This window comes from Pseudomonas sp. 13B_2.1_Bac1 (genome assembly GCF_025466155.1).
GTDB lineage: Bacteria > Pseudomonadota > Gammaproteobacteria > Pseudomonadales > Pseudomonadaceae > Aquipseudomonas > Aquipseudomonas aylmerensis.
Genome location: NZ_JANLOH010000055.1, coordinates 1 through 114,419, shown reverse-complemented (window position 1 = coordinate 114,419; position 114,419 = coordinate 1). Strand labels below are relative to the sequence as shown.

At 61.6% G+C, this 114,419-nt stretch carries 106 protein-coding genes, 1 tRNA gene and 1 pseudogene; 59 read left to right on the top strand and 49 right to left on the bottom strand.

Translation table 11 applies throughout. From position 1 onward, the window contains the following. Positions 1–127: 127 nt before the first annotated feature. Complete coding sequence (tyrS, locus tag NTD80_RS14460) at positions 128–1,327, bottom strand: tyrosine--tRNA ligase (RefSeq protein WP_065904579.1); 1,200 nt, start codon at positions 1,325–1,327, stop codon at positions 128–130. Between the two features lie 209 nt (positions 1,328–1,536). Here tyrS and NTD80_RS14455 point away from each other — a divergent pair, with 209 nt between their 5' ends. Next, a complete protein-coding gene (locus NTD80_RS14455; protein ID WP_262134096.1) occupies positions 1,537–2,955 on the top strand; it encodes a peptidoglycan DD-metalloendopeptidase family protein in 1,419 nt (472 codons plus the stop codon). A gap of 3 nt (positions 2,956–2,958) precedes the next feature. After that, on the top strand, positions 2,959–4,050 hold the full coding sequence (locus NTD80_RS14450; protein WP_262134095.1) for an anhydro-N-acetylmuramic acid kinase: 1,092 nt from the start codon (positions 2,959–2,961) through the stop codon (positions 4,048–4,050). 80 nt (positions 4,051–4,130) lie between these two features. On the opposite strand, the gene erpA is transcribed toward NTD80_RS14450, so the two are convergent. Together erpA and argC are read right to left on the bottom strand one after the other, a co-directional pair. Next, positions 4,131–4,481 carry an iron-sulfur cluster insertion protein ErpA gene (gene erpA / locus NTD80_RS14445; RefSeq protein WP_003176443.1) on the bottom strand — a complete coding sequence of 117 codons (351 nt, stop codon included), beginning with the start codon at positions 4,479–4,481 and terminating at the stop codon, positions 4,131–4,133. A gap of 146 nt (positions 4,482–4,627) precedes the next feature. Then, positions 4,628–5,662: an N-acetyl-gamma-glutamyl-phosphate reductase gene (gene argC, locus NTD80_RS14440; RefSeq protein WP_106802487.1), complete on the bottom strand. Its 1,035-nt coding sequence runs from the start codon at positions 5,660–5,662 to the stop codon at positions 4,628–4,630. 136 nt (positions 5,663–5,798) lie between these two features. Here argC and hemJ point away from each other — a divergent pair, with 136 nt between their 5' ends. The 6 genes from hemJ (at position 5,799) to coq7 (ending at position 10,267) form a co-directional block, all read left to right on the top strand. Next, positions 5,799–6,227, top strand: a complete 429-nt coding sequence (hemJ, locus tag NTD80_RS14435; protein WP_106802486.1) for a protoporphyrinogen oxidase HemJ — start codon at positions 5,799–5,801, stop codon at positions 6,225–6,227. Positions 6,228–6,251: 24 nt separating this feature from the next. Continuing rightward, positions 6,252–7,214: an NAD(P)H-dependent flavin oxidoreductase gene (locus tag NTD80_RS14430; RefSeq protein WP_065904588.1), complete on the top strand. Its 963-nt coding sequence runs from the start codon at positions 6,252–6,254 to the stop codon at positions 7,212–7,214. A gap of 69 nt (positions 7,215–7,283) precedes the next feature. Then, positions 7,284–8,246, top strand: a complete 963-nt coding sequence (locus NTD80_RS14425) for a DUF805 domain-containing protein (RefSeq protein ID WP_106802485.1) — start codon at positions 7,284–7,286, stop codon at positions 8,244–8,246. A 62-nt stretch (positions 8,247–8,308) separates the two neighbouring features. Then, on the top strand, positions 8,309–9,097 hold the full coding sequence (locus tag NTD80_RS14420) for an SDR family NAD(P)-dependent oxidoreductase (RefSeq protein WP_065904592.1): 789 nt from the start codon (positions 8,309–8,311) through the stop codon (positions 9,095–9,097). 46 nt (positions 9,098–9,143) lie between these two features. Then, positions 9,144–9,482: a histidine triad nucleotide-binding protein gene (locus NTD80_RS14415; RefSeq protein WP_010206940.1), complete on the top strand. Its 339-nt coding sequence runs from the start codon at positions 9,144–9,146 to the stop codon at positions 9,480–9,482. A 137-nt stretch (positions 9,483–9,619) separates the two neighbouring features. Beyond that, positions 9,620–10,267 (top strand): 2-polyprenyl-3-methyl-6-methoxy-1,4-benzoquinone monooxygenase, encoded by a 648-nt coding sequence (gene coq7 / locus NTD80_RS14410; protein ID WP_262134094.1) that lies wholly within the window; start codon positions 9,620–9,622, stop codon positions 10,265–10,267. A gap of 72 nt (positions 10,268–10,339) precedes the next feature. Here the strand turns inward: coq7 and NTD80_RS14405 are convergent, their stop codons facing one another. Further along, complete coding sequence (locus NTD80_RS14405; protein ID WP_005792019.1) at positions 10,340–10,762, bottom strand: OsmC family protein; 423 nt, start codon at positions 10,760–10,762, stop codon at positions 10,340–10,342. Between the two features lie 248 nt (positions 10,763–11,010). On the opposite strand from NTD80_RS14405, the gene crp reads away from it, so the two are divergent. Further along, a complete protein-coding gene (gene crp / locus NTD80_RS14400; protein WP_065904593.1) occupies positions 11,011–11,655 on the top strand; it encodes a cAMP-activated global transcriptional regulator CRP in 645 nt (214 codons plus the stop codon). Here crp and NTD80_RS14395 read toward each other — a convergent pair. The 14 genes from NTD80_RS14395 to NTD80_RS14330 all read right to left on the bottom strand — a co-directional run bounded on the left by NTD80_RS14395 (position 11,652) and on the right by NTD80_RS14330 (position 26,894). Next, the gene (locus tag NTD80_RS14395) at positions 11,652–12,347 is read right to left on the bottom strand and encodes a biotin/lipoate A/B protein ligase family protein (RefSeq protein ID WP_262134093.1); all 696 of its coding nucleotides are present in this window, start codon (positions 12,345–12,347) and stop codon (positions 11,652–11,654) included. The genes crp and NTD80_RS14395 overlap by 4 nt on opposite strands. 156 nt (positions 12,348–12,503) lie before the next feature. Next, positions 12,504–13,340: an indole-3-glycerol phosphate synthase TrpC gene (gene trpC, locus NTD80_RS14390; protein WP_213552735.1), complete on the bottom strand. Its 837-nt coding sequence runs from the start codon at positions 13,338–13,340 to the stop codon at positions 12,504–12,506. Continuing rightward, on the bottom strand, positions 13,337–14,386 hold the full coding sequence (gene trpD / locus NTD80_RS14385) for an anthranilate phosphoribosyltransferase (protein ID WP_065904599.1): 1,050 nt from the start codon (positions 14,384–14,386) through the stop codon (positions 13,337–13,339). Before trpD ends, trpC begins: the two co-directional genes overlap by 4 nt. A 9-nt stretch (positions 14,387–14,395) precedes the next feature. Further along, a complete protein-coding gene (locus NTD80_RS14380; protein ID WP_065904600.1) occupies positions 14,396–14,989 on the bottom strand; it encodes an aminodeoxychorismate/anthranilate synthase component II in 594 nt (197 codons plus the stop codon). 10 nt (positions 14,990–14,999) lie between these two features. Further along, entirely contained in the window at positions 15,000–16,481 is a 1,482-nt protein-coding gene (trpE, locus tag NTD80_RS14375; RefSeq protein ID WP_213552734.1) for an anthranilate synthase component I, read from the bottom strand. Positions 16,482–16,549: 68 nt separating this feature from the next. After that, complete coding sequence (locus NTD80_RS14370; protein WP_262134092.1) at positions 16,550–17,368, bottom strand: phosphoglycolate phosphatase; 819 nt, start codon at positions 17,366–17,368, stop codon at positions 16,550–16,552. After that, positions 17,365–18,039, bottom strand: a complete 675-nt coding sequence (gene rpe, locus NTD80_RS14365) for a ribulose-phosphate 3-epimerase (RefSeq protein WP_065904606.1) — start codon at positions 18,037–18,039, stop codon at positions 17,365–17,367. The genes NTD80_RS14370 and rpe overlap by 4 nt, the downstream gene beginning before the upstream one ends. Before the next feature lie 84 nt (positions 18,040–18,123). Further along, complete coding sequence (locus tag NTD80_RS14360; RefSeq protein WP_262134091.1) at positions 18,124–19,272, bottom strand: iron-containing alcohol dehydrogenase; 1,149 nt, start codon at positions 19,270–19,272, stop codon at positions 18,124–18,126. 209 nt (positions 19,273–19,481) lie between these two features. After that, entirely contained in the window at positions 19,482–20,306 is an 825-nt protein-coding gene (locus NTD80_RS14355; protein ID WP_017739612.1) for an ABC transporter permease, read from the bottom strand. 12 nt (positions 20,307–20,318) lie between these two features. After that, positions 20,319–21,551, bottom strand: a complete 1,233-nt coding sequence (locus NTD80_RS14350) for an ABC transporter permease (RefSeq protein WP_262134090.1) — start codon at positions 21,549–21,551, stop codon at positions 20,319–20,321. Between the two features lie 197 nt (positions 21,552–21,748). Then, positions 21,749–22,789, bottom strand: a complete 1,041-nt coding sequence (locus tag NTD80_RS14345; protein WP_106802479.1) for an ABC transporter substrate-binding protein — start codon at positions 22,787–22,789, stop codon at positions 21,749–21,751. A gap of 43 nt (positions 22,790–22,832) precedes the next feature. After that, positions 22,833–23,945, bottom strand: a complete 1,113-nt coding sequence (locus NTD80_RS14340) for an ABC transporter ATP-binding protein (protein ID WP_065904611.1) — start codon at positions 23,943–23,945, stop codon at positions 22,833–22,835. A 306-nt stretch (positions 23,946–24,251) separates the two neighbouring features. Beyond that, positions 24,252–24,881 (bottom strand): response regulator transcription factor, encoded by a 630-nt coding sequence (locus tag NTD80_RS14335; protein WP_065904613.1) that lies wholly within the window; start codon positions 24,879–24,881, stop codon positions 24,252–24,254. A gap of 18 nt (positions 24,882–24,899) precedes the next feature. Beyond that, positions 24,900–26,894 carry a histidine kinase gene (locus NTD80_RS14330; RefSeq protein WP_262134089.1) on the bottom strand — a complete coding sequence of 665 codons (1,995 nt, stop codon included), beginning with the start codon at positions 26,892–26,894 and terminating at the stop codon, positions 24,900–24,902. Positions 26,895–26,971: 77 nt separating this feature from the next. Here NTD80_RS14330 and NTD80_RS14325 point away from each other — a divergent pair, with 77 nt between their 5' ends. Next, positions 26,972–27,946 (top strand): alpha/beta hydrolase family protein, encoded by a 975-nt coding sequence (locus tag NTD80_RS14325; protein WP_262134088.1) that lies wholly within the window; start codon positions 26,972–26,974, stop codon positions 27,944–27,946. Between the two features lie 87 nt (positions 27,947–28,033). Here the strand turns inward: NTD80_RS14325 and NTD80_RS14320 are convergent, their stop codons facing one another. The 3 genes from NTD80_RS14320 to NTD80_RS14310 are packed head-to-tail and all read right to left on the bottom strand — an operon-like array spanning position 28,034 to position 30,499. Beyond that, positions 28,034–28,801: a TerB family tellurite resistance protein gene (locus NTD80_RS14320; RefSeq protein ID WP_106802477.1), complete on the bottom strand. Its 768-nt coding sequence runs from the start codon at positions 28,799–28,801 to the stop codon at positions 28,034–28,036. 1 nt (position 28,802) lies between these two features. Then, on the bottom strand, positions 28,803–29,477 hold the full coding sequence (gene murU, locus NTD80_RS14315; RefSeq protein WP_262134087.1) for an N-acetylmuramate alpha-1-phosphate uridylyltransferase MurU: 675 nt from the start codon (positions 29,475–29,477) through the stop codon (positions 28,803–28,805). Beyond that, entirely contained in the window at positions 29,474–30,499 is a 1,026-nt protein-coding gene (locus NTD80_RS14310) for an aminoglycoside phosphotransferase family protein (protein ID WP_262134086.1), read from the bottom strand. Before NTD80_RS14310 ends, murU begins: the two co-directional genes overlap by 4 nt. Before the next feature lie 130 nt (positions 30,500–30,629). Between NTD80_RS14310 and NTD80_RS14305 the strand changes: the two genes are divergently transcribed. The 11 genes from NTD80_RS14305 (at position 30,630) to NTD80_RS14255 (ending at position 44,763) form a co-directional block, all read left to right on the top strand. Beyond that, entirely contained in the window at positions 30,630–33,440 is a 2,811-nt protein-coding gene (locus tag NTD80_RS14305) for an LPS-assembly protein LptD (protein ID WP_065904625.1), read from the top strand. Beyond that, positions 33,415–34,755, top strand: a complete 1,341-nt coding sequence (locus NTD80_RS14300) for a peptidylprolyl isomerase (protein WP_065904630.1) — start codon at positions 33,415–33,417, stop codon at positions 34,753–34,755. Before NTD80_RS14305 ends, NTD80_RS14300 begins: the two co-directional genes overlap by 26 nt. Continuing rightward, positions 34,752–35,741 (top strand): 4-hydroxythreonine-4-phosphate dehydrogenase PdxA, encoded by a 990-nt coding sequence (pdxA, locus tag NTD80_RS14295; RefSeq protein WP_065904632.1) that lies wholly within the window; start codon positions 34,752–34,754, stop codon positions 35,739–35,741. Before NTD80_RS14300 ends, pdxA begins: the two co-directional genes overlap by 4 nt. After that, positions 35,738–36,550, top strand: a complete 813-nt coding sequence (gene rsmA, locus NTD80_RS14290; RefSeq protein ID WP_262134085.1) for a 16S rRNA (adenine(1518)-N(6)/adenine(1519)-N(6))-dimethyltransferase RsmA — start codon at positions 35,738–35,740, stop codon at positions 36,548–36,550. The genes pdxA and rsmA overlap by 4 nt, the downstream gene beginning before the upstream one ends. 174 nt (positions 36,551–36,724) lie before the next feature. Then, on the top strand, positions 36,725–37,105 hold the full coding sequence (apaG, locus tag NTD80_RS14285; RefSeq protein ID WP_065904636.1) for a Co2+/Mg2+ efflux protein ApaG: 381 nt from the start codon (positions 36,725–36,727) through the stop codon (positions 37,103–37,105). Beyond that, a complete protein-coding gene (locus tag NTD80_RS14280; RefSeq protein ID WP_201145997.1) occupies positions 37,105–37,956 on the top strand; it encodes a symmetrical bis(5'-nucleosyl)-tetraphosphatase in 852 nt (283 codons plus the stop codon). The genes apaG and NTD80_RS14280 overlap by 1 nt, the downstream gene beginning before the upstream one ends. Before the next feature lie 29 nt (positions 37,957–37,985). Next, complete coding sequence (gene glpE / locus NTD80_RS14275) at positions 37,986–38,315, top strand: thiosulfate sulfurtransferase GlpE (RefSeq protein ID WP_065904641.1); 330 nt, start codon at positions 37,986–37,988, stop codon at positions 38,313–38,315. A 285-nt stretch (positions 38,316–38,600) separates the two neighbouring features. Next, entirely contained in the window at positions 38,601–40,523 is a 1,923-nt protein-coding gene (locus NTD80_RS14270) for a PrkA family serine protein kinase (RefSeq protein WP_003194732.1), read from the top strand. A gap of 113 nt (positions 40,524–40,636) precedes the next feature. Next, positions 40,637–41,908 carry a YeaH/YhbH family protein gene (locus NTD80_RS14265; protein WP_065904643.1) on the top strand — a complete coding sequence of 424 codons (1,272 nt, stop codon included), beginning with the start codon at positions 40,637–40,639 and terminating at the stop codon, positions 41,906–41,908. Next, positions 41,905–43,470 (top strand): SpoVR family protein, encoded by a 1,566-nt coding sequence (locus NTD80_RS14260; RefSeq protein WP_065904645.1) that lies wholly within the window; start codon positions 41,905–41,907, stop codon positions 43,468–43,470. The genes NTD80_RS14265 and NTD80_RS14260 overlap by 4 nt, the downstream gene beginning before the upstream one ends. A 63-nt stretch (positions 43,471–43,533) precedes the next feature. Further along, positions 43,534–44,763 (top strand): multifunctional CCA addition/repair protein, encoded by a 1,230-nt coding sequence (locus tag NTD80_RS14255; RefSeq protein WP_262134084.1) that lies wholly within the window; start codon positions 43,534–43,536, stop codon positions 44,761–44,763. A gap of 58 nt (positions 44,764–44,821) precedes the next feature. On the opposite strand, the gene folK is transcribed toward NTD80_RS14255, so the two are convergent. Further along, positions 44,822–45,340 carry a 2-amino-4-hydroxy-6-hydroxymethyldihydropteridine diphosphokinase gene (gene folK, locus NTD80_RS14250; protein WP_262134083.1) on the bottom strand — a complete coding sequence of 173 codons (519 nt, stop codon included), beginning with the start codon at positions 45,338–45,340 and terminating at the stop codon, positions 44,822–44,824. Further along, a complete protein-coding gene (gene folB / locus NTD80_RS14245) occupies positions 45,331–45,684 on the bottom strand; it encodes a dihydroneopterin aldolase (RefSeq protein ID WP_015886183.1) in 354 nt (117 codons plus the stop codon). Before folB ends, folK begins: the two co-directional genes overlap by 10 nt. Positions 45,685–45,758: 74 nt before the next feature. Between folB and plsY the strand changes: the two genes are divergently transcribed. Beyond that, positions 45,759–46,328: a glycerol-3-phosphate 1-O-acyltransferase PlsY gene (gene plsY / locus NTD80_RS14240; protein ID WP_065904651.1), complete on the top strand. Its 570-nt coding sequence runs from the start codon at positions 45,759–45,761 to the stop codon at positions 46,326–46,328. A gap of 33 nt (positions 46,329–46,361) precedes the next feature. Here the strand turns inward: plsY and tsaD are convergent, their stop codons facing one another. After that, complete coding sequence (tsaD, locus tag NTD80_RS14235) at positions 46,362–47,387, bottom strand: tRNA (adenosine(37)-N6)-threonylcarbamoyltransferase complex transferase subunit TsaD (protein WP_262134082.1); 1,026 nt, start codon at positions 47,385–47,387, stop codon at positions 46,362–46,364. Between the two features lie 202 nt (positions 47,388–47,589). Between tsaD and rpsU the strand changes: the two genes are divergently transcribed. From rpsU to pqqE, 15 genes are all read left to right on the top strand, one after another. Beyond that, a complete protein-coding gene (gene rpsU / locus NTD80_RS14230; RefSeq protein WP_002551877.1) occupies positions 47,590–47,805 on the top strand; it encodes a 30S ribosomal protein S21 in 216 nt (71 codons plus the stop codon). 444 nt (positions 47,806–48,249) lie between these two features. Further along, on the top strand, positions 48,250–50,220 hold the full coding sequence (gene dnaG / locus NTD80_RS14225) for a DNA primase (RefSeq protein WP_065904655.1): 1,971 nt from the start codon (positions 48,250–48,252) through the stop codon (positions 50,218–50,220). A gap of 67 nt (positions 50,221–50,287) precedes the next feature. Further along, the gene (gene rpoD / locus NTD80_RS14220) at positions 50,288–52,138 is read left to right on the top strand and encodes an RNA polymerase sigma factor RpoD (protein WP_065904657.1); all 1,851 of its coding nucleotides are present in this window, start codon (positions 50,288–50,290) and stop codon (positions 52,136–52,138) included. Between the two features lie 136 nt (positions 52,139–52,274). After that, on the top strand, positions 52,275–56,018 hold the full coding sequence (locus NTD80_RS14215; RefSeq protein ID WP_262134081.1) for an EAL domain-containing protein: 3,744 nt from the start codon (positions 52,275–52,277) through the stop codon (positions 56,016–56,018). 15 nt (positions 56,019–56,033) lie between these two features. Then, a tRNA-Ile gene (locus tag NTD80_RS14210) sits at positions 56,034–56,110 on the top strand. A 169-nt stretch (positions 56,111–56,279) separates the two neighbouring features. Then, a complete protein-coding gene (locus NTD80_RS14205) occupies positions 56,280–56,798 on the top strand; it encodes a hypothetical protein (protein ID WP_262134098.1) in 519 nt (172 codons plus the stop codon). A gap of 84 nt (positions 56,799–56,882) precedes the next feature. Next, positions 56,883–57,329, top strand: coding sequence for an Lrp/AsnC family transcriptional regulator (locus NTD80_RS14200; protein ID WP_065904662.1), 447 nt, complete (start codon positions 56,883–56,885; stop codon positions 57,327–57,329). Positions 57,330–57,497: 168 nt separating this feature from the next. After that, on the top strand, positions 57,498–59,180 hold the full coding sequence (locus NTD80_RS14195; protein ID WP_065904799.1) for a flavin monoamine oxidase family protein: 1,683 nt from the start codon (positions 57,498–57,500) through the stop codon (positions 59,178–59,180). Between the two features lie 10 nt (positions 59,181–59,190). Continuing rightward, positions 59,191–59,985: a carbon-nitrogen hydrolase family protein gene (locus tag NTD80_RS14190; RefSeq protein ID WP_262134080.1), complete on the top strand. Its 795-nt coding sequence runs from the start codon at positions 59,191–59,193 to the stop codon at positions 59,983–59,985. A 48-nt stretch (positions 59,986–60,033) separates the two neighbouring features. Beyond that, the gene (pqqF, locus tag NTD80_RS14185; protein WP_262134079.1) at positions 60,034–62,400 is read left to right on the top strand and encodes a pyrroloquinoline quinone biosynthesis protein PqqF; all 2,367 of its coding nucleotides are present in this window, start codon (positions 60,034–60,036) and stop codon (positions 62,398–62,400) included. A 159-nt stretch (positions 62,401–62,559) separates the two neighbouring features. After that, a complete protein-coding gene (pqqA, locus tag NTD80_RS14180; RefSeq protein WP_003194766.1) occupies positions 62,560–62,634 on the top strand; it encodes a pyrroloquinoline quinone precursor peptide PqqA in 75 nt (24 codons plus the stop codon). Between the two features lie 71 nt (positions 62,635–62,705). Then, the gene (gene pqqB / locus NTD80_RS14175) at positions 62,706–63,617 is read left to right on the top strand and encodes a pyrroloquinoline quinone biosynthesis protein PqqB (protein WP_065904667.1); all 912 of its coding nucleotides are present in this window, start codon (positions 62,706–62,708) and stop codon (positions 63,615–63,617) included. 11 nt (positions 63,618–63,628) lie between these two features. Continuing rightward, a complete protein-coding gene (gene pqqC / locus NTD80_RS14170) occupies positions 63,629–64,381 on the top strand; it encodes a pyrroloquinoline-quinone synthase PqqC (protein ID WP_017138042.1) in 753 nt (250 codons plus the stop codon). Beyond that, positions 64,378–64,653, top strand: coding sequence for a pyrroloquinoline quinone biosynthesis peptide chaperone PqqD (gene pqqD / locus NTD80_RS14165; protein WP_106802467.1), 276 nt, complete (start codon positions 64,378–64,380; stop codon positions 64,651–64,653). Before pqqC ends, pqqD begins: the two co-directional genes overlap by 4 nt. After that, a complete protein-coding gene (gene pqqE, locus NTD80_RS14160) occupies positions 64,646–65,776 on the top strand; it encodes a pyrroloquinoline quinone biosynthesis protein PqqE (protein WP_010207007.1) in 1,131 nt (376 codons plus the stop codon). Before pqqD ends, pqqE begins: the two co-directional genes overlap by 8 nt. Before the next feature lie 5 nt (positions 65,777–65,781). Here pqqE and NTD80_RS14155 read toward each other — a convergent pair whose 3' ends face one another. The 3 genes and pseudogenes from NTD80_RS14155 to NTD80_RS14145 form a co-directional block, all read right to left on the bottom strand. After that, positions 65,782–65,940, bottom strand: a complete 159-nt coding sequence (locus NTD80_RS14155) for a YqaE/Pmp3 family membrane protein (RefSeq protein ID WP_007904205.1) — start codon at positions 65,938–65,940, stop codon at positions 65,782–65,784. 96 nt (positions 65,941–66,036) lie between these two features. Further along, positions 66,037–66,207: pseudogene (locus tag NTD80_RS14150) on the bottom strand (helix-turn-helix domain-containing protein); the annotation flags it as partial. Between the two features lie 169 nt (positions 66,208–66,376). Beyond that, positions 66,377–67,645 carry an aspartate aminotransferase family protein gene (locus tag NTD80_RS14145; RefSeq protein WP_262134078.1) on the bottom strand — a complete coding sequence of 423 codons (1,269 nt, stop codon included), beginning with the start codon at positions 67,643–67,645 and terminating at the stop codon, positions 66,377–66,379. 209 nt (positions 67,646–67,854) lie between these two features. Here NTD80_RS14145 and NTD80_RS14140 point away from each other — a divergent pair, with 209 nt between their 5' ends. After that, positions 67,855–68,754 (top strand): LysR family transcriptional regulator, encoded by a 900-nt coding sequence (locus NTD80_RS14140; RefSeq protein WP_065904676.1) that lies wholly within the window; start codon positions 67,855–67,857, stop codon positions 68,752–68,754. A gap of 241 nt (positions 68,755–68,995) precedes the next feature. Here the strand turns inward: NTD80_RS14140 and NTD80_RS14135 are convergent, their stop codons facing one another. The 10 genes from NTD80_RS14135 to bioB form a co-directional block, all read right to left on the bottom strand. Continuing rightward, positions 68,996–70,774 (bottom strand): acyl-CoA dehydrogenase C-terminal domain-containing protein, encoded by a 1,779-nt coding sequence (locus NTD80_RS14135; RefSeq protein ID WP_262134077.1) that lies wholly within the window; start codon positions 70,772–70,774, stop codon positions 68,996–68,998. Positions 70,775–71,021: 247 nt separating this feature from the next. Further along, positions 71,022–72,791 carry an acyl-CoA dehydrogenase C-terminal domain-containing protein gene (locus tag NTD80_RS14130; RefSeq protein WP_262134076.1) on the bottom strand — a complete coding sequence of 590 codons (1,770 nt, stop codon included), beginning with the start codon at positions 72,789–72,791 and terminating at the stop codon, positions 71,022–71,024. A gap of 90 nt (positions 72,792–72,881) precedes the next feature. Continuing rightward, positions 72,882–74,171, bottom strand: coding sequence for a sensor domain-containing diguanylate cyclase (locus tag NTD80_RS14125; protein ID WP_262134075.1), 1,290 nt, complete (start codon positions 74,169–74,171; stop codon positions 72,882–72,884). A gap of 208 nt (positions 74,172–74,379) precedes the next feature. Continuing rightward, entirely contained in the window at positions 74,380–76,185 is a 1,806-nt protein-coding gene (locus NTD80_RS14120) for a phenylacyl-CoA dehydrogenase (protein ID WP_065904685.1), read from the bottom strand. Between the two features lie 317 nt (positions 76,186–76,502). Continuing rightward, complete coding sequence (locus NTD80_RS14115) at positions 76,503–76,784, bottom strand: pyrroloquinoline quinone biosynthesis protein PqqE (RefSeq protein ID WP_065904687.1); 282 nt, start codon at positions 76,782–76,784, stop codon at positions 76,503–76,505. 106 nt (positions 76,785–76,890) lie between these two features. Next, positions 76,891–77,571 (bottom strand): dethiobiotin synthase, encoded by a 681-nt coding sequence (gene bioD, locus NTD80_RS14110; RefSeq protein WP_065904689.1) that lies wholly within the window; start codon positions 77,569–77,571, stop codon positions 76,891–76,893. Next, a complete protein-coding gene (gene bioC, locus NTD80_RS14105; protein ID WP_120450204.1) occupies positions 77,568–78,380 on the bottom strand; it encodes a malonyl-ACP O-methyltransferase BioC in 813 nt (270 codons plus the stop codon). The genes bioD and bioC overlap by 4 nt, the downstream gene beginning before the upstream one ends. Beyond that, a complete protein-coding gene (locus tag NTD80_RS14100) occupies positions 78,373–79,104 on the bottom strand; it encodes an alpha/beta fold hydrolase (protein ID WP_262134074.1) in 732 nt (243 codons plus the stop codon). The genes bioC and NTD80_RS14100 overlap by 8 nt, the downstream gene beginning before the upstream one ends. Beyond that, positions 79,097–80,266 (bottom strand): 8-amino-7-oxononanoate synthase, encoded by a 1,170-nt coding sequence (gene bioF, locus NTD80_RS14095; RefSeq protein ID WP_262134073.1) that lies wholly within the window; start codon positions 80,264–80,266, stop codon positions 79,097–79,099. The genes NTD80_RS14100 and bioF overlap by 8 nt, the downstream gene beginning before the upstream one ends. A gap of 164 nt (positions 80,267–80,430) precedes the next feature. After that, positions 80,431–81,486 carry a biotin synthase BioB gene (gene bioB, locus NTD80_RS14090; RefSeq protein WP_016977842.1) on the bottom strand — a complete coding sequence of 352 codons (1,056 nt, stop codon included), beginning with the start codon at positions 81,484–81,486 and terminating at the stop codon, positions 80,431–80,433. 92 nt (positions 81,487–81,578) lie between these two features. Between bioB and NTD80_RS14085 the strand changes: the two genes are divergently transcribed. The 5 genes from NTD80_RS14085 (at position 81,579) to rarD (ending at position 87,559) form a co-directional block, all read left to right on the top strand. Then, positions 81,579–82,316, top strand: a complete 738-nt coding sequence (locus NTD80_RS14085; protein WP_262134072.1) for a ComF family protein — start codon at positions 81,579–81,581, stop codon at positions 82,314–82,316. A gap of 57 nt (positions 82,317–82,373) precedes the next feature. Continuing rightward, entirely contained in the window at positions 82,374–83,138 is a 765-nt protein-coding gene (locus tag NTD80_RS14080) for a TOBE domain-containing protein (RefSeq protein ID WP_262134071.1), read from the top strand. Between the two features lie 79 nt (positions 83,139–83,217). Continuing rightward, entirely contained in the window at positions 83,218–85,116 is a 1,899-nt protein-coding gene (locus tag NTD80_RS14075; protein WP_262134070.1) for a PhoX family protein, read from the top strand. Between the two features lie 412 nt (positions 85,117–85,528). After that, positions 85,529–86,503 (top strand): serine/threonine protein kinase, encoded by a 975-nt coding sequence (locus tag NTD80_RS14070; protein ID WP_262134069.1) that lies wholly within the window; start codon positions 85,529–85,531, stop codon positions 86,501–86,503. 171 nt (positions 86,504–86,674) lie between these two features. Next, complete coding sequence (gene rarD / locus NTD80_RS14065) at positions 86,675–87,559, top strand: EamA family transporter RarD (RefSeq protein WP_262134068.1); 885 nt, start codon at positions 86,675–86,677, stop codon at positions 87,557–87,559. A gap of 222 nt (positions 87,560–87,781) precedes the next feature. On the opposite strand, the gene NTD80_RS14060 is transcribed toward rarD, so the two are convergent. Together NTD80_RS14060 and NTD80_RS14055 are read right to left on the bottom strand one after the other, a co-directional pair. Then, positions 87,782–88,294 (bottom strand): glycine cleavage system protein R, encoded by a 513-nt coding sequence (locus tag NTD80_RS14060; protein ID WP_262134067.1) that lies wholly within the window; start codon positions 88,292–88,294, stop codon positions 87,782–87,784. 10 nt (positions 88,295–88,304) lie between these two features. Further along, entirely contained in the window at positions 88,305–88,502 is a 198-nt protein-coding gene (locus tag NTD80_RS14055) for a hypothetical protein (RefSeq protein ID WP_262134066.1), read from the bottom strand. A gap of 156 nt (positions 88,503–88,658) precedes the next feature. Between NTD80_RS14055 and NTD80_RS14050 the strand changes: the two genes are divergently transcribed. Further along, positions 88,659–90,836 carry a malate synthase G gene (locus NTD80_RS14050; RefSeq protein ID WP_262134065.1) on the top strand — a complete coding sequence of 726 codons (2,178 nt, stop codon included), beginning with the start codon at positions 88,659–88,661 and terminating at the stop codon, positions 90,834–90,836. 59 nt (positions 90,837–90,895) lie between these two features. Here the strand turns inward: NTD80_RS14050 and NTD80_RS14045 are convergent, their stop codons facing one another. Further along, positions 90,896–91,333, bottom strand: a complete 438-nt coding sequence (locus tag NTD80_RS14045) for a hypothetical protein (RefSeq protein ID WP_262134064.1) — start codon at positions 91,331–91,333, stop codon at positions 90,896–90,898. A gap of 128 nt (positions 91,334–91,461) precedes the next feature. Then, complete coding sequence (locus tag NTD80_RS14040; RefSeq protein ID WP_116626721.1) at positions 91,462–91,908, bottom strand: response regulator; 447 nt, start codon at positions 91,906–91,908, stop codon at positions 91,462–91,464. A gap of 245 nt (positions 91,909–92,153) precedes the next feature. Between NTD80_RS14040 and NTD80_RS14035 the strand changes: the two genes are divergently transcribed. The 8 genes from NTD80_RS14035 to NTD80_RS14000 all read left to right on the top strand — a co-directional run bounded on the left by NTD80_RS14035 (position 92,154) and on the right by NTD80_RS14000 (position 100,981). Then, positions 92,154–94,076 carry a putative nucleotidyltransferase substrate binding domain-containing protein gene (locus NTD80_RS14035; RefSeq protein WP_262134063.1) on the top strand — a complete coding sequence of 641 codons (1,923 nt, stop codon included), beginning with the start codon at positions 92,154–92,156 and terminating at the stop codon, positions 94,074–94,076. Beyond that, complete coding sequence (locus tag NTD80_RS14030) at positions 94,073–94,780, top strand: PolC-type DNA polymerase III (RefSeq protein ID WP_201146018.1); 708 nt, start codon at positions 94,073–94,075, stop codon at positions 94,778–94,780. The genes NTD80_RS14035 and NTD80_RS14030 overlap by 4 nt, the downstream gene beginning before the upstream one ends. A gap of 100 nt (positions 94,781–94,880) precedes the next feature. Next, complete coding sequence (locus NTD80_RS14025; protein WP_065904725.1) at positions 94,881–95,399, top strand: RNA polymerase sigma factor; 519 nt, start codon at positions 94,881–94,883, stop codon at positions 95,397–95,399. After that, positions 95,396–96,364, top strand: coding sequence for a FecR domain-containing protein (locus tag NTD80_RS14020; RefSeq protein ID WP_262134062.1), 969 nt, complete (start codon positions 95,396–95,398; stop codon positions 96,362–96,364). Before NTD80_RS14025 ends, NTD80_RS14020 begins: the two co-directional genes overlap by 4 nt. A 115-nt stretch (positions 96,365–96,479) precedes the next feature. Beyond that, entirely contained in the window at positions 96,480–98,912 is a 2,433-nt protein-coding gene (locus tag NTD80_RS14015; RefSeq protein WP_106802452.1) for a TonB-dependent siderophore receptor, read from the top strand. 62 nt (positions 98,913–98,974) lie between these two features. Next, positions 98,975–100,078 (top strand): PepSY-associated TM helix domain-containing protein, encoded by a 1,104-nt coding sequence (locus NTD80_RS14010; RefSeq protein WP_262134061.1) that lies wholly within the window; start codon positions 98,975–98,977, stop codon positions 100,076–100,078. Next, the gene (locus tag NTD80_RS14005; protein WP_262134060.1) at positions 100,075–100,272 is read left to right on the top strand and encodes a DUF4175 domain-containing protein; all 198 of its coding nucleotides are present in this window, start codon (positions 100,075–100,077) and stop codon (positions 100,270–100,272) included. Before NTD80_RS14010 ends, NTD80_RS14005 begins: the two co-directional genes overlap by 4 nt. 79 nt (positions 100,273–100,351) lie before the next feature. Beyond that, on the top strand, positions 100,352–100,981 hold the full coding sequence (locus NTD80_RS14000; protein ID WP_262134059.1) for a glutathione S-transferase family protein: 630 nt from the start codon (positions 100,352–100,354) through the stop codon (positions 100,979–100,981). Positions 100,982–101,239: 258 nt separating this feature from the next. On the opposite strand, the gene creD is transcribed toward NTD80_RS14000, so the two are convergent. From creD to NTD80_RS13980, 4 genes are read right to left on the bottom strand one after another with little or no spacing between them, the layout of a single operon-like run. Continuing rightward, on the bottom strand, positions 101,240–102,613 hold the full coding sequence (creD, locus tag NTD80_RS13995) for a cell envelope integrity protein CreD (RefSeq protein WP_262134058.1): 1,374 nt from the start codon (positions 102,611–102,613) through the stop codon (positions 101,240–101,242). A gap of 51 nt (positions 102,614–102,664) precedes the next feature. Further along, the gene (gene creC / locus NTD80_RS13990) at positions 102,665–104,104 is read right to left on the bottom strand and encodes a two-component system sensor histidine kinase CreC (RefSeq protein ID WP_262134057.1); all 1,440 of its coding nucleotides are present in this window, start codon (positions 104,102–104,104) and stop codon (positions 102,665–102,667) included. Beyond that, a complete protein-coding gene (gene creB, locus NTD80_RS13985; RefSeq protein WP_065904742.1) occupies positions 104,104–104,772 on the bottom strand; it encodes a two-component system response regulator CreB in 669 nt (222 codons plus the stop codon). The genes creC and creB overlap by 1 nt, the downstream gene beginning before the upstream one ends. 8 nt (positions 104,773–104,780) lie before the next feature. Then, the gene (locus NTD80_RS13980; protein ID WP_065904748.1) at positions 104,781–105,281 is read right to left on the bottom strand and encodes an ATP-dependent zinc protease; all 501 of its coding nucleotides are present in this window, start codon (positions 105,279–105,281) and stop codon (positions 104,781–104,783) included. A 173-nt stretch (positions 105,282–105,454) separates the two neighbouring features. Here NTD80_RS13980 and NTD80_RS13975 point away from each other — a divergent pair, with 173 nt between their 5' ends. After that, positions 105,455–106,342 carry an acyltransferase gene (locus NTD80_RS13975; RefSeq protein WP_065904750.1) on the top strand — a complete coding sequence of 296 codons (888 nt, stop codon included), beginning with the start codon at positions 105,455–105,457 and terminating at the stop codon, positions 106,340–106,342. Here NTD80_RS13975 and NTD80_RS13970 read toward each other — a convergent pair. After that, positions 106,339–106,911 carry a DUF2780 domain-containing protein gene (locus NTD80_RS13970; protein ID WP_065904752.1) on the bottom strand — a complete coding sequence of 191 codons (573 nt, stop codon included), beginning with the start codon at positions 106,909–106,911 and terminating at the stop codon, positions 106,339–106,341. The genes NTD80_RS13975 and NTD80_RS13970 overlap by 4 nt on opposite strands. A 127-nt stretch (positions 106,912–107,038) precedes the next feature. Here NTD80_RS13970 and NTD80_RS13965 point away from each other — a divergent pair, with 127 nt between their 5' ends. From NTD80_RS13965 to NTD80_RS13940, 6 genes are all read left to right on the top strand, one after another. Next, positions 107,039–107,683, top strand: coding sequence for a sigma-70 family RNA polymerase sigma factor (locus NTD80_RS13965; protein ID WP_410017414.1), 645 nt, complete (start codon positions 107,039–107,041; stop codon positions 107,681–107,683). Then, positions 107,680–108,357 carry an anti-sigma factor domain-containing protein gene (locus NTD80_RS13960; RefSeq protein WP_262134056.1) on the top strand — a complete coding sequence of 226 codons (678 nt, stop codon included), beginning with the start codon at positions 107,680–107,682 and terminating at the stop codon, positions 108,355–108,357. Before NTD80_RS13965 ends, NTD80_RS13960 begins: the two co-directional genes overlap by 4 nt. 76 nt (positions 108,358–108,433) lie before the next feature. Continuing rightward, entirely contained in the window at positions 108,434–108,892 is a 459-nt protein-coding gene (locus NTD80_RS13955; protein WP_262134055.1) for an anti-sigma factor domain-containing protein, read from the top strand. A 139-nt stretch (positions 108,893–109,031) separates the two neighbouring features. Continuing rightward, positions 109,032–109,436 (top strand): DUF3757 domain-containing protein, encoded by a 405-nt coding sequence (locus NTD80_RS13950; protein WP_262134054.1) that lies wholly within the window; start codon positions 109,032–109,034, stop codon positions 109,434–109,436. Between the two features lie 213 nt (positions 109,437–109,649). After that, on the top strand, positions 109,650–110,624 hold the full coding sequence (locus NTD80_RS13945) for a hypothetical protein (protein WP_262134053.1): 975 nt from the start codon (positions 109,650–109,652) through the stop codon (positions 110,622–110,624). Next, on the top strand, positions 110,625–110,993 hold the full coding sequence (locus NTD80_RS13940) for a hypothetical protein (RefSeq protein ID WP_120450237.1): 369 nt from the start codon (positions 110,625–110,627) through the stop codon (positions 110,991–110,993). It abuts the gene before it with no gap. Between the two features lie 35 nt (positions 110,994–111,028). Here the strand turns inward: NTD80_RS13940 and fdhA are convergent, their stop codons facing one another. The 3 genes from fdhA to NTD80_RS13925 all read right to left on the bottom strand — a co-directional run bounded on the left by fdhA (position 111,029) and on the right by NTD80_RS13925 (position 114,038). After that, positions 111,029–112,228 carry a formaldehyde dehydrogenase, glutathione-independent gene (gene fdhA, locus NTD80_RS13935; protein WP_034116135.1) on the bottom strand — a complete coding sequence of 400 codons (1,200 nt, stop codon included), beginning with the start codon at positions 112,226–112,228 and terminating at the stop codon, positions 111,029–111,031. A 194-nt stretch (positions 112,229–112,422) separates the two neighbouring features. Next, entirely contained in the window at positions 112,423–113,280 is an 858-nt protein-coding gene (purU, locus tag NTD80_RS13930; RefSeq protein WP_005792124.1) for a formyltetrahydrofolate deformylase, read from the bottom strand. Positions 113,281–113,405: 125 nt separating this feature from the next. Beyond that, the gene (locus NTD80_RS13925; RefSeq protein ID WP_065904762.1) at positions 113,406–114,038 is read right to left on the bottom strand and encodes a sarcosine oxidase subunit gamma; all 633 of its coding nucleotides are present in this window, start codon (positions 114,036–114,038) and stop codon (positions 113,406–113,408) included. Positions 114,039–114,419 lie beyond the last annotated feature (381 nt).

Sequence of the window (114,419 nt, the reverse complement as noted above, 5' to 3'; positions counted from 1 at the left end):
ACTGAAGCAAGTCGCTGTCGAATCTCGCGTAACTCTTTGTTTACCAATGAGTTTTCCGTTTCGACTGCGCCGGAAGTGGGGCGAATTATAGACAGATATAATTCGCCGTCAACACTTAATTTCAGGTTTATTCGGATTTGAGCGTAATACGCGCAAATGCCTTCTTCCCGGCCTGGCAGACGTGGGTAGCGCCCAGCGCGTATATAAAGGTGCGATCGACAACCTCACCATCTATACGCACACCACCGGAGCCCAGGAGGTCACGCGCAACCGCCGAGTTCTTGACCAGGCCTGCCTTATTAAGCACGGCAGCAATCGGCATCGCCTCAGCGGCAGACAGCTCAATCTCCGGCAGATCATCCGGCAGCTCGCCATCCTTCATGCGATTGCCCGCCGCGCGATGCGCACTGGCCGCAGCCTCTTCACCATGGAAGCGCGCAACGATCTCTTCAGCCAGCTTGATCTTGACGTCACGCGGATTGGCGCCCGCCTCGACATCGGCGCGCAGGGCATTGATCTCATCCATGGAGCGGAAGCTCAACAGCTCAAAGTAGCGCCACATCAGCGCGTCGGGAATGGAAACCAGCTTGCCGTACATCACGCCCGGCGCTTCCTGAATGCCGACATAGTTGCCCAGGGATTTGGACATCTTCTTGACGCCATCCAGCCCTTCCAGCAACGGCATGGTCAGAATGCACTGAGCCTCCTGCCCATAAGCACGCTGCAGCTCACGCCCCATCAACAGGTTGAACTTCTGGTCAGTGCCGCCCAACTCAACGTCGGCACGCAACGCTACCGAGTCATAGCCCTGAACCAGCGGATAAAGGAACTCATGAATGGCGATCGGCTGATTTGTCGAGTAACGCTTGTCGAAGTCATCGCGCTCAAGCATGCGCGCCACAGTGTACTGGGAGGTTAGGCGAATGAAATCCGCCGGCCCCATCTGATCCATCCAGGTGGAGTTGAACGCCACCTCGGTTTTCGCCGGATCGAGAATCTTGAACACCTGAGTCTTGTAGGTCTCGGCATTATCGAGAACCTGCTCGCGCGTCAGCGGCGGACGCGTTGCACTCTTGCCGCTCGGATCACCGATCATCCCGGTGAAGTCACCTATAAGGAAGATGACCTGGTGCCCCAGCTCCTGGAACTGGCGCAGCTTATTAATAAGCACGGTATGACCCAGGTGCAGATCCGGCGCCGTCGGATCAAAGCCAGCCTTGATACGCAGGGGTTGGCCACGCTTGAGCTTTTCGATCAGCTCGGCCTCGACCAACAGTTCTTCCGCACCACGTTTTATCAGCGCTAGCTGCTCTTCAACCGACTTCATAACAGACCCGCAAGGCTCAGATTCAAAAGGGAACCAACCATACAAGATCAGGGACTAATTACAAGTTTTGCCCTGCGCACGGACACCGTTCAGCAAGCCCAGCGTTCGCGAGCTTGCGCCACAGATGATTTGGTTATATTTTATACAGTTATTTCATCTTCATCATGTCATTCATCTTTTCCATTTCATCTTCAAAGTCAAAATTACTTATGACCACAGAACCGTCTAAAGCGCCGCCGCTTTACCCGAAGACCCACCTGCTCGCAGCAAGTGGTATCGCCGCCCTTCTCAGCCTGGCACTCCTGGTATTCCCTTCCAGTGACGTAGAAGCCAAACGAACATCCCTGAGCCTTGACCTGGAAAGCCCGGTTGAACAACTCACACAAGATCAAGACGCTTCCGACGCACAACAAGCCACAAATGCGCCAACCGAATCGCCGTTCGCACAGATAGAAAGCAGCCCCGAAGACACCCAGCAGGCAACCCAGGACCAGCCTGTACCGACTGCCGACGCGGCCAAGAACCCTCTGCACCGCGAAGTGATCGTGGCCAAGGGCGACACCCTGTCGACCCTGTTCGGTAAAGTCGGCCTCCCTGCCACTACCGTTAACGAGGTACTGGCCAGCGACAAACAAGCCAAGCAATTCACCCAGCTCAAACATGGCCAAAAGCTTGAATTTGAATTCACTCCCGATGGCCAGCTGAACAACCTGCACAGCAATGTCAGCGACCTTGAAAGCATCACCCTGACCAAGGGCGCCAAAGGCTTCGCCTTCAACCGCATTACCACCAAGCCGGTGATGCGCTCCGCCTACGTCCACGGCGTGATCAACAGTTCGCTGTCACAATCCGCCGCGCGCGCCGGCTTGTCCCATAGCATGACCATGGACATGGCCAGCGTGTTTGGCTACGACATCGACTTCGCTCAGGACATCCGCCAGGGCGACGAATTCGACGTGATCTACGAGCAGAAAGTCGCCAACGGCAAAGTGGTCGGTACCGGCAATATTCTCTCCGCGCGCTTCACCAACCGCGGCAAGACCTACACCGCAGTGCGCTACACCAACAAGCAAGGCAACAGCAGCTACTACACCGCCGATGGCAATAGCATGCGCAAGGCCTTCATCCGCACCCCGGTAGACTTCGCTCGTATTAGCTCGCGTTTCTCCATGGGTCGCAAGCATCCAATTCTGAACAAAATTCGCGCTCACAAGGGCGTGGACTATGCAGCCCCGCGCGGCACGCCTATCAAGGCAGCCGGTGACGGCAAGGTGCTGCTGGCCGGACGTCGCGGCGGTTACGGCAATACCGTGATCATCCAGCACGGCAATACCTACCGCACGCTGTATGGCCACATGCAGGGCTTCGCCAAGGGCGTGTCGACCGGCAGCAATGTCAAGCAAGGCCAGGTGATCGGCTACATCGGCACCACCGGCCTGTCGACCGGCCCGCACTTGCACTACGAGTTCCAGGTAAATGGCGTGCACGTCGATCCACTGGGCCAGAAACTGCCAATGGCCGACCCGATCGCCAAGGCCGAGCGCGCACGCTTCCTGCAACAAAGCCAGCCGCTGATGGCGCGCATGGACCAGGAGCGCTCCACCCTGCTCGCCTCGGCGAAGCGCTAAGCCATGCCACGCTATATAGGTGTGATGTCCGGGACCAGCCTTGATGGCCTGGACATAGCCCTGATCGAACAAGACCCGGCGATCAAACTGATCGCCACGCACTACATCCCCATGCCCAGCGCCCTGCGCACCGAGCTGCTGGGTCTTTGCGCCAGCGGCCCGGATGAGATAGCGCGCTCAGCCATCGCCCAGCAGCACTGGGTGGAACTCGCCGCGCAAGGCATCCACGCCTTGCTCGAGCAGCAAAACCTCAAGCCCCAGGACATCCGCGCGATTGGCAGCCATGGCCAGACCATCCGCCACGAACCCGCTCGGGGTTTTACGGTGCAGATTGGCAACCCTGCTCTACTCACAGAGCTGACAGGCATCACGGTTGTCAGTGACTTTCGCAGCCGCGATGTGGCTGCCGGCGGCCAGGGCGCGCCATTGGTGCCCGCGTTTCATGAGGCATTGTTTGGTGAACGCACCGGCAACCGTGCCGTATTGAATGTGGGAGGCTTCAGCAATCTCAGCCTGATCGAGACCGGCAAGCCTGTCGCCGGTTTCGACTGCGGCCCGGGCAACGTCTTGTTGGACGCCTGGATTCACCTGCAGCGCGGCGAACACTTTGATCGCGGCGGCCAGTGGTCTGCCAGCGGCAAGGTAGAACCCCAGTTGCTCAACGTGCTGCTGGCCGATCCCTTCTTCCAGACCCAAGGCCCGAAAAGCACCGGGCGCGAAGTGTTCAACCTCGAGTGGCTGCAACGACACCTCGCACGCTTGCCCGTGTTCGAGCCCCAAAATGTCCAGGCTACCCTGCTGGAACTGACGGCCCAGACCATCGTGGAGTCCTTGCAGGCTGCACAGGCCCAGACAGAGACCCTGCTGGTCTGTGGCGGCGGCGCCCACAATGGCACACTGATAAAGCGGCTGGCCGCCCTGCTCCCTGCGACCCAGGTCAGCAGTACTGCCACTTACGGTGTAGACCCCGACTGGGTCGAAGCGATGGCCTTCGCCTGGCTGGCCCATTGCTGCCTGGCAGGCATTGCCGCCAACCGCCCGAGCGTCACCGGTGCACGCGGACTGCGGGTACTGGGTGCCATTTACCCCGCGTAACAATACCCAGACAGCAAAACGCCGCTTGGCCGATCAAAGCCAAGCGGCGTTTTTGTATCCGTTGCAGACCAGGACGTCGATCAGATCGAGAACGAAGACCCGCAACCACAGGTAGTGGTAGCGTTAGGGTTCTTGATCACGAAACGCGACCCCTCCAGACCTTCCTGGTAATCCACCTCGGCACCTGCCAGGTATTGGAAGCTCATCGGATCCACGACCAGGCTCACGCCCTCGCGCTCGACGATGGTGTCGTCATCGGCCACATCTTCATCGAAGGTAAAACCGTACTGAAACCCTGAACAACCGCCGCCCGTAACGAATACGCGCAGCTTCAAGCGATCATTACCCTCTTCATCGACCAGGCTCTTCACCTTGTGCGCAGCACCGTGGGTGAATTGCAAAGCCGTGGGGGTGAAGGATTCAACGCTCATGCTGATAATCTCCCGGCGTAGCGCCGCCATATGCGTAATGGCCGGCATTATCCGCTTCTCCTAGAAAAGCGGTCAACTATTATGGGAGCAGTGGCAAGCTTCAAGCCATGAGCTTCAAGCTTGCCACCTACACCTTGAAGCTGTTTTTAAGGCAGCATGCCCGCGTGGGACAAGCCCAGCTTCTCATCCAGGCCAAACAGGATGTTCATGTTCTGCACCGCCTGGCCCGACGCACCCTTGACCAAGTTGTCGATCACCGACAGCACCACGACCAGGTCGCCATCCTGAGGACGATGCACGGCAATCCGGCACACGTTGGCGCCGCGCACGCTGCGGGTTTCCGGGTGGCTGCCGGCTGGCATTACGTCGACGAACGGTTCATTGGCGTAGCGCTTTTCAAACAATGCCTGCAGATCCACCGACCGATCGACCACGGTTGCGTACAGTGTGGAGTGGATGCCACGGATCATCGGCGTCAGATGCGGCACGAAAGTCAGGCCCACCTCCTTACCTGCGGCGCGGCGCAGCCCTTGGCGGATTTCCGGCAGATGGCGATGCCCTTTTACCGCGTACGCCTTCATGCTTTCGGACGTCTCGGAGTACAGCGAACCCACAGCCGCACCACGACCGGCGCCACTCACACCCGACTTGCAGTCCGCGATCAGGCGCGAAGCATCCGCCAGGCCCGCTTCCAGCAATGGCAGAAAACCCAACTGCGTGGCGGTCGGATAGCAACCCGGCACCGCGATCAGGCGCGCTTGCTTGATCTGCTCACGATTGACTTCCGGCAGGCCGTAGACCGCTTCTTCCAGCAATTGCGGCGCACCGTGGGGCTGGCCGTACCACTTGGCCCACTCATCGGCGTCCTGCAGGCGAAAGTCCGCCGACAAGTCGATCACCTTGGTGCCCGCAGCCAGCAGTTCGCCAGCCAACGCGTGAGCAACACCGTGAGGAGTGGCGAAGAACACCACATCGCAGGCGCCCAGTGTCTTGATGTCCGGGACGCTGAACGCCAGGCCGTCATAGTGGCCACGCAGGTTCGGGTACATATCGGCCACGGCCAGTCCGGCCTCGGATCGGGAAGTGATGACCACCACCTCAGCTTGCGGATGCTGAGCCAACAGACGCAGCAATTCGACACCGGTGTAACCCGTGCCGCCGACGATACCGACCTTGACCATAAACCTGCCCTCAACGAACCCACTGGAAAGCCGTCGATAATAGGGGCCGTATCGTCCTGCGACAACCGTCAACGTGACGTACGGGCGCATGAGCCACTACTATCTTCAGTTACCGTGAACCTGGGAATAACTAGAAATGCTCTATCTATGGATCAAAGCCTTCCACATCGTCAGCATCGTCTGCTGGTTTGCCGGGTTGTTCTACCTGCCACGCCTGTTTGTCTACCACGCCCAAAGCGAAGACACCGTCAGCAAGGAACGCTTCAGCATCATGGAGCGCAAGCTCTACCGCGGCATCATGGGCCCGGCGATGGTCGCCAGCCTGGTATTCGGCATCTGGCTGATTGCGCTCAACCCTGCGATCTTTAAATCCGGCGCCTGGATCCACGCCAAGCTCACCCTGGTGGTGTTGCTGATCGGCTACCACCACATGTGCGGCGCGCAGGTAAAACGCTTCGCCCGTGGCGAAAACACCCGCAGCCATGTCTTTTATCGCTGGTTCAATGAAGTGCCCGTTCTGATATTGCTGGCTATCGTAATTTTGGTCGTGGTCAAACCGTTCTAATTTCAATTACTCGGGGTACCTCCAATGTCGCTGCCCGCTTTGCTTGAACAACGTCTGCGCCTGCCGGTCGTCGCTGCGCCGATGTTTCTGATTTCCAACCCGCAACTGGTCCTGGCGTGCTGTCGCAACGGCGTGGTCGGCAGCTTTCCGGCGCTCAATCAGCGCGAGAGCAGCGGCTTCAAGGCTTGGCTGGAGGAAATCGAAGCGGGCCTGGCGCAGTTGGACAATCCCGCGCCGTATGCCGTCAACCTGATCGTGCATAACAGCAATCCACGGCTTGAGGCTGACCTGGCGATCTGCGTCGAGCACAAGGTGCCCATCGTCATCACCAGCCTCGGTGCAGTGAAGGAGCTGGTGGATGCCGTCCACAGCTACGGCGGATTGGTGTTCCACGATGTCACGACCCGGCGCCATGCCGAAAAGGCCGCTGAAGCCGGCGTGGATGGCTTGATTGCCGTAGCCGCCGGAGCCGGTGGTCATGCAGGCACCTGGAGCCCATTCGCACTGATCGCCGAGATTCGCCAGTTCTTCGACAAGACCCTGCTGCTGGCCGGCTGCCTCAACCATGGACATGAAATCCTCGCGGCCCAGTTGCTGGGCGCAGACCTGGCGTATTTCGGCACGCGCTTTATCGGCACCACCGAAAGCCACGCCCCGGATGCCTATAAAGAGATGCTGCTCACATCGCGCGCCGCCGACATCGTGCACACTCCCGCTGTCTCCGGCGTGCCTGCCAGCTTCATGCGCCAGAGCCTGGAAAACGCCGGTTTCGACCTGGCTGCGCTGCAAGGCAAGGGCGAAGTCAACTTCGGCTCCAAGCTCAAGCCGTTGAGCGACGAAGCGAAAGCCTGGAAGACGGTATGGTCTGCCGGCCAGGGTGTCGGCGAGATTGACGATTTGCCCAGCGTCGATGAACTCGTTGCCCGCCTGGATGCCGAATACCGCAAGGCGCGCGAGCAGGCGGCACAACTGCGCTGGCCACGCTGAACCCATCGCAAGGCCTGCCGATCCGGCAAGCCTGCACCACCTCCCTGAACAAGTGACAAGGAAGCCCGCATGAGCGACAACCGTTTCAAGATTGTGTTTGATGGAGCCTTGCTCCCGGGTGTCGAAAGCACCACGGCCAAACTGAACCTGGCCGAGCTGTTCAAGAGTGAAGTCGAAGCCATCGAGAAACTCTTCACTGGCCGCCCGGTTGCACTCAAACGCGATCTATCCCGTCCGGATGCCGAAACCTACCTCACTGCGCTGAAAAACGCCGGGGTGGATGCGCGCATCGAACCCGAACAACCAGTGGCCTTCAGCCTCGCCGAAACCCACGAGACGGAGTCGTCCAACACCGATTACTCGCGCCCGGCGGCCTCACCTTACGCCCCGCCACGCGCCACCGTGGGCGATGACCTGCCGGAATACGCCACCCTCAAGGTCTTTACCATCCACGGGCGCATTGGCCGTCTGCGGTATCTGGCCTGGACGCTGGTACTGACTCTCGCACTGCTGGTGGCTGGCGGCATTATCAGCACCGTCAGTTTCGCGGTAGCCACGGCCTCGCCAGTATTGGGCACCCTCATTGGCGTGGTGCTCGGCCTGGCATTGTTCGTTGCGCTGGTGTGGGTCAGCGTGCAAATCGGTGTGCAGCGCCTGCACGACCTGGGATGGTCCGGCTGGCTGTACTTTCTCAACCTTGTACCTCTGGTGAACAGCGTCTTCCCGATCCTGCTGCTGGTATTGCCAGGTAATGCGGGCGCCAACCAATACGGCGCGCCGCCCCCGCGCAACTCCACGGCGGTAAAAGTCCTCGCCACGTTGTGGCTGGCGTTTATCCCGGTGGTGCTGGCCATCGTCGTCACGCTGGGCATGAACGGTTACCTGGACCAGCTCGAAGCCAACATGGACAGCAGCTACGAAAGCAGCTCCATCACCTCCGATGACGACGCCGATCAAGCCGCCACTGTCGAGGAAGACGACGCGCAAAGTGCTGACGAAGCGGCCGAACCTGTAGACTCTCCAGAACAGTAAAGAAACGCCCGCCGCCTGTGATGCCTCCGTCACAGGCCGGGGGCGTTGCGATGGAGAAAGGCATGACCCGTTACGCTCTGATCACCGGTGCCTCCAGCGGCATCGGCCTGGCCTTGGCCGAAGCCCTTGCCCGTCGCGGCCGCAGCTTGATTCTGGTGGCCCGCCAGCGTGATCAGTTGGAAAGCATTGCAATCGAATTGACTCAACGCTTTGGCGTCGAAGTGCTGTTTCGCGCCTGCGACCTGGGCGAGCCACTGCGCTTGTCCGGGTTCCTGCTGGAGCTGGAAGAAGGCGAGCGGCAGATCGATTTGCTGGTGAACTGCGCCGGCATCGGCACCAGCGGGCCATTCCTGGCCCAGGACTGGATGACCGAGCAGGATCTGATCGAAGTCAACATCCTGGCCCTGACCCGCATGTGTCACGCCCTTGGCAATGCCATGGCGCTGCATGGCGGCGGGCAGATCCTCAACGTTGCCTCGGTCGCAGCGTTCCAGCCCGGCCCGTGGATGAGCAGCTATTACGCCAGCAAGGCCTATGTACTGCACTTCTCCGAAGGACTGCGTGAAGAACTCAAGACCTGTGGCATCAAGGTCTCGGTGCTCTGCCCGGGCCCGACGCGTACCGCGTTCTACGGCACCGCGCAAATGGACACGGCCAAGCTCGAGGGCAGCGACAAGCTGATGAGCCCGGAAGAAGTGGCGCTTTACACCGTGCGTGCGCTGGAAAAGAACAAAGCCATCATCATTCCCGGCCGACGCAACCGCTGGATCGCCTTCAGCCCGCGTTTCAGCCCGCGCTGGCTCACCCGCAAGATTGCCGGGGCCATCAACAAGGCCTATTGCCCGCGCTGATTGCCTGAGTACACTCACCCTGCACTTTCATAATGGAGAAACAGCTGTGGATACTCTGTTCACCAAGATCATCAACAGAGAAATACCCGCGGATATCATCTACGAAGATGATCAAGTCCTTGCTTTCAAGGACATCCACCCGGCAGCCCCCGTGCATTTCCTGGTGATCCCGAAGAAACATATTCCCACCCTCAACGACCTGACTGAGGAAGACAAAGCCCTGGCTGGCCATATTCTGTTCACGGCCCAGCGCCTGGCGGTGGAACAAGGCTGCGAAGAAGGCTTCCGGGTGGTGATGAACTGCAACCCGAAAGGCGGACAGACCGTTTATCACATCCATATGCATGTGCTGGGTCAGCGCCAGATGAACTGGCCGCCGGGCTGATTCCGCGTTGGAGCTTGCGACTGCTTCGTAGCCGAACGGCAGCAAGCTCCCTCGCCACAAGGGCAAATTGACTCAGCGCAAACGCTTCCCCCTCTCTTGCGGTAAACTGGCCGCCGAGATTCTTCCCGGAGGTCAGCATGACTACCCAACGTCACTACTCGCCGATTGATCGCCTGTTGCTGCAAGCCGACATGGCCATGCGCACGCTGCTGCCTTTCAGCGGCCAACCGTATCGCCCGTCGCCCGCCATCGTGCAGCCCGATGCACAGATGAGTGAGACCGATACCCGCCATGTCGCTGGCCTGATGCGTATCAACCATACCGGTGAAGTCTGTGCCCAGGCGCTGTATCAAGGCCAGGCCTTGACCGCCAAGCTGCCGCAGGTGCGTGCAGCCATGGAGCATGCGGCCGAGGAAGAAATCGACCACCTGGCCTGGTGCGAGCAACGCATCCGCCAGTTGGGGAGCCACCCCAGCGTGCTGAACCCGCTGTTTTATGGCTTGTCGTTTGGCATCGGCGCCGCCGCAGGGCTGATCAGCGATAAGGTCAGCCTGGGTTTTGTCGCAGCAACCGAACATCAGGTGTGCAAGCACCTGGATGAGCACCTTGAGCAACTGCCGACCGAAGACGAAAAGTCGCGGGCGATTCTCGAACAAATGCGCATCGACGAAGAGCACCACGCCGAAAGCGCGCTGGATGCCGGCGGCTTTCGCTTCCCGGCTCCAGTGCGGTTTGGCATGAGCGTGCTGGCCAAGGTCATGACCAAAAGCACGTATCGGATCTGACTGCAGCAAGCCTGAATCGCAAAAAAAGGGCGCTTTCAAAGCGCCCTTTCTTTTTGCCAGCAGATTGTGCGATCAACCCAGCTCGATGATTTCGTAATCATGGGTGATGGCCACACCGGCCGCGCCCAGCATGATCGACGCCGAGCAGTACTTCTCTGCCGACAGCTCGATGGCCCGCTTGACCTGGGCTTCCTTCAGCGCCCGACCCTTCACCACAAAGTGCATGTGGATCTTGGTGAACACCTTGGGATCTTCAGTGGCGCGCTCGGCTTCCAGGAAGGCTTCGCAGCTTTCCACGGCCTGGCGGGACTTCTTCAGGATACTGACCACATCGAAATTGCTGCAACCGCCTACACCCAGCAGGAGCATTTCCATCGGGCGTACGCCCAGGTTACGGCCACCCGCTTCCGGCGGGCCGTCCATGACCACCACATGGCCACTGCCCGACTCACCGAGGAACATGGCTTCGCCCGCCCATTGGATGCGTGCCTTCATCGCCCAGACTCCACTGCTAAAAAAGGGTCGCCAGCTTAGCACAGGGGCTGATCACGGCAGTGTTTCCCATGAAAGCGATCAATAGCAGGGTTTCCCGGCTAATTTGGCTAATCGAGACAGAATGTGTCTGGTAAGCTGGCGCCAACTCAATGGCGCATTGCCATCCTTTGTACAGCGTGTATCAATGCCGATACCGCTGGTATAAAAACAAATCCATCTACACCGTGCAGTCTTTTCGGGATACAACCATGGTTGCTCTTACTCCCATACCCAAGATCAAGAATCTCGACAAGCTGCTGATGCACTGCCAGCGCCGGCGCTATCCGGCCAAGCACAACATCATCTGCGCCGGCGAGCGTTCCGAAACGCTGTTCTTCATTATCAAAGGCTCGGTCACCATCCTGATCGAGGATGAAGACGGCCGTGAAATGATCATCGCCTACCTGAACACCGGGGATTTCTTTGGGGAGCTGGGGCTGTTTGAACAGGCCGGCAAGGAGCAGGAGCGCAGTGCCTGGGTGCGCGCCAAGGTCGAATGCGAAGTGGCCGAGATCAGTTACGCCAAATTTCGCGAACTGGCCCAGCACGATCCCGACATTCTCTACGCCCTCAGCGGTCAAATCGCCCAGCGTCTGCGCGACACCACGCGCAAGGTCGGCGACCTGGCATTCTTTGATGTCACCGGCCGCGTGGCGCGCTGCCTGTTGGAGTTGTGCAAGCAGCCCGACGCCATGACCCATCCCGACGGCATGCAGATCAAAGTCACGCGCCAGGAAATCGGGCGCATTGTCGGCTGTTCACGGGAGATGGTCGGACGGGTGCTCAAGGACCTCGAAGAGCGCAACCTGGTGCACGTCAAAGGCAAGACGATGGTGGTGTTCGGTACCCGTTAACCCGGCAGGAAGCTGGCCAACATTCGACGGTACAACGTGTCGAGCCGGCTGATGGCGTCCGGCGCGGCGAAGGCTTCGTGCAGGGCGATATGGCTGTCGGCACGCACCCGCTGCTCAAGGCCACACGCCTGGTTGAAGCGATTGACCGCCGCGATCAACTCATCGCGGTCGTTTTCCAGCAACAGCGCACCGTGCACCAACCCCACCGGACGACCGCCGACTTGCCGCCAGCGCTGGGCAGTGCCGACCATCTTGCGACCGTTGAGGTTGACGTTATAGCGACCATCACAAAACGCCCCGTCGATTTCACCGACCGAGGCGTCACCGCCCAACTCGATCAACAGATCGCAGATCGGCTGGCATAAACGCTGGTAACCGGTTTCGATGCGGCCTTGGTCGCCTTCGCTGCGTGGGGGTGCGTAGACCAGGGCAATATTCACCGTGGCACTCGACTGCGGCACCGGCTCGCCGCCGGTTTCGCGCAGTAATAATGGCCAACCGGCGTCCGCCGAGACCTGGCTGGCGGTTTCGAACGCCGGCAGCCGACTCAACCGGCGGGGCATTACCAGGGCTTGGTCGCTGGGTTGCCAGAACAATAGGCCGAATTCCTGCTCACCCGCGCAAACGGCCGCCAGGAGGTCTTGCTCGGCGGCAAGACCTGCTTGGACAGTCATCGACATTGGCTTGGTCATCGAACACCTACCTCTCTGGATCAGCACAGAATCAAATGTGGGAGCTGGCTTGCCTGCGATGCAGGCACCTCGGTGTATCTATATCACCAAGGTGCGCTATCGCAGGCAAGCCAGCTCCCACAAAAGCCAGCCCCCCACACTTACCGACGTTGAAAGTCAGTCGAGGGTCGAACCACTCACCGCCACGCCACGCTCCGGGAAGAACAGGCGCTGCAACTCCGCCCCCGGGTTCTCGGCGCGCATGAAGGTCTCGCCCACCAGGAACGAGTACACCCCACTGATTTCCATCAGTTCCACATCGGCACGGTTGACGATGCCACTCTCGGTAATCACCAGACGGTCGCGCGGAATCCGCGGCAGCAGGTCGAGGGTGTTTTCCAGGCTGACTTCGAAGGTGTGCAGATTACGGTTGTTGACGCCCACCAGCGGGGTGTCGAGGGTTTTCAGCGCACGTTCCAGCTCATCACCGTCGTGTACTTCGACCAGCACATCCAGGCCGACACTCTTGGCCACGGCCGCCAGCTCCGCCATCTTCACATCATCCAGCGCGGAGACGATCAGCAACACGCAGTCGGCGCCCAAGGCGCGGGCTTCGACGATCTGGTAGGGGTCGACCATGAAATCCTTGCGGATCACCGGCAACTTGCACGCCGCGCGAGCCTGCTGCAGGAACAGGTCGCTGCCTTGGAAGTAATCGATATCGGTGAGCACGGAGAGGCACGTCGCCCCGCCCTTCTCGTAGCTCTTGGCAATGTCTTCAGGAACGAAGATCTCGCGAATCACACCCTTGCTGGGCGAAGCCTTCTTGATTTCAGCAATGACGGCAGGCTGTTTTTCCTTGGCCTGCTTGATCAGCGCATTGGCAAAACCACGCGGTGCGTCAGCGATTTTCGCCTGGCTTTCCAGCTCGGCGAGGCTGACGCGAGCACGGCGCTCGGCGACTTCTTCGGCCTTGCGGGCCAGGATCTTTTCCAGAACGGTCGGCACACTCATCCTTCATTCTCCATCTTGAATACTGCGGTGAATGCTCCCAGTTCTTCGAGCTTCTCGCGAGCCAGACCAGTGTGCAGCGCATCGTGGGCCAAGGCGACACCTTCCTTAAGACTATAGGCGTGGTCGGCTGCGTAAAGTGCCGCGCCAGCATTCAGAACAATCATTTCCGCCGCTTTTTGACCGTTCTCGGTCTTGCGACGCCCGAGGGCATCGCGAATCAGTTCCAGCGAGGCCGCCGGGCTTTCCACCGCCAGGCCGTGCAGGCTCTGGCTTTTCATGCCCAAGTCTTCAGGCTCGACCCAGTATTCGGTGACCTGGTCGTCCTTCAACTCCGCCACGAAGGTCGGTGCTGCCAGGCTGAATTCGTCCAGGCCGTCCTTGGAATGCACCACCAGCACATGCTTGCTGCCCAGGCGTTGCAATACTTCCGCCAGCGGCCGGCAAAGGGCCTGGCTGAACACGCCGACCACCTGGTGCTTCACACCGGCCGGATTCGTAAGCGGGCCGAGCATGTTGAACAGGGTGCGCAGGCCGAGATCCTTGCGCGGACCGGCGGCGTGCTTCATCGCGCCATGGTGGGACTGGGCAAACATGAAGCCGATGCCGACGTTGTCGATGCAGCGCGCCACTTGTACCGGGGTCAGGTTGAGGTAGATGCCGGCCGCTTCCAGCAGGTCGGCACTGCCGCTCTTGCCGGACACCGCACGGTTGCCGTGCTTGGCCACGGTGCAACCCGCCGCCGCGACCACAAAGGAGGACGCAGTCGACACGTTGAAAATATTCGCACCGTCGCCGCCGGTGCCGACCACGTCGACCACGCCATCGAGGGTCTTGAGCTCAACCTTGTCCGCCAGCTCGCGCATGACCGACACGGCGCCGACGATCTCGTCGATGCTCTCGCTCTTCATGCGCATGGCCATCATGAACGCGCCGATCTGCGCGTCGGTGCATTGACCGGTCATGATCTCGCGCATCACATCGCTCATTTCAGCGGTGCTCAGGTCCAGGTGGCCGACGATACGGCTCAGGGCAGTCTTGATATCCATGGAAAGTCCTTAGCGCGTGCCGCCGCTCTGCTTGAGAAAGTTGGCGAACAGCTCGTAGCCCTGCTCGGTCAGGATCGATTCGGGGTGAAATTGCACCCCTTCGATATTCAGTGTCTTGTGGCGCAGGCCCATGATCTCGTCGACCGAACCGTCTTCCAGTTGGGTCCAGGCGGTGAGTTCCAGGCATTCCGGCAGGGTCTCGCGCTTGACCACCAGCGAATGGTAGCGGGTCACGGTCACCGGCAGGTTGAGGCCGTGAAACACGCCCACATCATTATGGAACACCGGGCTGGTCTTGCCGTGCATCACCTGGCGCGCGCGCACCACATCACCGCCAAAGGCCTGGCCGATGGACTGGTGGCCCAGGCACACACCCAGGATCGGCAGCTTGCCGGCGAAATATTGGATTGCTTCCAGGGAAATACCCGCCTCGGTCGGCGTGCACGGGCCCGGCGAAACCACGATACGCTCCGGGTTCAGGGCAGCGATCTCGGCCACGCTCAGTTCGTCGTTGCGCACTACCTTGACCTCGGCACCCAGCTCGCCCAGGTACTGCACAACGTTGTAGGTAAAGGAGTCGTAGTTATCAATCATCAGCAACATGGGGGAAACCTCAGGAATTGGGGGTCTGTTCAGCCAGCGCAACGGCGCGGAACATCGCGCGGCGCTTGTTCAGGGTTTCTTCCCATTCGAGGGCCGGCACCGAGTCGGCGACGATCCCGCCGCCGGCCTGCACGTGCAGTTCCCCGTCCTTGATCACCGCCGTACGGATCGCAATGGCGGTGTCCATGTTGCCGTTCCAGGCGAAATAACCCACGGCGCCGCCGTAGACACCGCGCTTGACCGGTTCCAGCTCGTCGATGATCTCCATCGCGCGGATCTTCGGCGCACCCGACAAGGTGCCCGCCGGCAGAATCGCGCGCAGCGCGTCCATCGCGGTCAAGCCGGCTTTCAGCTCACCGGTGACGTTGGAAACAATGTGCATCACATTCGAGTAACGCTCGATGACCATCTTCTCGGTGAGTTTCACCGAACCGATTTCCGACACGCGCCCGGTGTCGTTGCGGCCCAGGTCGATCAGCATCAGGTGCTCGGCGATTTCCTTGTCGTCACTGAGCAGGTCTTCTTCCAGCGCCAGGTCGGCTTCTTCGGTCGCGCCACGCGGGCGTGTGCCGGCGATCGGGCGCACGGTGATCAGGTTGTCTTCGACCCGCACCAGCACTTCCGGCGAACTGCCCACCACGTGGAAGTCGCCAAAGTTGAAGAAGTACATGTACGGCGTCGGGTTGAAGCAGCGCAGCGCGCGATACAGGTCGATCGGCGCAGCCTTGAAGTCGATGGACATGCGCTGCGACGGCACGACTTGCATGCAGTCACCGGCGAGGATGTATTCCTTGATCGTATCGACCGCGCGCTCGTAGTCATCCTGAGTAAAGCTTGAACGAAAAATCGGGTCGGCTGCCGGTGGACGGCTGAGGTCCAGGCCGCGACGCGGGGTGATCGGCTGGCGCAGTTTCTCCAGCAGGGCTTCGAGGCTGGCCTGGCCCTGCTCGAAGGCGTCGGCCTTGGACGGGTCGGCGAGCACGATCGCGTGCATCTTGCCGGCGAGGTTGTCGAACACCACCACCGCATCCGAGACCATCAACAGAATGTCCGGCACCCCCAGCGGATCCGGGTTCGGGCATTTGCCCAGGCGTTTTTCCACGTAGCGCACGCAGTCGTAGCCGAAATACCCCACCAGGCCGCCGTTGAAACGCGGCAGGCCAGGGATGGTCGGCACGTTGTAGCGCGCCTTGAAGGTTTCGACGAACGCCAGCGGGTCTTCCACGTCATGGCTTTCGATCTCGACGCCATCATGGGTGATGCTCACGTGATGGTCGTGCACCCGCAGTACGGTGCGGCACGGCAGGCCGATGATCGAGTAACGGCCCCACTTCTCGCCACCCTGTACCGATTCGAGCAGGTAGGAGTTGGGCTCGTCGGCCAGTTTCAGGTAGATCGACAGCGGCGTATCGAAGTCGGCCAGGGTTTCGCAGGCCAGGGGAATGCGGTTATAGCCGGCAGCGGCCAAACGCAGGAATTCTTCGCGGGTCATGATGTGCCTCGTGGCATGAGGGTCTAACAGTCAGGTATGCAAACGTGCCGCAGCGCGGCCAGGATCAGTCAGGCGCGCCAACGCCAGCGGGCCAGGGCCTTGATGACTTTCATCCAGAGTTTGCGAGTGACCACCACGATGGAATTTCCAGAAGGGGACGGATCGATGTCGGGCAACGTTATCTCAGCGCCCGCTCCCAAGCAACCGGGGATTAACAGTCGCAGGTCATCAATCACCAGCGCCGGCGACTCTTCGGCAATCGGCCGGCCATGGTTGTAGCCGTAACTGAGCGCCACACACTGCACGCCAGCGGCCTTTGCCGCCAGCACATCACTGCGCGAATCGCCGACAAACAACGACTGGGAGGCCGGGATATTGGCCATTTTCATCACGAAAAACAGCGCTGCCGGGTCGGGCTTCTTCTGCGGCAAGGTATCGCCACCGATGATCCAGCGGAAATACCGGCCGATTTTCATCTGGTCCAACAGCGGCGCGACGAAACGCTCCGGCTTGTTGGTGATCAGGGCCATTTCCACGCCCTGCTTGCTCAGCCATTTGAGCGTGTCGCGCACGCCGGGGTAGACCACGGTCAGTTCGTGGCCGCTTTCATAGGCGGCATTGAACAGTTCCAGGGCGTGCTCGGCCTCGACATCGTCGACGCCTTCGGCATCGATGTGATTGGCCAAGGCCCGACGCACCAGCAGCTGCACGCCGTTGCCGACCCACTCGCGCACCGATTCGATCCCCGCCGGCTTGCGCCCAAGCTTGAGCAGCATCTCGTCCACCGCCGCTGCCAGGTCAGGCACCGAATCGATCAACGTACCGTCCAGATCGAACATCACCAGCCGTGGCAGCTTGCCGGGAAACAGCTGCTCGAAGCCGCTCATGGACGCGCCAGCGCCAGTTCTGCACGCATCTTGTCGATGACTTCCTGGTAATCGGGGGCGTTGAAGATCGCCGAGCCGGCCACAAAGGTATCGGCGCCTGCTGCTGCGATTTCACGGATATTGTTGACGTTGACCCCGCCGTCGATTTCCAGGCGGATATCGCGGCCCGAGGCATCGATCAGCGCGCGGGCTTCGCGCAGTTTGTTCAGGGTGCCGGGGATGAACTTCTGCCCGCCGAAGCCTGGGTTGACGCTCATCAGCAAGACCATGTCGACCTTGTCCATCACGTATTCAAGCACGCTCAATGGGGTCGCCGGGTTAAACACCAGGCCCGCCTTGCAGCCGCCTTCGCGGATCAGTTGCAGGGTGCGGTCGACGTGCAGCGTGGCTTCCGGGTGGAACGTGATGTAGGTGGCGCCGGCCTCGATGAAGTCGCCGACGATGCGGTCCACCGGGCTGACCATCAGGTGCGCGTCGATCGGCGCGGTGACGCCGTACTTGCGCAGCGCCGCGCAGACCATTGGGCCGATGGTCAGGTTGGGCACGTAGTGGTTGTCCATGACATCGAAGTGCACGAAGTCGGCACCGGCGGCCAACACTTTGTCCACTTCCTCACCCAGGCGGGCGAAGTCGGCGGAGAGAATCGATGGAGCAATGACGAAGGGCTGCATGACGCACCTTTTTTGAGCTAAATCACGATGGCGCGCATTGTATACCTCATGCTTTGCCCTGCGCACCGTGACCTGGCTCAACGGCTAGTACGCAGCCCGATAGATTTTCTCGATATCCGCCGCGCTGAGCTTGCGCGGATTGTTGCGCATCAGGCGCTCGATACCGGCCGCTTCGGTGGCCATGGACGCGATAGCCTCCTCGGGCACGCCAAAGCTGCGCAGGCCTGCCGGGATCTCCACGGCAGCGCACAAGCGTGTCATCGCCTCGACTGCCTGGTCGGCCGCATCGTTGACGCTGAGCCCGCTCACATTCACGCCCATGGCCTGGGCAATGTCCTGCATGCGCTCGACACAGGCCAGCTTGTTCCAGTGCATCACATACGGCAGCAACAGGGCGTTGCTCACGCCGTGGGCGATATTGAAGCGCCCGCCCAGCGGGTACGCCAATGCGTGCACCGCGCCGACCCCGGCGTTACCGAACGCCATGCCGGCCATCAGGCTCGCGGTGGCCATGTCATCGCGGGCCTGCAGGTTGGCCGGGTTGGCGTAGGCCTTGGGCAGCGCCGTGGCAATCAGCTTGATCGCGCCAATGGCCAGGGCATCGGTGATCGGCGAGGCGTTCAGCGACAAATAGGACTCGATGGCATGCACCAGCGCATCCACACCACTGGCCGCGGTGACACTGCGCGGGCAGGTCAAGGTCATGTGCGGGCTGATCAACGCGACATCCGGCAGCAGGTAATCGCTGACGATGCCTTTCTTCAACTGCGCGACCTTGTCGGAGAGGATCGCCACATTGGTCACCTCGGAGCCGGTGCCGGCAGTGGTGGGGATCGCGATCAGCGGCGGGCCCTTGCGCGGCACCTGGTCGACGCCGAACAAATCCGCCAGCGCGCCGTGATAACCGGCATAGGCCGCGACACTCTTGGCGATGTCGATGGCGCTGCCACCGCCCACGCCGATCAGGCCATCGTGCCCGCCTTCGCGGTACACGCGCATGCAGTCCTCGACGATGGCGATTTCCGGGTCGGGCAGTACGCGGTCGAAAATTTCGTAAGTGCGCTCACCAAGGTGTTCGAGCGCCAGCGCCACGGTGCCGGACTTGACCAGTGCGGCATCGGTGACGATCAGCGGGTTGTCCACATCCAGGCGTGTGAGTTCGGCAGCCAGTTGTTCGATGGCGCCAGCGCCGGTCAGCAGTTTGTGGGCGATCTTGAATGAGGAAGTACTCATGTGCGCGGCCTCTTATTCGGAAATGGGCTGGCACTAGAGTAGCTGAGGGAAATAGGTTGTCAGCCATTCAGCAACTGAATGGTCTGAATGAACACAAAACCAATGTGTGTGGGCTTGCTCGCGAAAGCGGTGTGTCAGTCAACAGACCTTTTACTGATCCACCGCTTTCGCGAGCAAGCCCGCTCCCACATTTTGATCTCCGCTTGGGTTTAGACCTGCGCGGTGCGCAGTTTTTCGCTGCGGCCACGCAGCCATTCCAGCGTCAGCAACAGCAACACCGAGAAGGCAATCAACAAGGTCGCTGCCGCAGCAATGGTCGGGCTGAGGTTCTCGCGGATGCCGCTGAACATCTGGCGCGGCAGGGTCGCTTGCTCGGGGCCGGCGAGGAACAGCGTCACCACCACCTCATCGAACGACGTGGCGAAAGCGAACAGCGCGCCGGAGATCACCCCCGGTGCAATCAACGGCAGGGTCACCCGGCGAAACGCGGTCAATGGCGACGCGCCCAGGCTGGCAGCCGCCCGCACCAGATTATGGTTGAACCCCTGCAACGTCGCCGACACGGTGATGATGACAAACGGCACGCCGAGCACGGCGTGCACCACAATCAGCGAGAAGAAGCTGTTGCCCAGGCCCAGCGGCGCAAAGAACAGGTAACTGGCCACGCCAATGATCACCACCGGTACCACCATCGGCGAAATCACCAAGGCCATGACCAAGGCTTTGCCGGGGAAATTCCCGCGCGTCAGGCCAATCGCCGCCAGCGTGCCGAACACCATGGCGAGCACCGTGGCCGCCGGGGCGACGATGATGCTGTTCTTCAAGGCACGCATCCATTCGGCCGAGGCGAAGAAGTCCTGGTACCAGTGCAGCGAAAAACCCTGCAGCGGGTACACCAGGAAACTGCCGCTGTTGAACGACAGCGGGATGATCACCAGCACGGGCAGGATCAGGAACAGCAGGATCAGGCCGCAGAGAATCCGCAAGCTGTAGAACCACACCCGCTCGACGGGCGACATATAAGGGCTCAGCATCGCAAGGTCTCCTCAGCTCAGGCGCAGGCGACTGGCGCCCACCAGCCGGTTATAGATCAGGTACAGCACCACGGTCGCGAGCAGCAGCAAGCCGCCCAGCGCCGTCGCCATGCCCCAGTTGATGCTCGTGTTGGTGTAGAAGGCCACGAAGTAGCTGACCATCTGGTCGTTCGGGCTGCCGAGCAGCGCCGGCGTGATGTAGTAACCAATCGCCAGGATGAACACCAGCAGGCAGCCGGCGCCTACCCCGGCGTAGGTCTGCGGGAAGTACACGCGCCAGAAGCTCGCGAATGGGTGACAACCCAGGGAAATTGCCGCACGCATATAGGTGGGCGAGATGCCCTTCATCACGCTGTAGATCGGCAGGATCATGAACGGCAGCAGGATGTGCACCATCGAGATGTAGACGCCGGTGCGGTTGAACACCAGCTCCACCGGTTTGTCGACCAGGCCCAGGCCCATCAACGCGCTATTGATCAGGCCACCGGACTGCAGCAACACGATCCACGCCGCCACCCGCACCAGGATCGAGGTCCAGAACGGCAGCAGCACGAGGATCATCAGCAGGTTGCTTTTGCGCGCCGGCAGGTTGGCTAACAGGTAGGCCACGGGATAGGCCAGCAGCAGGCACACGAAGGTGATCACCAGGCCCATCCAGAAGGTGCGGGCGAAGATGTCCAGGTAGATCGCCTGGTCCGGCGTGGCCGGGGCGACTTCGCCGAGGTCGTCGATGCGATGATCGACGGCCGCCAGCAGGTAATACGGTGTGAGGCTGCTGGTATTGCGCCGGATCGCCTGCCAGTACGCCGGGTCGCCCCAGCGTTCATCGAGGCTTTCCAGCGCTTCTTTATAGGAAGCGGGTGCGTCGCTGAACGGCAGCGCCCGCGCGGTTTTGGTCAGCAGGCTGCGATAGCCGGCCAGTTCCATGTTCAAGCGTTTGGACAGGTCGCCCAGGGTCTGGTTTTTACGCGCTTCGCCCAGGTCCTCGCTGAGGGCCTGATACACCGGCTCGCCCGGCAAACCCCGGCCATCCCAGGTCTTCACCGCGACCACGGTGCGCGGCAAACCGCCCACCACTTCCGGGTTGCCGACGCTTTTGTAAAGCAGCGCAACAATCGGCACCAGGAACACCAGCAGCAAAAACAGCACCAGCGGCGCAATCAAGGCCTGCGCCTTCCAGCGATTGAGCCGCTCGGCACGCGCCAGGCGCTGCTTGAGGGTGGGGCTGGGAATGGCGATAACCATGGCAAACTCCGGAACTTGAAAATGAATGCGCTCTGCCCAACACAGCAGATCTCATGTGGGTGCGGGCTTGTGTGGGAGCGGGCTGGCTCGCGAATGCGGTGTGACAGTCAGCCCATGAGGAGACTGATCCACCGTATTCGCAAGCAAGCCCACTCCCACACTTACCGGTTCGCACATGGTTTCAGCGGTGTTGCAGGTTATTTGGCAGCCCAGGAATTGAAGCGCTGCTCCAACTGCTCGCCGTTATCCGCCCAGAAACTCACATCGATCTGCACCTGGTTGGCGATGTTCTCTGGCGTGGTCGGCATATCCTTCAGCACATCCTTGGCCAGCAACGGTACGGCTTGGGTATTGGCCGGGCCGTAGGCGATGTTTTCCGAATAGGTTTTCTGCTGCTGCGGCTGCACCGAGAAGGCGATGAATTTCTTCGCCGCTTCCGCGCGATCCTTGGCCAGGCCCTTTGGAATGGCCCAGGCATCGAAGTCGTAGATGCCGCCGTTCCACACTACTTTCAGGTTGCTCTCTTTCTGCACGGCAGCGATGCGACCGTTGTAGGCCGAGCTCATCACCACGTCACCCGAGGCGAGGTACTGCGGCGGCTGTGCACCGGCTTCCCACCACTGGATCGACGGCTTGAGTTCGTCGAGTTTCTTGAACGCACGGTCCTGGCCATCCTTGCCGGCCAGCACTTTGTAGACGTCCTTCGGTGCAACCCCATCAGCCATCAAGGCGAATTCCAGGGTGTACTTGGCGCCCTTGCGCAGGCCGCGCTTGCCCGGGAATTTCTTGGTGTCCCAGAAATCTGCCCAACTGGTCGGCGCAGAAGCCAGCTTGTCGGCGTTGTAGGCCAACACGGTGGACCACACGAAGAAGCCCACGCCGCACGGCTGGATCGCGCCCTTCACGTAGTCGCCCGCGTTGCCGAACAGTTTCGGGTCCAGCGGCTCGAACATGTCTTCGTCGCACCCACGCGACAGTTCCGGGGATTCGACTTCCACCAGGTCCCAGGACACGCTCTTGGTGTCAACCATGGCCTTGACCTTGGCCATTTCGCCGTTGTACTCGCCAGCGACGATCTTGCCGTTGCCGGCGCTTTCCCACGGTGCATAGAAGGCCTTGACCTGAGCCGCCTTGTTCGCGCCGCCGAAGGACACGACCGTCAGGTCCGGGCCTGCCATGGCCTGTGTCGCGCCCATCAATCCAATCGCCAGGGCCGAATATTTAAGGGATCTCAACATTGTTGTTCTCTCCACGTGCAGGGTTGGTGAAGCCATGGGGCGATCAATTCGCCTCTAGAAGTGGGTCGAGTGCGCGAACGTGCTCGACTTGCCAGCCAATCGGTACCACGTCGCCAACCGCCAACGCTGGGTCCAGCTCGGCGATCGGTTGTTTCACAAAAAAATCGGTCTTGCCGCAGACTTCCAGGCGCACACGCACGTGGTCGCCCAGGTAGATGAACTCCGCCACCCGTCCGGAGAAACGGTTGCTGCAGCTCTCGCTGGAACCATTCAGGCTGACGCGCTCAGGGCGTACCGACAGGGTCACCGGGCCGCCGACCTGGCCGACGTTCACCGCCAGCGCCTCAACCTTCTCGCCGCGCGCCAGCTCCACCACGCAACGGTCGCCGGTATGGCTGTGCAGGCGCCCGTTGAGGCGATTGTTCTCGCCAATGAAGTTGGCGACGAAGGTGTTCTTCGGTTCTTCATAAAGGGTGCGCGGCGCGGCAATCTGCTGGATCTCGCCCTGGTGGAACACCGCTACCCGGTCAGACATGGTCAAGGCTTCGCCCTGGTCGTGGGTCACATACACCACGGTCACGCCGAGACGCTGGTGCAGGTGCTTGATCTCCATCTGCATGTGTTCACGCAGTTGTTTGTCGAGGGCGCCGAGGGGTTCGTCCATCAGCACCAGTTGCGGCTCGAACACCAGCGCCCGGGCCAATGCCACGCGCTGTTGCTGGCCGCCGGAGAGTTGAGCCGGGTAGCGCTGGGCGAAGGCGTCGAGCTGGACCATATTCAGCACGCGCTTGACCCGCTCGCTGATGTCGGTCTTGCTCAAGCCGCGCACCGACAGCGGGAACGCGAGGTTCTCGGCGACGGTCATGTGCGGGAACAACGCGTAGTTCTGGAACACCATGCCGATATCACGCTTGTGCGGCGGCACGTTGTTGATGGAGCGGCCGGCCAGTTGGATTTCGCCGGCAGTCGGTGTTTCAAAGCCGGCGAGCATCATCAGGCTGGTGGTCTTGCCCGACCCGGACGGCCCGAGCAGGGTGAGGAACTCGCCCTTGCGAATCTCCAGGTTGAGGTCCTTGACGATCAGGTTCTCGCCGTCGTAGCTCTTCTGCACGCCACGAAAGCTGACCAGCACATCATTTGAATCCACCTCGCTCATACCCGCACCTTTGTGTTTTGGACTGCCGTGGCACAAGCGTAGTCCAGCCGCGAGACCCCGGAAATCGGGGGCCAGGAGAGAATCGCATCAGCCGGATGGAAGGTTGGGGGTAGGGATCGCCCTACACGAATGGCGGGGACAGGACAGTGCTGCGACAAGATGCGAGCTGCAAGCGGCAAGAATGGGCATCTACCTGCGAAACACCTGTCGCAAACAGACACGCCCCTTCCCTGTAGAAGCCCGGCTTGCCGGCGATGCGTACGAAAAATCGTCTTCGCCGGCAAGGAATAGACGTCACCCCGCGTCCTACAAAAGCTTGTGCTCCATGGCGTACTTCACCAGTTCCGCCAATGAAGTGATATTGAGCTTCTGCATCAGCCGCGCCTTGTGGGTGCTGATGGTCTTGCTGCTCAGCGCCAGCTGCTGTGCGATGTCATTGACATTGGCGCCCTGGGCCAGGCGCTCGAACACCGAGAACTCCCGCTCCGACAGCAGCGAATGCAGCGGACGGGCGTCCGTCAGGCCGACCTCAAAAACCATGCGATCCGCCAGGTCCGGGTCGATGTAGCGCCCACCGGCCGCCACCTTGCGGATCGCCGTGAGCAACAGCGCCGGGTCGCTGTCCTTGGTTGCGTAACCGGCAGCGCCGACCTTCAGGGCGCGGGCGGCCATCTGTGCTTCATCGTGCATGGACAGCACCAGGATCGCCGGCGGATTGCTCAACGCGCGTATCCGCGCAATCGCCTCCAAACCGTTGACGCCAGGCATCGAGATATCCAGCAACACCACCTCGCAGGGCACATGGCGCAAGGTCTCGAGCAACTGCTCGCCATTGCTCGCCTCGCCCACGACCTGCAGGTCTTTGGCCAGGCCGATCAATTGCTTGATGCCTTCTCGAACGATGGTGTGGTCTTCGGCTACCAGTACGCGAATCACAAGGCCTTCCTCTTAGGGTTATGCATCCAACGGCACCGTGACACTCAGGGTCGTGCCCTCCCCCAGCTCGCTGTCCAGGCTCAGTTGCCCGCACATGATCAACACCCGCTCGCGCATGCCCACCAGGCCAAACGACACGGGACGCCCCTTGGCCTGGACGAAACCGACGCCGTCATCACTGATGGTCAGCCGCAGGTGGGGACCTTCCACCACCAGCGTCAGCTCGACAGTATGCGCCTGGGCATGGCGCATCACATTGGTCAGCGCTTCCTGCAGGATCCGGAACAGGCCAATGGCCTTGGCATCACTCAGGGTCGGCAAGTTCTCCGGCACTTGCACCAGGCAGGGGATTTGCGTGCGCGCTTCAAAGCGCCGCGCCTGCCACTCGATGGCCGAGGCGATCCCGGCATCCAGGATCGGCGGGCGCAGCGCCGTCGCCACGTCCCGCACCAGTTGGAAAAGCTGTGCAATCAGGCGCTTCATGCTGTTCAGGCGCTCATGCAGGCCTGGGTCCAACTGTGCATAGGCCAATTCGCACATGGAGGTTTCCAGCTTGAGCACCGTGAGCATTTGCCCCAGCTCGTCGTGGACTTCGCGGGCGATGCGCGCTTTTTCTTCCTCGCGCACCGTTTCCAGGTGGGCCGACAACTCGCGCAACTGCGCTTCACTTTGCAACAGGGCGGCCAGGGTACGGCGCAGTTCAGTGACATCGTTGAGGTAGACCACCAGGTATTCAGCTTCGGCAAACCGCAGAAAACTCAGGGACACGTTCGCCGGCAGGATGCTGCCGTCGGCGCGCCGGCAATCGGTGGCGAAGTTCTGTGGCCCGTCTTCACTGGCCCGCGCACGCTTCCACAGGTTGAGCCAACGGTCCATGTCCAGGGAAGGATCGAGGTCGGCCAGCGGCCGCTCGATCAGGGCGCCGGCGTTATAGCCGAGCATGTTTTCGGCCGCGCGGTTGGCGTAGCGCACGTGGCTGTCCCAGTTGACCCACAGGATGCCAACGGTGCTTTGGTCGATGGAGAACTGCGTCAAGCGCAAGGCTTCAGCACCGGCGGCGCGGGCCGCGCTTTCTTCGCGGGCGGCCAGCAGGCCTTGCTCAAGCACGCGTTGCTGGCGGCGCTGCCAGAACACAATGGCCAGGCTGGCGAGCAGGAGCAGCCCCAAAAACAGGCTGAGGTTTTGCCACAGGCCCGGGGATTCCGTCATGCGTGGGTATTTGGGCTGCAGCCAGCGGTTGTGCAGTTGGTCCAGGTCACGGGCGGGGATGGCGCGCAAAGCGCTTTGCATGATGCCGGCCAGCTCCGGCCAATCCCGGCGCGTGGCCACTCGCAGCAACTGCGGCAGGCCGATATCGCCCACCACCGCCAGCCCGGCGAACTCGGCCTCGCCGGACAAGCGGCTCAACTGCGCTTCATCCACTACGGCATACCGGGCCTGTTGGCTGACGAGCAACTGCAGGGCCTGGCGCTCCATGGGCACACCTTGCAGATTGAGGCCGGGATACGTACCGCGCAGGTAATCGGCCACGGCACTGGGCATGCGCACCGCGACACGCGATTGCTCGTCGAGCTTTTCCAGTTCGACCGCCCCGCCACCGTCACGGACGCCCACGATGTGTTGCGGCACGCGCATATAGGGATCGGTGAACAGCCACAGGCGCAAACCGGCCGGGGTCTGTTGCAGGCCGGGGGCGATGTCCACTTCGCCATCGCCGAGGGCCGCCTCCAACTGCTCCTGGCTGGGGAAGTTGCGCCAGGTCAGTTCGATATTCAGCGCCTTGGCCAGCCATTGCATCAGCTCGACATTGGCCCCGGACAACCGCTGCAGGCGGCGGTCGTATTGTGCGTACGGCGCCTGCAACACCAGGCCCACCCGCAACTCCGGGTGCCGGGCCAGCCATTCGCGTTGGGCCGCATTCAGCTGCGCTTGTGGGGCCGCGGGCGCAGGGGCGGCGTTCGCCATCAAGGCAAAGCATAAACAGCCGATAACCAGCAGACAGCGAAAACCCATGATCCACGTCTCACATCACTGACAAATACTGACCAACCCATTAGGCTGCTGGAATCACTTCTGGCCGGGAATTAACGATGCCCTTTCTCCACCGTTCGGCACTGCCAGCATTGTGCCTGTCGCTTCTCTTTACCAGTGCCTTTTCCGTACAGGCGGCCGATGCACCCGCGCCCGCGGCGGAAAAACCGGTCGAACGCCTGCCCTTGCCCGAGCGCAGCCAGGAAGAAGCCAGTGCCCTTGAGCGAAAAATCCCGCAACAGGAACAGCAACAGTTGCAGGCCGGCAGCGACTCATTCCTCGCCCTGTGGAAACCGGCCAACAGCGCCGAACCCGAAGGCGTGGTGATTATCGTACCGGGCGCCGGCGAAAATGCTGACTGGCCGCAAGCAATCGGCCCGTTGCGGCGCAAGTTTCCGGATGCCGGATGGGGCAGTCTCAGCCTGTCGTTGCCGGACACCAGCATGGACACGCTGCCGCCGCGCGTCATGGAGGCGTCCAAGGCCACTGTCGACACCAGCAGCAAAGACGCGAGCACCGCCGACAAACCCATCGAACAGGCCGCCAGTGCCGAAGCCGAAGGCACTGACCCGGCCGTGGTACCCGGCGCCGACGAGCAAGACAAGACCGACGCCTCACGCATCTTCGCGCGCATCGATGCCGCCGTGGCCTTCGCCCAGGCCCAGGGCGCACGCAGTGTGGCGCTGGTCGGTCATGGCACCGGGGCCTGGTGGGCCGCGCGTTACTTGAGCGAGAAGCAGCCGTCCCAGGTACAGAAATTTGTCATGGTCGCGGCGCAGACGCCCACCGGTCGCCAACCGGACGTCGAGCAGTTGGCTCCCGGCCTGAAACTGCCGACCGCCGATGTCTTCTATCAAGACACCGCCCAGGCACGCAAAAACGCCCTGGCCCGTGCGCAGGCGGCCAAGCGCTTGAAGAATGAAGGGTATAAGCAAGTGACATTGAAGACCCTGCCCGGCAACAGCGCGGCCGAGCAGGAGCAGTTGTATCGGCGGATTCGCGGCTGGCTGAGCCCGCAGGCAAGCAGCGACTAACCCCGACTTTCAGGAAAGCCGCAGACCTCCTGTGGGAGCAGGCTTGCTCGCTCTCACAATAGGGTTGTCACACTCACATCGCGTGACTTAACGGAAATCCCGGCGCTCGCGAATCAACGCATAGGCGCTGTGCAATTCGCGGGTGCGCTCGGTGGCCTCACGCACTTGCGCGGGGGTTGCGCCACTGCCGGCAATCTTGTCCGGGTGGTGGCGACTGAGCAGGCGGCGGTAGGCGCGCTTGATCACCGACGGCTCGCTGGTGGAGGTCACGCCAAGCAAACGCAGCGCGTCCTGATAACTGCCACCGCGATTGACCAACGGCTTGCGCTCCGGCGTGTAGTCCGCGGCCAGTGCCTGCAGTTGCTGCGGCGTCCAGCCCAGCCACTTGCCCCACAGGTCGATCAGGTCACGCTCGGCGTCATCCGCCCGGCCGTCCGCCCAGACCATCCGCCAGCACGCACGCAACACACCTTCGGCCGCATGCGGCTGAGCCTTGAGCACACGCAGGTAGGTGCGCACACGGTCAGACCCGGATTTGCCGCGATTGAACGCCGCGATCGCCCGGCGCTGGGCCGAGTCGGTCATGTCCAGCGAACGCATCTCCTGGCGCGCCTGCTGGATATGCCCGTCCACCACGCGACCATTGCTCTTGGCCAGGCGCCCCAGCAGCACGAACAATAATTCATCATTGCGCAACGCCGGGCGCCCGCCCAGGCGCTCACGCAACTGTGCCCAGCTTTGCAGTTGCAGGCGGCGGTCCAGCGCCTGCCCCAACAGCGCACCCAACAAGGCCCCCGGAATGCTGGCAATGGCAAAGCCAGCCCCGGCGCCGATCAGCGTCCCTGGCCACAACATGCTACTGCCCCGCTGTCAGCAGGGTTTCGACTTGCGCCAGGCGCTCCAGCGTGCCGACATCAATCCAGCGTCCCTCCATGTGTTCCCCCGTCACCAAACCTTTGGCCATCGCCGCGCGCAGCAGCGGCGCCAGCTTGAAGGCACCGGCACTGCAACCCGCGAACAATTTCGGGTCGAGCACTGAAATGCCACTGAAGGTCAGGTTATCGGCACCGGACGCCGCATCATGAAGCACGCCTTGATCAAGGTAGAAATCACCGCCCGAGGGGTGATGCGCCGGGTTGTCGACCATCACCAGATGCGCCAGGCCCTGCAGCGGTTGGCGCAGCCGGGTGAAGTCGTAGTCGGTCCAGATATCCCCATTGACCACCAGGAAGGGCTCATCCCCCAGCAGCGGCAAAGCCTGGAAAATCCCGCCGCCGGTTTCCAGCGGCTCGCCTTCCGGGGAGTAGCGGATGCGCAAGCCAAATTGTGCGCCGTCGCCCAGGTAGCTTTCGATCTGCTGGCCCAGCCAGGCATGGTTGATCACGATATCGGTGAAGCCGGCCTTGGCCAGCGCCTCCAGGTGATACTCGATCAGGCGCTTGCCACCGGCCTGCACCAGCGGCTTGGGCGTGTGCAAGGTGAGCGGGCGCATGCGCTCGCCTTTGCCCGCCGCCAGGATCATCGCCTTCATACGCTGGCCTCGGCGGGCTGGCGCAGGCTGGTCAGCAACTCAGCCAGTTCGCTCAACTCGGCACGTTCGGCTAGCACTGCTTCTATATAAGCAAAGAAGCGCGGCACGTCGGCCAGGTAGCGGGGCTTGCCGTCGCGATGGCAAATGCGCGCGAAGATGCCGATAACCTTGAGGTGACGCTGGACGCCCATCAGGTCGCTGGCGCGCAGGAACTCGTCGAAATCCGCCTGCACCGCAATGCCGGCCTGCCCCGCGCGCTGCCAATAGCCGCGTTGCCATTCCCGTACGCGGGCCTGGGGCCAACTGAGGAAAGCATCCTTGAACAGGCAGGTGATGTCGTAGGTGACCGGGCCGTAGACCGCGTCCTGGAAATCCAGCACGCCGGGGTTCGGCTCGCTGATCATCAGGTTGCGTGGCATATAGTCGCGGTGCACCAACACTTTGGGCTGCGCCAGGGCGCTGTCGATCAGCCGATCACTGACACGCTGCCAGAGCGCTTGCTGCTGTGTATCGAACTCGATACCCAGGTGCCTGCGCACGTACCACTCCGGAAACAATTCCAGCTCGCGGCGCAGCAAGGCGACATCGTAGCTGGGCAACGGCGCATCCATCGGCAACTGCTGAAAGGCCAGCAATGCATCGATGGCATCGGCGAACAATCGATCGGCGTTTTGCTCGTCAATGACGTCCAGGTAGGTTTTTCTGCCCAGGTCATTGAGTAAAAGAAAGCCTCGCGACAAATCTTCTGCATAAATTTTTGGAACATTTATGCCGGACTTCGCGAGCAAATGAGCGATATCGACGAAAGGTTTGCAGTTTTCCTGGGGGGGTGGAGCGTCCATCACGACGAACGTGCGACCACCCCCTTCCCACCGGAAATACCGCCTGAAACTCGCGTCGCTGCTGGCCGCGGTCAATGTGGCCGGGGGTACGGCACCCCAGCTTTGAGCGTTGAAAAGGATCGGCAACTGCTCATCCAGCCAGACTTCCAGCTGTTGTAAACGTAGATCTTGCTCGGGCATTACAAGGGTCTCCGACGGCGCTAGCCGTCAAGCGGGTCATGCTTTATTATCACGCATCTTTTTCAGACCATCGAGAGGCGTGCGGCCCACACCGCGGGCAGATGGCACGCAGGAAGCCCGGACTAATAAGATGGCATTGAAATCCCCCGCGTTTCGTAGAAAATTTCCGTTGCTGGTAACCGGCAGTCTGCTGGCCATGCAACCCTTCGCCACCTCATTCGTGGTCGCCGCGGAACAGTATGACTGCTCAGTCTCTGCTTCGGGTGCCTGGGATTGCGCGCCGAAAACCGCCGCTGCCCCTCTACCACCGCGCCCGGTGCATGACGGCGCTGCCGTCAGCTCGGCCAACAGTACGGCTCAGGCCGATACCGGTGGCAAAGCCGATGCCGAGCCTAAGACCGCACTGGTTACCGAAGCCAAGGGCCGTGGCCTGCGTTCGCGCAGCGCCGACTACAGCCACCTGGACTGGGTACCGCGCGACAAGCTGACCGCAGCCCAGTTGGCCGAAACCGGTCCTTACTGCGGCGGTGCTTACATCGAGCCGATTCGTCCTGGCATGAACGACAAGACGAACAAGAGCGATGCACCCACCTTCATCGGTGCCAAGGCCTCTCGCTACGAGCAGGAACAACAGGTCGCAACCCTGGCCGGTGACGTCGTCATGCGCCAGGGCAGCATGCAGCTGGAGTCCGAGGAAGCCAGCCTGTACCAGGCTGAAAACCGCGGCGAGCTGAACGGCAATGTGCGCATGCGCGACAACGGTGCCCTGATCGTCGGCGACCACGCCGAGGTCCAGCTGGACACCGGCGCGGCGCAGATCGACAACGCCGAGTACGTGCTGCACAAGTCGCGCATCCGCGGCAACGCGCTGTACGCCAAGCGTGCCGAAAACGCGATCATCCGTCTCAAGGACGGTACGTACACCACGTGCGAGCCAGACAGCAACGCCTGGCAGCTCAAGGGCAACAACATCACGTTGAACCCGGCCACCGGTTTCGGTACGGCTACCAACGCGACGTTGCGGGTCAAGAACATTCCGATCCTGTACACCCCGTACATCTATTTCCCGATCGACGACCGTCGTCAATCCGGCTTCCTGCCACCAAGCTTCAGCAGCGGCAGCGAAACCGGCTTTACCTTGGTAACGCCGTACTACTTCAACCTGGCGCCCAACTATGACGCCACGTTGTACCCGCAATACATGACCAAGCGCGGCCTGATGATGGAAGGCGAGTTCCGCTACCTCACCAAGTCCAGCGAAGGCCAGGTCGGCGGCGCGTACCTGAACGACGACAACGACGAACGCAAGCGCCAGACCGATTACGAAAAAACCCGCTACATGCTCAACTGGCAACACAAGGGCGGGCTGGATTCGCGTGTACTGACCCAGGTCGACTACACCACGATCAGCGACCCTTACTACTTCCAGGACCTCAAGTCCTACCAGGAAGGTGTCGAGAGCCAGGACTACGTCAACCAGCAGGGTTCCGTCACTTATCGCGGCGACACCTTCCAGGCACGTCTGAACCTGCAGGCCTACCAGCTGGCCACGATTTCCCAGGTCACCCCGTATGACCGCCTGCCGCAGATCACCTTCAACGGTACCCTGCCGTACCATCCAGGTGGCTTGAACTTCAGCTACGAGACCGAAGCCGTCCGCTTCGACCGCGACCTGGAAAACGGTAGCTTCACCAACGAAAACGGCGAGATTGAACCGCGCCTGGACACCTATGTTCGTGGCCTGACCCGTGCAAACGGTACTCGCCTGAACGTAGCGCCAGCTGTCGAATACCCGATGAACTGGACCTACGGCTTCGTGACGCCGAAGCTCAAGTACGTCTACACCAAGTACGACCTGGACCTGGACAACATCGGCAAGAACCAGATCGTTGCTGATCAGGCTGCAGCCACCGCTGCCAACCCGTACGCGGGCGGCACCTTCAAGAGCTCCCAGGACCGTGCGCTTCCGGTGGCCAGCATCGACAGCGGCCTGTACTTCGATCGCAACACCAACTGGTTCGGCAAAGACTATCGCCAGACCCTTGAGCCGCGTGCGTTCTACCTATACGTACCGAACAAGGACCAGAGCGATATCCCGGTGTTTGACACCAGCGAGTACTCGTTCAGCTACGCGTCGCTGTTCCGCGACAACCGCTTCAGCGGCTCCGACCGTATCGGCGACGAGAACAAGCTGTCCCTGGGCTTGACCAGCCGCTGGATCGAAGACAACGGCTTCGAGCGTCAGCGCGTATCCGTGGGCCAGGCGCTGTACTTCAAGGATCGTGAAGTGCAACTGCCGGGCATCCTGGCTTCCGACCGTGCCGATGCACAGTCCGATGTCTCGCCAATCGCCCTGGACTACGAGTTCCGCTTCAACCGCGACTGGCGCGCCACTGCCGACTACAACTGGGACACCGAGAATCACAGTCCTCGTTCCGGCAGCGCGATGCTCCACTACCAGCCGGAAGACAACCCGAACAAGATCATCAATGTCGGCTATCGCTATCGTAACGACCAGGTCGTCTACAACCAGCTGACCGGCAAATGGCAGTTCGGTGGTGACTATGGCCAGCCAGGCGATCCGAACTTCGTGAAGGATTACTACAAAATCCAGCAACACGACTTCTCGATGATGTGGCCGATCATTCCACAGTGGAACCTGATCACCCGCTGGCAGTATGACTACGCTCGCAACCGTACCCTGGAAGCCTTCGGTGGTTTCGAGTACGACAACTGCTGCTGGAAACTGCGCTTGATCAACCGTTACTGGGTTTCCAACGACGAATACAGCCAGATCGCCCCGCTTAACGAAAAGGGTGACCACGGGCTCTTCCTGCAAATCGTCCTCAAAGGACTCGGCGGCCTGACCGGCGCCAAGGTAGAGAGCTTCCTCGACAAAGGCATTGAAGGTTATCGTGAACGTGAAGACCAAGCTTTCTGATTGTCTGCGCCCGCTAGTGCTGGGCGCGCTGTTCCTGGGTACCGCATCGGCTCACGCTGCGGTTCAAGAACTGGATAAAGTAGTGGCCATCGTCGATAACGACGTGATCATGCAGAGCCAACTGGACCAGCGCGTCAAGGAAGTCCAGCAAACCATCGCCAAGCGTGGCGGTGGCGTGCCGCCTACCAGCGTCCTGGACCAGCAGGTGCTTGAGCGCCTGATCGTCGAGAACCTGCAACTGCAGATCGGCGACCGTTCCGGCATCCGTATTTCGGATGAAGAACTGAACCAGGCCGTGGGCACCATTGCCCAGCGCAACAACATGAGCATTGACCAGTTCCGCGCGGCCCTGGCCCACGATGGTTTGTCCTATGAGGACGCCCGTGACCAGATCCGTCGTGAAATGATCATCAGCCGTGTGCGCCAGCGTCGTGTGGCCGAACGCGTTCAGGTGTCCGAGCAGGAAGTGAAGAACTTCCTGGCGTCTGACCTGGGCAAGATGCAGCTGTCCGAAGAGCTGCACCTGGCCAACATCCTGATCGCCACGCCTGACAGCGCCACATCCGAGCAGTTGAATGCCGCCGCGGCCAAGACCCAGGCTATCTATGATCGCCTGAAGGCCGGTGCCGACTTCGCCCAAATGGCGATCGCCCAGTCGGGCAGCGACAACGCCCTCGAAGGCGGTGATATGGGCTGGCGTAAAGCTGCTCAATTGCCACCTCCGTTCGACCGCGAGCTGAGCGCGATGGAAGTCGGTGGCATCACCCAGCCTGCACGCACGCCGGGTGGCTTCATCATCCTCAAGCTCCTGGAAAAACGTGGCGGCGAGACCTCGCTGAAAGACGAAGTGCATGTTCGTCATATCCTGGTCAAACCAAGTGAAATCCGCAGCGAAGCGCAAACCAAGGAACTGGCCCAGAAGATCTATGACCGCATCGAAAGCGGTGAAGACTTCGCCACCCTGGCCAAGAGCTTCTCGGAAGACCCGGGTTCTGCCCTCAACGGCGGCGACTTGAACTGGATCGACCCGAAGGCCCTGGTGCCGGAGTTCCAGCAGGTGATGGCCGAAACGCCACAAGGCGTGCTGTCCAAGCCGTTCAAGACCCAATATGGCTGGCACGTACTGGAAGTCCTTGGCCGTCGCGCCACCGACAACACCAGTCAGGCCCGCGAGCAACAAGCACTGAACGTACTGCGTAACCGCAAATACGACGAAGAGCTGCAAACCTGGCTGCGTCAGATCCGTGACGAAGCTTATGTAGAGAACAAGCTGCCAGGCGCCGAGCAAACAGGCACCGACCAGGCAGCCCAGTGAAACCCCAGCGTTTCGCGGTGACACCCGGCGAGCCGGCCGGCATTGGTCCAGACCTGTGCCTGCTGCTCGCCTCGCAACCCCAGCCACACCCCCTGATTGCCATTACCAGCCGTGACCTGCTCCTTGAGCGGGCCGCGCAGCTGGGTGTGGCTGTCAATCTGCTGGACGTGGCGCCGGGCAACTGGCCTGACCTGCCTGCTCCTGCCGGCAGCCTGTACGTGTGGGACACCCCGCTTGCAGCCAAGGTTGTGGCCGGGCAGCTGAACAAGGCCAATGCGGCCTTTGTCCTGCAAACCCTGACACGTGCTGGCCAGGGCTGCATCGACGGCGACTTCGCCGGCATGATCACCGCGCCGGTGCACAAGGGCGTGATCAACGAATCCGGTATCGCCTTTTCCGGCCACACCGAATTCCTTGCCGAGCTGACGCACACCGAACAAGTCGTGATGATGCTGGCCACGCGCGGCCTGCGGGTCGCCCTGGTGACCACGCACCTGCCACTGCGCGAGATCGCCGACGCCATCACCGTTGAACGTGTCGAACGCGTAACACGCATCCTGCACGCCGACCTGCAACATAAATTCGGCATTGCCCAACCGCGCATCCTGGTCTGCGGGCTCAACCCCCACGCCGGCGAAGGCGGCCATTTGGGCCATGAAGAAATCGACATCATCGAACCAACCCTGGAGCGTCTGCGCCAAGAAGGCATGGACCTGCGCGGCCCGTTGCCTGCAGACACTCTGTTTACCCCCAAATATCTGGAGCACTGCGATGCAGTGCTGGCGATGTACCATGACCAGGGGCTGCCCGTGCTGAAATACAAAGGCTTCGGCGCCGCAGTCAACGTGACACTGGGCCTGCCGATCATCCGCACCTCCGTCGACCATGGCACCGCCCTGGACCTGGCAGGCAGCGGCAAGATCGATACCGGCAGCCTACACGTGGCCCTGGAAACCGCCTATCAGATGGCCGAGACCCGTATATGACTGAGCATTACCAACACCGGGCGCGCAAGCGCTTCGGGCAAAACTTCCTGCACGACGCTGGCGTGATCGACCGCATCCTGCGCTCCATCCATGCCAAGCCCGAAGACCGCCTGCTGGAAATCGGCCCGGGCCAGGGCGCACTGACCCAAGGCCTGTTGGCCAGCGGCGGCCAACTGGACGTGGTGGAGCTGGACAAGGACCTGATCCCGATCCTCAACCAGCAGTTCGCCGGCAAGTCCAACTTCAATCTGCACCAGGGCGACGCACTGAAGTTCGACTTCAACACCCTCAATGCCGCGCCCAACAGCCTGCGCGTAGTCGGCAACCTGCCGTACAACATCTCCACACCGCTGATTTTCCACCTGCTGAACAACGCCGGGATCATCCGCGACATGCACTTCATGCTGCAAAAAGAAGTGGTCGAACGCCTGGCTGCAGGGCCTGGTGGTGGTGATTGGGGCCGCCTGTCGATCATGGTCCAGTACCACTGCCGCGTGGAACATCTGTTCAACGTCGGCCCAGGTGCGTTCAATCCACCGCCGAAGGTTGACTCAGCCATCGTGCGCCTGGTGCCGCACGCCGTGCTGCCGCACCCGGCCAAGGATCACAAGCTGCTCGAGCGCGTGGTGCGCGAAGCGTTCAACCAACGCCGCAAGACCCTGCGCAACACGCTCAAGGCGCTGCTGAGCAACGCCGAAATCGAAGCCGCCGGCGTCGACGGTAGCCTGCGCCCCGAGCAACTGGATCTGGCGGCGTTCGTGCGCCTGGCGGACCAGCTTGCCATTCAGCCCGCCCCCGCCGTCGAATAACCCCGTAGCAGCCGGCTTGCCGGCGATGGCGCACTCAACCTCGCTATCGCCAACATGCCGGCTCTGACAAGGGCGTGCCCACTGGCCAGACGGCATGTCTGGCCTAGTGCCCACCTATTGGCCTAGACTGATCCGCATCTGCTGTCCTCCGCTTTTGCTTTTAAGGCCTCTTGCATGTCCGATCCTCGCTACCAGATCGACGTCAGCGTCGTCACCCGCTTCCTGGCGGACCAATCGCAACCTGAACAGAACCGCTTCGCCTTTGCCTACACCATCACGGTGAAAAACAACGGGCTGGTGCCGGCCAAGCTGCTGTCACGCCACTGGGTGATCACCGACGGTGACGGCCAGGTCGAGGAAGTGCGCGGCGCCGGGGTGGTCGGCCAGCAACCGTTGATCGACATTGGCGCCAGCCACACCTACAGCAGCGGCACGGTGATGACCTCCAAGGTCGGCACCATGCAAGGCTCCTATCAGATGAAAGCCACCGACGGCCAACTGTTCGACGCCGTTATTGCGCCCTTTCGCCTCGCCGTGCCGGGAGCCCTGCACTGATGGCGACGTACGCGGTCGGTGACCTGCAAGGCTGCCTGGAGCCCCTCAAGTGCCTGCTCGAACGCGTCGCCTTCGACCCGTCGCACGATCGCCTGTGGCTGGTGGGTGACCTGGTCAATCGTGGCCCGCAATCGCTGGAGACGCTGCGCTACCTCTATAGCCTGCGCGACTCGCTGGTGTGCGTACTCGGCAACCACGATCTGCACTTGCTGGCGGCCGGCAATAACATCGAACGCCTGAAAAAGGGCGACACCCTGCGCGAAATCCTCGAAGCCCCGGATCGGGCCGAATTGCTCGACTGGCTGCGTCGGCAAAAACTCATGCATTACGACGAAGGCCGCAACATGGCCATGGTGCATGCTGGCATCCCGCCGCAGTGGACGTTGAAGAAAGCCCTCAAGTGCGCCGCCGAAGTCGAGACCGCGCTGGCTGATGACACCCTCTACACCACCTACCTCGACGGCATGTACGGCAATGAGCCAGTGAAGTGGGACAACGACCTTACCGGCGTGACCCGCCTGCGGGTCATCACCAACTACTTCACCCGCATGCGCTTCTGCACCGCCGAGGGCAAGCTGGACCTCAAGAGCAAGGAAGGCGCCGACACCGCGCTGCCCGGCTACAAGCCCTGGTTCGCCCATAAAGAGCGCAAGACCCGCGACACGCAGATCGTCTTCGGTCACTGGGCGGCCCTTGAGGGTAAATGCGACGAGCCCGGCGTGTTCGCCCTCGACACCGGCTGTGTGTGGGGCGGCACCATGACCCTGATGAACATCGACACCGGTGAGCGCCACGGCTGCCAGTGTCAATCCACCCTTCCCGTTACACTGCCGGCTGCCGCCAAGCGCTAGACGCAGCCGCCATGCCCAAGGAGCCCGCCATGAGCGAATTCAAACGTATCCCTCCCGAACAAGCCCAGGCCCTGCGCGAGCAAGGTGCCGTGGTGGTCGACATCCGTGACCAGCCGACGTATGTGGCAGGTCACATCACCGGTGCCCAGCACCTGGACAACGTCAACATCGCCGATTTCATCCGTGCCGCCGACCTCGACGCGCCGCTGATCGTGGCCTGCTACCACGGCAACTCCAGCCAGAGCGCGGCCGCCTATCTGGTCAGCCAGGGCTTCTCTGACGTCTACAGCCTGGACGGTGGCTTTGAGCTGTGGCGTACGACGTATCCTGCAGAAATTGCTTCAGGGGATTCGCAATAATTTTTTTCACACCCCGCTACCCCGCGTGACGCTTGGGCTCGCGCCGCTTCTGACGAACGGCGCAGCCAAACTAATTGCGCATCGCGCCTTGACCTCTCCGATTCCGAACTATCCTTAAGCGCAGGCCATCCGAATCAGGGGAGAGCCGGTACACCGGCGTGCGGGTCATCGGTAGCGTTTCAGGGTGTTCTGGGGGGAAAACGGCCATTGGCGTTCGTCAATGACTGCCAGCATCGACTGATTGATCCGGCGTCGGCTCCACGTATCGAGCGAGGTGACGACGTCATGAGTATTTTCAGCCACTTCCAACAACGCTTCGCATCCACACAGCAGGAAGAACTCACGCTTCAAGAGTATCTCGAGCTGTGCAAACAGGATCGCAGCACCTACGCGTCTGCCGCCGAGCGCCTGCTCTTGGCGATAGGCGAGCCGGAGCTGGTGGAAACCGCCAACAATTCGCGCCTGTCGCGAATATTCTCCAACAAGGTGATCCGCCGCTATCCGGCATTTGAAGACTTCCACGGCATGGAGGAATGCATAGACCAGATCGTCTCCTACTTCCGCCACGCCGCCCAAGGCCTGGAGGAGAAGAAACAGATCCTCTACCTGCTCGGCCCCGTCGGCGGCGGTAAATCGTCCCTGGCCGAAAAACTCAAACAACTGATCGAGAAGGTGCCCTTTTACGCCATCAAGGGCTCACCGGTCTTCGAGTCGCCCCTGGGCCTGTTCAACGCCACGGAAGATGGCGCGATCCTCGAAGAAGACTTCGGCATCCCACGCCGCTACCTCAACACCATCATGTCGCCCTGGGCCACCAAGCGCCTGGCCGAGTTCGGCGGCGACATCAGCCAGTTCCGCGTCGTGAAACTCTACCCATCGATCCTCAACCAGATCGGCGTGGCCAAGACCGAACCTGGCGACGAGAACAACCAGGACATCTCGGCGCTGGTCGGCAAGGTCGATATCCGCAAACTGGAAGAATTCCCACAGAACGACGCCGACGCCTATAGCTACTCGGGCGCACTGTGCCGGGCCAACCAGGGCCTGATGGAGTTCGTGGAGATGTTCAAGGCGCCGATCAAGGTGCTGCACCCATTGCTCACCGCCACCCAGGAAGGCAACTACAACAGTACTGAAGGCCTCGGCGCGATTCCGTTTACCGGGATCCTGCTGGCCCACTCCAACGAATCGGAATGGCACACCTTCCGCAACAACAAGAACAACGAGGCCTTCATCGACCGGATCTATATCGTCAAGGTGCCGTACTGCCTGCGCGTCAGCGATGAGATCAAGATCTACGACAAGCTGCTGTTCAACAGCTCCCTGGCCAAGGCGCATTGCGCACCCGACACCCTGAAGATGCTCGCCCAGTTCACCGTGCTGTCGCGCCTCAAGGAGCCGGAGAACTCGAATATCTATTCGAAGATGCGCGTATACGACGGCGAAAACCTCAAGGACACCGATCCCAAGGCCAAGTCGATCCAGGAATACCGCGACACGGCAGGTGTGGATGAGGGCATGAACGGCCTGTCGACACGTTTCGCGTTCAAGATCCTGTCCAAGGTCTTCAACTTCGACCCCCATGAGATTGCCGCCAACCCGGTGCACTTGCTGTATGTGCTGGAGCAGCAGATCGAACAGGAACAATTCCAGGCCGAAACCCGCGAGCGCTACCTGCGCTTCCTCAAGGAATACCTGGCACCGCGCTACATCGAGTTCATTGGCAAGGAAATCCAGACGGCTTACCTGGAGTCCTACAGCGAATACGGCCAGAACATTTTCGACCGCTACGTGCTGTACGCCGACTTCTGGATCCAGGACCAGGAATACCGCGATCCGGAAACCGGCGAAATCCTCAACCGCGTGGCCCTCAACGAGGAACTGGAAAAAATCGAAAAACCCGCCGGCATCAGCAATCCGAAGGATTTCCGCAACGAGATCGTCAACTTCGTGTTGCGCGCCCGCGCCAACAACAACGGCAAGAACCCCACCTGGCTCAGCTACGAGAAGCTGCGGGTGGTCATCGAGAAGAAAATGTTCTCCAACACCGAGGATCTGCTGCCGGTCATCAGCTTCAATGCCAAGGCCAGCAAGGAGGATCAGCAAAAACACAACGACTTCGTCACACGAATGGTCGAGCGTGGCTACACCGACAAACAGGTACGGCTGCTCTCCGAGTGGTACCTGCGAGTTCGTAAATCGCAGTAAGGCAGCGGCAGGCGTGCGCTGCCAGGTCTTTGGCCTGGCAGCTGACCGCTTGTCTCTAAGCTTCCAGCTCGCGGCTTGAAGCTTGTAACGTGAAGCTGCCCGGAGGGCTCCCCATGAGCTATGTGATCGACCGACGCCTCAATGGCAAGAACAAGAGCACGGTAAACCGCCAGCGTTTCCTGCGGCGTTACCGTGACCACATCAAAAAGGCCGTTGAAGAGGCCGTCAGCCGCCGCTCCATCACCGACATGGAGCATGGCGAACAGATCAGCATTCCCGGAAGGGACATCGACGAACCAGTACTTCACCATGGCCGGGGCGGCAAACAGACCGTCGTGCATCCCGGCAACAAGGAATTCACCACCGGCGAACATATCCAGCGCCCCCAAGGCGGTGGCGGCGGCAAGGGCCCGGGCAAGGCCGGCAATTCCGGCGAAGGCATGGATGAGTTCGTGTTCCAGATCACCCAGGAAGAGTTCCTCGAGTTCATGTTCGAGGACCTGGAGCTGCCCAACCTGGTCAAGCGCAACCTGACCGGCACCGATACCTACAAGACCGTACGCGCCGGGATCAGCAACGAGGGCAACCCGTCCCGGATCAACATCATTCGTACCCTGCGCTCGGCCCACGCCCGGCGTATCGCCCTGTCCGGCAGCAGCCGCGCCAAACTGAAGGAAGCCAAGGAAGAACTGGCACGCTTGAAACGCGAAGAACCGGACAACTTCGGCGATATTCAGGAAATGGAAGCGGAAATCGAAAAACTCAGTGCGCGTATCCATCGCGTGCCGTTTCTCGACACCTTTGACCTCAAGTACAACCTGCTGGTCAAGCAGCCCAACCCCAGTTCCAAGGCCGTGATGTTCTGCCTGATGGACGTGTCCGGCTCCATGACCCAGGCCACCAAGGACATCGCCAAGCGGTTCTTCATCCTGCTGTACCTGTTCCTGAAGCGGAACTACGACAAGATCGACGTAGTGTTTATCCGTCATCACACCAGCGCCCGGGAAGTCGACGAGGAGGAGTTCTTCTACTCACGGGAAACCGGCGGCACCATCGTCTCCAGCGCCCTGAAGCTGATGCAGGAGATCATGGCCGAACGCTACCCGGCCAACGAGTGGAACATCTACGCCGCCCAGGCTTCCGACGGCGACAACTGGAACGACGATTCACCGATCTGCCGCGACATCCTGATCAACCAGATCATGCCGTTCGTGCAGTACTACACGTACGTCGAGATCACCCCCCGTGAGCACCAGGCCCTGTGGTTCGAATACGAGCGCATCGGCGAAGCCTTTGCCGATACATTCGCGCAACAGCAACTGGTCTCGGCCGGCGATATCTACCCGGTCTTCCGTGAACTCTTCCAGCGCAGGTTAGTGACATGACCGCCAAAAAAGAGCATAAGCGCCAACCCATTTCCACGGGGTCTGAATGGACCTTCGAACTGATCCAGGCCTATGACCGGGAAATCAGCCGCATCGCGGCGGGTTATGCCCTGGATACCTACCCCAACCAGATCGAAGTGATCACCGCCGAACAGATGATGGATGCCTACGCCTCTGTCGGCATGCCCCTGGGTTACCACCATTGGTCCTACGGCAAACACTTCCTCAGCACCGAGAAGTCCTACACCCGCGGGCAGATGGGCCTTGCCTACGAGATCGTGATCAACTCCGACCCGTGCATCGCCTACCTGATGGAAGAAAACACCATCTGCATGCAGGCGTTGGTGGTGGCACACGCCTGCTACGGCCACAACAGCTTCTTCAAGGGCAACTACCTGTTCCGCACGTGGACCGACGCCAGCTCGATCATCGATTACCTGGTATTTGCCAAGCAGTACATCATGCAGTGTGAGGAACGCCACGGCATCGACGCGGTGGAAGACCTGCTCGACTCCTGCCACGCCCTGATGAACTACGGTGTTGACCGCTACAAACGCCCTTATCCGATTTCCGCCGAGGAAGAACGCCTGCGCCAGAAGGAGCGCGAGGAGCATCTGCAGAAGCAGATCAATGACCTGTGGCGCACCATTCCTAAAAAGGCCGGCAAAAACAACGACAAGGACAATGCACGCTTTCCCGCCGAACCTCAGGAAAACATCCTGTACTTCCTGGAAAAACACGCGCCGCTGCTGGAGCCATGGCAACGGGAAATCGTGCGTATCGTGCGCAAGATCGCCCAGTATTTTTATCCACAGCGCCAGACCCAGGTAATGAACGAAGGCTGGGCGACGTTCTGGCACTACACCTTGATGAACGACCTGTACGACGAAGGCCTGGTCACTGACGGCTTCATGATGGAGTTCCTCACGTCCCACACCAGCGTGGTGTTCCAGCCGGGCTTTGACAGCCCGTACTACAGCGGCATCAACCCGTATGCCCTGGGGTTTGCCATGTACCGCGACATCCGGCGCATGTGCGAACACCCCACCGAGGAGGATCGCCGCTGGTTCCCGGAGATCGCCGGCAGTGACTGGCTCTCGACGATCAAGTTCGCCATGAGCAGCTTCAAGGACGAGAGTTTCATCCTGCAGTACCTGTCGCCTCAGGTTATTCGCGATCTCAAGCTGTTCAGTATTCTGGATGACGACCTCAAGGATGACCTGGTGGTGCCAGCTATCCATGACGAACCCGGGTATCGCGTCATCCGCGAAACCCTGGCGGCGCAGTACAACCTGGGCAACCGTGAACCCAACGTGCAGATCTACAGCATCGACGTACGTGGCGACCGCTCGCTGACCCTGCGTCATCAGCAGCACGACCGCAAACCGCTGGGTGAATCCACCGAGGAAGTGCTCAAGCACCTGCACCGGCTGTGGGGGTTCGACATCCACCTGGAGACCCTGCAGGGCGATCAGGTGATGAAGACCCACCACGTGCCGCCGCGCAGCGATCACAACGACAACGACTACGGCCGCCTGGACCTGGCCGTCGTTCATCTCTGAAACAGCAAAGCCTCCATTGGTCAGGCACAGGCGGTATCCTGTGCCGCTAATGGAGGCTTTTTCATGAAAATCTACAAAGTCGGCGGCGCCGTACGGGACCGCCTGCTGGGCATCGAGGTCACCGATATCGACCGTGTCGTCGTCGGTGCAACGACCGAAGAGATGCTCGCCAAGGGCTACAAGCCGGTGGGTGCTGACTTCCCGGTATTCCTGGACCCGAAAAACGGCGATGAATACGCCCTGGCCCGCACTGAACGCAAGAGCGGCAGGGGGTATGGTGGTTTTGTATTCCACGCCAGCCCCGAGGTCACGCTGGAAGAAGACCTGATCCGCCGCGACCTGACCATCAACGCCATGGCCGAAGACGACGACGGCAGCCTGACCGACCCTTACCACGGCCAGCGCGACCTTGAAGCGCGCGTCTTGCGCCACGTTTCCCCCGCGTTCGCCGAAGATCCCCTGCGTGTCCTGCGTGTTGCCCGCTTTGCCGCGCGCTATGCACACCTGGGCTTCACCGTCGCACCCGAGACGCTGGAACTGATGCGCCAGCTCAGCGAATCCGGTGAACTGGAGGCCCTCACGCCAGAGCGCAGCTGGAAAGAAATCTCCCGCGCACTGATGGAAGATCAGCCACAGGTCTTTATCCAGGTCCTACGCGACTGCAACGCGCTGAAAACATTGATGCCGGAAGTGGATGCACTGTTCGGCGTGCCACAGCCCGCAGCCCATCATCCCGAGATCGACACCGGCGTACACACCTTGAGCGTGCTGCAGCAGGCTGCCTTGCACCAACAGCCGCTGACCGTGCGCTGGGCCTGCCTGCTGCATGACCTGGGCAAGGGATTAACGCCTGTGGATAAGTTGCCACAACATATTGCCCACGAACACCGGGGCTTGAAGCTGATCAAGGCGGTCAACGAGCGCTTCAAGGTGCCCCGGGACTGCCAGGAATTGGCCCTGCTGGTCGGCCAGTATCACACCCATGGCCATCGCGCCCTGGAGCTCAAAGCCTCGACACTCCTGGATTTGCTGCAGAGTTTCGATGTCTACCGGCGGCCGCAGCGCTTTGAAGAGTTTGTCGTGAGTTGTGAGATGGACGCGCGAGGCCGTAAAGGCCTGGAGCAAAGAAGTTATCCACAGGCGGATTATTTGCGCGGCGCGGCCAAGGTCGCGCGTGAAGTGGCAGTCGCGCCCTTGCTGGAGAAGGGTTTCAAAGGCCAGGAGTTGGGCGAGGCACTCAAGCGCGAACGGCTCAAGGCATTAAAAATCTACAAGGAACACCACGCCCTGTAGCAGTCCGGCTTGCCGGCGATCGCGTATCCGGGGTCGCTATCGCCGGCAGGCCGGACTCCTACAGGAGTGTGCTCGGCGTCAGTTGCTGGCCTTGCCACTCAAACGCGACCGGGGCCAGCACCTGGTCAATTTGCGCATCGCGCCACAGCTCAGCCAGGGTCTTGCCGACCTCAGGGTGCACACGCTCCGGCGCCATCAACGACAGCGGCCACAGCACAAACGCATTCTTCAGGATCTCCGCACGCGGCAGGATCAAACCATCGAAATTGCCCACCAGTTCGCCATACAGCAGCACGTCGATGTCCAGCGGCAGGCCCTTGCGGTCTGGCGCATAGCGACCGTTATCGGCCTCGATGAACTTGAGCCGACGGTCCAGCTCCATCAACGGCAGGTCGGTATAGCCCGACACCACCAGGTTGAAGAACGGCCCGCTCTTGATGCCCACCGGCTGGCTTTCGAACACCGCCGAGCAGCGCATATCCGTCAAAAAGCTCGCCAGGGCGTCCAGGCCTGCATGCAAACGCGGCTCGCGCTCGATATTGCTACCGAGACCAAGGTAAACCTGAGTTAGCGACATCCGCGCTCGATCTCCACGCCCACGCCCTTGGCAGCCGGCACGGCTCCCGGCTTGGTCAACTTGAGGTGCAGCCAGGGAATCTGGAATTCACTCATCAGCACTTCGGCCAGGCGCTCAGCGAAGGTTTCCACCAGTTGGTACTGGGACTGCTCGGCAAAGGCCTGGATACGCGCGGACACGCTGGCGTAATCCAGGGCCAGGGTCAGGTCGTCACCCGCAGCCGCCGGGCGATTGTCCCAGGCAAAACTCAGGTCCAGGCGCAGACATTGGCGAATGCCACGCTCCCAGTCGTAGGCCCCGATCACGGTGTCGACTTCCAGGCCTTCGATAAACACTCTGTCCAAGCACTCTTCTCCGCAGCACGACAAGGGCGCGATGCCCCGTTAGAATCAGGGCGTCCTCGCCCGGAATAGTTAGCATGTTTTGGTCACTGGCGATTCTCGCCTACCTGCTCGGCTCGCTGTCCTTTGCCATTTTGCTCAGCCGCCTGACGGGAAATCCCGACCCGCGAATGAGTGGCTCAGGCAATGCCGGCGCCACCAATATGTTGCGCCTGGCGGGCAAGAAACTTGCCGTCCTGACGTTGCTCGGCGACGTCTGCAAGGGCCTCTTGCCCGTACTGATCGCCAATGCTGCCGGCCTGTCCCTGCAGCAGCAGGCCTGGGTGGGCGTGTGCGCCGTCCTGGGCCATCTGTTTCCGTTGTACTTCCGCTTTCGCGGCGGCAAAGGGGTCGCGACGGCAGCCGGCATGCTGCTGGGAATTTACCCGCCGGCAGCGTTGCTGGCCGTGCTGGCCTGGCTGCTGACGTTCTACCTGACCCGCACCAGCTCACTGGCCGCATTGATCGCCACCCCGCTCACCCTGCCGTTGCTGGCCTGGCAGGAACCGGCAGCGCTGCTGCCGATGAGCGTGTTGACGCTGCTGATCGTCTGGCGCCACCGGGGCAATTTACGCGACCTGTTTGCCGGGCGCGAACGGCATTTTTAAATACCCCCCGATGCGCCCGGCCCACGCTGCACCTCACAGCGGTGACAACTGCTCCATCGGCCAACGTGCCTGCACGCTGATCGCCAGGCTTTCATGTTGCCCGGCCTGCAGGCGCTGGCAACCGGCATAGGCGATCATCGCGCCGTTGTCGGTGCAGAACTCCGGCCGCGCGTAGAACACATCACCCTTCATGTCGCCGAGCATTTTTTCCAGCGAAGCGCGCAAGGCCTTGTTGGCGCTGACGCCGCCTGCGATCACCAGGCGCTTCATGCCAGCCTGTTTCAGGGCACGCTTGCACTTGATGGTCAAAGTCTCCACCACGGCCTGCTGGAACGCCAGCGCGATGTCGCAACGGGCTTGCTCACTGTCGCCCCCGGCGCTGACGCTCTGCTGCCAGGTGTTCAGCGCCGAGGTTTTCAAGCCGCTGAAGCTGAACATCAAACCCGGCCGATCGCACATCGGGCGCGGGAAGGTGTAGCGGCCCGGCACGCCCTTTTCCGCGAGCCGGGCGATTTCCGGACCACCGGGATAATTGAGCCCCATCATCTTCGCGGTCTTGTCGAATGCTTCACCGGCAGCGTCATCCAGCGACTCGCCCAACAACGTGTATTGGCCGATTCCGTCGACCTGGACCAGCTGCGTATGACCGCCGGAAACCAACAAAGCGACGAACGGGAACTGCGGCGGTGTTTTTTCCAGCATCGGCGCCAATAAATGGCCTTCCATGTGGTGCACACCCAGGGCCGGAATCCCCCAGGCGAAGGCCAGCGCCTGGGCGCAAGAGGCCCCAACCAGCAGGGCTCCGACCAATCCGGGGCCGGCGGTGTAGGCAATGGCGTCGATCTCGGTCGGCACGCAACCGGCTTCGTCCAGCACCTGGCGAATCAACGGCAGCATGCGCTTGACGTGATCACGGCTGGCGAGCTCGGGCACCACGCCGCCATAAGCGCGGTGCAGGTCGATCTGACTGAACAGCGCATCGGCCAGGAGCCCGCGTTCACTGTCGTAAAGTGCGACACCGGTTTCGTCGCAGGAGGTTTCAAGTCCCAGTACTAGCATGGGTTTGCGCCTTGTAGAGGCTGAATTCGAAGGCGCGCATAATAGTCGCCACTCCCCCTCCCGACTAGCGGTTTTCGATCAGAGGCTTTGCATTCCGGGCAATGAGGGGTTAACATCCGCAACCCTTAAAAACCGACGACCTCAGCCGCGAATTTTTTGCGACGAGAACGTTGATCCCGGTAATGAAAGAAGGTAGCTCTGGATGCCAGCCGTCAAAGTAAAAGAGAACGAACCCTTCGACGTAGCTCTGCGTCGTTTCAAGCGCTCCTGCGAAAAAGCCGGTGTTCTGGCTGAAGTTCGTAGCCGCGAATTTTACGAGAAGCCAACTTCTGAGCGTAAGCGTAAAGCAGCAGCCGCTGTTAAGCGTCACGCCAAGAAAGTTCAGCGCGAGCAGCGCCGCGCCGTTCGTCTGTACTAATACACAGACGTTCGTAGCAAGCTTCTGCCAAGCCCGGCCCTCAGCCGGGCTGTTGGCATTTGCGGATATCGCTTGATGCTTCACCGTCGACGCCGCACACGCGACCGAGACACTGCTTCACACGTCAGGACTGGCTCTTCTGCCAGCGGTGCACGTCTCTTCTGACGAGCCTAACAAGGCTACTGACGAGCACACTTATTCCATAAACAGGCGATCAACTGGATCGACTGTGCCCATCAAGGCGTTTCCGAGGCCCACCATTGGCCAATACCGGGCGTCAGGGCAACATTTCCACACCGAAGACTGATTAGAAACTAACGTCAGTGAATATTCGGCAGATACACTTCCGTACACCCCATGCAGACGCTAGATGCTCGAGCACTCGATACGCGCGCTTGAACACTTCACGGGCCCTCATTTACACGCAGTGATGACGAGAACGCCATGGCCGGGCTGATTCCCCAGAGCTTTATTGACGACCTTCTGAACCGCACCGACATCGTCGATGTTGTCAGCTCGCGCGTGCAAATGAAGAAGGCCGGCAAGAACTACACCGCCTGCTGCCCGTTCCACAAAGAAAAGACCCCCTCGTTCAGCGTCAGCCCTGACAAGCAGTTCTACTACTGCTTCGGCTGCGGCGCCGGCGGCAACGCCCTCGGCTTCATCATGGACCACGACAACCTGGACTTCCCCCAGGCCGTCGAGGAACTGGCCAAAGCCGCCGGCATGGAAATCCCCCGCGAGGAAAGTGGCCGTGCGCACAAACCGCGCCAGCCTACCGATTCGCCGCTGTACCCGCTGCTGACGGCCGCTGCCGACTTCTATCGTCAGGCGCTTAAAAGCCATCCGCAGCGCAAGGCCGCCGTCGACTACCTCAAGGGTCGCGGACTCACCGGTGAAATTGCCCGTGACTTCGGCCTCGGTTTCGCCCCGCCGGGCTGGGACAACCTCTACAAACACCTGAGCAGCGACACCCTGCAGCAAAAAGCCATGATCGATGCCGGCCTGCTGGTGGAAAACGCCGAGACCGGCAAGCGCTATGACCGTTTCCGCGACCGCGTGATGTTTCCGATCCGCGACAGTCGGGGCCGCATCATCGCCTTCGGCGGCCGCGTGCTGGGTGACGACAAGCCCAAATACCTGAACTCCCCGGAAACCCCGGTGTTTCACAAGGGTCAGGAGCTGTACGGGCTGTTCGAGGCGCGCAAGAACAACCGCAACCTCGATGAAATCATTGTGGTTGAAGGCTACATGGACGTGATCGCGCTGGCTCAGCAAGGCCTGCGCAATGCGGTGGCCACCCTTGGCACCGCTACCAGCGAAGAACACATGAAGCGCCTGTTTCGCGTGGTGCCCAGCGTATTGTTCTGCTTCGACGGCGACCAGGCCGGCCGCAACGCCGCCTGGCGCGCCCTCGAAGCCACGCTGTCGAGCCTGCAGGACGGGCGCCGCGCTCGCTTTCTGTTTTTGCCCGAAGGCGAAGACCCGGACACCCTGGTCCGCTCCGAAGGCACCGACGCGTTCCGCGCGCGCATCAACCAACATGCACAGCCGCTGGCCGACTACTTCTTCCAGCAACTGACCGAAGAAGCCGATCCACGCTCGCTTGAAGGCAAGGCCCACATGGCCACCCTCGCTGCGCCGCTGATCGACAAAGTCCCGGGCGCCAACCTGAAATCGCTGATGCGCATGCGCCTGCTCGAAATCACCGGACTGAGCGGTGAAGCCGTCAGCCAGCTGGTGCACAACGCCCCGCAAGACGCGCCGCCTGCCTACGACCCAGGCATGGATTACGACGCCATGCCGGACTATTCGGATTTCCATCAACCGCAGGAGGCCTACGCGCCACAGCAGGAATGGACGCCGAAAAAACCCGGCGCCGGCGGCAAGAAATGGGACAAGAAGCCCTGGAGCAAGAATGGCAAGCGCGGTGATCGCGACGAAGCCTACGCCCCGCGCACGCCGGTTGCCGTAGAGGCACCGACGTTGATTGCCCTGCGCACGCTTATCCACCACCCGCAACTGGCGGGCAAGGTTGAAAGTGCCGAACATTTTGCCAACGAGAGCAATACTTACGCCCAGGTGCTGATCGCCCTGATCGAAGCCGTGCAGAAAAATCCTAAGCTAAACTCTATTCAGCTGATGGCTCGTTGGCATGGAACCGAACAAGGCCGCTTGTTGAAAGCCCTCGCGGAAAAGGAGTGGCTAATTGACGGCGATAACCTTGAACAACAGTTTTTAGACACCATTACTAGGTTATCCGCGGGTCAGCACACGCAGACCCTCGATGAACTGATCAAGAGAGCAAGGCAGCCGGGATTGTCGGCTGAAGAGCAAATTCAGATAGCAAAACAGATGCGCGACCTCTTAAAACAGAATGTTTCCGCATCAAACCCGACCTCAGCTGGCGTGTGAGGTCATAGCTCGGGTATAATCCTCGGCTTGTTTTTTGCCCGCCAAGACCTTCAGTGGATAGGGTGTTATGTCCGGAAAAGCGCAACAGCAGTCTCGTATCAAAGAGTTGATCACCCTTGGTCGTGAGCAGAAGTATCTGACTTACGCAGAGGTCAACGATCACCTGCCTGAGGATATTTCAGATCCAGAGCAGGTGGAAGACATCATCCGCATGATTAACGACATGGGGATCCCCGTACACGAGAGTGCTCCGGATGCGGACGCCCTTATGTTGGCCGACGCCGATACCGACGAGGCAGCCGCTGAAGAAGCCGCTGCCGCGCTGGCCGCGGTGGAGACCGACATCGGTCGCACGACTGACCCTGTGCGCATGTATATGCGTGAAATGGGTACCGTCGAGTTGCTGACACGTGAAGGCGAAATCGAAATCGCCAAGCGTATCGAAGAGGGTATCCGTGAAGTGATGGGCGCAATCGCGCACTTCCCAGGCACGGTTGACCACATTCTCTCCGAATACACTCGCGTCACCACCGAAGGTGGCCGCCTGTCCGACGTCCTCAGCGGTTATATCGATCCGGACGACGGCATTGCGCCGCCTGCCGCCGAAGTACCACCGCCTGTCGATGCCAAGGCCGCGAAAGCCGACGACGATTCCGAAGACGACGACGCTGAAGCCAGCGGCGATGACGAAGATGAAGTCGAAAGCGGTCCGGACCCGATCATTGCTGCCCAGCGTTTCGGTGCGGTTTCCGATCAAATGGAAATCACCCGCAAGGCCCTGAAAAAGCACGGTCGCGCCAACAAGCAGGCAATTGCCGAGCTGCTGGCCCTGGCTGAGCTGTTCATGCCGATCAAGCTGGTACCGAAGCAATTCGAAGGCCTGGTTGAGCGTGTTCGCAGCGCCCTTGAGCGTCTGCGTGCACAAGAACGCGCAATCATGCAGCTGTGTGTGCGTGACGCACGCATGCCGCGTGCCGACTTCCTGCGCCAGTTCCCGGGCAACGAAGTTGACGAAAGCTGGACCGACGCACTGGCCAAGGGCAAGGCGAAATACGCCGAAGCCATTGGTCGCCTGCAGCCCGACATCATCCGTTGCCAGCAGAAGCTGACCGCGCTTGAGACCGAAACCGGTCTGACGATTGCCGAGATCAAGGACATCAACCGTCGCATGTCGATCGGTGAGGCCAAGGCCCGCCGCGCGAAGAAAGAGATGGTTGAAGCGAACTTGCGTCTGGTGATCTCCATTGCCAAGAAGTACACCAACCGTGGCCTGCAATTCCTCGATCTGATCCAGGAAGGCAACATCGGCTTGATGAAGGCTGTGGACAAGTTCGAATACCGTCGCGGCTACAAGTTCTCGACCTATGCCACCTGGTGGATCCGTCAGGCGATCACTCGCTCGATCGCCGACCAGGCCCGCACCATCCGTATTCCGGTGCACATGATCGAGACGATCAACAAGCTCAACCGTATTTCCCGGCAGATGTTGCAGGAAATGGGTCGCGAACCGACCCCGGAAGAGCTGGGCGAACGCATGGAAATGCCTGAGGACAAGATCCGCAAGGTATTGAAGATCGCTAAAGAGCCGATCTCCATGGAAACCCCGATCGGTGATGACGAAGACTCCCATCTGGGTGACTTCATCGAAGACTCGACCATGCAGTCGCCAATCGATGTCGCCACCGTTGAGAGCCTTAAAGAAGCGACTCGCGACGTACTGTCCGGCCTCACTGCCCGTGAAGCCAAGGTACTGCGCATGCGTTTCGGCATCGACATGAATACCGACCACACCCTTGAGGAAGTCGGTAAGCAGTTTGACGTGACCCGTGAGCGGATCCGTCAGATCGAAGCCAAGGCGCTGCGCAAGTTGCGCCACCCGACGCGAAGCGAGCATCTGCGCTCCTTCCTCGACGAGTGATACCAGAACCCCCGGCCCAGGCCGGGGGTTTTGTTTTGTATCGATTTAACTCGACAGATTAACTGCCCCCGCACCACCCCTCCCCCGCAATGCCCGTCTACACTCGAAACATTCCCCGTGCCATAACGAGACCGTTATGCCCAGATTGCCGACTGTGTTACTGCTGTCGCTGCTGACCTGGACCGCAACGGCTGGCGCGTTGACTCTTACTGATGATGAGCGTGGCTGGCTGGCGGACCATCAGGAGCTGCGCCTGGGGGTGGACGCGTCGTGGCCACCTTTTGAATACCGCGACGAAAACGGCCGCTACCAAGGCCTGGCGGCAGATTACGTGCGCCTGATCCAGGACCGCCTCGGCGTGCGGGTCAAGCTGATCGAGCCACTCAACTGGAGCGCGGTGCTGGAGCAGGCTCGCAACAACCAGCTCGACCTGCTGCCAGGCATCATGTCCACGCCGGAGCGCCAGGGCTACATGGCGTTCACGCGCCCGTACCTGGACTTCCCTATCGTCATCCTGGCCCATGAAGGCGGCGCCACTCCCCGCACCCTGAAGGACCTCTACGGCCTGAAGATTGCCGTGGTCGAGAACTACGCTCCCCATGAGCTGCTGCGCACTCACCATCCCGACCTCAACCTGGTGGCCATGCCAAACGTCAGCTCGACGCTGCAGGCGCTGGCCACCGATGAGGTGGATGCGGTGGTCGGCGACCTGGCCTCCAGCGTCTGGAGCCTGCGCCAGCTCAAACTGGATGGTTTGTACGTCAGCGGCGAAACTCCCTATCGCTACCAACTGGCGATGGGCGTGCCACGAGACAACAAAATGCTGGTGGGCATCCTGGACAAGGTCCTGGCCGACCTCAGCCCGCAGGAAACCGACGCGATCCAGCAACACTGGGTCGGCAGCTTTACCGATCACCGCACATTCTGGACCGATCTGCTGATGTACGGCCTGCCTGCGGTGCTGCTGCTGAGCACCGTCCTGGCCATTGTGATTCGGATCAATCGCCGGCTCAGCTCGGAAATTTCCCGCCGTGTCGCCCTCGAACAGGAACTGCGCAGCAGCGAATATCACTATCGCGGGCTGGTGGAGAGCCTGTCCGCCATTGCCTGGGAAGCCAGCGTCACCGACTTCACCTATAGCTACGTCTCACCGCATGCCGAGGAATTGCTCGGCTATCCCCGCGCGCATTGGCTGATTCCGGGCTTCTGGCGCAACATCATCCACCCGGCCGACCTGACGCGGACCGAAGCCTATTGCTACCGCGAAACCCGCGCCAGCCGCGATCACAGTGTCGATTACCGGGTGATCACTGCCGACGGTCGCTGCCTGTGGGTGCGCGACATTGTCAGCCTGATCGAACACGGCCACGAACCGGTACTGCGCGGCTTGATGATCGACATCAGCGAAGCCAAGCGCACCGAGGAGGCGCTGCAACTGTCCGAGCAGAAATTTGCCTCCGTGTTCCAGCAGTGCCCGGACATTCTGGTGATCGCGCGGCTGTCCGATGGCTGCCTGCTGGAGGTCAACAAAGCGTTCGAAGACCAGGTTGGCCTGACGGCCGAGGAAGTGCTCGGCAAAACTGCGACGTCCCTGAATATCTGGGGCATCCCGGGCATCGGCCCTGACCTGCTGAAACGTGTGCAAACCACCAGTATCCGCAACCTCGAAATGCCTTTCCGGCGCAGTAACGGCCAGGCGTTCACCGGGCTGATTTCGGCCGAGCCGTTCCAGCTCGACACCACCGAAGCCTTGGTGGTGGTGGTGCGCGACATCACCCAACTCAAGGAAACCCAGCAACAACTGCAAACCTCCGAGGAGAAGTTCGCCAAGGCCTTCCACGCCTCCCCTGACGGCTTGCTGCTGAGCCGGCAACGCGATGGACTGCTGATTGAAGTGAACGATGGTTTCAGCCGCATCACCGGCTTCAACAGTGCCACCTCCCTCGACCAGTCCACCCTGGACCTGGGCATCTGGGTCGACCTCAACGAGCGCAAGCACATGCTGGAGTTGATGCACCGCGATGGTTTTGTGCGTGACTTCATCTGCCATATCCGCCGCAGCGACGGGCAGATCCGGCTATGTGAAGTGTCCAGCCGCCCACTGCCGATTGCCGGTGAAGATTGCATGCTGACCATCGCCCGCGACATTACCGAACGCCAGCTGATGCAGGAAAAACTGCAACAGGCCGCGACGGTGTTTGAAAGCACCGCCGAAGGCGTCTTGATCACCGACACTCGGCAGAACATCAGCGCCGTCAACCGCGCCTTCAGCGAAATCACCGGATACAGCGAGGCCGAAGCCCTCGGCAATACACCGCGCCTGCTCGCCTCAGGCCTGCATGACAGCGCGTTTTACGCCGCGATGTGGCACCAATTGACTGCCCAGGGGCACTGGCAGGGCGAGATTTCCAACCGACGCAAGAACGGCGAGCTGTACCCCAGCTGGCTGACCATCAGCGCGGTGCGCAACCGCGACCAGATGATCACGCACTTCGTCGCCGTCTTTGCCGATATCTCCAGCCTCAAACTGGCCCAGGCCCGTCTCGACTACCAGGCGCACCACGATCCACTGACCGGCCTGCCCAACCGCACCCTGTTCGAGAGCCGCTTGCAGGCCGCCCTCAATGGCCATCAGGAAACCGGCAAACAGGGTGCCGTGCTGTTTCTCGACCTGGACCGCTTCAAACATATCAACGACAGCCTGGGCCATCCGATCGGCGACCTGCTGCTCAAAGACATCGCGGTGCGCCTCAAGGAGCAACTGCGCGACATCGACACCGTTGCGCGCCTGGGCGGTGATGAATTCATCATCCTGCTCCCCGGCCTGCAACACGCCAGCGACGCCCAGTACCTGGCGAACAAGCTGCTGGCCTGCTTCACGCCGCCCTTCCAGGCCGGCGAACACGAGTTTTTCATAAGCGCCAGCATTGGCACCAGCCTCTATCCCCAGGACGGCACCGACGTCGCCACCTTGGTCAAAAACGCCGACGCGGCGATGTACCGTTCCAAGGCCAAGGGCCGTAACCGCGTCGAAAGCTACACCCGCGACCTTACCGCCCAGGCCAACGAGCGCGTGGCGCTGGAACATGAACTGCGCCGCGCCATCGAGCGCGACGAGCTGAGCCTGTATTACCAACCCAAACTCAGCCTGGAAACCCACGAACTGATCGGCGCCGAAGCACTCATTCGCTGGCGTCACCCCACCTTTGGCGACGTACCGCCCGAACACTTCATTGCCCTGGCCGAAGAGAACGGCATGATCCTGCAGATTGGCGACTGGGTGCTGGAGCAGGCCTGCCGGCAAATGCATGCCTGGCAATCCGCCTTCGATGATTTCGGCCCGCTGTCGGTCAACCTCGCCGGCGCGCAACTGCGTCACCCCGGCCTGCTGGGGCGCATCGAACAGTTGTTGCATGACTACCGCCTCGACCCCGGCTGCCTGCAATTGGAGATCACCGAAAACTTCATCATGAGCCAGGCCGAAGAAGCGCTGGAAGTCCTGCACCAGCTCAAACGCCTGGGCGTACAGCTGGCAATCGATGACTTCGGCACCGGCTACTCATCCCTCAGCTACCTCAAGCGCCTGCCGCTGGACTTCCTGAAAATCGACCAATCCTTCGTCCGCGGCCTGCCCGACGACCCGCACGACGCCGCGATCGTGCGCGCCATCATTGCCTTGGGCCATAGCATGCAATTCACCATCATCGCCGAAGGTGTGGAGAACCCTGCGCAACAGGCATTCCTCGCCGCCGAGGGCTGTGAACAGATGCAAGGCTACATCGTCAGCCTGCCCCTGCCGCCGGAGCTTTTTGCAGCGACGTTTCTTCGTATGGACCTTGAGGACTTTTCGGATAGCACAGTGGAGAAACCATCGTTATAATCCGCGACCTGTTTAGGGCCTATAGCTCAGTTGGTCAGAGCAGAGGACTCATAATCCTTTGGTCCACGGTTCAAGTCCGTGTGGGCCCACCAAACAAGAAAGCCGCGCATTGCGCGGCTTTCGTCGTTTCTGGCGCCTGCAAATTCGGGGCGCTGCTGCGCTCGACCTCGGCAATGAAAGATTTGTTAATTGTTCGCGCCAGCTGCGACGCAGACCATGGCCGGCGTTCAATATCGACTTCAGTACGAGGAAACCGGCTCCATGCCTCACGCCCCACGTTCGCCGCACGCGCTCATCCGCCCCCTGTTCAACCTGGGCAGCGCCCTCGTCATCAGCCTTGCGACCTTCAGCTGCGCCCATGCAGCAACGCCCGCCCCGGCCACGATCAAGGCGTTCAAACTGTGTACGGGCGCGGACAATGCGTCGCACGTCCTGGTCGGCAGCATTGACCAGAACATGCGCAATGACGTCACCGCCATTCACTTCAAGCAAAGCCCGGCGCATGCCGCTTACGGTTGGCATAACGACCCGGAGCCGCAATACGTGATGACGCTATCCGGCACCCTGGCGTTCGCTACGCGGGGTGGCGAGACGTTCACGTTGCATCCCGGTGAAGTGCTGGTCGCCGAAGACAACACCGGCTCAGGCCATCGCTGGAACCTCATCGACGACCAGCCTTGGCGGCGTGGCTACGTGGTGTTGAAGCCCGGCGCAGTCGATTCGTTTGTGCCCGACGACCCCGCCGCGGCGAAGGTGTGCAAGGCGCCCGCCGCGAGCTGAGCGCAGCCTGGAACCGAACGTGCGGTTCCAGGACGCAAGCCTGTAACATGCCACTCCATTGCCGTCCGCTCTGGAGCTTTGCCCTTGCCCGTCCTCGATGAAATCGATCGTCAACTGATCGCCGCCCTGCAGATCAACGCGCGTGAAAGCGTGGCCATGCTCGCTCGGCAGCTGGGCATCGCGCGTACCACGGTGACGTCGCGCCTGGCACGGCTGGAGAAAACCCAGGTGATCACCGGTTACGGCGTGCGCCTGGGACAGCGTGTCGTGGATGGCGGTTTGCAGGCCTATGTCGGGATCACTGTACAGGCGCGCTCGGGCAAGGAGGTGCTGCGCAAGTTGAGTGCCATGGCCCAGGTGCAGCAGCTGTGTGCAGTGAGTGGTGAGTTCGATTACGTTGCCTGGCTGCGCACCGATTCGCCGGAGCAACTGGACCAACTGCTGGACCAGATCGGCAGTGTCGACGGTGTGGAAAAAACCACCACCTCGATCATCCTCAGTAACAAATTGGACCGCGGCCAACCAATTTGACCAGCAACCTCGTCATATTGACTGAAACCAATTCATTCCGACGACACATTGCGTCTTATTAACGAGCGCAACGCTCCCTAAACTGGCTGCCATCTTTTCCTATACTCAGCGGGTCACGTCCTGCCGAGTCGTCAGCAAGGGTCAGCCATGAGCATTCCGTCCAGCACCATCAGCAAGACCAATCGCCACCCCGCAGACGGCAAGAAACCCATCACCATCTTCGGCCCGGACTTTCCGTTTGCCTTCGATGACTGGATCGAACACCCGGCCGGGCTGGGCAGCATTCCCGCCGCCAACCATGGCGCCGAAGTGGCGATCGTCGGGGCCGGGATCGCCGGCCTGGTCGCCGCCTACGAGCTGATGAAACTGGGCCTCAAGCCGGTGGTGTACGAAGCCTCGAAGATGGGCGGCCGCCTGCGTTCCCAGGCCTTCGAAGGCGCCGAAGGCATCATCGCCGAGCTGGGCGGCATGCGCTTCCCGGTGTCGTCCACCGCGTTTTATCACTATGTCGACAAGCTGGGCCTGGAGACCAAACCCTTCCCCAACCCGCTGACGCCGGCGTCCGGCAGCACGGTGATCGACCTCGAAGGCCAGACCCATTACGCCCAAAAGCTCTCCGACTTGCCGGTGCTGTTCCAGGAAGTCGCCGATGCGTGGGCGGATGCCCTGGAAGCCGGCTCGCAGTTCGGCGATATCCAGCAGGCGATCCGCGACCGTGACGTGCCACGCCTCAAAGCGCTGTGGAACAAGCTGGTGCCACTGTGGGACGACCGCACTTTCTACGACTTCGTCGCCACCTCCAAGGCGTTCGCCAAGCTCTCGTTCCTGCACCGCGAAGTGTTCGGCCAGGTCGGTTTCGGCACCGGCGGCTGGGACTCTGACTTCCCCAACTCGATGCTGGAAATCTTCCGCGTGGTCATGACCAACTGCGACGACCACCAGCACCTGGTGGTCGGCGGCGTGGCCCAGGTGCCGATGGGCATCTGGCGTCACGTACCGGAGCGCTGCGCCCACTGGCCGGCCGGCACCAGCCTCAGCTCGTTGCACCGCGGCGCGCCGCGCGCCGGGGTCAAGCGCATCGCCCACGCTGCCGATGGCCGCTTTGCCGTCACCGACAACTACGGCGACACGCGCGAATACGCCGCCGTGCTTACCACCTGCCAAAGCTGGCTGCTGACCACCCAGATCGAGTGCGATGAAACCCTGTTCTCGCAAAAAATGTGGATGGCCCTCGACCGCACGCGCTACATGCAGTCGTCGAAAACCTTCGTGATGGTCGACCGCCCGTTCTGGAAAGACAAAGACCCGGAAACCGGCCGCGACCTCATGAGCATGACCCTCACCGATCGCCTGACCCGTGGCACCTATCTGTTCGACAACGGCGACGACAAACCCGGCGTGATCTGCCTGTCATACTCATGGATGAGCGACGCGTTGAAAATGCTGCCGCAGCCCATCGATAAACGCGTGAAGCTGGCTCTCGACGCGCTGAAAAAGATCTACCCGAACGTCGACATCAAGGCACGTATCATCGGCGATCCGATCACCGTATCCTGGGAAGCCGACCCGCACTTTCTCGGGGCCTTCAAGGGCGCGCTGCCGGGTCACTATCGCTACAACCAGCGGATGTATGCGCACTTCATGCAGAAGGACATGCCCGCTGAACAACGTGGGATTTTTATCGCCGGCGATGACGTGTCCTGGACCCCAGCCTGGGTCGAGGGCGCGGTGCAGACCTCGCTGAACGCGGTGTGGGGCATCATGACCCACTTTGGCGGCAGCACTCACCCCGAGAATCCAGGGCCGGGTGATGTATTCGACGAGATCGGGCCGATCGCCCTGGCGGACTAAGGAGTTGAGGATGCGTGTCGCCCTGTACCAATGCCCGCCGTTGCCGCTGGATGTGGCCGGCAACCTCAAGCGTCTGCACCAGCTGGCGCATGAAGCTTCGGATGCCGATGTGCTGGTGCTGCCGGAGATGTTTCTCAGCGGCTACAACATCGGCGCCGAGGCGGTGGGCGCCCTGGCCGAAGCGCAGGATGGGCCATCGGCTCAAGCAGTTGCCGAAATGGCGCAAAGCGCTGGCCTGGCGATTCTGTACGGCTACCCGGAACGCGCCGAAGACGGACAGATCTACAACGCCGTGCAATTGATCGACGCCCACGGCCAGCGCTTGTGCAACTACCGCAAGACCCACCTGTTTGGCGACCTGGACCACTCGATGTTCAGTGCCGGCGGCGATGATTGGCCGCTGGTGGAGCTCAACGGCTGGAAGCTCGGCGTCCTGATCTGCTACGACCTGGAGTTCCCGGAAAATACCCGCCGGCTGGCTCTCGCCGGAGCCGAGCTGATCCTGGTACCCACGGCCAATATGGTGCCGTTCGACTTTGTTGCCGACGTGACGGTGCGGGCACGCGCCTTCGAGAACCAGTGCTACGTGGCCTACGCCAATTACTGTGGGCATGAAGGCGAGATTCAGTACTGTGGGCAAAGCAGCATCGCCGCGCCGGACGGCCAGCGCATCGCCCAGGCCGGCCTGGATGAAGCCTTGATTGTCGGCACGCTGGATCACCAATCGATCCGCGACGCGCGCGCCGCCAATCACTACCTGCAAGACCGCCGCCCCGAACTGTACGGCGCACTGCACAAGCCCTGATCCTGCGGGTTTGCTAGCATAGGCACCTCTCTTGTTTCGGAAGTGCCCATGCCTGCGCCGGCCCACCCCCATCGCCAACACCTGACCCTGGCCAACGGCCTGCGGGTTTCCCTGCACCATGCGCCGCGCTTGAAGCGCAGTGCGGCGGTCTTGCGGGTGGCTGCCGGCAGCCATGATGTGCCGCTGGCGTGGCCGGGGCTGGCGCATTTTCTGGAGCACCTGTTGTTTCTCGGTACTGAGCGTTTTCCCACGGGCGAAGGCTTGATGGCCTACGTGCAACGCCAGGGTGGCCAAATCAATGCCAGTACGCGCGAGCGCACCACGGAGTTCTTCTTCGAGTTGCCGGTGGCGAGCTTGGCGCAGGGTTTGGAGCGGCTGGCAGACATGCTGACTCACCCGCGCCTGACGGTCGAAGACCAGTTGCGTGAGCGCGAAGTCCTGCACGCAGAGTATGTCGCCTGGTCCCAGGATGCCCAGGCGCAACAGCAGGTCGCGTTGCTGGCAGGCCTGGCGGCGGATCATCCGTTGCGGGGTTTTCATGCAGGTAACCGCGACAGCCTGCCGGTGGAGCGTGAGGCTTTTCAGCAAGCGTTGCGGGCATTCCACCAAGGGTTCTATCGCAGCGGGCAGATGACGTTGAGCCTTGCCGGCCCCCAATCGCTGGCAGACTTGCAAGCCTTGGCGCAGCAGTTCAGCGCAGCCCTGACCTCGGGGCCTTTGCAGCCCCAAGTCGAGCCGCCGCCACTGGCGCAAGGCCAGGCAGCGAGTTATCAACATGTCGCCGATAACCACCTGCACCAGGTCATTACCTGCAGGGCTCCCCGCGAAGCGCTGGATTTCCTCTGCACCTGGCTAAACGCCTCGGCACCAGGCGGCCTGTTGGCGGAACTGAAGGCAAGAAAACTCGCCAGCGCCGTGCAGGCGTCGGTGCTTTACCACTTTGCCGGGCAAGCAGTGCTGGATATCGACTTCACGCTCGCGAACCAAAGCGCTTCGGCGACACACATCGAGGCATTGCTTTACGACTGGCTGAGCTTTTTCGCACACAGCGACTGGGCTTCACTGCGAGAAGAATTCGCCCTGCTGGCGGCGCGCCAACAGCAGGTGCAAGGCGCACTGGCCTTGGCCCGGCACGCCAGCGAAGGCCTGACGGATGAGGACGTCGCGGCCCTCAAGACCCTGCTGGAGACCCTGCACCTACCGTCCTGCGAACAGGCCTGGCAACTGCCGCCCAACAATCCGTTCCTGCGCCCACCCGTCAAGGATGAGCGCGCCGGCCTGATTCGTGGCCAAACCAGCGCCCACCGGGGCTTGCGCACCTTTGCCCAAGACCGTTCGCGGGGGCGGCGAGAGCTGTCGGCACTGACATTCAGCCAAGGGTTGGCGAATGACAGCGATGAAGGCGCGCTCTACCTGCACTGGCGGTTTGAGGCCGCCGTACCTGCCGGGCTGGATAGCACCTTGCAGGCACTGCGCGAGAATGCTCGTCAGGCAGGTGTTGAAATGTCTTTCGAAACTGTCGGCAATGACTGGTTGGTGAAGCTGATCGGGCTGCAAGAGCCGATGCCAGCGATACTCGAGGCGCTGGCGCTCGACGTGCATCAACCGCAAGAGGCACCCAGCGCTCCGACACCGATGCTCGCGATCCGGGCACTGCTCAAGGCGCTCCCTGCCTGTTGCACCACCGGCGTCAGCGTCTCCGGCGAGCAACCCATGGCCTGGGCCACCGCACGCTGGCAAGGGCTTGGCGTTGGTTTGTCGCCCGTATCTGAAGTCGCGATCAAGGCTGCGGCCGCGCGCCTGCCCGGGCACGCTGCGCGACTGGAATCTACATGCACCAGCATCAGCGGCCAACATCTCTGGCATCAACTGAACACCGACTCCGCAGAGGCAGCGTTGCTGCTGTTTTGCCCTGCGCCTACCCAGTCCCTGACGGACGAAGCCGCGTGGCGATTGCTCGGGCACCTGCTCCAGGGCCCCTTCTACCAACGTCTGCGCGTCGAGCTGCAGTTAGGCTACGCAGTCTTCAGCAACGTCCGACAAATCAACGGGCAAATCGGACTGCTGTTTGGCGTGCAATCCCCCAGCGTTTCACTTGAAGGGATCCTTGAGCACCTGCAGGCTTTCCTGGCGCAGTTGCCTGCGCTGATCGACAGCCGCGCGCTGGATAACCAGGCCCTGGCGCAACAATTCACGGTCCAGGCGCTGCCCATCGCCCACGCCGCCGAACTGCTCTGGCAGGCGTATTTGGTGGGCCATCCGTCGGATTACCTCACGCGCCTCCAACAAACGATCCAGGCCTGCACACGCGAAGACCTGCTGCACGCCGCCCGACAGCTCGAGGGTGCTGCAGGCGGCTGGCGCTGCATCGCCAACGGCCCGCGCATCAACGATGCCTGGCAAGTGCCAGGCTGATCATTGCCGCCCTTGCAAAAGGCTTTTATTACCGAGACAGCGCTAACTTGAAAAGAATTGCGTAACATTCATACGCACACCTCTGAACATCTCCGACTGGAGGTGGACTATATGTATTACTTGGTAGTGAATGTCCCATCCCTTCGTAGGAGTAAGAATATGACCTGGTCCAAACCTGCTTACACTGATCTGCGCATCGGTTTCGAAGTCACCATGTACTTCGCCAGCCGTTAATCCGCTGGGTAATACAACGCCTCGGTTCGCCCGGGGCGTTTTTGTTTTGAGCTTTGCTTGATGGAGCGGCCATGTTTGTCCAGATTCTAGGTTCCGCCGCCGGCGGTGGCTTCCCGCAGTGGAACTGCAACTGCGTGAACTGCGCGGGTTTTCGTGACGGCAGCCTGCGGGCGCAGGCGCGCACCCAGTCGTCCATCGCGATTTCCGACGACGGCGTGAACTGGGTGTTGTGCAATGCCTCGCCGGATATCCGCGCGCAACTCCAAGGCTTTGCGCCGATGCAACCCGGCCGCGCCCTGCGCGACACCGGTATCAGCGCGATCATCCTGATGGACAGCCAGATCGACCACACCACCGGCCTGCTGAGCCTGCGCGAAGGTTGCCCACATCAGGTGTGGTGCACCGACATGGTCCATGAAGACCTGAGCACCGGCTTCCCGTTGTTCACCATGCTCACCCATTGGAACGGTGGCCTGGCCTGGAACCGTATCGAACTGGACGCCAGCTTCACCATCCCGGCCTGCCCCAACCTGCGCTTCACCCCGCTGCCGTTGCGCAGCGCCGCGCCACCTTATTCGCCGCACCGCTTCGATCCGCACCCAGGCGACAACATCGGCCTGATCGTCGAAGACCTGCGCACCGGCGGCAAACTGTTCTACGCCCCGGGCCTGGGCAAGGTCGACGCCGCCTTGCTGGAAATCATGGCTGGCAGCGATTGCCTGCTGGTGGACGGCACAATGTGGGACGACGACGAAATGCAGCGCCGTGGCGTCGGCACCCGCACCGGTCGCGAGATGGGCCACCTGGCACAAAACGGTCCCGGCGGCATGCTTGAGGTGCTGGAACAGCTGCCGAAGCAGCGCAAGGTGCTGATCCATATCAACAACACCAACCCGATCCTCGATGAAGACTCCCCCGAGCGTGCCGAGCTGGGGCGACGCAATGTCGAAGTGGCTTACGACGGCATGAGCATTGAATTGTAGGAGTGATCGAAATGACTGACACACCGCTGACCACAGCCGAATTCGAAGCCGCGTTGCGCGCCAAGGGCGCCTTCTATCACATCCATCACCCCTACCATGTGGCGATGTACGAAGGCCGTGCCACCCGCGAGCAGATCCAGGGTTGGGTCGCCAACCGCTTCTACTACCAGGTGAACATTCCGTTGAAAGACGCCGCGATCCTGGCCAACTGCCCGGACCGCGAGATCCGCCGCGAGTGGATCCAGCGCTTGCTCGACCACGACGGCGCGCCCGGCGAAGACGGCGGCATCGAAGCCTGGCTGCGCCTGGGCCAGGCCGTCGGCCTTGACCCGGACCAGCTGCGCTCCCAGGAACTGGTGCTGCCCGGCGTGCGATTTGCGGTGGATGCCTACGTCAACTTTGCGCGCCGCGCCAGTTGGCAGGAAGCCGCCAGCAGCTCGCTGACCGAACTGTTCGCGCCGCAGATCCACCAATCGCGCCTCGACAGCTGGCCGCAGCATTACCCGTGGATAGACCCCGCCGGCTATGAGTACTTCCGCACCCGCCTCGGGCAGGCTCGGCGTGATGTCGAGCATGGCCTGGCGATCACGCTGCAGCACTACACCACCCGCGAAGGCCAGGAACGCATGCTGGAAATTCTCCAGTTCAAACTCGACATTCTGTGGAGCATGCTGGATGCCATGAGCATGGCCTATGAATTGAAACGCCCGCCGTATCACAGCGTGACCGAGCAGCGGGTCTGGCATAAAGGGATCACCCTATGAGCTTCGATCGCAGCAGAAAACCGACCTGGCGCCAGGGCTATCGCTACCAGTATGAACCGGCGCAGAAAGGCCATGTGTTGCTCTACCCCGAGGGCATGATCAAGCTCAACGACAGCGCCGCGCTGATCGGTGGCCTGATCGACGGCGATCGCGATGTCGCCGCGATCATTACCGAACTTGAGCGGCAATTCCCTGGCGTACCGGAGCTGGGTGAAGACATCGAGCAGTTCATGGAGGTCGCCCGTGCTGAGCACTGGATCACCCTTGCCTGAGAAGCCGCCCATTGGCTTGCCATTGTGGCTGCTGGCCGAGCTGACTTACCGCTGCCCGTTGCAGTGCCCGTATTGCTCCAACCCGCTGGATTTCGCCGAGCAGGGCAAGGAGCTGAGTACCGAACAGTGGTTCAAGGTATTTCGCGAGGCGCGTGAGATGGGGGCCGCGCAGCTGGGCTTTTCCGGCGGCGAGCCGTTGGTTCGCCAGGACCTCGCCGAGTTGATTGCGGAAGCACGCAGGCTGGGCTTCTACACCAACCTGATTACCTCCGGCATTGGCCTCACCGAGCAAAAGATCAGCGACTTCAAGAAGGCCGGCCTGGACCATATCCAGATCAGCTTCCAGGCCAGCGACGAACAGGTGAACAACCTGCTGGCCGGTTCGAAAAAAGCCTTCGCGCAAAAACTCGAAATGGCCCGCGCGGTCAAGGCGCACGGCTACCCGATGGTGCTGAACTTCGTCACCCATCGGCACAACATCGACAAGATCGACCGCATCATCGAGCTGTGCATTGCGCTGGAGGCGGACTTCGTCGAGCTCGCCACCTGCCAGTTCTACGGCTGGGCGCAACTCAATCGTGTGGGCTTGTTGCCGACCCGTGAGCAACTGGTGCGTGCCGAACGCATCACCAACGAATACCGCGCCAAACTGGAAGCCGAAGGCCACCCGTGCAAGCTGATATTCGTGACTCCGGATTACTACGAGGAACGCCCGAAAGCCTGCATGAACGGCTGGGGCAGCATCTTCCTGACCGTGACACCGGACGGCACTGCCCTGCCCTGTCACGGTGCCCGACAGATGCCGGTGCAATTTCCGAATGTGCGTGACCACAGCATGCAGCACATCTGGTACGACTCGTTCGGCTTCAACCGCTTTCGCGGCTACGACTGGATGCCCGAGCCGTGCCGCTCATGCGACGAAAAAGAGAAGGACTTCGGTGGCTGCCGCTGCCAGGCCTTCATGCTCACGGGGGATGCGAGCAACGCCGACCCGGTGTGCAGCAAGTCCGAGCAGCACGGCATCATCCTGCAAGCGCGGGAAGAAGCCGAACATGCCACCCAGACCATTGAGCAGCTGGCCTTTCGCAATGAGCGCAACTCAAGGCTCATCGCAAAAGGCTGACGGCCTCAGCGCTTGGCGATGATGTACACCGCGTGCACGATGCCGGGAATGTAGCCGCACAGGGTCAGCAGGATGTTCAGCCAGAACGCGCCGGCGAAACCTACTTGCAGGAACACACCCAGTGGCGGCAACAGAATGGCGATGATGATACGAATGAAATCCATGGGATCAGCTCCAGAAAATCGGCTCGTGTGAGCCGTCTAGCTAATCGACCTTGGGCGTTCGTGAGGGTTCAGTGGGATCTGGCACTGGGCCATCCTTCAGGTCAGGATCTGCAACCCGTGTTTTCGCACGATGCTCAGCAGCTTGAGCGCCATGCCGCTGGGTTGTTTCTTGCCGGACTCCCATTTTTTCACCGTGGAGGCGCTGGTGTTCAGGTAGCGGGCGAAAACAGGTTGGCTCACATGACTGCTTTCACGAAGCTGCTTGATGAGTGCCCGGTCGGCATTCCTTGCCGACGTCCGCTAAAAAGCCATTGTTTTCACTGACGCTCAATCAACCTTTTCAATCCAAAAATTTCACCGACAAAAAAACGCCCCCAGCCAAAAGAATCAGGCTGGAGGCGCCGCGTATGCCGCGAGACGGTTCGAGAATCAGGATTTAAACGGCGATGCCCTTGCGGCATTGCAGTTGGGCTGTGCGCACGCGGGAGAAGGCACGGGCCAGGCGCAGGAGCATTTCGTCGATGTTGCTCTTGCTCACCGTCAGGGCCGGGGTGAAACGCAGGCAGTTGGGTTGTGGCGCGTTTAGGATCAGGCCTTCATGCAGTGCGGCTTTTACCACCGCATCGGCAGAATCATCCGACAAGGTCAGTCCCCAGATCAGGCCGTGGCCACGCAGTTGGCCATGGTCGTAGCGATAGGCCAGGCGGGCAAGTCCTTCGCCCAGATAGCAACCCGACTCACGCACCTGTTCAAGAAAACCGTGCGCCAGCACCGTATCGAGTACCGCCAGCCCGGCCGAGGCCATCAGCGCATTGCCATGATGGGTGCCTTCCAACTCGCCCGCCGCAAAGCAACAGGCTTTGCCACGCGCCAGCAGTGCCGCCAACGGGACGCCGCCGCCCAGGCCTTTGCCGAGGGTGAGAATGTCGGCGCGCACGCCGTACTGCTGTTCGGCGAGCAAGGCACCGCAACGGCCGAGGCCGGTCTGGACTTCATCGAGGATCAGCAGGATCCCCAGTTCCCGGCACAGGCGCTCGACGCCTTTGAGGTAGTGCTCGGTCGCAGGGATCACGCCGGCTTCGCTCTGGATCGGTTCCAGCATGATCGCCACGGTTTGCGCATCGACGGCGGCATGCAGCGCCGGCAGATCGTTAAAGGGCACATGGCTGAAGCCCGGCAGTTGCGGTTCAAAGCGGTTTTCACCGGCATTCGACGAGGCAGCCATCGCGGCAAAACTGCGGCCATGGCAACCGCTGCTGGCGCTGATGATGCGGTAGGCGCCACCCCGGTGCAGTTGGCCCCATTTGCGCGCCAGCTTGATCGCCGCTTCGCAGGCCTCCGCGCCGCTGTTGAGCAGGTACGCCTGGTCGCTGCCGGTGCGGTGGCACAGGCGGTCGACAAGGTTGAGCTGGGCACGGTTATGCAGGCCGATACCGGGATTGATCAGCGCCTGGGTCTGGTCGGCCAAGGCTTTGATCAGCACCTGCGGGCTGTGGCCGAGGCTGTTGGCGGCATTGCCCTGGCTGAAATCCAGGTAGGCACGGTCGTCGCTGTCCCACAGCCATGAGCCCTGGCCGCGTACGAAGACCTGGGCAGGCCGCGCGACGGTGGGCATCAGGCAGTCACTCGACAGGTCGTGGTGGGAGGCGTCCTCGATCAGGTCGTCGAGGCTCGGCACGGCGCGGCGCATATTGAACAGGTTCACACTTCACCCCCGATGGCAACCACACCATGGTGGGTCACCCCTGCACTCACGGCCTTGAGGTTTTTTGCGTTGCCTATGTAAATACCATCAACATAAACACTGTTCATTGCCCGATCCGGCCCTGTAAGCCCTGCGAATAGGCGCTAGACTAGGCGTCTCGGGGGCCAACGGCCATTTCGATTTTCCAGCTTTTTCGATAAGAAAGACTTATGGATTTCAAGCAACTGCGTTATTTCGTCGCGGTGTATGAGGAAGGCCACGTAGGCCGCGCGGCTGAACGCCTGTCGATCTCACAACCGGCGCTGTCGCAACAGATTCGCCAGTTGGAGCAGAACCTCGATGTGAGCCTGTTCGAGCGCAGCAGCAAGCGCCTGCTGCCGACCCTTGCCGCCCACACCCTCTACAACCACGCCCTGCCGCTGATCGATGGCATGCAGCAGGCCGTCGAAGCCTTGCGCAACTTCAAGGGCCAGGCCATGCGCACCTTGGCCATCGGCGTGCTGCAAACCGTGCACACCAGCCTGGTCCCGCAAATGCTTGAACGCGTGCGCAAGGCCCAGCCGCACCTTGTGGTACAGATCTACGAATTGACCGGGCTGGAGATCGAGCGCCGCCTGCTCAACGGCTCGCTGGACATCGGCATCAGCTACCTGCCGCCGCGCCAGCCTGGCCTGCACGGCGTGCTGCTGTATGAAGATGAGTTGAAGGTCGTCATCCCTGAAGACCACCCCTTGCGGGAATTCAAGAAAGTCTCGCTGAAACAGGCGGCCGAGTTGCCGATGTTGCTGCTGGGGGAAGAATTCCAGGTGCGGCAGATCTGGCAGGGCCAGTTGTCCAACCTCGGGCGCCGGCCGCAGGTACAGGCCGAACTGAATACCATGGTGGGAATTCTCGACAGCCTGCCACATACCAAGCTGGCAACCGTGCTACCGGGGCGCTCGCAGGACGAGCACAACAGCAAGGCGTTGCTGTGGAAACCCTTGAGTGAACCCAGGGTGCCATTGAAGGTAGGTTTGGTGTGCCGCGATGTGCAGCGCCAGCAGGCGACGGTGGCATTGCTGCGCACGCTGCTGGAAGACGTGATGAACGCCCCGCCGGTACAGCCATGAAGTGGGCGGTCCGGACTTTTTCGCGGGCAAAAGAAAACCCCGCCGAAGCGGGGCTTTGCAGACTGTTTCCCTGACATCCATTTCACTCCGCCGTCCTGGCAGAATCCTACGTGTCCGTGTTGTTGCTTTGCGCTTCCTGCGCGACGTCCATGTGAAGTAGATTATCCGTGGATCCAATTTGGCGATAGAGGACGAATAGCAGTACGTCATGTAAGAGAATGCTTACACGACCTCCACGCCGTTAGAACAGGGCTTCATCCAGCAGGAACAGCGATTCGCTGCCGGCTTTGACCGACGCACTCAGTGAATGAATACGGGGCAGCAGGCGGGCGAAGTAGAAGCGCGCGGTCCCCAGTTTGCTGGCGTAGAAATCTTCCTCAGCTTCCTTGCCCAACGCCACCTTGGCCATGCGCGCCCACATATAGGCATACGCCAGGTAGCCAAAGGCGTGCAGGTACTCCACCGATGCCGCGCCGATTTCGTTCGGGTTGGCCTTGGCGCGATCCAGCACCCAGGCGGTCAATTCATCCAGGTTATCCAGCGCTGCGCTGAGCGGACGGGTGAACTCACCCAACTCGGCGCCCTCCGTGGTGATGAACTGGCGGATTTCATCAGCGAACAACCGGTAGAACGCGCCGCCGCTGCCGACGATCTTGCGCCCCATCAAGTCCAGCGCCTGGATGCCGTTGGTGCCTTCGTAGATCTGCGTGATGCGCACATCACGCACCAGCTGCTCCTGGCCCCACTCACGGATGTAACCGTGGCCACCGAACACCTGCTGGCCGAGCACGGTGGTTTCCAGGCCGAGGTCGCTGAGGAACGCCTTGGCCACCGGCGTCAGCAACGCCACCAGGTTATCGGCACGCTCGCGTGCTGCCGCGTCTTCGCTGAACTTGGCGATGTCCAGTTGTGTCGCCACGTAGGTGGAAAATGCCCGACCGCCTTCGTTGGCGGCTTTCATGGTCAGCAGCATGCGACGCACGTCCGGGTGGACGATGATCGGGTCGGCCACTTTGTCCTTGGCCTGGGCGCCAGTCGGCGCACGGCTTTGCAAACGGTCGCGCGCGTATTCGATCGCGTTCTGGTAGGAGCGCTCGCCCGACGCCAGGCCCTGGATACCCACACCCAGGCGCTCGTAGTTCATCATCGTGAACATCGCCGCCAGCCCACGGTTAGGCTCGCCCACCAGATAACCCACGGCCGCGTCGAAGTTCATCACACAGGTGGCGGAGGCCTGGATGCCCATCTTGTGTTCGATGGAGCCACAGGTCACCGGGTTGCGCGCGCCCAGGCTGCCGTCGGCATTGACCATGAACTTCGGCACCAGGAACAGCGAGATGCCCTTGGGACCGGCCGGCGCGTCCGGCAGTTTGGCCAGCACCAGGTGGATGATGTTTTCAGTGAGGTCGTGTTCGCCACCGGTGATGAAGATCTTGGTCCCGCTGATCGTGTAGGAACCGTCCGCCTGAGGCTCGGCCTTGGTGCGGATGATGCCCAGGTCGGTCCCGGCGTGCGCCTCGGTCAGGCACATGGAACCGGCCCACTCGCCGGAGTACATCTTCGGCAGGTAGATTGCCTTGAGTTCTTCGCTGGCATGGGTGTTGATCGACACACAGGCGCCGGACGTCAGCATCGGGTACAGGCCGAATGCCAGGCTCGAGGAGTTGATCATCTCTTCGACCTGCGCAGACACCGCCTTGGGCATGCCCATGCCGCCGAAGATCGGATCACCGCCTACGCCCACCCAACCGCCTTCGGCGTAGGTTTTGTAGGCCTGTGGATAACCATCCGGCGTGGTGACTACGCTGTCCGCCCAACGGCAACCCTGCTCATCGCCACCGCGACTGAGCGGGGCGATGGATTTGGCGGTGACTTTGCCGGCTTCTTCGAGGATTGCCTCTACGGTTTCGGCGTCAACGGTGTCTGCCAATGCCGGCAATTGGGCCCAAGTCTTGGCGACCTCAAAAACTTCGTTGAGGACGAAGCGCATATCACGCAGCGGCGCTTTGTAATCAGCCATGGCAAACCTCGTGAGAACGTTAAAAGTAATTCGGTAGGATCGGTTTTACAGGCTCCGAGTGTAACTGAACAACTTTTGAGACACATAGGGTCCATTCGTGACTATTCAGTATTTATAAGTCACGCGCGAGTCTAATGTGGCAGCGGGCTTGCTCGCGAAGGCACTGTGTCAGTCACCTGAGGTGCTTCTGACACATGACCTTCGCGAAGCAAGCCCGCTGCGCAGTTAGCGCTTGGAGAATCCGTGCCTACAGTGCAAACAACTGGGCCGGCAAGCTCATCAGGCACTCGCTGCCCGCCTCCACAGCGGCGCGGTGAGTCGCAGTACGCGGCAGCAAACGCTTGAAGTAGAAGTCGCAGGTAGCCAGTTTGGCTTGGGCGAACTCGGCGTCGTCGTGTGCCTGAGCCGCTATTGCCATACGCAACCACAAGTAGGCCAAGATGATGTAGCCGCTGTACATCAGGTAATCCACGGCCGCTGCGCCGACTTCATCGGGGTTCTTCATCGCGGCGGTGCCGACCTTCACCGTCAACTCGCCCCACTCCTGGTTCAGCTGATTGAGTTGTGCCACATAGGCCTTGAGCTGCGGATGCCCGGCATTCGCCGCGCAGAACTTATGCACAATTTTGGTAAAGCCGCGCAATAACTTGCCCTGGCTGCCGAGCACTTTGCGTCCCAGCAGGTCGAGGGCCTGGATACCGTTGGTGCCTTCATAGATCGGTGCAATCCGTGCATCGCGGGCCAGTTGCTCCATGCCCCATTCGCGGATGTAGCCGTGGCCGCCGAAAATCTGCATGCCGTGGTTGGTCACCTCCAGCCCAGTGTCGGTCATGAAGGCCTTGCAGATCGGGGTGAGGAACGCCAGCAGGTCTTCGGCCTCCTGGCGTTGGCCGGCGTCGCTGCCCAAGTGCGCGGTGTCGAGCAATTGCGCGGTGAAATAGGTCAGCGCGCGGTTGCCTTCGTTGAAGGCTTTCATGGTCAGCAACATGCGGCGTACATCGGCATGCACGATGATCGGGTCGGCGGGTTTTTCCGGGGCCTTGGCGCCGGTGAGCGAGCGCATTTGCAGACGGTCGTTGGCGTACTTGACCGCGCCCTGGAAGCTCGCCTCGCCATTGCACAAGCCCTGCATGCCGGTGCCCAGGCGCGCATGGTTCATCATGGTGAACATGCAGTTGAGGCCTTTGTTCGCCTCGCCAATCAGGAAGCCCTTGGCACCGTCGAAGTTGAGCACGCAGGTGGCCGAACCCTTGATGCCCATCTTGTGCTCGATGGAGCCGCAGTGCACCGCGTTGCGTTCGCCCGAATCGGCATGGAACTTGGGCACGATGAACAACGAGATGCCCTTGGTACCCGCCGGTGCATCCGGCAGCTTGGCCAGCACCAGGTGGATGATATTGGCGCTCATGTCGTGCTCGCCGGCCGAGATGAAGATCTTGCTCCCGGTGAGCGCATAACTGCCATCTGCCTGGGGCACGGCGCGGGTCTTGATCAGGCCCAGGTCGGTGCCGCAATGGGCTTCGGTCAGGCACATGGTGCCGGTCCATTCACCGGCGGTGAGTTTGCCCAGGAAGGTGGCCTTCTGTTCGTCGGTGCCGTGGGCGTGGATCGCCGACATCGCGCCGTGGGTCAGGCCCGGGTACATCCCCCAGGAGGTGTTGCTGGAGCCGATCATCTCGCTGAGCACCAGGCCGAGCGATTGCGGCAAGCCCTGGCCACCGTAGGCCGGATCCGCCGCCACGCCATGCCAGCCGCCCTCCACATACTGGGCGAAGGCCTGCTTGAAGCCCTTGGGCGTGGTAACCACGCCATTGTCGAAATGGCAGCCTTCTTCATCACCGCTGCGGTTGAGCGGTGCGAGCACGTTCTCGCAGAATCTGGCGCCTTCTTCGAGGATGGCACTGACCATGTCCGGGCTGGCATCCGTCGCGCCCAAGGCCGCGTAGTGGCCGTGGAAATCAAACACGTTGTCGATCAGAAAGCGCATGTCGCGCAGAGGAGCTTTGTACTCAGGCATGGCAATGTCTCCGGCAGCAGATGGTTTTAACCTACTGCCGGCCGGCGCCCCGGACAATCACTGTAGAACCGCTGAATACAGCGCCATCACTCAACCGGCAGCGCTCTCCGTGCGCACGGCGCCACGCCGGGTTTGCCCGGCCGCCACCACACAGTTACGCCCCGCGCCCTTGGCGGCGTACAGCGCCTGGTCGGCGGTCTTGAGCACCTCTTCGGGGGAGCGCTGCTCGACCTGGCGCTCGGCCACGCCGATGCTGATGGTCACCGACACACTCGATGCGCCGCTGCCGGCACGGCGCTGACGGCCCTGGTGATCGTCCTGGGGACGGTCCGAGTTGCGCAGCTTGATGTCGTAGTCGGCGATGATCTCGCGAATCTCTTCCAGGTGCGGCATGCACTCATCCAGGGTCTTGCCGGCGAACACCACGGCGAACTCCTCACCGCCATAGCGATAGGCACGCCCACCGCCGTTGACCTTGGACAATTTGCTCGCCACCAGGCGCAGCACCTGGTCGCCTACGTCATGGCCGTGGGTGTCGTTGAAGCGCTTGAAGTGGTCGACATCGCTCATCGCCAGCACGTAATTGCGCCCCAAGCGCTGCATGCGCTCATTCAGCGCTCGGCGCCCCGGCAAGCCGGTCAGCTCGTCGCGGAAGGCCATTTGATACGCCTCGTGGGCCACGCCGGCGGCGATCATCAGCATCACCTGGCTGCACATGATGTTCAGGGTAAACGGCAGGATGAAGGTTTGCGGCAGCATCCAGAACAATCCCAGCAACCCCACCAGTTGCGCCGCGTGCAGCGGGCGCGGCTGGTACCAGTACTGGGCGGCGAGGGTCAGGAAGCCGATCAGGAACATCGGGTACGACAGCTGGATCAGGCTCATCCAGGTGCCATGCAGCGCCGGCCAGCGAATCTCTGCCAGCCAGTTCAGCACCGCCTGGGGATAACTTTGCTCCAGCGCCAATGCCACGCTGCCGACCGCCAGCAGCACCGCGCCACGGGCAACGAAGTCACGGAACAGGTGGGTCTTCTCCTGCCAGAGCGCGTAGATGCTGAAGAGCAGTGGCAACAGCAGGCAACACAAGTGAAACACCACGGCGGCGTCTTCGCGCACGCGCCCATTGTCACGGTAGAAGTCGGTCTGGGTGTCGAGCAGGAAATAGGCGATGTACACCGTGATCATCAAGAACAGTTCACGTTGGCGGCGATACACCGCGCAGTACGAACCGCCGAGCAACAGCACCAGGGTCGGCAGCACGTTGAACAGCGAGGTGAAGAAGACGTTGAGATCCTTGACGTACGCAGCCGAGAGCCCGGCCAGCAAGAGCAGCAACGAAGGGAGAAAATGACTGAAACGTACAGCGGACACGCGTGACAAGGGTAAAGCTCCGACCCGCAAAGAAGTAATGGCACTGTGCCTTCACGCAGACAGTTAAGCACAACCTGTGTGACATGTATCACATTGCCATCACTTTAACGGCAGCCTGCGGCAATCCCTGAGCGCATTACTGCGGTTTTTTCTCACGCATAAAAAAACCGCCGCGCCTCAAAGGGCGCGGCGGTTTGTTCAGACAACCCGGTAAGGCTTAGTAAGCCAGGCCGAAGTCCTCTTCTTTCATGTCCATCAGGTTGTTGGCGCCCGACAGCATGGTGGCCACGTGGGTACGGGTCCGTGGCAGGATGCGCTGGAAGTAGAAGCGCGCAGTTTGCAGCTTGGCGGTGTAGAACGCCTCTTCGGTGGTGCCGGCAGCCAGTTTCTCGGCGGCCAGGCGGGCCATGTCGGCCCAGAAGTAGGCCAGACAGGCGTAACCCGAGTACATCAGGTAATCCACCGACGCCGCACCGACTTCTTCACGGTCTTTCATCGCAGCCATGCCGACCTTCATGGTCAACTCGCCCCACTCTTTGTTCAGCGCGGCCAGCGGCGCAACGAATTCCTTGACGGCCTCGTTGCCTTCGTTGGCCTGGCAGAACTTGTGCACGATCTTGGTGAAGCCCTTGAGCGCTTCGCCCTGGGTCATCAGCACTTTACGGCCGAGCAGGTCCAGTGCCTGGATGCCGGTAGTGCCTTCGTACAACATCGAGATGCGGCTGTCGCGAACGTTCTGCTCCATGCCCCACTCGGCGATGAAGCCGTGGCCGCCGTAGATCTGCACGCCGTGGTTGGCCGATTCAAAACCGACTTCGGTCATGAACGCCTTGGCGATCGGAGTCATGAAGGCCAACAAGCCATCAGCCTGTTTCTTGGCGTCTTCGTCGGTGCCGTACTTGACGATGTCCACTTGCTTGGCGGTGAAGTACACCATCGCACGGTTACCTTCGGCGAAGGCTTTCATGGTCAGCAGCATGCGGCGCACGTCAGGGTGCACGATGATCGGGTCAGCGGCTTTGTCCGGGGCTTTCGGGCCGGTCAGCGAACGCATTTGCAGGCGGTCGCGAGCGTACTTCAGGCCGCCCTGGAAGCCGATCTCGGCGTGGGACAGGCCTTGCAGCGCGGTACCCAGGCGAGCGGTGTTCATAAAGGTGAACATGCAGTTCAGGCCTTTGTTCGCCGGGCCGATCAGGAAACCGGTGGCCGCGTCGAAGTTCATCACGCAGGTGGCGTTGCCGTGGATGCCCATCTTGTGTTCCAGGGAGCCACAGGTCACTGCGTTGCGCGCACCGATCGAGCCGTCTGCGTTAGGCAGGAACTTGGGCACGATGAACAGCGAGATACCTTTGGTACCCGCCGGTGCATCCGGCAGGCGGGCCAGCACGATGTGGACGATGTTGTCGGCCATGTCGTGTTCACCGGCCGAGATGAAGATCTTGGTGCCGGACACTTTGTAGGAACCGTCGGCCTGAGGCTCAGCCTTGGTGCGCAGCATGCCCAGGTCGGTGCCGCAGTGTGGCTCGGTCAGGCACATGGTGCCGGTCCATTCGCCCGACACCAGCTTGGTCAGGTAAGCGGTTTGCTGCTCGGGGGTGCCGTGCTCGGAAATAGTGTTCATCGCACCGTGGGACAGGCCCGGGTACATGCCCCACGACCAGTTGGCCGCGCCAACCATCTCGCTGACCGCCAGGCCCAGGGATTCCGGCAGGCCTTGGCCGCCGTGCTCGACGTCGTGGGCCAGGCTTGGCCAGCCGCCTTCGACGAACTGTTTGTAGGCTTCTTTGAAACCGGTAGGGGTCTTAACGCCTGACTCGCTCCAGGTACACCCTTCGATGTCGCCCACGCGGTTCAACGGTGCCAGCACTTGCTCACAGAACTTGGCGCCTTCTTCGAGAATGGCGTCAACCATGTCCGGGGTAGCGTCCTGGCAAGCCGGCAGGCTCTGATAGTGCGCTTCATAACCGAGCAGTTCGTCACGAACGAAGCGAATATCACGCAAGGGGGCCTTGTAGTCAGGCATAGCGATAAACCTCTGCTGATGAATCTGGAATGAACAACCGCATGGATTTGTTGTGGCGGTCAAACAGGTGTTTGAAACATACGTTTACGACCTGGGGTTGTCAAGCATCGTCCCGACGCCGTTTGTCATGACGCGCATCAATGCCACGCACGGCAAGGCCTGCGGCGGGATGCCACAAGGCGATCAGGAGAGAAATAGAACCGCAGGAACTGGCTTGCCTGCTTTACAGGCGCCGCGGGGTATCAAGGGGACCGAGTAGAAGCTATCGCAGGCAAGCCAGCTCCCACAGAAGAACCGGCCTACCTGGACAGAGGGGATCAGGCGTAGGTGTCGATCAAGGTGCCGAGCATTTCATCCGAAGCCTTGGCGACTTTGGCGCCCAGCTCCACTTGAAACTTGCCTTCGGCCATTTCGACCATATTGCTGGCCGAGTTGGAAGGCTGTGCCCGGTCGTTGGCGCGAAGACGATCGATCTGCGCATCCGACGGTTGGGTAGTCGCGGCGCTGGCAATTTTGCCGGCGGCCTGGTCGACACGGTTCTGCCCGGTCTGAATGCTGCTCAGGCCCGAGTAAAACGCGCTGCTTCCAGAGATTTCCATGGCGTAAGCCTGCCTTTAGAGAATCGTGAACGCTGATTGAAGCAGAGAACCGGGCAAAACGCCCGTCAAAAACACTAATGGCATAATGCCTTGTCGATAGCCAAAATCAGTCAAGCAGGTCCAACTGCAGGTGCTGCGCCACGGCTTCAGCGCTGGCGTGCTTGAGTTTCGGCACGCGGCCCAGGCACGGTGCGGGCAAGCGTTCGGCCAGGGTGGCGAGGTTTTCTTCCAGACGAGAGGTCTTGGGATCGATGATGTTCGCCACCCAACCCGCCAGCGGCAAACCGTCCCGCGCGATGGCTTCGGCGGTGAGCAAGGCATGACTGATACAGCCCAGGCGCACGCCGACGACCAGAATCACCGGCAGCTTGAGCGCCATCGCCAGGTCCGACAGGTTGTCCTGGTCGGCCAACGGTACGCGCCAGCCGCCTGCGCCTTCGATCAAGGTGAAATCTGCTTGCCGCGCCAGGATCTGCTGCATGGGCTTCAACAGCGATTGCACGGTCAACGCCACCCCCGCCTCGCGCGCGGCCAAGTGCGGGGCGATGGCAGGCTCGAACGCCACCGGGTTGACCTCGGCATAACTCAGCGGCAATGAACATTCGGCCAGCAGCGCCAGCGCGTCCGCGTTGCGCAAACCTTTTGGCGTGACCTGGCAACCGGAGGCCACCGGCTTTCCGGCGGCGGTGCTTTTGCCGAGCTGGCGTGCGGCGTGCAACAGGCCGGCGGCGACGGTGGTCTTGCCGACATCGGTGTCGGTGCCGGTGATGAAGTAGGCGGCGCTCATAGAGGTTTCTCCAGTACGGCATACACCACTTGGTAAGTCGCCGGCAGGCCCTGGGCCTGGCGGAACTGCTCGTAAGCGTTCACCAGTGCAACAATCCGCGCGCGCCCCGTCAACCCTCCCGGGCGACCTGGGTTGAGGTTATGCGCGCCCAATGCCTTCAATTCGTGGGTGAGGCTGCGCACATCCGGGTAATGCAGCACATGCGGGCGACGCTCCAGGCTCACCACGCGCAAGCCGCTGGCGGCGCACAACTGCTGATACGCCTCGAACGTGCGGAAGCGATTGACGTGAACCAGCCCGTCGACGGCTCGCCAGCTGTCGCGCAGCTCACCCAGGGTGCCCACGCACAAGCTCGCAAACGCCAACACACCGCCGGGCTGCAGCACGCGCCAGGCTTCGCTGAGTACCGCGTCGAAATTCGCGCACCATTGCACCGCCAGGCTGGAGAAGATCAGCCCACAACTCTCGTCTTTCAACGGCAGGCGCTCGGCATCACCGGCGATGAAATGCTCGGCCCCGCCCAGTGGACGCGCGTGGTTGAGCATGCCTTCGGCGATATCCAGGGCCACGCCCTGGCTGGCTGGCAATAACCCCGCCAGCGCGCGGCTGAAATAGCCGGTGCCACAACCCATGTCCAGCCAACGATCTGGCGCGATAGCCGCCGGCAGGCGTGCCAGCAGCGCATGCCCTACCGCGCGCTGCAACTCGGCGACGCTGTCGTAACTGGCCGCCGCGCGGGAAAAGGAGGCCGCCACCTGGCGCTTGTCCGGCAACGCGCCGGGCAAGGAAGGCTGGGATAGATCAGTCATCGACGCACTCATGCAAAAAAGCCTGGATGGCCCCCGCCACACCGTGGGGGTCTTCCAGAAGAAAAGCGTGACCGGCCTGTTCAATCAGGCCGATTTCAACATCGGGCAGCAGGGCCAGCAAGTGGCTGGCGGCCTCGGCGGGGACCAGTTCGTCCAACCCGGCAAACAGGTGCAACTGCGGGCCGCGATAGGCCAGCAAGGCTTCGCGGGTGTCCAGTTGGGCGAGCAGCTCCAGGCCGCTCATCAATGCGCTGGACGGCGTAGTCGGTGCCCCGCTGACCAACAGGCGCGCCAGTCCACGCGGGTCTTCAGCCCCCTTGGCGCACAGCAGGCCGAAACGTTTGAGGGTCACCTGTGAGTCGGCATGGCAACCGGCGAGAAACGCATCGAAGGTCTCGGCGGGCATCGCGCTGGGCCAGCCGTCATGGGCGACAAAACACGGGTTGCTCGCCAACGTCAGCAGGCCGCAGCAGCGCTCGCCGCGACGCGCCGCCAGCTCAGAGGCGAGCATGCCGCCCAGGGACCAGCCGCCCAGCCAGGCGTTGTCCGGCAGCGTGGCGTCGAGTTCGTCGAGCCACTCATCCACGTCGCTGGAAGCCAGCAGCGGCAAGGGCTCGATCTGCACCCGCAGGTGCGCGTCGATCCCCTGCAGGGCGGCGGCCAGGGGTTCCAGCGGTGATACGCCAAGGCCCCAGCCGGGCAGCAATATCAGTCGATCACGCATGGTCGGACTCCAAGCGAAAACACGCTTCCAACGCGTTTAACAATAGCTGCACCTGCGCTGCGCTGTGGGCTGCCGTCAAGGTCACGCGTAAACGTGCACTGCCGGCCGGCACGGTGGGCGGGCGGATCGCGGTAACCATCAGCCCGCGCTCGCGCAGCCGCTGGGACAGGCGCACAGCCTTGGCGCTGTCGCCAATCAGGATGGGCTGGATCGGCGTAAAGCTGTCCATCAAGTCCAGGCCGAGCTGCTCGGCGCCCTGGCGGAACTGGCGAATCAGGCCATTGAGGTGCTCGCGGCGCCAATGCTCGGTGCGCAACAACTCCAGGCTTTTCAGCGTGGCGCAGGCAAGCGCCGGCGGCTGGCTGGTAGTGTAGATGTAGGGCCGGGCGAATTGGATCAGGCTTTCGATCAGCTCCTCACTGCCGGCGACGAATGCGCCGGCGGTGCCGAACGCTTTGCCGAGGGTGCCGACCAACACCGGCACGTCCTCCTGGCTCAAGCCGAAATGCTCGACAATCCCGCCCCCATTGGCGCCCAGCGGGCCGAAGCCGTGCGCGTCATCCACCATCAGCCAGGCGCCCTTGGCCCGGGTTTCACGGGCCAGTGCCGGCAAGTCGGCGAGGTCGCCGTCCATGCTGAACACGCCATCGGTGACCACCAGGGTATTGCCGGTGGCTTTCTCCAGGCGTTTGGCCAGGCTGGCGGGGTCGTTGTGCAGGTAGCGGTTGAAACGCGCTCCGGACAGTAGCCCGGCATCCAGCAAGGAGGCGTGGTTGAGGCGGTCTTCCAACACCGTATCGCCCTGCCCGACCAGCGCCGTGACGGCACCAAGGTTGGCCATGTAGCCGGTGGTGAACAGCAAGGCGCGTGGACGCCCGGTGAGGTCGGCCAACGCTTCTTCCAGTTCATGGTGCGGCGTGGCGTGCCCGACCACCAGATGCGAAGCGCCGCCGCCCACGCCCCAGCGGGACGCACCGGCGCGCCAGGCTTCGATCACTTGCGGGTGATTGGCCAGGCCGAGGTAATCGTTGTTACAAAAGGCCAGCAACGGCTGGCCATCCACCACCACTTCCGGGCCTTGGGGGCTGCCGAGCAAGGGGCGTTGGCGATAAAGGTGTTCGGCACGGCGGGCAGCGAGGCGCGCGGCGAGATCGAAAGACATGCAGGCCTCGGCAGATCAAGGAACTTGAGACTGAATGCGATCAACTGTGGGAGCGGGCTTGCTCGCGAAGGTGGTGCGTCAGTCAGCACATCTGGCACTGATACACCGCCTTCGCGAGCAAGCCCGCTCCCACCTTTGGAATGCATTCCAAATAGAGGGCGGCGTCAAACCACGGCGTTATAGAACTGCTCGCTGCTCTTCTGCTCCACCAACGCCTGCTCGATCGCTGCCTGGTGCACTTCATCGGCGTGCTCTTCGCGCGCTTCCGGCAGGATCCCCAGGCGTGAGAACAACTGCATGTCCTTGTCGGCCTGTGGGTTGGCGGTGGTCAGCAGTTTGTCGCCGTAGAAAATCGAGTTGGCGCCGGCGAAGAATGCCAGTGCCTGCATCTGCTCGTTCATCGCCTCGCGGCCGGCCGACAGCCGCACATGGGATTGCGGCATCAGGATGCGCGCCACGGCGAGCATGCGAATGAAGTCGAACGGGTCGATATCTTCGGCGTTTTCCAGCGGCGTGCCGGCAACTTTCACCAACATGTTGATCGGCACCGATTCCGGATGCTCCGGCAGGTTGGCCAGTTGGATCAGCAGGTTGGCGCGGTCGTCCAGCGACTCACCCATGCCGAGGATGCCGCCGGAGCAGATCTTCATCCCCGAGTCACGTACGTAGGCCAGGGTTTGCAGGCGCTCGCTGTAGGTGCGGGTGGTGATGATCGAGCCGTAGAACTCCGGCGAGGTGTCGAGGTTGTGGTTGTAATAGTCGAGGCCGGCCTGGGCCAGGGCTTCGGTCTGGTCCTGGTCGAGACGGCCGAGGGTCATGCAGGTTTCCAGGCCCATGGCCTTCACCCCTTTGACCATCTGCAGCACGTAGGGCATGTCTTTGGCCGACGGGTGCTTCCAGGCCGCGCCCATGCAGAAACGCGTTGAGCCGATGGCTTTGGCGCGGGCGGCCTCTTCGAGGACCTTCTGCACCTCCATCAGCTTTTCTTTTTCCAGGCCGGTGTTGTAGTGGCCCGACTGCGGACAATATTTGCAATCTTCCGGGCAGGCGCCGGTCTTGATCGACAGCAAGGTCGACACTTGCACGCGGTTGGCGTCGAAATGCGCGCGGTGCACGGTCTGCGCCTGGAACAACAGGTCATTGAACGGCTGCACGAACAACGCTTTGACTTCGGCTAAGGACCAATCGTGACGCAACGTGGCGGTGGTGCTGGCGCTCATGGGCGATTCCTTGATTATGCTTGGGCAAGCGCTGCGGGAAGGGCAATACCCACAAGCGCGACACGGATGCTCGGCATATTTAAGGAAGATTCATGCACTGTCAACCCGACTACAAACACAAGGTTTACATCTGGTTAAAAAACATACAGACGTGTTTGCTCTGTGATGAAAGCACCCAAACAGACAAGTGCGTGTGCACTGCCTGCGAATCGCAATTGCCCTGGCTGACGGAACACTGCGAGGTGTGCGCCCTGCCGTTGCCCATGGACGGGTTGATCTGCGGCCAATGCCAGCGCCAGCCGCCGGCCTTTAAACAAGTGGTCGCGCCCTTCACCTTCAGCTTCCCCGTCGACACGATGATCACCCGTTTCAAGCATCAGGCCCGCTGGCCACTCGGGCATCTGCTGGGCCGCTTGCTGGGTCAGCACCTGCGCCATCGCCTGGACAACGCCGAACTCAGCCGCCCCGATTGCCTGCTGCCGGTGCCCATGGCGCGCAAACGCCTGCGCGAACGCGGTTACAACCAGGCGCTGATGCTCGCGCGCTGGCTCAGCGAGGAGCTGGGCATCGGCGTTGATGAACACCTGCTGCTGCGCCCCCAGGAAACCGTCGCGCAACAGGCGCTGGACGCCAAGACCCGCCGACGCAACCTGCTCGGCGCTTTCGCCCTGGCGCCCGGCGCGCTGGTGCAGGGCCGGCACTTTGCGCTGGTGGACGACGTACTCACCACCGGCGCCACCGCCCACAGCCTGGCGCGCCTGCTGCTGAGCGCCGGGGCGCGGCAGGTGGATGTGTATTGCCTGGCACGCACGCCCAAACCGGGCGGCTGACTTGACTCCCGCGCGCCAGCGCTGCAACGTCCGCTCATCTCAACGAAGCGTGTGCCCATGTCCCTGCCGACTTCCCTCAGCCAACACATTATCCGTCGCCCCCAGCGCATTGCCTTGCTGGGGCATATCGCCGAGCAGGGCTCCATCACCCGTGCCGCCAAGAGTGCCGGCCTGAGTTACAAGGCGGCCTGGGACGCCATCGACGAGCTCAACAACCTGGCGCAAAAACCGCTGGTGGAGCGCAGCGTCGGTGGCAAGGGCGGCGGCGGCGCCAAGCTGACGGCCGAAGGCGAGCGCGTGTTGCGCCTCTACCAGCGTCTGCAAATGCTGCAGGCCGAAGTGCTGGGTTCGGCTGAAGCCGCCAGTGACTTCAGCCTGCTCGGCCGCTTGATGCTGCGCACCAGCGCGCGTAACCAGTTGCACGGGCAAGTGATTGCCATCGAGCAGCATGGCCGCAACGACCTGATCCGCCTGCAACTGGCCGGCGGACTGACCCTGCAAGCGCAAATCACCCACGACAGCACGCAACGGCTGGAGCTGGAAATGGGCGTCGAAGTGGTCGCGCTGATCAAGGCCGGCTGGCTGGAACTGCTCGCTCCGGAACAAGCTGCAACACCTGGACACAATTGCATGGGCGGCAGCGTCGAGGCCATTCTCGCGGCCGAGGACGGCCCCAGCGAAGTGCGCATCGCCTTGCCCACTGGCCAGGTTTTATGTGCCCTGGCCCAGCCCGACGCACTCAAGGCCCTGGGTGCCGTCGAAGGCAAGACGCTCCAGGTGCAATTTGCGCCGAGCAATGTGCTGCTCGGCACACCGGTGTAGCAGCGCCCCGCCTTCAAACTGCAACAATTTCGTCACGCCCGCTCCTTAAGGTGTCTGCAAAAACCGCAGGGAGCCTGAGATGAGCCTATTAGAAGAAAACCAAGCCACCGACCTCGAGCAGATGGTCGGCCTTACCCGCCGCCGCTTTATCGGCGCCGGCGCCCTGTGCGGTGCCGCGATGTTCCTCGGCGGCAACCTGCTGAGCCGCAGCGCATTGGCCGTCAACGCCGCCACAGCCAGCCCGTTGCTGGGCTTTACCAGCATCGCCGCCGCCACCAGCGACGCCATCACCCTGCCGCCCGGCTACAGCGCCTCGGTGCTGATCAGCTGGGGCCAGCCGCTGCACAAGAACGCGCCGGCGTTCGACCCGTCCGGCAACGGCACCGCCAAGGCACAGGAGCAGCAGTTCGGTGACAACAACGACGGCATGAGCCTTTTCGCCTTCCCCGGCGACGATAACCGCGCGCTGATGGCGATCAACAACGAATACACCAACTATCGCTACCTCTTCGCCCACGGTGGTGCGCCGCAGTCGGCCGAAGACGTGCACAAGGCCCAGGCCAGCGAAGGCGTGTCTGTGATCGAAGTGCAGCGCAAAGGTGACAGCTGGCAGTTCGTCCAGGACTCGCGCTACAACCGCCGCATCCACGGCAACTCGCCGATCCGCGTGGGCGGCCCCGCTGCCGGCCACGCATGGCTGAAAACCGCTGCCGACAAGTCCGGCAAGCAGGTGCTGGGTACCTTTCAGAACTGCGCCAACGGCAAGACGCCGTGGGGCACTTACCTGACGTGCGAGGAGAACTTCACCGACTGCTTCGGCAGCAGCAACCCCCAGCAAAGCCTCGACGCCGGGCAGAAACGCTACGGCGTGGTGGCCGCCAGCAAAGACATCAACTGGCACCTGCATGACCCGCGCTTCGACATTGCCAAAAACCCCAACGAGCTCAACCGCCACGGCTGGGTGGTGGAGATCGACCCGTTCGACCCGCACTCCACGCCGGTCAAGCGTACCGCCCTGGGCCGCTTCAAACACGAGAACGCCGCCCTCGCCGAAACCCGCGACGGCCGCGCCGTGGTGTACATGGGCGATGATGAACGCGGTGAGTTCATCTACAAATTCGTCAGCCGCGACAAGATCAACCACAAGAATCCGAAGGCCAACAAAGACCTGCTCGACCACGGCACCTTGTACGTGGCGATCTTCGATGCAGGCGACGGCGATGTCGACCACCCCAAGGGCAAGGGCCAATGGGTTGAGCTGACCCACGGCAAAAACGGCATCGATGCCAACAGCGGTTTTGCCAGCCAGGCTGAAGTGCTGATCCACGCCCGCCTGGCCGCCAGCGTGGTGAAAGCCACGCGCATGGACCGCCCGGAATGGATCGTGGTCAGCCCCACCGACGGCCAGGTCTATTGCACCCTGACCAACAACGCCAAGCGTGGCGAAGACGGCCAGCCGGTGGGCGGCCCCAACCCGCGTGAAAAGAACGTCTACGGCCAGATCCTGCGCTGGAAGGCGGATGCCGATAACCACGGTGCCAACACGTTCAGCTGGGACCTGTTTGTGGTCGCCGGCAACCCCGGCGTGCATGCCGGCACGCCGAAAAGCGGTTCGTCGAATATCAACCCGCAGAACATGTTCAACAGCCCCGACGGGCTGGGGTTCGACAAAGCCGGACGCCTGTGGATCCTCACCGACGGCGACTACAGCAACGCGGGCGACTTCGCCGGCATGGGCAATAACCAGATGCTGTGCGCGGACCCGAGCACCGGTGAAATCCGCCGCTTCATGGTCGGACCGGTGGCCTGTGAGGTGACGGGGATCAGCTTTTCGCCGGATCAGAAGACCCTGTTTGTGGGGATTCAGCACCCGGGCGAAACGGGCGGTTCGACATGGCCGGAGCATCTGCCCAACGGCAAGCCGCGCTCGTCGGTGATGGCGATTCGGCGGGATGATGGTGGGGTCGTGGGCGCCTGATAGGCCGTCTTCGCGGGCAAGCCCGCTCCCACAGGTGGATGCATTCCAGCCTGGGGACGTGGGCGGATGTTAATTGCATCTGCGGGGTTGGTGGCGTCTGAGAGGTCGTCTTCGCGGGCAAGCCCGCTCCCACAGGTGAAAGCATTCCAGCCTGGGGACGTGGGCGGATGTTAATTGCATCTGCGGGGTTGGTGGCGGCTGAGAGGTCGTCTTCGCGGGCAAGCCCGTTCCCACAAGTGGATGCATTCCAGCCTGGGACATGGGCGGATTGGACGCCGGTTCATGCTGGAACTGGGTCAACTGTGGGAGCGGGCTTGCCCGCGAAGGCGTCCGCACAGCCACCACCTATCTCTGCCCGTGTGCGTTACCATACCCGGCCGGACGCGGCGCTCTGCTGCGCGCAGGAGTTCGCATGGCCCATCCGTTTGAAACACTCACCCCCGACCTGGTGCTCGACGCCGTCGAAAGCATCGGTTTCCTCAGCGATGCGCGCGTTCTCGCGCTCAACAGCTACGAAAACCGTGTTTACCAGGTGGGCATCGAAGACGCCGAACCGCTGATCGCCAAGTTCTACCGCCCCCAGCGCTGGACCAACGAAGCGATCCTCGAAGAACACCGCTTCACCTTTGAGCTGGCCGAGTGCGAAGTCCCGGTGGTTGCGCCGCTGATCCACAATGGCGAAAGCCTGTTCGAACACGCAGGTTTCCGCTTCACCCTGTTTCCTCGCCGTGGCGGCCGCGCGCCGGAGCCGGGCAATCTCGATCAACTCTATCGCCTCGGGCAATTGCTCGGCCGCTTGCATGCGGTGGGGGCCACGCACCCGTTCGAACACCGCGAAGCCTTGGGCGTGAAGAACTTCGGCCACGACTCCCTCACCACCCTGCTGGAAGGCAACTTCATCCCCAAGAGCCTGTTGCCAGCCTATGAATCGGTGGCCCGCGACCTGCTCAAGCGGGTGGAAGAGGTGTACAAGGCCACCCCGCACAAAAACATCCGTATGCACGGCGATTGCCACCCCGGCAACATGATGTGCCGCGACGAGATGTTCCACATCGTCGACCTCGATGACTGCCGCATGGGCCCGGCCGTGCAGGACCTGTGGATGATGCTCGCCGGCGACCGCCAGGAATGCCTGGGGCAGCTGTCAGAACTGATGGACGGTTACCAGGAATTCCACGACTTCGACCCGCGTGAACTCGCGCTGATCGAACCGCTGCGCGCCTTGCGCCTGATGCACTACAGCGCCTGGCTGGCACGGCGCTGGGATGACCCGGCGTTTCCCCACAGCTTCCCGTGGTTCGGCAGTGAGCGGTACTGGGGCGATCAGGTGCTGGCGTTGCGCGAACAGCTCTCGGCGCTCAACGAAGAACCGCTGAAACTGTTCTGACCGAAATGCCCCTGTGGGAGCTGGCTTGCCTGCGATGGCGTCACCTCGGCGTGCCTGATACACCGGGTTGCCTGCATCGCAAGCAAGCCAGCTCCACAGAAAAGCCAGTCCCACTGTCTGACAAAAATCCTTACAATCGCGCTTTGTTAGCTGCCTAAGCAAGGATTCTGCATGCACGCCGCCAACCCTCGCAAAGGGTACATTTTGGGCCTGAGCGCCTATGTCATCTGGGGTCTGTTCCCGCTCTACTTCAAAGCCATCGCCAGCGTACCCGCCGCCGAAATCATCGTGCACCGGGTGCTGTGGTCGGCGCTGTTCGGTGGCATGCTGCTGATGGTGTGGAAACACCCCGGCTGGTTCCGCGAACTGCGGGACAACCCCAAGCGCCTGGCGATCCTGGCCCTCAGCGGTTCGTTGATTGCGGGTAACTGGTTGACCTATGTGTGGTCGGTGAACAGCGGGCGCATGCTCGAAGCGAGCCTGGGTTACTACATCAACCCGTTGGTGAATGTGCTGCTGGGCATGCTGATCCTCGGCGAACGCCTGCGCCACCTGCAGTGGGTCGCCGTAGGCCTGGCAGCGGTAGGTGTAGCCCAGCAGGTGTGGCAGGTGGGCAGCTTGCCGTGGGTGTCGCTGGTGCTGGCACTGACTTTCGGGTTCTACGGCCTGATCCGCAAGCAGGCACCGGTCAAGGCGTTGCCGGGGCTGGTGGTGGAGACCTGGATGCTGGTGCCGATTGCGGTGGCGTGGCTGCTGTTCAATCCGTCGGCGCACAGTGCGCAGCTGGAATTCTGGAGCACGTCCGAAGCCTGGTGGCTGGTGGCCGCAGGCCCGGTCACGTTGATCCCGCTGGTGTGCTTCAACGCCGCTGCGCGGCATTTGCCCTACACCGCATTGGGCTTCCTGCAATACGTAGCGCCGACGCTGGTGCTGCTGGAAGCCGTGCTGCTGTTCGGCGAACATCTGGCGCAGAGCACGCTGATCGCCTTCGCCTTTATCTGGGCCGGCCTGGTGGTCTACAGCCTGGACGCCTGGATGAGCATGCGCAAACGCTGATCAAATAACGTACAAACCTCTGCAAGCCACGAATGGCGTGGCTTGCAGACATCCACCCCAAGGTTATCCACAACCTGATCCCCGCCATTTGTGCACAAGCCCTTGAAACTGCTCGTTTTTTGCTCAGGTCGCGAAGACGCACGCAGCGCGTGGCCTGGGGCCAGGTCTCTACAGGTTATCCACAGGCCCATGCAAGATTTCCATGCATAACCTTGTGCGTGGTTATTCCTCGTTGCGCAGTTCCACCATCAGGTCATCCGCCAGGGTTTCCAAGGATTCCTGCAACGCCTCCAGGGACAAGATCGAAGGCACCTGCAGCAGGGCCTCGGCGCTGAACAGCAGGTCACCGCTCATCGGCGCCGGGCGCACGTCGGTGCTCAAGCGCTCGAGGTTGACCCCCTGCTTGCTCAGCAGCGCCGTGATCTCGCGCACGATGCCCGAACGGTCATTGCCCACCAGCGTCATCAGGATCGGTTTGGACGCCGACGCCTGCCCGCTGCTGCCCTCGCCCACCAGCACCCGAATGCCGTGGGTGGACAAGTCCTCCAGCGCGGCCACCAGGGCCTGACGGCTTTCCGCCGGCACACTGACGCGCAGGATCCCGGCAAACTGTCCCGCCATGTGCGCCATGCGGCTTTCCAGCCAGTTGCCGCCGTGCGCCGCGATGTTCTGCGCGATGCGCTCCACCAGGCCGGGTTTGTCGGCGGCGATAATAGTGAGTACAAGATGGTCCATGGCGAATTCCTCAGATGTTGTTGTTTTCTGCAGGAGCCGGCTTTCCGGCGACAGCGGCCTGATCATCGCCGCAAGGCTCAAGGGCCTCATCGCTGGCAAGGACTAAGCGTCCCCCAGCTCTTACAAGGTGGACGCAGGCGTGGCTGAAAACAAATCGTGTACCATTTTTAGATTTATCTGGAACAATCTCATAGTTTTTTGAGAACATCCCGTTCTCCGCTGTGACCGTACGACCAAAGTGGGTCGCTAAACGACGTATTTAGTCTAATTTTCACAACCGCAAGTCATCATGTAGTATGCCCAACCGTGCACTACATAATGAAAATCTGAAACAGCGCATAAGCTCCGCAGAGTGAGGCAAGCAATGACTGAACACGTTCAAGTCGGTGGCCTGCAGGTCGCCAAAGTCCTGTTCGACTTCGTGAACAACGAAGCCATTCCCGGCACCGGCATCACTGCCGACCAGTTCTGGGCCGGCGCCGACAAGGTCATCCATGACCTGGCACCGAAGAACAAAGCCCTACTCGCCAAACGCGATGACTTCCAGGCGCGGATCGACACCTGGCACCAGACTCACGCCGGCCAGGCCCACGACCCGGTGGCCTACAAAGCCTTCCTGCAAGATATCGGATACCTGCTGCCAGAAGCCGCAGATTTCCAGGCAACGACCCAAAACGTCGATGACGAAATTGCCCGCATGGCCGGCCCCCAGCTGGTCGTGCCCGTGATGAATGCCCGCTTCGCCCTCAACGCCTCGAATGCGCGCTGGGGTTCGCTGTACGACGCGCTGTATGGCACCGACGCCATCAGCGAAGCCGACGGCGCCGAGAAGGGCAAGGGCTACAACAAGGTGCGTGGCGACAAGGTCATCGCCTTTGCCCGCGCCTTTCTCGACGAAGCCGCGCCGCTGACGGCCGGCAGTCACGTCGACTCCACCGGCTACAAGATCGTCGACGGCAAGCTGATCGTCAGCCTCAAGGGCGGCAGCAACAGCGGTCTGCGCGACGACGCCCAGTTGATCGGTTTCCAGGGCCCCGCGGCCGAGCCGATCGCGATCCTGCTCAAGCACAACGGCCTGCACTTCGAAATCCAGATCGACGCCAGCACCCCGGTCGGCCAGACCGACGCCGCCGGCGTCAAAGACGTGCTGATGGAAGCCGCGCTGACCACCATCATGGACTGCGAAGACTCCGTCGCCGCCGTCGATGCCGATGACAAAGTCGTGATCTACCGCAACTGGCTCGGCCTGATGAAAGGCGACCTGGCCGAAGAAGTGGCCAAGGGTGGCAAGACCTTCACCCGCACCATGAACGCCGACCGTGTCTACACCGGCGTGGATGGCCAGGACGTGACCCTGCATGGCCGTTCGCTGCTGTTCGTGCGCAACGTTGGCCACTTGATGACCATCGACGCGATCCTCGACAAAGACGGCAACGAAGTCCCGGAAGGCATCCTCGACGGCCTGCTCACCAGCCTGGCGGCGATCCACAGCCTCAACGGCACCAGCAGCCGCAAGAACAGCCGCACCGGTTCGGTGTACATCGTCAAACCGAAGATGCATGGCCCCGAAGAAGCTGCGTTCACCAACGAGCTGTTCGGCCGCATCGAAGACGTGCTGAACCTGCCGCGCAACACCTTGAAAGTCGGGATCATGGACGAGGAGCGCCGTACCACGGTCAACCTCAAGGCCTGTATCAAGGCCGCCAGCGAGCGCGTGGTGTTTATCAACACCGGCTTCCTCGACCGTACCGGTGACGAAATCCACACCTCCATGGAAGCCGGCGCGATGGTGCGCAAGGCGGCCATGAAGGCGGAAAAATGGATCGGCGCCTACGAAAACTGGAACGTCGATATCGGCCTGAGCACTGGCTTGCAGGGCCGTGCGCAAATCGGCAAAGGCATGTGGGCGATGCCCGACCTGATGGCCGCGATGCTCGAGCAGAAGATCGCGCACCCGTTGGCCGGTGCCAACACCGCCTGGGTACCCTCGCCGACCGCCGCGGCGCTGCACGCGTTGCACTATCACAAGGTCGACGTGTTCGCCCGCCAGGCCGAGCTGGCCAAACGCGAGCGCGCCTCGGTGGACGATATCCTCACCATTCCACTGGCGCAAAACACCGACTGGTCCGAGGAAGAGATCCGCAACGAACTGGACAATAATGCCCAGGGCATCCTCGGCTATGTCGTGCGCTGGATTGACCAAGGCGTAGGCTGCTCGAAAGTGCCGGACATCAACGATGTCGGCCTGATGGAAGACCGCGCGACGCTGCGTATCTCCAGCCAGCACATCGCCAACTGGCTGCGCCACGGCATCGTCAATGAAGCCCAGGTGCTGGAAAGCCTCAAGCGCATGGCGCCGGTGGTGGACCGTCAGAATGCCGGGGACCAGTTGTATCGCCCACTGGCACCGGATTTCGACAGCAACATCGCGTTCCAGGCAGCGGTGGAGTTGGTGATTGAAGGGACCAAGCAGCCTAATGGGTATACCGAGCCGGTGTTGCACCGTCGGCGTCGGGAGTTCAAGGCTAAAAATGGCCTGTAAATGAAAAAAGCCCTGGTCGTGAGATCGGGGCTTTTGATTTAGGCGTGTCACGCAGACATTTAATCGCCTGTAGCGACTGAAAAGTTTCCGTCGACGGCCACTGTCTTACCATTAAGCTCAAACGTGACATTCTCCACACTCACATCATGTTTGAAGTTCGGACCATTGAACTCAACCTTCACCGTGACTTTGCCGGCTTTAAGATAGCCGGGACCATATTGACCACCGTCTTTATCGTTGAGGTAGGCGAATAATAATGGAAACTCCCGAATATACGTCCCGCTCGGTAAGGCGGTCCCGTAATCAATTCGTGCGGCTAGGAAGTCACCATTATCGTAACTCTTAGAAAACCCGCCCCATGAGGTGGTCCCATATGCCTGAGTCTCAATGAGTTCTGGTGTCCCGTTGCGCGTAATCGTGATCGTGGCTGGGCCATGAGTACTGGATTTAGCGCCCTGTAATTCCTCTTTAGTGATATCAGACAGTTTTGTGCCCATGACTAAGCTCCTATACGTTTGAAGTGCTGGACGCCATTAGCGTTCCCAAACTCAGTAAATAGGAGCCATCACTCGATATCTACTGTCAACATTGACAGTTTTTTACGAACTCCGACCAAAAGCACGGCCTAGGACGCCATCCCCAATTCCCGCTTGACCATCTTCGCCAACTTCACGCTATCAATCGGCTTGAGCAAGAAGTCCACCACACTCAAATGCATTGCATCGATCACATCCGGGGCTTCGGCGTCTCCCGACATAATGATGATCGGCAACGCCGCACGGGTGGAACTGCGCACCTGGCGAATCAGTTCCAGGCCATTGCTGGGGGCCATGCGCAGGTCAGTGATAAGCAAACCGATGGAGCTGCTGGAGCTCAACAATTCCCACGCTGTCTTGCCGCTGTCGGCCGTCATGCAGCGAATACCGTCCAGGCCCAGGATCTCCGCCAGCAGTTCACGCGCATCCTTGTCGTCGTCAACAATCAACACGCGTTGTGGCGGTAAATCAGGCTCCAGCATCACGGCGCTCAGCGCCTCGCGCTCGGCATCACTCAAAATATCGTGGTCGGACATACAGTTCTCAGCAGTTCTCATCAATCTCCCAGCACACTCGTCAGACATCTGCGGAAGGGCGTTCAATGTGCACTTCGTCGGAAAGTTTGCCTAGTGGGCGTTCTACGGGGTTTGGACGATAGCCATGTAAGGTTTTTCCTTAGTTTTACGCCGTTTTCATCGACCTAGACTTACGTCCAATGGGCACCTGCCGCGCAGGAGTCGACCATGCAGGACGATAACGACAAAAAAATTGCGGTCATGTTATGAGTAAAGCTGATGCCTTCGCCCAAGCGGGGAAAACTGCTGTATTGCAGAACATCCACGGCACCCTGCAGTTCCTGCAACGCTTCCCACCGTTCAACCAGATGGAGCACGCACACCTGGCGTTCCTGGTGGAGCAGTGTCAATTACGCTTCTTCGGACCCGGCGAGAGCATCCTCAAACCGTCGGGCGGGCCGGTGGAGCACTTTTACATCGTCAAGCAAGGCCGCGTCGTGGGTGAACGGCCGGACTCGAAGCAAACCACCTTCGAAATCACCGCCGGCGAGTGCTTCCCCCTCGCCGCGCTGTTGGGCGAGCGGGCCACACGGACCGAGCACAAGGCCGCCGAAGACACCTTTTGCCTGCAACTGAACAAGCCGGCCTTTATCAAGCTGTTCGCCCTTTCCAGCCCGTTTCGCGACTTTGCCCTGCGCGGCGTCAGCAGCCTGCTGGACCAGGTCAACCAGCAGGTGCAGCAAAAAGCCGTGGAAACCCTCGGCACCCAATATTCCCTGAACACCCGCCTGGGCGAGTTGGCCATGCGCCACCCGGTCACCTGCAGCCCGCAAACGCCGCTGCGTGAAGCGGTGACGCTGATGCACGAGCAACAAGTCGGCAGCATTGTGATCGTCGATGAACACAAGGCGCCGCTGGGGATTTTCACCCTGCGCGATTTGCGCCAGGTGGTGGCCGATGGCACCAGCGATTTCAGCCAGGGCATCGACGCCCATATGACCCAGGCGCCGTTCTTCCTGACCCCGGACCACAGCGCGTTCGACGCTGCCATCGCCATGACCGAACGGCATATCGCCCACGTGTGCCTGGTGAAGGAAAAGCGCCTGTGTGGCGTGGTGTCCGAGCGCGACCTGTTTTCCCTGCAGCGGGTCGACCTGGTGCACCTGGCACGCACCATCCGCAACGCGCCCCGGGTGGAGAACCTGGTGGCGATTCGCGGCGAGATCGGCCAGTTGGTCGAGCGCATGCTGGCCCACGGCGCGTCGTCGACGCAGATCACCCACATCATTACGCTGCTCAACGATCACACCGTGTGCCGGGTGATCGAGCTGACCCTGGCGGAAAAAGGCGACCCAGGCGTGCCCTTCAGTTGGCTGTGTTTTGGCAGCGAAGGCCGCCGCGAGCAGACGCTTTTCACCGACCAGGACAACGGCATCCTGTTCGACGCCAAGGACGCCGTCGAGGCTGCGACCCTGCGTGGGCGCCTGCTGCCCCTGGCGCAGCAGATCAACCAGAGCCTGGCGCTGTGCGGCTTCAGCCTGTGCAAGGGCAATATCATGGCCGGCAACCCCGAGCTGTGCCTGTCACGGGCCGAATGGGCGCGGCGCTTCGGCGCGTTTATTCGCGAGGCGACGCCGGAGAACCTGCTGGGTTCGAGCATCTATTTCGACCTGCGCGTGGTGTGGGGTGATGAGCGCGGCTGCGAACAACTGCGCCAGGGCATTCTCGATCAGGTCGCGGATAACCGCCTGTTCCAGCGCATGCTGGCGGAAAACGCCTTGCGCCAGCGCCCACCTGTAGGACGTTTCCGTGATTTTGTGCTGTCGCGCAAAGGTGCGGAAAAAGCCACCCTCGACCTCAAGGTCCAGGGCTTGACGCCCTTCGTCGACGGCGCGCGATTGCTCGCCCTGGCCAATGGCATCCACGCCAATAACACCCTGGAGCGCCTGCGCCAGTTGGTGGTCAAGGAGGTGATCGAGCCGCTCGACGGCGCCGCCTACGAAGAGGCCTACCACTTCATCCAGCAAACCCGCATGCAGCAGCATCAGTTGCAGACCCGGGAAAACCAGCCGTACTCCAACCGCGTCGACCCTGACAGCCTCAACCACCTGGACCGCCGCATCCTGCGTGAGTCCCTGCGCCAGGCCCAGCGCCTGCAAAGCAGCCTGACCCTGCGGTACCAGCTGTGAGCCTGTTCGGCTGGCTGCGCGCGGCTAAACCCGGGCTCGATGCCGCGCAGCAACAGCGCCTGGCGCAATTGCCCAAGCCTGCGGCCCTGGGCGACGGTCCGCTGCGCAGTCAGCGCTGGGTGGTGGTGGACCTGGAAACCAGCGGCCTGAACCTCAATCGCGACCAGGTGCTGTCGATCGGTGCAGTGGTCATCGAGGACGGCGCGGTGGATTTCTCCCAGTTGTTCGAGCGCACCTTGCACCGCGCCGACACCAAGCTCAGCCCCAGCGTGCTGATCCACGGCCTGGGGCCCAGTGCAATTGCCGCGGGCAGTGATCCGGTGGAAGCGCTGCTAGATTTCATGGCGTTTGTCGGCGACAGCCCGCTGCTCGCGTTCCACGCGCCATTCGATCAGCACATGCTGTGCCGGGCGCTCAAGGACAGCCTGGGCTATCGCCTGGCCCACACGTTTCTGGATGTGGCCGACATCGCCCCACTGCTGTGCCCCGAAGCGCACATCCGTGAAGCCGGGCTGGATGACTGGATCCATCACTTCAACCTGCAGGTGGGCGAACGCCATCATGCCAGCGCCGACGCCTTGGCCACGGCGGAGCTGATGCTCATCCTGTTGAGCCGTGCGCGCCAGCAGCAGATCGACACGCCCCAGGCGCTGCAAGAGCGTTTGAGCCAATGGAAACGGCGCAAACAGGCGCCATCGTTTTAATCTCATCTCCCGACAGACGCCAATTGCGCCCACCCCACGCCTCTGACACAATCGCGAATAATTCTCGTTAGTTTAAACCTCTTGTTTATTCGGTGATGCCTTGTCGTCGGTCCAGAACCCACACAGTGAGCTTGTTGGCGCGTTATATCGCGACCATCGTGGCTGGCTGTTGGCCTGGCTGCGGCGCAATGTGGCCTGCCCGAGCCGCGCCGAGGACCTGAGCCAGGACACCTTCATGCGCCTGCTCGGCCGTGACGAGTTGCGCGCACCCCGCGAGCCGCGTGCCTTCCTGGTAGCAATCGCCAAAGGGTTATTGTTCGACTACTTCCGTCGCGCAGCGCTGGAACAGGCGTACCTCAGCGAATTGATGCTGATCCCGGAAAGCGAACACCCATCGCCCGAAGAACAGCAGTTGATCCTCGAAGACCTCAAGGCCATCGACCGCCTGCTCGGCAAGCTGTCGAGCAAGGCCCGCGCGGCCTTCCTCTACAACCGCCTGGATGGCCTGGGCCACGCGGAAATCGCCCAGCGCCTCGGCGTCTCCGTGCCGCGCGTGCGCCAATACCTGGCCCAGGGCATTCGCCAGTGCTACATCGCCCTGTATGGCGAGCCGCTGTGAGCGTGATCAGTTCCAAACCCGTGTCGGCCCGTGTGCTGGATGCGGCGATCGCCTGGCAACTGTCGCTGGATTCCGGCGACGGCAGCGCGGTGGAGCGCGAGGAATTCGATAAATGGCTGGCCAGCGATGAAGAGCACGCCCGCGCCTGGCGCCAACTGGGCATGCTCGACCAGCGCTTCAGCGTAGCTTCGGGCCCGGCGCGGGTGGCGTTGCTGCAGTCGCGCGAGGGCATCCGCCAGCGCGTGCGCAAACTCGGCAGCGGCCTGGCGAGCATTGCGCTGGTGTGCGGCCTGGCGCTGTTCGCCGGCGAACGCTACGTGCCGATCCACTATTGGCTGGCCGACCAACGCACGGCCACCGGTGAACAGCGCACGCTGAAACTGGCGGACGGCACGCTGATCAACCTCAATACCCACAGCGCCATCGACGTACGTTTCGATGACAAGCGCCGGCTGATTGTGCTGCAGGAAGGCGAAATCCTCGTCGAAACCGGCCACAACGATGCGCGCCCGTTCTACGTGCAAACCCGCGACGGCAACCTGCGGGCGCTGGGCACGCGGTTTATCGTCAAGCGCGAAGACCACGCCACGCGCCTGAGCGTGCTGCAGTCGGCAGTGGGCGCCCAGCCCGAGGCATTGCCGCAGGAACAGATCTTCAAGGAAGGCCAGCAAGTGCTGATGCGCAGTGACCGCCTTGGCCCTGCGCTGGCCGTCACCCCCGCTACCGATGCGTGGACGCGCGGCATGCTGGTGGTCGAAAACGCCCGTCTCGGCGATGTGGTGGCCGAGCTTGGCCGCTACCGCACCGGTCATTTGGGTGTGGATAAAAACGTGGCGGACCTGCGCATCACCGGCAGCTTCCCGTTGCACGACACCGACCTGGCCCTCAACGCGCTGCTGCCGACCCTGCCGGTGCAGATCCAGCAGCACACGCCGTGGTGGGTGACGGTGACCGCCAAGCCTTAGCTCAGGCGGGGCCCTCAAACCCACCACAAAAAATATTTTGATCCTGCCCTATCACTTTTCGATTCTCGCTCGGCACATAGGCAATTGCGAATTACTTCCATTCAGGAGCCGCCCTATGTCCCGCACGCTAGACACCTTGTTGCGCCCCAGCCTGTTAGCCGTGGCGATTGCCCTTTGCACGCCGCTGGCGAGCACCGCGCTGATCGCCGCCGAGCAGTCCTCCAGCGTGCGCGCGTACAATCTGCCGGCTGCGCCGCTGTCCAGCACCCTGAACCAGATCGCCAGCCAGGCCGGCCTGGCCTTGACCCTCAACCCGGCGTTGGCATCGGGCAAGACCTCGGCGCCGGTCCAGGGCCAGTTCGATGCCCCGGGTGCGCTGCGTGAGGCACTGCGTGGCACCGGGCTGCAGCTGGAGCAAAGCAGTGCGGGGACTTATTCCCTGGTGGCGATCCCGGAAGGCGTGATGGCGCTGCCGGTCACCAACATCACCGGGCAAGAGGGCAACCAGGAAAGCGCCTGGGGCCCGGTGCAAGGCTACCTGGCCACACGCACCGCCGCCGGCACCAAGACCGACACCGCCCTGGTGGAAGCGCCGCGCTCGATCTCCGTGGCGACCCGCGAGCAGATGCAGGACCGCAACGTGCAGAACCTGGATGACGCGGTCAAATACATGCCCGGCATCGTGTCCGCCAGCTACGGCAGCGACACCCGTTATGACTGGATGCGCGTGCGCGGCTTCGAACCCACTCAGTTCCTCGACGGCCTGCCCCTGCCGCGCGGCGTGTATGCCAACCCCAAAGCCGAGACCTGGAACCTCGACCGCATCGCCCTGCTGCGCGGCCCGGCCTCGTCGGTGTATGGCCAGACCCCGCCAGGCGGCCTGCTGGACATGGTCAGCCGCCGTCCCAGCGCCGAATCGAGCAATGCCATCCAGGTGCAATACGGCAGTGACAACTACCGCCAGATCAACTTCGCCAGCACCGGCAAGATCGACGATGAAGGCCAGTTCCTCTATGGCGTCAGCGGCGTGGTGCGCGATGCCGGCACCCAGGTCGACCACATCGACAACAAGCGCTACAACATCGCGCCGAGCCTGACCTGGAACATCGACACCGACACCAAGCTTACCCTGCTGTCGCAGTTCACGCGTGACGATACTGGCACCACCAGTCAATTTCTGCCGATCCAGGGCACCAAGATCAAGCTCCCCCAAGGCGAGGTTTCCCACCACAAGAACCTCGGCGACCCCGACTATGAGTTCTACGACCGCACCTACTACGCCCTGGGTTATGCGTTCGAGCATCGCTTCAACGATACCTGGCAGTTCAAGCAAAACCTGCGCTATACCAAGTCTGAGCTGTCGTTCCAGCAACTGACGGTCGGTTCCTATATCTACTCCCCGGCTGACGCCAACGGCAATATCAGCCGCTCGAGCACCAACGTTGACGAGGACATCGGCCAGTTCGCAGTGGATAACAATTTCCAGGCTGACTTCGCCACGGGCGACATCACCCACACGGTACTGCTGGGCCTGGACCACCAGCGCACCGACACCTCCTTCCGGACGATCTACGGCACGGCGTCGAACATCAATATCTTCAACCCGATCAACACCGTGCCCACCCTGCGCCCGACGGACGTCACGCCGTACTACGACTACAACCAGAAAACCATCCAGACCGGCCTCTACGCACAAGACCAGATGGCCCTCGACAACTGGCGCCTGACCCTGGGTGGGCGTGAGGACTGGGTGCATCAGGGCACCACCTACTTCAACAAGCTGGACGCGACCAACACTGACCGCAGCAAAAACTTCAGCGGCAACGCGGCGCTCAGCTATGTGTTCGATTCGGGCTTCGTGCCCTACCTGTCGTACGCCGAGTCGTTCCAGCCGGCGAGCAATGCCAGCGTCGACCCCGTCAAGTCGTACAAGCCCACCGAGGGCAAACAATGGGAACTGGGGATCAAGTACCAGCCACCTGGCTCCAATACGCTGCTGAGTGCGGCGGTCTACGACTTGACCCAGAAAAACGTGCTGGTGACCCGGATCGGCGCGGGTAACCAATCGATCACCGACCAGGCCGGCGAAGTGAAGGTCAAGGGCCTGGAACTGGAAGCAGTGTCCGATGTGACCGAAAACCTCAAGGTCATCGCCGCCTACACCCTGTCCAAGTCCGAAGTGCAAACCGGTATCTACAAAGGCAACCGCCTGCAACTGATCCCCAACCAGCAAGCCTCGCTGTGGACCGACTACACCTGGCACACCGGTGTACTCGATGGCTTCGGCATCGGCTTCGGCGCGCGCTACACCGGCAACACTTATGGCGACCAAGGCAACACCTGGACGGGCAAGGCCAACGCCTACACCGTGTTCGACGGCGCGGTGCACTACGACCTCGGCCGCCTGGACAACAGCCTCAAAGGCGCCTCGGTGAAACTCAACGCCACCAACCTGTTCAACAAGGACTACATTTCCACCTGCGATGGCTCCTACTGCTACTTCGGCGACCAACGCAGCGTCGTCGCCAGTGCCACCTACCAGTGGTAATCGACTGAGTTAACCATCAGGCCGTCCTCCCGGGCGGCTTTGGTGCGCCTGAAGGCTGGAAAATGAAAAGTAAAACCATCCGCCGCTGGTCCTTTATCCACACCTGGAGCAGCCTGGTCTGCACGGTATTCCTGCTGCTGCTCGCCCTGACCGGGCTGCCGCTGGTGTTCCACCACGAGATCGATCACCTGCTGGGCAACGAGCCAGAACTGGCGCAGATGCCCGCCGATACGCCGCAGCTCAACCTTGAACAGCTGGTGGCCAAAGCGCAGGCCCATCGCCCTGGCGAAGCCATGCAATACCTGGCGTGGGACGAGGACGACAAGAACGGCGTGATCGCGATCATGGCTGCGACGGCCGGCACCGAACCCAACTCGTCGCACACGTTCATGCTTGATGCGCGCACCGGCGACGCTGTCGAAATGCCGTCCGCGAACGGCGGGCTGACCCTGTTCCTGCTGCGCCTGCATGTGGATATGTTCGCCGGCCTGCCGGGCAAGTTATTGCTGGCGTTCATGGGCATTCTGTTTGTGCTGGCCATCGTGTCGGGCACGGTGCTGTACTTGCCTTTCATGCGCCGCTTGAAGTTCGCCACCGTGCGCCAGGACAAATCCACCCGCCTACGCTGGCTCGACCTGCACAACCTGATCGGCGTGGTCACCCTGACTTGGGCGCTGGTGGTGGGCGTCACCGGCGTGATCAGCGCCTGTGCCGACCTGATCATCGCAGCCTGGCGCCAGGACAGCCTCAGCGCCATGATCGAGCCGTACAAACATGCCCCGCCGCTGACCCAGCGCGCGCCCGCCACCGAGCTGCTGAGCATTGCCGCCGAGGCCGCGCCCGGCATGCAGCCGGATTTCATTGCCTTCCCCGGCACGCGCTTTTCCAGCGAACACCACTACGCGGTGTTCATGAAGGGCAGCACGCACCTGACCTCCCACCTGCTGACGCCGGTGCTGATCGACGCCAGCACCCTGGCCGTCACCGCCATCGCCGAACGGCCGTGGTACATGGACGCCATGGGCATGTCCCAGCCCCTGCACTTTGGCGATTACGGCGGCATGCCGATGAAAGTCCTCTGGGCGGTACTGGATGTGCTGACCATCATCGTGCTGATCAGCGGGATTTACCTGTGGATCGTCAGGCGCAAGGCGGGCAAGGCATGAAGCCACGGCAGTCGAGTTTCTGGAAAGTGTTTGGCATTCCGCTGGGGATTGGCCTGCTCAGCGCCGCCGGGTTATTTGCGGCGTTGCTGGGGGATGGGTGGTGGGATTCGCTCAGTTGGGTGGGGCTTGGGATACCTGCGGTGATCGGTGTATGGGCCCTCCTGCGGAAGCCGGCTTGCCGGCGAAAACCCTGAGAGTACCGCGTCAAATCTGATGCACTGCGCTATCGTAAGCGTCCTTCGCGAGTCCGCTCGCCCCTCCAGAGGAATGCCCATGTCTGTGCCCAGCATGACCTTGTTCCACAATCCCGCTTCACCGTTTGTTCGCAAAGTTCGCGTGCTGCTGATCGAGACCGGCCAGCAGGACCGCGTGGCGCTGCACGGCTGCATGCCGACGCCGGTCAACCCGGATGTGCAGGTGGTGCAAGGCAACCCCGTGGGCAAGATCCCGGCCCTGCGCCTGGCTGACGGCAGCGTATTGCACGACAGCCGGGTGATCCTCGATTACTTCGACCACCAGCATGTCGGCAACCCGCTGATCCCCCGCGACGGCTCGGCCCGCTGGCGGCGCCTGACCCTGGCCTCGATGGCTGACGGCATCATGGATGCGGCCGTACTGGTGCGTTACGAATCGGCCCTGCGCCCGGCGGAAAAACACTGGGCGCCGTGGCTCGACGAGCAGCGCAACAAGATCCGCCGCACCCTCGCCGAGCTGGAACAGGGCGCCATCGCCGAGCTGACCAGCCACTTCGACATCGCCTCGATCAGCGTCGCTTGCGCCCTCGCCTATCTCGACTTCCGCCACCCCGATATGCACTGGCGCGCAGCCAACCCACAGCTGGCGGCCTGGTACGCCGAGGTCAGCCAGCGACCTTCGATGCTGGAGACCCAGCCGCCGGTATAGCCCTGTTTCCACCTGAACCTGTGGCGAGCGGGCATCTTGTGGTGATCGAACTCCCTGTGGCGAGCGGGCTTGCCCCGCGTTGGGCTGCGAAGCGGCCCCCATCAGGCCACCGCGTTTTATCCGATGAAACTCATCTCAAGTTTTGGGGCTGCTGCGCAGCCCAACGCGGGGCAAGCCCGCTCGCCACAACCACCGGGAACAGCCGATTGATCCTCGCCACCAACTGCGCCTTCACTCGCTGATCCTCACGCAAACCGATCATTGCACGTCCTCCAGGTCGAACTGCAACGGCTCGGCGACCTTGCGCTTGCCCACGCCGTACCAATCCAATTTGCGCGTCAGCACCATCACCGTCCCCAGCAGGCCAAACAGCAACAGCGAGCCCATCAGCAGCGCGTAATCCTCGGCACTCAACAACCCGTACAACAAGCCATACAACGCCGCCAATCCAGCAGAAAAACCCAGGCCATGGGCGACGCTGCGCAGCACGTGGCACACATAAAATCCGATCAGCAACACACAGGCACTCGCCGAGATCAGGTAAGCCAACGCAAAGCCCAGGTGCTCGGACAACGACAACAGCAGCAGGTAGAAAAACGCCAGTGCAAAGCCCACCAACGCATACTGGACCGGGTGCACCGCCAGGCTCTTGAGCACTTCGAAGAGGAAGAAACCGGCAAAGGTCAGGGCAATGAACAGCAGCGCGTATTTGATCGCGCGGTCGCTCTTGAGGTACTGGTCCACCGGATCGATGAAGTTCACGCCAAAGCTGCGGTTGTTGAAGTCGTTGCAGCCCTGGCCGTCCAGGCAGGTTTGCAGGGCCTGCTCAAGGTTGGTGGAGAAGAACGAAGTCTGCCAGCTGGCGCTGAAGCCTTGATCGGTGACCTCGCGCTGGGTCGGCAGGAAGTTGCCGATGAAGCTGGGGTGCGGCCAGTTGGAGGCGAGCGAGACCTGGCTGGTCTTGCCCACGGGCACCACTCGCAGTTGTTCGGTGCCTTGCAGGCGCAGGTCGAAAGCAAAATCTACCACGGCCGGTTTTTTACTGTCCTGTTCGGGCAGTGCCACGTGCACGCCCTCTCCCAGCCAGTCCACTTGGGAGCCCGGCGAGAACTCCAGGCGCTGGCTGCCCAGCTCGAGTTTCAGCGCGTTTTCGATACCACGAATATCACTGATGCCCACCGCCAGGAATGCCGGTTCGAAGCGGTAATCGGCAAAGTCTTCGGTGATCCCCAACTGCGCAGGCAGCTCGAAACGCCCGCTGATGCGGGTGTCGGCATGGAACAGCCGCGCCTGGTAGATGCCCCGGGCACGCAGTTCGGTTTGCACCTTGCCGTCGAGTTCGAAACGGTCCGGCAGGAAATACAGGCGACCGCGCTCCTCACGGGTGACCTCGTAGCGTTTGTTGAGCTTTTCATTGAGTTTCCACTCGCGCACGGTCTTGCGATACGGCACCACCATCACCGGTCCGGTGAGGCGCTGGGCATAGCTGGAGCTGCGCGCGATGTCCATCAGGACGCCGTCGCGCAGTTGCTGGCGATCGCCGATAATGCCGTTGATCATCAGCAACGGAATCAGCAACAGCAGGATCAGCAGCGCAATCGCGCCAAGTTTGAAAAGCAGGCTGCGGTTCATGGGTCTCTCCCTGTTTTGATGGGCAGAGCATGAGCCGCGCGTGTGGGGGATTTATGTGGGCAATGTGGAGACTGTGTGGAGATGCAGCACCACCTGCACGCCGCCCGGCACATTGCCGATCTGCAACGCGCCGCCGTGCAGCTTCATCACTTCCTCGACAAAGTTGAGGCCCAGGCCAGTGCTTTTGCGCCCGCTGGCCGGGCGTGGCAAGGAGTAGAATCGCTCGCTCAGGCGCGGCAAGGCGTAGTCGGGAATCGGCGCGGCCTGGTTGAACAGGCTGACCTGCACCGCGTGGTGCTGTGTCTGCGCACTGAATCTCAAGGTGCCGCCGGGCGGGGTGAAGTCCAGGGCATTCTCGAGCAGATTGCCCAGGGCCTGGCGAAGCAGAAAAGGTTCGCCGAACACTTTCACGTCGGCGCCGATCGTTTGTTCGATGTGCAGGCCGGCGCCTTCGATACGCGCGCATTGGGCCGTGAGAACCTCATCGACCAAGCCGGCCAATGGCAGGCTGACCTGTTCTTCCAGGCCCTGGCGTTGCTCCACTTGCGCCAGGTTCAGCAGGCGCTCGATCAACTGCTGCAGGCGCGCGCTCTCGCTGTCGATATTGCCAACGAAACGCTGCTGTTGCTCGCGGCTCATATCGCCCTGCAACAGCTCCGCCGCGCCGCGAATCGCGGCCAATGGGCTTTTCAATTCATGGGTCAGGGTGTGCACGTAATGCTCGACGTAGGCCTTGCCCTCCAGCTGCGTGCGCATATGCTCCACGGCGGTGGACAGCTGCTTGAGCTCGCCGCCGCGATAGTGCGGCAACTCGGCACGCCGGCCTTCGCTGACCGCCTGCGCATAGGCCGTCAACCGGTGCAGGGCTCTGCTCAGCCACCATGACAACACCGCCCCCAGCAACAGGCCGAGCACCACCAGCCCGGCCCCGTACCAGAGCAGCCGCCGCTCGGTGCGATCGACATACGGCTGCAGCGAGCTGTTGGGCTTGGCCACCGTGACCACGCCGATGATCTGGCCGTTATCGCGGATCGGCGCGCCCACGTGCATCACCGATGAGGCGGGGTCGTCCAGTTCGCTGCGGGTGGAACGCGCGCCGTATTCGCCGCGCAGGGTCAGGTACACGTCGTTCCATTTCGAGTAGTCCTGGCCCACTGCTTCGCCGCTGGAATCGAGCAGCACGGTGCCCTTGGCATCGGTCACGTAGATACGGTGGTTGACCTGGTTTTTCGGCAGGCCCCAGATGGTCGCGCCCGGCTGGCGATTGCCGTAGGCCTTGAGCAGCTGCGGCCAGTGGCTCTGGCCGAGGGTGTGGTTTTTCACGTCATCGCGCAGGATCTCGGCCAACAGGTTGGCAGTGTCCACCAGGGTTTCTTCGGTGGACTGGCGCACGCCGGGGCGGATTTCCTTCATCACCGTGCTAAGCACGAAGTAGCCGGTCAGGCCGATGAACAGCGCATACACCAGGAAAATCCGCAGCCCCAGGCGCATCAGCTGTTGCCCGGGCTGTAGCTGTAGCCGAGGCCGCGATGGGTCTGGATCGGCTCGGCGTCCGCCGCAATGCCACGCAATTTGCTGCGCAGGCTTTTGATGTGGCTGTCGATATTGCGCTCGTAGCCGGCATCCGCCGCCACGCCCACCGCGTCCAGCAACTGCTCGCGGCTGAACACGCGCTCGGGCTGCTCCAGCAGGCTCTGCAGCAGGCGGAACTCATGCCGCGTGAGGCTCAGGGGCTGGCCGCGATAACTGATCTGCATGCGCTCCAGGTCAACCTGGAACACGGCGGGGGCCACGCCAGGGCCGACCCTCTTGAGGATCGCCCGCACCCGCGCCGCCACTTCCCGCGGGCTGAACGGCTTGACCACATAATCGTCGGCGCCGATCTCCAGGCCCACCACGCGGTCGATCTCGCCATCGCGCGCACTCAGGAACATCACCGGCACTTCGCTGAAACGCCGCAATTGCTTGCAGGTCTCAAAGCCGGTGATATCCGGCAGGCCGATGTCGAGGATGATCAGGTCGGCCGGTGTTTGCCGTTGATAGGCCAGCGCTTCCTGGCCAAGGCTCAGCCAGGTGGTGGTGAAGCCCTCACCTTGCAGGGCAAAGATCAGCGTGTCGGCTATCGCCGCTTCGTCTTCGACAATCAGGATGTGCGGCATGGGTTCGATCAGCAGTCCGGTTTGTCAGCGGTATAGCGACGGGCCGGGTTCACCGCTGCACCAAACTCGCGCAGGGCCTTGGCGCCGATCAGCAACGGGTAGTTGAAGCTGCTGCGGTCGGTCAGGTTGACCTCGACGGTGCGCTTGACGTCGCCCAGGCACATTTCCAGGTCGATCACCGGACGCTTGGCCACGCTGGCTTCGTCCTTGTCGTCGTCTTCGTCGGCGCGGCTCTTGATCTTGCTGATGCGCGACACTTTGTGTTCGTAGACTTTGTTGCTGGCGTCCTTGCCGCCGAGGCGGAAGCGCACCCAATCGTCGCCGTCACGGGTGAAGGTCTCGATGTCACGGGCCGACAGCGAAGCGGTCAGCGCGCCGGTGTCCATCTTGGCCTTGAAGGTTTCGCCGATCTCCGGCAACTGGATGTATTCGTAGCGACCGTAAAGGGTCGGCTCGGCAGCCATGACGGGCAGGGCAACCAGGGCGAGCGAGGCAAGGAGCAGTTTCACGAAGTGGTTTCCTCGGAAAGAAGTAGGCGGATTCTAGACCGCAAAGGGGGCACTTAGTTAGCTGATCCGAGCATAACCGGCACATTGTGAAACATTCGTCCGGTGATTTGAGATTTGGCCTGCAGACCAAGCTCTCTTATCATGACCCGCCCACACGATCCCAAGAGTTGCTTATGCGCCGCCTGCTCACCGGCTGTTTCGTTACCCTGCTGCTGTTGCTCAACACCCTGGTGCTGTTCGGGCCATTGATGGTGTTTGCCCTGCTCAAGCTGGTGGCTCCCGGACGTTTTCGCGACTACGCATCCTGGGCGGTAATGTGGATCGCCGAGACCTGGGCCGAGATCGACAAGCTTATTTTCTCGTGGTGCATCCCGACCCGCTGGGACATTCGCGGCGGCGGCGACCTGCGCGGCGACACCAGCTACCTGGTGATCAGCAACCACCAATCATGGGTGGATATCCCCGCGCTGATCCAGGCCCTCAACCGGCGCACGCCGTTCTTCAAATTCTTCCTGAAAAAAGAACTGATCTGGGTGCCCTTCCTCGGCCTGGCCTGGTGGGCGCTGGATTACCCGTTCATGAAGCGGTACACCAAGGCTTTCCTGGCCAAGCACCCCGAGCTGGCCGGCCAGGACCTGAAGATCACCAAAGAGGCCTGCGAGCTGTTCAAGCGCCAACCGGTGACGGTGGTCAATTACCTGGAAGGCACGCGGTTCACCCCGGCCAAGCGCAAGCAGCAGGACTCGCCGTTCGAGCGTCTGCTCAAACCCAAGGCGGGTGGCGTGGCGTTTGTATTGGCGGCGATGGGGGAACAACTGGACGCCGTGCTCGACGTTACGGTCGTCTATCCCCAGGAGAAGATCCCGGGCTTCTGGGACTTGATCTGCGGCTCGGTGCCGACGGTGATCATCGATATCCAGACCCGCGAGCTGGATCCGGCGTTGTGGCAGGGCGATTACGAAAACGATCCGGTGTTTCGCCAGACCGTCCAGAACTGGGTGAACCAGCTCTGGCTGGAGAAAGACGCGCGCATCGCACAACTGCGCGCGGAAAACCCTTAACTGCCGGTGCCCCATGCCTGGGCCAGTTTGCCCAACACGGAGCTGCTGGCGCCCTGGCCACCCAGGTATTGCAGGATCACCGGGGCAAACTGGCCGACCATGCCGCTGTCCATGCCCAGGGCGCTGAACGCGGTGTTCAGGTCATTGGTGTTTTTCACATTCCCCAGCAGTCCATCCAGGCCGCTGGTCTTGCTGCCGCCGGTCTGGCCGAGCATCCCGCTCAAGGCCCCGAGGCTGCCCAACGCGTTGTTGCCCGAGAGCTGATCCAGGCCCGGCACGCTCTTGCCCAGTTGCGAGTAGTCGGTGCTGCTCAGTTGGTTCTTGGCCAGGCCGAGCATCGCGCCGGTGCCGCCGACCGCTTGCTCGGGGGTGACATTCAATTGCGAGGTCAATGCGCTCAGCAGGCCGGCCGTCTCGGACGACGGCGCGGCGGCAGCGGCTTTGTTGTTGCCCCCCTGCATGCCGGAAATGGCATTGGCCGCATCGCCAAGGCTGAACCCTGCGGCGAACACCGGGCCGGCCGCCAGGGTCATCAGGCAGGAAAGGGCGAAACCGCGTGAAATCTTCATCGAAACAACCTCTGGATATAGGTGCGAAAGCAGGCATTTGACTGGATAGCCCGGGGGATTGTTCCCAGTGCATCCAATCCCCCGCCTGCTGCGTATAACCACCACACACCTGTTGAGGACGACGCCGGTGAATGGAACGCACGCGCAACCTGGACTACCCTCTGCCTGCCACCGCTTGCACGTGCAGTCCCACCGCCCTGTCGCCAGGGCCTGGAGAAGCCCTATTTCCACTTCCGACGCTGACCCGCTGCGGCCCCTGCTGGCCCAATGCGCCCTGGGCAACCGCCAGGCGTTCGAAACCCTCTACCGTGCGGTTTCACCGCGGCTGCACGGCGTTGCCTTGCGTTTCATGGGCCGCCCGGACCTGGCTGAAGAGGTGCTGCAGGAAGCCTTCGTGCGTATCTGGTACAACGCCTCGCGCTACGAGGCCCACCTGGCGGCGCCGATGACCTGGATGGTGAACATCACCCGCAACCTGGCCATCGACCAACTGCGCAAACGCCGTGAACAACCGTTGGCAGATGGCCAACAGGACGCCCTGCTCGATGACGGCCCCAGTACCTTCGAACAGCTCGACAGCGAGCGCGAGGCGCGCGCGCTGAACCGCTGCCTCGACACGCTCGACGGCATGCAGCGCCAATCGATCACCGTGGCTTACTTCCAGGGCCTGTCGTGCTCGGAATTGGCCGACCATCTGGCCGCGCCGCTGGGTTCGGTCAAGTCCTGGATTCGTCGCGGCATGGAACGCCTGCGCAGGTGCCTTGAATCATGAACTACCAGACCACTCCCCTGCGCCGCGCCTTGGCGGGCGACTACGCCATCGGCCTGATGCCCGCTACCGCCCGCCGCCGGTTTGAGGCCCTGCTGCTCGACGACGCCGCATTACGCGTGGAACTCGGCCATTGGCAGGCGGCCCTGGCCAGCCTGACCGGGACCCTGCCCGAACGGCCGGTGCCCGACCACGTGTGGGAAGGCATCCAGGCGCGGATCGAGCCGCAGGTCCTGCACCTGCCGGCGAAGAAACCGTTGTGGCTGAACCTGCGGCTATGGGCGGCGGCCTTCGGGATTGTCATCGCGGTGCTGGTGGGCGTGCTGTACCAGCGCGACCTGGGCGTGGAATACAACGCCACACTCGTCGCTGCCAACCAGCAACCGGCGCTGCAGATCAAGGCGTTTACCGATCACCTGCAAGTGGAGCCGCTGGCGTTGGCCGCGCTTGAGCCGACGCGCGACCTGGAATTGTGGGCCATCCAGCCCGGTGGCAAACCGATCTCGCTGGGCCTGGTGCCGACGGCAGGCAGAGGCCGGATTCAGCTGAGCCCGGCACAGCAAGCCTTGCTTGCCGCACCGCTGACCCTGGCCGTGAGCCTGGAGCCACGCGGCGGTTCGCCCACCGGACAGCCGACCGGACCGGTGCTGTATCAGGGCCAATTGGCATCACTTTGAGCGCCAACCGGTTCAGGAACCCATCGCGTAAACCAGGGTCCATGACAGGACTGAAAGCCCTGTCAGGACCCCCTTCATGAGCGCGACACGCCCCACCATCATCGAGCCCAAGCTCCCTTTCTGGAGCCGTCCGCGCCTGTTCATCGGCGTCTGCGTGGCCGTGATCGCCGGCCTCGGCGGCGCGTTCTACACCCAGGACAACGTCAAGTCCGCCGCCACCCTGGTGACCACCACCCAGCAGCCGGCGGCGCAGGTCATGGCGCACAAGGATTACCTCGAAGTCGAACCGATCGCCACGACAGCGCCCGAGCCTGATCGCAGCCTGGAACTGTGGGCCATGCCCGAAGGGGGCAAGCCGGTATCCCTGGGGCTATTGCCGGAGGACGGCAAAGGCATCATCGGCCTCAACCCGCGCCAACAGGCAAGCATCCGACAGCCGGTGGCGTTACTGGTGAGTTCGGAGACCAAGGGCGGCTCGTTGAGCAAACAGCCGACAGGGCCGACGGTGTATCAGGGCGCGCTGGCGGTGCGGTGAGTTGGTCTTTTACGTGCCTCGCGATAAAAGCCCATGGATTAATCGCGACCTGTTCTAGAAAACTGTGATTTCTCACAGTAGCCGTCGACGCAAAACCACCCGCAGCATAAAGCCTCCCGCGCGCCACAGGAGGTGGGCCATGAACAGCGCAATGTCTGCAGGTGTGTTCGTCACGATCGCACTGATGGGCCCTGCCCACGCGGCGGCAACTTCCACCTGCCCGCCGATCCAGGACATCAAGCAAACGGCAATGGCCAGCGGCGGTTACCGTTACGAAACCTCACAGCCTGACGCGCTCACCTGGACAGGCGAAAACCCGCAGGCGGCGGTGTTGGACCTGACTGACTCGACCTTCCACGATGCCCGTTACGACATGAACAGCAAGGCCGTCATTTGCACCTATAAAGGCCCCATGAATAACGACGCCAGCGTTTCGGTAACGGCACCTGTCGTTGATTGGAACCTTACGCCCACCAGAGGCGAGTGGAGAGGCACCTATTGCGAAGCCCTGGACCGTTCCAGGTGTGAATTTACGCACCACTGAAAAGGGCGACTTGAAGTCGCCCTTTTTTATTACGCCGCGCTCTGCGCCATCACCTTGCGTTGCTAAATATGATCAGCCGACGCCAGAAATCATAGGCATGATCCGAGGATCAAGTAGTCCATTTCTGAAACGTTAACAACGTCCCTGTACACGCCTTACAGCCCTTGTGGCGCCTTCTTATAGTCGTGCGCCACAGCCTTGGAGGCGTACGCGATGCAGGGACCCTACGCATTTATCAATGAAAGGCCGATGCCTTATCCGCAGCTCAAACTTAGCCTTTCACTTAATCACCACACACACACCAAATTCGACATCATCAACCAACACATTCGCAACGTCGTGGTACTGCCAGGGCAACTGGTGATAATTCCAGACGCGAGTACAGCATCTTGCACCACTGAGGAAGCACGGTTGATGCGCTCGGCGCAGAACATAAAACACGCGTTGCTGGCGCATTCCGCCACCGATCAATTCTTGATCAAGAACTATGATCAGTTGCAAGCCATCATGTCACATGCCTCCTTGGGTATTGGAAGTGCCAGCAGCGCCTGGAGCAAGCACCTGTCGCACGTCGAGAAAACCCTCAACGAAATCGATGCCTTGCATAAACAGTACTTGAGCAAGGGCTCCACGGCTGCAAGGGATGAATTCCTTGCCAGGCGCAAGGCATTGTTTGCGACGCTGGACCGGCAGCTGTCAGGGATGGCTCGCTTGGGCACTGGATTAAAAAATGAAGGCTCGATTAAAAAGATGCTCGGTATCTCCAGCAAGCGTTATTGGCACCATGGGCAGGTCCGGGGGTATGAGGAAGCGGTAAAACGTGTAGCCAAGGCTTCAGAGATCGTGAAGAAGGGGACTTACATCGGTATTGCACTGGATGTGGGATCGACGGCGCTGGAAATAACCGAGGCCTGTTCAAAAGGGCGGGAGCAGGAGTGTACCCAGGCAAAGTATGTGGAAGGAGCCAAGTTGGTGGGCAGTGTGGGCGGCGCATCTGCGGGTGGTATTGCAGGCGCCTATGTCAGTACCGCCGTCTGCATGATTGCTTTCGGCATACCCACGGCCGGCGCCGGAGCTTTGGCATGCGCGATCATCGGCGGTGCTGCGGGCGGACTCGCTGCTGGCAAGCTCGGAGGCAAGGGTGGGGAATGGGTAGGTGACACTCTCTATCATGCGGTGGAAAGATAAATGTACTTGAAATATTTTGCCGTGGGCTCATTCGTCCTTCTGCTATTAAGTTTTCCGCTTCTCTTTTCTGCCATGTACAAGAAACTCGATGCCGCTGAGCGCTATATGCCATACAGCACTTTTATCGTCGGGTGCAGGCACACTTTTCGTCATTTTCACTTTGAAGGAAGACCTCAACGAGTCTTCGCCATGGCCACTGTTATTCTCATCCCAAAAGTCATTCAATGGCGAGGCATGGTGCTTGTTGAAGACGTTCAAAAAATACCACTGCACCTCAAGTATTGGATGGTCATACCAACACTCGCAACCTTCCTGGGCCTTATAGGCATCTGCATCACCGGGCTGCTTGTGGAGAGCGACATCATATAAAACAAGGGCGACCCATGGGTCGCCCTTGTCATCGCCTACGCCGCGCTGAACAACTTGTGCGGATCGATCACAAATTTCTTCGGCACACCCGCATCGAACTCGCCGTATCCGCGCGGTGCATCATCCAGGCTGATCACCTGCACACCGACGATCTCGGCAATGTTGATACGGTCCCACATGATCGCCTGCATCAGCTGGCGGTTGTACTTCATCACCGGCGTCTGCCCGGTGTGGAAGCTGTGGGATTTGGCCCAACCCAGGCCAAAGCGAATGCTCAGGCTGCCCATTTTCGCGGCGGCGTCGACGGCGCCCGGGTCTTCGGTCACGTAGAGGCCGGGGATACCGATCTTGCCCGCCACGCGCACCACGCCCATCAGCGAGTTGAGCACGGTGGCCGGGGCCTCCGCCTTGGCGCCTTCATGGCCGTGGCCACGGGCTTCGAAGCCTACGGCGTCGACGGCGCAGTCCACTTCCGGCTCGCCCAACAGCGCGGCGATCTGTTCGTGCAGCGGGGTGTCCTTGGACAGGTCGGCAATCTCAAACCCCTGGGCCTTGGCGTGGGCCAGGCGGATCGGGTTGACGTCACCGATGATCACCACCGCCGCGCCCAGCAGGCGTGCCGAGGCCGCTGCAGCCAGGCCGACCGGGCCAGCGCCGGCGATGTAGACGGTGCTGCCAGGGCCGACACCGGCCGTCACGGCGCCGTGGTAACCGGTAGGCAGGATGTCGGAGAGGCAGGTCAGGTCGCGGATTTTCTCCATGGCCTTGTCGCGGTCCGGCAGTTTCAACAGGTTGAAATCGGCGTACGGCACCAGCACGTACTCGGCCTGGCCGCCGGTCCAGTCGCCCATGTCGACATAGCCATAGGCACCCCCCGCACGTGCCGGGTTGACGGTCAGGCAGACGCCAGTGTGTTGCTCCTTGCAGGAACGGCAGCGGCCGCACGCCACGTTGAAGGGGACGGAGACCAGGTCACCGATCTTGAGGTTTTCGACGTCGCTGCCCTTCTCGATCACTTCGCCGGTGATCTCGTGACCGAGCACCAGGCCGGTCTGGGCGGTGGTGCGGCCGCGCACCATGTGTTGGTCGGAGCCGCAGATGTTGGTGGAGACCACGCGCAGGATAACGCCGTGCTCGATCTTCCTGCCACGGGGGTCCTGCATTTTGGGATAGTCGATTTTCTGTACTTCGACCTTGCCGTTGCCGAGATACACGACACCACGATTACCAGACATGCTTTCACCTCGCTGTTGTTTTTATGGAACCGCGTTGCCCAGGCAGGCAGCGCGTAAAGTGCTCGGGTACAGATGCTGTTCTTGCGTTGTTGCTGATGGCCTCATCGCGGGCAAGCCCGGCTCCCACATTCGACCGGGTTCCACCTTTGGAATGCGGTCGAATGTGGGAGCTGGCTTGCCTGCGAAGGCGGCCGTCAGAGCACCACCGTGCGATTGGCGTTCAAGAACACCCGCCGCTCAATGTGATACCCCACGGCCCGGGCCAATGTCAGGCCTTCGATATCGCGCCCCTTGGCAATCAAATCCTCCGGATAGTGGCTGTGGTCCACCACCTCCACACCCTGGGCGATGATCGGCCCTTCATCCAGATCGTTGTTGATGTAATGCGCCGTGGCGCCGACCAATTTCACGCCCTTGTTGTAGGCCTGGTGATAGGGCTTGGCGCCCTTGAATCCCGGCAGCAACGAGTGATGGATATTGATCGCCTTGCCATCCAGCTTGCGGCACAGCTCCGGCGACAGCACTTGCATGTAGCGCGCAAGGATCACCAGCTCTGCCCCCGTGTCTTCCACCACTTGCCACACCTGCCGCTCCTGGGACGGTTTGTCATTGGGGTCGAGGGGGAAATGGTAGTAGGGAATCTGGTGCCAGTCGGCCAAAGGTTTGAGATCGGGGTGATTGGAGACCACCGCGACCACATCCATCGACAGCTGGCCGATGCGCTGGCGGTACAGCAGGTCATTCAGGCAATGATCGGCCTTGGAGACCATGATCACCACTTTTGGCCGGTAGTTCGGCGCCGTCAGCTCGAAGATCATGCCAAAGGCTTCACCGCGCGTGGCCAGGCCATCGCGGAAAGCCTGCTCGTCAAAGCCGTCGGGCTGGCGGAATTCCACGCGGATAAAAAATCGGCCCGAGAGGCGGTCATCGAACGAATGGTGCTCGGTGACGTAGCACCCCTGCTCGAACAGATAGCGGGTGACCGCGTCCACCGTGCCGAGCACGCTGGGGCAGTCGGCGGTCAAAATCCATGTATCGGGTGCGCGGCTCATAGTGCATGACTCCTTGATCGTTCCCACGTTCTGCGTGGGCATGCCGCCATGGACGCTCTGCGTCCGCTCTTGGGACGCAGGGCGCCCCGGGATGCATTCCCACGCGGAGCGTGGGAACGATCATGTCAGGCTTGAACGTTGAGGCCGAATTCGGCCGAGGCATCCTGCAGCCACAACCACCAGTAGTCCGAGAAGCTGCGACGAATCACCAGCTCCCAGGTGTCTTCAGCGGTATGGCGGATCACCAGTTGCGACTTGGCGAACACCGTGCCCACCGCCTTGCCCACCGGGAAGTTGTTGGGGTGTACGTCGTAGCTGGTGGACTTCATCAGCACGTCGCGCACATTCGGGCCGCTGAGCTCGAGGATCTGCTGGCCGCCACTGACATTGACGATCTGGATATGCAGCTCGCCCAGCGCCTCGCGCAAACTTTTCTCGGCGGCGAACTCTTCACCGCTTGGCACGACCAGTAGCCACTCATCCGGGCCGAGCCATTGCAGGCTGGTTTCGCCGTTGACGATCACTTGCAGGGCGCCAGGCAGTTCGATGCCCAGGGCCTTGTGCACGCCGGCGGCGAAGGCGGCATCGTGGCCATCGCCACGGATGGTCAGGTGGCCGAGGAGTTTCTTTTCACGCACGGTCACGCCGGCATTCTTGCGGCCCTTGCCGACCAGGCTGGCGAGGTCGGCATGGTGCAGCGACGACTCGGCCTTGGCGCCGGTGGTGGGGCGTTGTTGGTATACGTTGGCTGCTGTCATAAAGCACCTTTCTGAATTCTGTGGTGAATCTACTGGCGCCTTCGCGAGCAAGCCCGCTCCCACATTTGGAATGTATTTCAAGGTTGGAACCGAGTTGTGCCTCCCGCTCAGATGCCGGTGCAGCACCCCGAATCCCAAGCCCGAACAGCGATCAAAACTGTGGGAGCGGGCTTGCTCGCGAAAGCGGTGGGTCAGTCGCTGCAGGGGGTGACTGATCTGGCGCCTTCGCGGGCAAGCCCGCTCCCACATTTGGGATGTATTACAAGGTTGGAACCGAGTTGTGCCTCCCGCTCAAATGCCGGTGCAGCACCCCGAATCCCAAGCCCGAACAGCGATCAAGACTGTGGGAGCGGGCTTGCTCGCGAAAGCGGTGGGTCAGTC

Bases quoted from the DNA above. Each gene is read 5' to 3' on its own strand.
- tyrS (WP_065904579.1), bottom strand. From the start codon at position 1,327: ATGAAGTCGGTTGAAGAGCAGCTAGCGCTGATAAAACGTGGTGCGGAA.
- NTD80_RS14455 (WP_262134096.1), top strand. From the start codon at position 1,537: ATGACCACAGAACCGTCTAAAGCGCCGCCGCTTTACCCGAAGACCCAC.
- NTD80_RS14450 (WP_262134095.1), top strand. From the start codon at position 2,959: ATGCCACGCTATATAGGTGTGATGTCCGGGACCAGCCTTGATGGCCTG.
- erpA (WP_003176443.1), bottom strand. From the start codon at position 4,481: ATGAGCGTTGAATCCTTCACCCCCACGGCTTTGCAATTCACCCACGGT.
- argC (WP_106802487.1), bottom strand. From the start codon at position 5,662: ATGGTCAAGGTCGGTATCGTCGGCGGCACGGGTTACACCGGTGTCGAA.
- hemJ (WP_106802486.1), top strand. From the start codon at position 5,799: ATGCTCTATCTATGGATCAAAGCCTTCCACATCGTCAGCATCGTCTGC.
- NTD80_RS14430 (WP_065904588.1), top strand. From the start codon at position 6,252: ATGTCGCTGCCCGCTTTGCTTGAACAACGTCTGCGCCTGCCGGTCGTC.
- NTD80_RS14425 (WP_106802485.1), top strand. From the start codon at position 7,284: ATGAGCGACAACCGTTTCAAGATTGTGTTTGATGGAGCCTTGCTCCCG.
- NTD80_RS14420 (WP_065904592.1), top strand. From the start codon at position 8,309: ATGACCCGTTACGCTCTGATCACCGGTGCCTCCAGCGGCATCGGCCTG.
- coq7 (WP_262134094.1), top strand. From the start codon at position 9,620: ATGACTACCCAACGTCACTACTCGCCGATTGATCGCCTGTTGCTGCAA.
- NTD80_RS14405 (WP_005792019.1), bottom strand. From the start codon at position 10,762: ATGAAGGCACGCATCCAATGGGCGGGCGAAGCCATGTTCCTCGGTGAG.
- crp (WP_065904593.1), top strand. From the start codon at position 11,011: ATGGTTGCTCTTACTCCCATACCCAAGATCAAGAATCTCGACAAGCTG.
- NTD80_RS14395 (WP_262134093.1), bottom strand. From the start codon at position 12,347: ATGACCAAGCCAATGTCGATGACTGTCCAAGCAGGTCTTGCCGCCGAG.
- trpC (WP_213552735.1), bottom strand. From the start codon at position 13,340: ATGAGTGTGCCGACCGTTCTGGAAAAGATCCTGGCCCGCAAGGCCGAA.
- trpD (WP_065904599.1), bottom strand. From the start codon at position 14,386: ATGGATATCAAGACTGCCCTGAGCCGTATCGTCGGCCACCTGGACCTG.
- NTD80_RS14380 (WP_065904600.1), bottom strand. From the start codon at position 14,989: ATGTTGCTGATGATTGATAACTACGACTCCTTTACCTACAACGTTGTG.
- trpE (WP_213552734.1), bottom strand. From the start codon at position 16,481: ATGACCCGCGAAGAATTCCTGCGTTTGGCCGCTGCCGGCTATAACCGC.
- NTD80_RS14370 (WP_262134092.1), bottom strand. From the start codon at position 17,368: ATGAGCGGCTTCGAGCAGCTGTTTCCCGGCAAGCTGCCACGGCTGGTG.
- rpe (WP_065904606.1), bottom strand. From the start codon at position 18,039: ATGCAGCCCTTCGTCATTGCTCCATCGATTCTCTCCGCCGACTTCGCC.
- NTD80_RS14360 (WP_262134091.1), bottom strand. From the start codon at position 19,272: ATGAGTACTTCCTCATTCAAGATCGCCCACAAACTGCTGACCGGCGCT.
- NTD80_RS14355 (WP_017739612.1), bottom strand. From the start codon at position 20,306: ATGCTGAGCCCTTATATGTCGCCCGTCGAGCGGGTGTGGTTCTACAGC.
- NTD80_RS14350 (WP_262134090.1), bottom strand. From the start codon at position 21,551: ATGGTTATCGCCATTCCCAGCCCCACCCTCAAGCAGCGCCTGGCGCGT.
- NTD80_RS14345 (WP_106802479.1), bottom strand. From the start codon at position 22,789: ATGTTGAGATCCCTTAAATATTCGGCCCTGGCGATTGGATTGATGGGC.
- NTD80_RS14340 (WP_065904611.1), bottom strand. From the start codon at position 23,945: ATGAGCGAGGTGGATTCAAATGATGTGCTGGTCAGCTTTCGTGGCGTG.
- NTD80_RS14330 (WP_262134089.1), bottom strand. From the start codon at position 26,894: ATGGGTTTTCGCTGTCTGCTGGTTATCGGCTGTTTATGCTTTGCCTTG.
- NTD80_RS14325 (WP_262134088.1), top strand. From the start codon at position 26,972: ATGCCCTTTCTCCACCGTTCGGCACTGCCAGCATTGTGCCTGTCGCTT.
- NTD80_RS14320 (WP_106802477.1), bottom strand. From the start codon at position 28,801: ATGTTGTGGCCAGGGACGCTGATCGGCGCCGGGGCTGGCTTTGCCATT.
- murU (WP_262134087.1), bottom strand. From the start codon at position 29,477: ATGAAGGCGATGATCCTGGCGGCGGGCAAAGGCGAGCGCATGCGCCCG.
- NTD80_RS14310 (WP_262134086.1), bottom strand. From the start codon at position 30,499: ATGCCCGAGCAAGATCTACGTTTACAACAGCTGGAAGTCTGGCTGGAT.
- NTD80_RS14305 (WP_065904625.1), top strand. From the start codon at position 30,630: ATGGCATTGAAATCCCCCGCGTTTCGTAGAAAATTTCCGTTGCTGGTA.
- rsmA (WP_262134085.1), top strand. From the start codon at position 35,738: ATGACTGAGCATTACCAACACCGGGCGCGCAAGCGCTTCGGGCAAAAC.
- apaG (WP_065904636.1), top strand. From the start codon at position 36,725: ATGTCCGATCCTCGCTACCAGATCGACGTCAGCGTCGTCACCCGCTTC.
- NTD80_RS14280 (WP_201145997.1), top strand. From the start codon at position 37,105: ATGGCGACGTACGCGGTCGGTGACCTGCAAGGCTGCCTGGAGCCCCTC.
- glpE (WP_065904641.1), top strand. From the start codon at position 37,986: ATGAGCGAATTCAAACGTATCCCTCCCGAACAAGCCCAGGCCCTGCGC.
- NTD80_RS14270 (WP_003194732.1), top strand. From the start codon at position 38,601: ATGAGTATTTTCAGCCACTTCCAACAACGCTTCGCATCCACACAGCAG.
- NTD80_RS14265 (WP_065904643.1), top strand. From the start codon at position 40,637: ATGAGCTATGTGATCGACCGACGCCTCAATGGCAAGAACAAGAGCACG.
- NTD80_RS14260 (WP_065904645.1), top strand. From the start codon at position 41,905: ATGACCGCCAAAAAAGAGCATAAGCGCCAACCCATTTCCACGGGGTCT.
- NTD80_RS14255 (WP_262134084.1), top strand. From the start codon at position 43,534: ATGAAAATCTACAAAGTCGGCGGCGCCGTACGGGACCGCCTGCTGGGC.
- folK (WP_262134083.1), bottom strand. From the start codon at position 45,340: ATGTCGCTAACTCAGGTTTACCTTGGTCTCGGTAGCAATATCGAGCGC.
- plsY (WP_065904651.1), top strand. From the start codon at position 45,759: ATGTTTTGGTCACTGGCGATTCTCGCCTACCTGCTCGGCTCGCTGTCC.
- tsaD (WP_262134082.1), bottom strand. From the start codon at position 47,387: ATGCTAGTACTGGGACTTGAAACCTCCTGCGACGAAACCGGTGTCGCA.
- rpsU (WP_002551877.1), top strand. From the start codon at position 47,590: ATGCCAGCCGTCAAAGTAAAAGAGAACGAACCCTTCGACGTAGCTCTG.
- dnaG (WP_065904655.1), top strand. From the start codon at position 48,250: ATGGCCGGGCTGATTCCCCAGAGCTTTATTGACGACCTTCTGAACCGC.
- rpoD (WP_065904657.1), top strand. From the start codon at position 50,288: ATGTCCGGAAAAGCGCAACAGCAGTCTCGTATCAAAGAGTTGATCACC.
- NTD80_RS14215 (WP_262134081.1), top strand. From the start codon at position 52,275: ATGCCCAGATTGCCGACTGTGTTACTGCTGTCGCTGCTGACCTGGACC.
- NTD80_RS14205 (WP_262134098.1), top strand. From the start codon at position 56,280: ATGCCTCACGCCCCACGTTCGCCGCACGCGCTCATCCGCCCCCTGTTC.
- NTD80_RS14190 (WP_262134080.1), top strand. From the start codon at position 59,191: ATGCGTGTCGCCCTGTACCAATGCCCGCCGTTGCCGCTGGATGTGGCC.
- pqqF (WP_262134079.1), top strand. From the start codon at position 60,034: ATGCCTGCGCCGGCCCACCCCCATCGCCAACACCTGACCCTGGCCAAC.
- pqqB (WP_065904667.1), top strand. From the start codon at position 62,706: ATGTTTGTCCAGATTCTAGGTTCCGCCGCCGGCGGTGGCTTCCCGCAG.
- pqqC (WP_017138042.1), top strand. From the start codon at position 63,629: ATGACTGACACACCGCTGACCACAGCCGAATTCGAAGCCGCGTTGCGC.
- pqqD (WP_106802467.1), top strand. From the start codon at position 64,378: ATGAGCTTCGATCGCAGCAGAAAACCGACCTGGCGCCAGGGCTATCGC.
- NTD80_RS14155 (WP_007904205.1), bottom strand. From the start codon at position 65,940: ATGGATTTCATTCGTATCATCATCGCCATTCTGTTGCCGCCACTGGGT.
- NTD80_RS14140 (WP_065904676.1), top strand. From the start codon at position 67,855: ATGGATTTCAAGCAACTGCGTTATTTCGTCGCGGTGTATGAGGAAGGC.
- NTD80_RS14135 (WP_262134077.1), bottom strand. From the start codon at position 70,774: ATGGCTGATTACAAAGCGCCGCTGCGTGATATGCGCTTCGTCCTCAAC.
- NTD80_RS14130 (WP_262134076.1), bottom strand. From the start codon at position 72,791: ATGCCTGAGTACAAAGCTCCTCTGCGCGACATGCGCTTTCTGATCGAC.
- NTD80_RS14120 (WP_065904685.1), bottom strand. From the start codon at position 76,185: ATGCCTGACTACAAGGCCCCCTTGCGTGATATTCGCTTCGTTCGTGAC.
- NTD80_RS14115 (WP_065904687.1), bottom strand. From the start codon at position 76,784: ATGGAAATCTCTGGAAGCAGCGCGTTTTACTCGGGCCTGAGCAGCATT.
- bioD (WP_065904689.1), bottom strand. From the start codon at position 77,571: ATGAGCGCCGCCTACTTCATCACCGGCACCGACACCGATGTCGGCAAG.
- bioC (WP_120450204.1), bottom strand. From the start codon at position 78,380: ATGACTGATCTATCCCAGCCTTCCTTGCCCGGCGCGTTGCCGGACAAG.
- NTD80_RS14100 (WP_262134074.1), bottom strand. From the start codon at position 79,104: ATGCGTGATCGACTGATATTGCTGCCCGGCTGGGGCCTTGGCGTATCA.
- bioF (WP_262134073.1), bottom strand. From the start codon at position 80,266: ATGTCTTTCGATCTCGCCGCGCGCCTCGCTGCCCGCCGTGCCGAACAC.
- bioB (WP_016977842.1), bottom strand. From the start codon at position 81,486: ATGAGCGCCAGCACCACCGCCACGTTGCGTCACGATTGGTCCTTAGCC.
- NTD80_RS14085 (WP_262134072.1), top strand. From the start codon at position 81,579: ATGCACTGTCAACCCGACTACAAACACAAGGTTTACATCTGGTTAAAA.
- NTD80_RS14080 (WP_262134071.1), top strand. From the start codon at position 82,374: ATGTCCCTGCCGACTTCCCTCAGCCAACACATTATCCGTCGCCCCCAG.
- NTD80_RS14075 (WP_262134070.1), top strand. From the start codon at position 83,218: ATGAGCCTATTAGAAGAAAACCAAGCCACCGACCTCGAGCAGATGGTC.
- NTD80_RS14070 (WP_262134069.1), top strand. From the start codon at position 85,529: ATGGCCCATCCGTTTGAAACACTCACCCCCGACCTGGTGCTCGACGCC.
- rarD (WP_262134068.1), top strand. From the start codon at position 86,675: ATGCACGCCGCCAACCCTCGCAAAGGGTACATTTTGGGCCTGAGCGCC.
- NTD80_RS14060 (WP_262134067.1), bottom strand. From the start codon at position 88,294: ATGGACCATCTTGTACTCACTATTATCGCCGCCGACAAACCCGGCCTG.
- NTD80_RS14055 (WP_262134066.1), bottom strand. From the start codon at position 88,502: ATGTTCTCAAAAAACTATGAGATTGTTCCAGATAAATCTAAAAATGGT.
- NTD80_RS14050 (WP_262134065.1), top strand. From the start codon at position 88,659: ATGACTGAACACGTTCAAGTCGGTGGCCTGCAGGTCGCCAAAGTCCTG.
- NTD80_RS14045 (WP_262134064.1), bottom strand. From the start codon at position 91,333: ATGGGCACAAAACTGTCTGATATCACTAAAGAGGAATTACAGGGCGCT.
- NTD80_RS14040 (WP_116626721.1), bottom strand. From the start codon at position 91,908: ATGTCCGACCACGATATTTTGAGTGATGCCGAGCGCGAGGCGCTGAGC.
- NTD80_RS14035 (WP_262134063.1), top strand. From the start codon at position 92,154: ATGAGTAAAGCTGATGCCTTCGCCCAAGCGGGGAAAACTGCTGTATTG.
- NTD80_RS14015 (WP_106802452.1), top strand. From the start codon at position 96,480: ATGTCCCGCACGCTAGACACCTTGTTGCGCCCCAGCCTGTTAGCCGTG.
- NTD80_RS14010 (WP_262134061.1), top strand. From the start codon at position 98,975: ATGAAAAGTAAAACCATCCGCCGCTGGTCCTTTATCCACACCTGGAGC.
- NTD80_RS14005 (WP_262134060.1), top strand. From the start codon at position 100,075: ATGAAGCCACGGCAGTCGAGTTTCTGGAAAGTGTTTGGCATTCCGCTG.
- NTD80_RS14000 (WP_262134059.1), top strand. From the start codon at position 100,352: ATGTCTGTGCCCAGCATGACCTTGTTCCACAATCCCGCTTCACCGTTT.
- creD (WP_262134058.1), bottom strand. From the start codon at position 102,613: ATGAACCGCAGCCTGCTTTTCAAACTTGGCGCGATTGCGCTGCTGATC.
- creC (WP_262134057.1), bottom strand. From the start codon at position 104,104: ATGCGCCTGGGGCTGCGGATTTTCCTGGTGTATGCGCTGTTCATCGGC.
- creB (WP_065904742.1), bottom strand. From the start codon at position 104,772: ATGCCGCACATCCTGATTGTCGAAGACGAAGCGGCGATAGCCGACACG.
- NTD80_RS13975 (WP_065904750.1), top strand. From the start codon at position 105,455: ATGCGCCGCCTGCTCACCGGCTGTTTCGTTACCCTGCTGCTGTTGCTC.
- NTD80_RS13970 (WP_065904752.1), bottom strand. From the start codon at position 106,911: ATGAAGATTTCACGCGGTTTCGCCCTTTCCTGCCTGATGACCCTGGCG.
- NTD80_RS13960 (WP_262134056.1), top strand. From the start codon at position 107,680: ATGAACTACCAGACCACTCCCCTGCGCCGCGCCTTGGCGGGCGACTAC.
- NTD80_RS13955 (WP_262134055.1), top strand. From the start codon at position 108,434: ATGAGCGCGACACGCCCCACCATCATCGAGCCCAAGCTCCCTTTCTGG.
- NTD80_RS13950 (WP_262134054.1), top strand. From the start codon at position 109,032: ATGAACAGCGCAATGTCTGCAGGTGTGTTCGTCACGATCGCACTGATG.
- NTD80_RS13945 (WP_262134053.1), top strand. From the start codon at position 109,650: ATGCAGGGACCCTACGCATTTATCAATGAAAGGCCGATGCCTTATCCG.
- NTD80_RS13940 (WP_120450237.1), top strand. From the start codon at position 110,625: ATGTACTTGAAATATTTTGCCGTGGGCTCATTCGTCCTTCTGCTATTA.
- fdhA (WP_034116135.1), bottom strand. From the start codon at position 112,228: ATGTCTGGTAATCGTGGTGTCGTGTATCTCGGCAACGGCAAGGTCGAA.
- purU (WP_005792124.1), bottom strand. From the start codon at position 113,280: ATGAGCCGCGCACCCGATACATGGATTTTGACCGCCGACTGCCCCAGC.
- NTD80_RS13925 (WP_065904762.1), bottom strand. From the start codon at position 114,038: ATGACAGCAGCCAACGTATACCAACAACGCCCCACCACCGGCGCCAAG.